The sequence below is a fragment of the Citrobacter sp. CtB7.12 genome (assembly GCF_001297795.1).
Taxonomy (GTDB): domain Bacteria; phylum Pseudomonadota; class Gammaproteobacteria; order Enterobacterales; family Enterobacteriaceae; genus Citrobacter_A; species Citrobacter_A amalonaticus.
In genome coordinates this window covers 115,344-230,686 of the sequence record NZ_LIFT01000005.1, presented here as the reverse complement: position 1 = coordinate 230,686, position 115,343 = coordinate 115,344, and the positions used below count along the sequence as shown (strand labels likewise).

Below are 115,343 nucleotides of genomic sequence, written 5' to 3'. Positions count from 1 at the left end.
TGTGAATCATGACCACCATCAGACAGGCGATCCCTCGCAGGTTATCAATCCAGAAAATTTTGGGCTGCATCAGTTCCTCTGTTTTCGTTTCAAAAATGGTCTGACTCACATTTTGTCAGCCTGTCCCGCTGGATTAATCTGAGTTTTTACACTAAAGGTTGTGATGGTCCGATGAGATTCGCAAAATGCGTCTGCCACACCGAACGTAATAATAATAAGACTGATCAGTAAATTAGGCGGTAATAAAATGATGATGAAATCTTTTTTTCCAGCAATGGTGATTCTGTTGCTGGCAGGATGTACACCCTCCCAGCCATCGCCGACACAAAAGGCGCAGAAAGTGAAAGTCAGCCCCACGCGCACGCTGGATATGGAAGCGCTGTGCAAAGATCAGGCTGCGCGACGCTATAATACCGGTACGCAGAAAATTGTTGTTACGGGCTTTGAACAATTTCAGGGAAGTTATGAGATGCGCGGCGCTACCTTCCGTAAAGAGAGTTTTGTCTGCTCTTTTGACGCGGATGGGCAGTTTTTACATCTTTCCATGCGTTAAGCCCTGCCTTTTTCCCGTTTCGTACTGTATATCTTGCAGTCAGCGGGTATACTGAACCCTTCCTTTTAAAACCACACGTATCCAGCACGAAATACTATGCAAAAGTTTGATACCAAGACCTTCCAGGGCCTGATCCTGACATTACAGGATTACTGGGCTCGTCAGGGCTGTACCATTGTTCAACCTTTGGACATGGAAGTGGGTGCAGGTACCTCGCACCCGATGACCAGCCTGCGTGCGTTGGGGCCAGAACCGATGGCAACCGCGTATGTGCAACCTTCTCGTCGTCCAACTGATGGACGCTATGGCGAAAACCCGAACCGTTTACAGCACTACTATCAGTTTCAGGTGGTGATTAAGCCCTCTCCGGACAACATCCAGGAGCTGTATCTCGGGTCGCTGAAAGAGCTGGGTATGGATCCAACCATCCACGACATTCGCTTCGTGGAAGATAACTGGGAAAACCCGACGCTGGGTGCCTGGGGTCTGGGCTGGGAAGTGTGGCTGAACGGGATGGAAGTGACACAGTTCACTTACTTCCAGCAGGTCGGCGGACTGGAATGTAAGCCGATCACCGGTGAAATCACTTATGGTCTGGAACGTCTGGCCATGTACATTCAGGGCGTAGACAGCGTTTACGACCTGGTCTGGAGCGACGGCCCGTTGGGTAAAACCACGTATGGCGACGTGTTCCATCAGAACGAAGTGGAGCAATCCACCTATAACTTCGAATACGCGGACGTGGACTTCCTGTTCACCTGCTTTGAGCAGTATGAGAAAGAAGCGCAGCAACTGCTGGCGCTGGAAACGCCGCTGCCGCTGCCTGCCTACGAGCGTATTCTGAAGGCCGCCCATAGCTTCAACCTGCTGGATGCGCGTAAAGCCATCTCCGTCACCGAACGCCAGCGCTATATTCTGCGTATTCGTACCCTGACTAAAGCAGTGGCAGAAGCTTACTACGCTTCCCGTGAAGCCCTCGGCTTCCCGATGTGCAATAAAGACAAATAAGAGGCGGCCATGTCTGAGAAAACTTTCCTGGTGGAAATCGGCACTGAAGAGCTGCCACCAAAAGCCCTGCGCAGCCTGGCGGAATCCTTTGCTGCGAACGTGACGGCGGAGCTGGATAACGCCGGCATCGCGCACGGCCATGTTGAATGGTTTGCGGCACCGCGTCGTCTGGCGCTGAAAATCGCTAATCTGGCGGAATCCCAGCCCGATCGCGAAGTTGAAAAACGCGGTCCGGCGATTGCCCAGGCATTTGATGCCGAAGGCAAACCGAGCAAAGCGGCAGAAGGCTGGGCTCGGGGGTGTGGTATTACCGTTGATCAGGCTGAGCGTCTGACCACCGATAAAGGCGAATGGCTGCTGTATCGTGCACACGTGAAAGGCGAAAGCGCCGAAGCGCTGTTGCCGAACATGATCGCTACATCGCTGGCGAAACTGCCGATCCCGAAACTGATGCGCTGGGGAGCAAGCGACGTGCATTTCGTACGTCCGGTTCATACCGTGACCCTGCTGCTGGGCGACAAAGTCATTCCGGCGACCATTCTGGGTATTCAGTCCGATCGCATTATTCGCGGCCATCGCTTTATGGGCGAGTCGGAGTTCACCATTGACAATGCTGACCAGTATCCGCAAATCCTGCTGGAGCGCGGTAAGGTCATTGCCGACTACGAACAGCGTAAAGCCAAAATCAAAGCGGATGCCGAAGACGCGGCGCGTACTATTGGCGGTAATGCCGATCTGAGCGACAGCCTGCTGGAAGAAGTGACCTCGCTGGTGGAATGGCCGGTGGTACTGACGGCGAAATTCGAAGAGAAATTCCTCGCGGTACCCTCTGAAGCGCTGGTGTACACCATGAAAGGTGACCAGAAGTACTTCCCGGTCTACGCCAACGACGGCAAACTGCTGCCGAACTTCATCTTCGTTGCGAACATCGAATCGAAAGATCCTCAGCAAATCATCTCCGGTAACGAGAAGGTGGTGCGCCCGCGTCTGGCGGATGCCGAGTTCTTCTTCAATACTGACCGTAAAAAACGACTGGAAGATCACCTGCCGCGTCTGCAAACCGTGCTGTTCCAACAGCAGCTGGGTACATTGCGCGACAAGACCGATCGTATTCAGGCGCTGGCGGGCTGGATTGCCGGTCAGATTGGCGCAGACGTTAACCATGCCACCCGTGCGGGCCTGCTGTCGAAATGTGACCTGATGACCAACATGGTCTTCGAATTCACCGATACCCAGGGCGTAATGGGCATGCACTATGCTCGCCACGATGGTGAAGCGGAAGATGTTGCCGTCGCTCTGAACGAACAGTATCAACCGCGCTTTGCCGGTGATGACCTGCCGTCTAACCCGATTGCCTGCGCACTGGCGATTGCGGATAAGATGGACACCCTGGCGGGAATCTTCGGTATCGGTCAGCACCCGAAAGGGGACAAAGACCCGTTTGCGCTGCGTCGAGCTGCGCTGGGCGTGCTGCGCATTATCGTTGAGAAGAACCTGAACCTCGATCTGCAAACGCTGACCGAGGAAGCGGTGCGTCTGTACGGTGATAAGCTGACCAACGCGAACGTTGTGGATGACGTGATCGACTTTATGCTCGGTCGCTTCCGGGCCTGGTACCAGGATGAAGGTTACACCGTGGATACCATCCAGGCGGTGCTGGCACGTCGTCCGACCCGTCCGGCTGATTTTGACGCGCGTATGAAGGCGGTCTCGCACTTCCGTACGCTGGAAGCGGCATCTGCGCTGGCGGCAGCCAACAAGCGTGTCTCTAACATCCTGGCGAAGTCTGATGAGACGCTGAACGAGCGTGTTAATGCCTCAACGTTGAAAGAGCCAGAAGAGATCGCGCTGGCGATGCAGGTTGTGGTACTGCGTGACAAGCTCGAACCGTACTTTGCCGAAGGCCGTTACCAGGACGCGCTGGTGGAACTGGCTGAACTGCGCGAGCCGGTCGATTTATTCTTCGAAAAAGTGATGGTGAACGTCGAGGATAAAGAGTTGCGTATCAACCGCCTCTCGATGCTGGAAAAACTGCGTGAGCTGTTCCTGCGTGTGGCGGATATTTCGCTGCTGCAATAAACATCGCGCAAGTCACCACCGCAAACAAACGCTGAAACCTGCCCTCGGGCAGGTTTTTTTATGGACGGGACAGGAAGAGTTACTGCAACTGCAATTCCGTCAGACAGGTCTGGCTGTCATCCTTCGTGGCAATGGCGTGTGATGCCGTTTTGCCGTTGTAGCTCACTTCTATTGTCCCTTCAATATTGCGCGGCAACCAGACGCCGATAAACCCGTTCTGATAGCTTTTGAGCGGTTTCTGAATCAGCACATTGCCTTTGTTATCCGTCACTTTAACGTTGAACGTCGTGTCCGGCATTTCACCCTGGCAGCCGGACAAACTGTGGTTAAAGCACGGGTGCGTCTGCTGCTGGTAAGGTGCAAACGAGAGATAGAATTTTTCGCCCAACGGCAGGGTATACATCTGCCCATCAGAAGCGAGTTTTAACTCGGCACTGGTGATGGAAGCCGAATACGGCAGCGGGCGGGATTGTGGCGTTTGATCGATGGTATCCACGATCTGCTCGACTGACTTACCGGCAAGACCATGTTCGGCAAGGAATGTGGTTTCTGGCGATGCAGCAAACGCGGCGCCGCTGGTGAGTAAACCTAGCGTGAAGAACAACGGGAGTCTGGACATAGCGTCAATTCCATGTGAAAAACAGGGTTTTCACTATAAAGCTTACCCTTAGGGAAAGGTCAAAGGCTGGCCAGGTAAAGTAATGCAAAGAAGGGAAACAGGGATATCGAAAGGCGGGCAAGAGATAAAAAAAATCCCCGCCGTCTGGCAGGGATCTTGAATTCTGAGCTTATCTAAGCTTACAGGCTGGTTACGTTGCCAGCTGCCGGGCCTTTAGCGCCGCTTTCGATGGTGAAGGAAACTTTCTGACCTTCGTCCAGAGATTTGTAGCCATCGTTCTGGATAGCAGAGAAGTGTACGAACACGTCTTTAGAGCCATCGTCAGGAGTGATGAAGCCGAAGCCTTTGTCAGCGTTGAACCATTTTACGATACCAGTCATTTTACCGGACATAGTGTATTACCTTTTAAAAAATAAGTGTGCCTTTCGGCGATATGGCGTGCTCTACAGATTTTTTAAGCGTTAAGGAAATGCGCACTACGAGGGGTATCAACGATAACTCTTGAAGGGGACTGCCTTACTAAACTGCTTTAATGGTCTGTACGTCAAACCGTGGAACGCATTAACTCATGTAACGCCTGGGGATGCAACTGTTATTTTTCGCCCGATAGGTTAAGTGGTCAGAAAACGGTCCTGTATCAGGACCGTTCATCAATGATTGTCGATTACTCCATCAACTGCTTACTCAATGCCGGGTTAGCCTGTATCAGGCGCATCAGCTTCAATTCGGTACTGGAGGGTTTAACGCGTTTTGATTCCCACTCCTGTACCAGTGCAACCGTTACGCCTAACGCTCTGGCGAAATCATCCGTTTCCAGCCCGCTCCCCCGGCGTAATTGTTCAAATTCGCTAAAGGGACTTGGCTTATGTGTCAGGGTGATTTTTGATGTTTCTTCTTTAAAAACAATTTGTTCCAGGCTGCTCAGCAGCTCAAACATTGGATCTTTAGATTCCATTGAGAACTCCTTTAAATCACACAGCGAGATCGTGAATTTCATCGAAGCCAGTTAAGAATAGTCGTAAATGAGAAAGCGCGTTGGGCGTCACAGTTTAAGAGGGGAACAAGACTCGTTTCAGCGGCGAGAAGGCGGCGGATTTGTAGCTTGCTAACGATTTGATAACGGGCACTATATCCCGCGTGGTAATGTGAAATGTAAAGATTACGAAAATATGACTATTTCCTGGCAGGCGATTACCTGCCAGGAGGAAAAATCAGGCTTTTTGCGCGGCGTGAGTCGGTGATTCTGTCGGCGTTGATGCGCCAGAGAGCTGGCGTTTACCTGCCCAGTATTTCATCATCAAGGCAAAGGCAGACACTAACGCCGGAATGGCCAGGAATGTAAAGATGGTTTCGAACGCGAGTTGCGCCTGCATCAGGAAGGCGCCGCTAAACGCACCGAGGATGCCGCCGAAACGGCCCAGACCTAACATCCATGCCACACCAGTCGCGCGGCCCTGTGTGGGGTAAAAACCCGCCGCCAGCGCGGGCATGGACGATTGTGCGCCGTTCATGATTGTCCCGGCGATAAAAACCATCACCCCCATGAGCACCAGGCTGCTGGTGGAGAACCCAACCAGGCAGACAAACACCCCGGTCAACAACCAGCCGACCGCCACCACTTTGTTCGGGTTGAATTTGTCCATCAGCGCGCCCAGCACCAGGACGCCAATTCCGCCGCCCAACGGGAACAAGGCGGTAATGATGGACGCCTGGCTCAGCGTGGCCCCTGTTTCACGGATCAGCAGCGGCAGCCAACTGGTCAGCAGATAGAAGATCAGCAACCCCATAAAGTAGGTCAGGCACAGCATTACCGTACCCAGTGCGTAACGCGGCGAGAAGATGACGCCCAGCGCTGATTTCTCTTTAATCTGGCCGGTTTCACGCAGGACAAAGTGCGTCGCTTCCGGTAGCGGGGCGATACGGCGCAGAATGGTGCCAATCTGCTGCTGTGATTTGTTCTTAACCACCAGATAACGGGCAGATTCCGGCAGTAAAACGATCAACACCACTGCCAGCACCAGCGGCATCACGCCGCCGAGGATCAGTACGCTTTGCCAGCCGTAATGCGGGATCAGCCAGGCGGAGACAAACCCACCCATCGACGAGCCAATCGGGAATCCGACGAACATCAGATTCACCAGCAGCGCGCGACGGCGTTCTGGCGCGTATTCACTCATCAGGGTCGCGGCATTGGGCATTGCCGCCCCCAGACCCAGACCAGTTAAAAAGCGCAATGCGGTCAGTTGGTTCAGCGTGCTGGCAAAGGCGGTGAGCAGGCTGAAGCCGCCAAACACCAGAATCGACATAATCAGGACTTTTTTGCGACCGATGCGGTCAGCCATTGGACCCGCGGTGAGCGCTCCGACGGCAAGCCCCACCAGCGCGGCGCTCATGACCGGGCCGAGCGCGGATTTTTCAACGCCCCACTCTTGAACGAGATCGGAGGCGATGAAGCCGATAATCGCGGTATCGAATCCGTCCATCGCGACGGTCACAAAGCACAGCACGAGAATCATCCACTGGTATTTTGAAAAGGGATGCTCGTTAATAAACGCTTGAATATCAGTCGTTTTGTTTGTCATGCGGTCATTCCTGCGAAAGCAACGCGGGGGACAGAGGGGGTTTTTATTTTCTCCACCGCAAGCGTTAGGATTAATTGTGCGATTATCGAACGTTTATTCGTTAATCGTTCAATTAATCAAAACATTGAAGCCCGTGTTCGGCAATCACCCCACCGAGGTTAACGTGCGATAATCGTACGAATTGCCCCTTCACTGGCCGACTTAATGCTGAAAAGCTATTAAAATCATAGAACTACTTCTTGTTAATGCCCTCAGGACAGAGGTGGTAAATGTGATGTGTTTAACAATAAAATAACAATTTGGTCATCGCTATTTCGCCAGACGAATTTCCGCCACAAGATTACGCGGAAGGGGTATCCTGCGAGCCTGACCTGGACTATCCTTGTAAGCCGTAAGGCACGCGTATTGCGCAGTGCGCATTTTTGGGTGAAAGGAGTATTAAAATGGCGACAGGTAAGTCCTGCTCTCGCTGGTTTGCGCCTCTTGCGGCGTTGTTAATGGTAGTTAGCCTGAGTGGGTGTTTTGATAAAGAAGGCGATCAGCGTAAAGCGTTTGTCGATTTTCTACAGAATACGGTGATGCGTAGCGGCGAGCGTCTACCCACCCTGACCGCCGATCAGAAAAAACAGTTCGGTCCGTTTGTTTCTGATTACGCGATTTTGTATGGCTACTCACAGCAGGTGAACCAGGCGATGGATTCCGCGTTGCGTCCGGTTGTTGATAGCGTTAATGCCATCCGTGTGCCACAGGATTATGTGACGCAACGTGGGCCGCTGCGTGACCTGAACGGTTCTCTCGGCGTATTGGGTCAGCAGTTGCAGAATGCGAAACTGCAGGCCGATGCGGCGCATGGCGCACTGAAACAGGCCGATGACCTGAAGCCGGTGTTTGACCAGGTGTATAAGAAAGTGGTGACGACGCCCGCAGACGCGTTGCAGCCGCTGATCCCGGCCGCGCAGATCTTCACTCAGCAACTGGTCCAGGTGGGTGATTTTGTCGCGCAGCAGGATACGCAGGTGAGTTTTGTGGCGAATGGTATTCAGTTCCCGACTTCGCAGCAGGCAAGTCAGTACAACGCATTGATTGGGCCGCTGGCCTCGCAGCATCAGGCATTTAACCAGGCCTGGACTGCGGCGGTTAACGCTATTCAGTGATGGAGCTGCCGGGCAGGCGATAGCGCCTCCCGGCTGTTTTTGTTACCCCGCAACCTGCGGGTTCACGCAGTTCTTCTCGACCTTTCCTTGCAGCGCATCAATCAGATTATCTACCGCGCAGGCCGCCATGTTATAGCGCGTTTCGTGGGTGGCTGAACCAATGTGTGGTACCGCCACAACGTTACTCAGCGACAACAACGGTGAATCAACCGGTAGTGGCTCTTGCTCAAACACATCCAGACCGGCAGCGTGTATTTCGCCCTGTTGCAGTGCGGCAATCAGCGCGTTTTCATCGACCACCGGACCACGTCCGGCATTAATGAAGATGGCAGAGGATTTCATTTTAGCGAACTGCTCTGCGCCAAACAGATGATGCGTCTCGTCGGTCAGCGGCAGGATCAGGCAGACAAAGTCTGATTCCTGCAACAGCGTATTGAGGTCACAGTAGCGGGCGTTGAAGCGCTCTTCCGCTTCCTGATGGTGGCGGCGGGCGTTGTAGAGAATCGGCATGTTGAAGCCGAAGTGGGCGCGCTGTGCCAGCGCAAGACCAATGCGTCCCATCCCGACAATCCCCAGCGTTTTGTGGTGCACATCAATACCAAACCAATCAGGACCAATGCTGGAGGTCCATTCGCCGACCTTCACGCGCTCGGCCACTTCCACAACGCGGCGAGCGGTCGATAGCACCAGTGCCATGATCGTATCGGCAACGGTTTCCGTCAGCACGGTGGGCGTATGCATCAGCAGTACCTTACGTGCGTTCAGCGCATCCACATCGAAATTGTCATACCCCACGGAGATCGTTGAGGTTGCGCGGAGCGTCGGCATTTTCTCCAGCAGCGCGGTATCGACGGTTTGGCTGGAGCCCAGCAGACCTTCAGCACTGGCAAAGGCTTGCGCGTGTTGTTCAACCGTCTGCGGGCTCAGGTCCGGCACCTGGGTGACGGTGAAATGTTCTTCCAGGCGATGCAGTAAATCGTCAGGTAACGCTTTGTAGAGAATAATGGACGGCTTCATATGACTCTCCATGAGTGAAAGTTTACGCGTGGCGTGCGCCAACCGGGACGTGCTGATTATTAGCAGGCTTAACAATTAAAGTTAGCCATACTGAGGCGAAAAGCGCCACCCCCATAAAAATGTACGAGGCGGACGGGCTGCCCGTGGCGCCGTTGAGGTAACCGACAAACCACGAGCCGAGGAACGAGCCCAGCGCGCCCATACTGTTGATTAGCGCCATTGCGCCACCGGCAACGTTGCGCGGCAACATCTCCGGAATGATGGCGAAAAACGGGCCATACGGGGCGTACATCGCCGCACCGGCAATCACCAGCAGGGTATAAGAGGCCCAGAAGTTATTCGCGCCGACGGCCCAGGAACCGATAAAAGCGCACGCGGCAATCAGCAGCAGAGGCCAGACGAACAGCTTACGGTTCTGTAATTTATCCGAGGCCCAGGAGGCGATAATCATCGCCACGGTGGCTGCCAGATACGGGACAGAAGAGAGCCAGCCCACTTCGACCATTCCCAGATTCGCGCCGCCTTCGCGGATGATTGATGGCAGCCACAGCACGAAGCCGTAGACGCCAATACTCCAGGTGAAATATTGCATGCATAACAGGATCACATTACGGGAGCGGAACGCTTCGCCGTAGTTGCGTACAGCCTTAATCCCCTGCTGCTCTTGTTCGAGTTGCGTTTGCAACGCCGTTTTTTCTGACTCGGTCAGCCAACCGACCTGCGCCGGTTTGTCTTTCACCAGCACCCACCAGCAGAAGGCCCACAGAATGGCGGGAACCCCTTCGATGATGAACATCTCACGCCAGCCGAGCGCCTGGATCAGGTAACCAGACACCACTGACATCCACAGGACCGTCACCGGGTTACCGAGGATCAGGAAGGTATTTGCTCGCGAACGCTCCGACTTCGTAAACCAGTTACTGATGTAAATCAGCATCGCTGGCATAACAGCGGCTTCCACTACCCCGAGAATAAAGCGAATAGCGGCCAGCGCCGGGATATTGCTGACCATCCCGGTCAGCGACGCGCAACCGCCCCATAAAATCAGGCAGACAAAAATCAGTTTGCGCACGCTCCGGCGTTCGGCATACACCGCGCCGGGGATCTGAAAGAAGAAATAGCCGAGGAAGAACAGGGCGCCGAGCAGGGATGAGATCCCTTTGGTGATGCCAAGGTCTTCGTTAATGCCCGCGGCGGACGCGAAGCTGAAGTTTGCACGGTCAAGATACGCCAGACTATACGTGATGAACACGATAGGCATGATGTACAACCAGCGTTTTGCTGCATTTGTTGAGTTTGCCATAATCAACCTCTGTTGTTTCTGCCGCCGCTGTCTGTAGGGTACAGGGGGCTGTTATCATTACGTAAGGTTATTCGCCTAACGTTTCACGTGTGGGTAAGCCTTCGCTGTCGCCCTGTACCTGAATGGCCAGTGCGCCAATTTTGTTGCCGCGTGTGACGGCCTGCGACAGCGTACGGCCTTCCAGTAGGGCGCTGATGACGCCGACGGCAAAGCCATCGCCGGCACCGACCGTATCGACCACGTTGTCCACTTTGACCGGGGCAACGCTGCCTTTTTCGCCGTCGGCGGTTTTATACCAGGCGCCGTCTGCGCCTGTTTTCAGCACCACGGCTTTCACGCCGTGACGGAGATAGAAATCCGCAATCCCTTCTGGTGTCTGTTGTCCGGTTAAAATCATCCCTTCCTTCAGGCCCGGTAATACCCAGTCGGCCTGGAATGCGAGACGATTCAGTTTCTCAACCATCTCGGCTTCACTTTTCCACAGCACCGGACGCAGGTTGGGGTCAAATGAGAGTGTCTTGCCCTGGGCTTTCATCGTGCGCGCCGTGTGCGCCAGCAGTTCATAGGAACTGGGGGAAAGCGCCGCAGCGACGCCGCTCAGATGCAGATGACGGGCACTGGAGAAATACGCGTCGTGGTAGTCCGCAACGGACAGATGGCTGGCGGCGGACCCTTTACGGAAATACTCCACAATGGGATCGGTTCCATTTTCAACTTTAGATTTTAACTGAAAGCCGGTTGCGTAGCGCTCATCCAGCGTGACTCCCTGCGCATCAATCCCCTCTTTTTTCAGTGAGTTGAGAACAAAGCGACCAAAGCTGTCGTTACCTACGCGGCTCACCCAGCCGACTTTCAGTCCCAGTCGTGCCAGGCCGGTGGCAACGTTCAGTTCGGCACCGGCAACACGCTTGATAAACTGCTCAACCTCGGCCAGATCGCCGGTCTGCGTTGCTACAAACATCGCCATCGCTTCGCCGATTGTGATGACATCCAGTGAATGCTTCATGCCTTACTCCTTACGTAACAAATCGACGTAGTGGCGGGTAACCGCCGTCAGATCGGCCCCTTCCAGCGGGAATTCAATGCCGCGCGGAACGTCGGTGGGCAACAACTTGAGCAGGTCGAGCCAGCGGGGCTCTGCCTGGTCCGGGGGAACGGCGCGATAGCTGTCGTGGTGCGCGGTGGCGGCTTTAACGTGAACATAACCCACTGACTTCGCCAGTTGATGAGCGGCCTCTTCTGGCGAATCGCCTACCCACAGCCAGTTGCCCATATCAAAGGTCAGGTGTACAGGCAGCGCATGTTGCTGACAGGCGGCGTTAAAACGTTGCATGGGGGCCAGTCGTCCGCAGGCGGTCTGGTCGTTCTCGACTACCAGCGCCATACCGCTGCTTTCCAGCCAGTCGCGCAGGGTGTCAAATTGTTCTGCGTGGACAAAATGGCCCAGCGAAACCTTCAGCCATAGCGCGCGCAGCGTTTGCGCTTCCTGAAGCAGTGACGGCAGTTGTGGATTGAGGCGGCCATCGTCCATGAACAGCGGTTGTGGCGCGGAATAGCAGGCCAGCAGATCGAAGCATTCGATGGCTGACGCCAGTGTGGTCAGGGCGCTGAGCTCAGCGTCAGTAAACAGTTCGCGGCGAATTTCGACGCCGTCTGCACCTGCACCGGCAATGATAGGCAGCATCGCGGTTTGTCCACCGGCAGCGCGGACAGTGTCGTGGCCATAGGCAGTGGTGACCACTATCAGTTTTCTTTGCATAGGAACTCCAGAACTCACGCTAATGTGATTACGCTAGATGGAACCGGTTCCAAAGAAAAGCGTGATGTGTCGAAATTATGATCACCATCACGAAGGAAAATTAACGGGCAGTGGAGCCGCGAACGATCAGCTCGCCGGAGAAAACCTGTTCATGAATGGCGTCGCTGCCGCCTTCAATCCTGCGTACCACTTGTTCGACAGCGGCATAACCAATCTGCCACGTGGGTTGTTTCAGGGTCGTGATCCCGACCCCTGCCAGTTCGGCCCATTCCAGCTCATCGAACCCCAACAGACCAATATCGCTGCCCCAGTTGAGGCCAATGCGCTTCAGTGAACGGGCGACCTGAAGGGTGAGCGCACCGTTAGCGGAAATCACTGCCTTGCGCATCCCGCGATGCTGCTGGTGGAACTGGCGTAAGGTGTTATCGAGTTGCGTATTCTCGGAAAGCGGAACTTCGGCGTTTTCGGCGACAACGCCCGGATAACGTGCCAGTGTTGCCCGAAAGGCGCTCAGACGTTCACGACGGGTATTGACCATCCCCAGCGGTTCGCTGAGAAACAGCAGTGCTTCAAAGCCTTGTTCAATCAGGTGTTCGGTGGCGGTGGTGGCGGCCTGAGTGTTGTCCAGCCCGACGACGTCGCAGGCGAAGTCAGGGATTTTGCGATCGATCAGTACCATCGGCAACGCGGACTGTTGCAGGCGATTCAACCCCTCTTCACGCATCCCCACGGCGTTGACCACAATACCTTCGACCTGATAACTGCGCAGCAGATCGAGATAGTGCAATTCCTGGTTCACCTCGTTATTGGTGTTACAGACCAGTGGAGTAAAGCCTTTCTCGCGACAGGCGGCCTCGATACCGCTTAACACGTGGACGGAATAGGGGTTGGTGATATCGGCAATGATCAGGCCAATCAAACGGGTGCGACCTCGTTTCAGGCCACGAGCCATCAGGCTGGGGCGATAGTCGAGATCGGCAATGGCTTTTTCAATACGCGCCAGCAGGGCATCGGAAAGCAGGTGTTTTTCGCCGTTGAGATAACGTGAAATGCTGGTTTTACCGGTTTTTGCCGCTTTCGCGACATCGCTGATGGTGGGGCGTGTTGATTTGCTCATCGCTGAATTCCTTGCTTTGGGTGAGCATACCTTAGCGCGAAAAGACCCGGCGACGCTACGCTTACCGGGCCTGTTGGTGGGTTTAAAGCCGGGGAAGGCAATGCCGCCACCCGGCACAACCGTTACTGAATCGGACTTAACGTAATTTCGACACGACGGTTCTGGGCTTTCCCTTCCGCCGTGCTGTTGCTGGCGATCGGATTTGCCGGACCCATGCCGCTGGTGCGGATGCGGTTGGCGGCAACGCCCTGGGTGATCAGTGCGCTGGCTACGCTGTCCGCACGCTGCTGTGACAGACGCATGTTCAGATCCTGGCCGCCGGTGCTGTCGGTATACCCGATGACATTGACGGCGGTTTTTTCGTATTCCTTCAGCACCATCGCTACGCCGGTCAGCGTGTTGGCACCTGCCGGTTTCAGGGTGGCGCTGCTGCTGTCGAAGGTGACGTTATTCGGCATGTTCAAAATGATGTTATCGCCACTTCGCGTCACGCTTACGCCGGTTCCCTGCATTTTGTCGCGCAGTTTTGCTTCCTGCACGTCCATGTAATAACCGACGCCGCCGCCGAGCGCTGCCCCTGCCGCGGCACCAATCAGTGCGCCTTTACCGCGATCCTTTTTCGACGAGGAGAGAGCGCCGATACCCGCGCCCACCAGCGATCCAATGCCCGCGCCAATGCCGGATTTACCCGCTTCGCGTTCGCCGGTGTAAGGGTTGGTTGTGCAGCCAGAAACCGCCAGGGCGCCGCTCACGATAGCGGCAATGACTAAAACACGTTTCTTCATCTTAATTCCTTAATGACATTCTTATTTTTTGCCACAGCGACCGTGGCGGTTGATTATGACGTGTGAAGATGAAGAAAATTCCAGGGATCTCTCTGAAATTTGTAAGTAACATTGAACGCCGTTATACCTCAGCCCATCAGCAGGAGTGCCAGCTTGACGACGCATCATTCAGTGTTAACCGCCGCCCACTGGGGCCCCATTCTTGTCGAAACGGACGGAGAAAAGGTGCTCTCTTCCCGGGGCGCGCTGCCCACCTCGCATCCCAATTCGCTGCAAAGTGCGGTTCGCGATCAAGTGCACAGTCAAAGCCGGGTACGCTATCCGATGGTACGTAAAGGGTTTCTGGCTTCGCCGGAACAACCGCAGGGTGTGCGCGGGCAGGATGAGTATGTGCGCGTAAGCTGGGACGAGGCGCTGGCGTTGATTCATGCGCAGCATAAACGCATTCGCGATACGTATGGCCCCGCCTCCATTTTTGCCGGTTCTTACGGCTGGCGTTCCAACGGTGTTCTGCACAAGTCGGCGACGTTATTACAACGTTATATGGCGCTGGCGGGCGGCTATACCGGACATCTGGGCGACTATTCTACCGGCGCGGCGCAGGCCATCATGCCGTACGTGGTGGGCGGCAGCGAAGTCTATCAACAGCAAACCAGCTGGCCGGTGATTCTGGAACACAGCGAGGTGGTGGTGTTATGGAGCGCCAACCCGCTGAATACCCTGAAAATTGCCTGGAATGCGTCGGATGAACAAGGGATCCCTTACTTTGACGCGTTGCGTAATAGCGGGAAACGGCTGATCTGTATTGATCCGATGCGATCGGAAACCGTTGATTTCTTTGGCGACAAAATGGAATGGATTGCGCCGCACATGGGGACTGACGTGGCGCTGATGCTCGGCATCGCGCATACGCTGGTAGAACATGGCTGGCATGACGAGGCGTTTCTTGCCCGTTGCACCACGGGCTATGAGGTCTTTTCAGACTATCTGCTGGGCGTGAGCGACGGTATTGCCAAAACGGCAGAGTGGGCGGAGCCGATTTGCGGCGTTCCGGCGGCCAAAATCCGTGAACTGGCAGAATTGTTCCATAAAAATACTACGATGTTGATGGCCGGTTGGGGCATGCAACGCCAGCAGTTTGGCGAACAAAAGCACTGGATGATTGTCACCCTGTCCGCCATGCTGGGGCAGCCTGGTATACCTGGCGGTGGTTTTGGCCTTTCGTATCATTTTGCCAATGGCGGAAACCCGACACGCCGTTCTGCGGTGCTGGCGTCAATGCAGGGCAGCCTGCAAGGCGGGACCGACGCGGTGGAGAAAATTCCGGTAGCGCGCATTGTGGAAGCACTGGAAAACCCCGGCGCGCCGTATCAGCATAACGGGATGAACCGTCATTTCCCGGATATCCGCTTTATCTGGTGGGCGGGCGGGGCGAATTTTACCCATCACCAGGACACCAACCGACTGATTCGCGCCTGGCAAAAACCGGAGCTGGTGGTAATTTCCGAATGCTTCTGGACCGCGGCGGCGAAGCATGCCGATATTGTGCTGCCTGCGACGACTTCCTTTGAGCGTAACGATCTCACCATGACCGGGGATTACAGTAACCAGCATCTGGTGCCCATGAAGCAGGTCGTGCCGCCGCAGTACGAAGCGCGCAATGATTTCGATGTTTTTGCCGCGCTGAGCGAACGCTGGGAGCAGGGCGGTTATCAACGCTTTACCGAAGGGAAGAGCGAACTGGAATGGCTGGAGACGTTTTATACGATTGCCGGGCAGCGCGGGGCCAGCCAGCAGGTGACGCTGCCGCCGTTTGCCGAATTCTGGGAAGCGAATCAATTGATTGAAATGCCGGAAAATCCGGCCAATGCGCAGTTTATCCGCTTTGCGGATTTTCGTCGTGACCTGGACGCGCATCCGCTGAAAACCGACAGCGGTAAGATCGAGATTTACTCACAGCGAATTGCCGGTTACGGCTATGCAGATTGCCCCGGACACCCGATGTGGCTGGAACCGGATGAGTGGCACGGCAACGCCGAACCGGAGCAACTACAGATTGTGTCGGCGCACCCGGCGCATCGTCTGCACAGCCAGCTTAACTACAGTCACCTGCGTGAACGGTATGCGGTGGCAGATCGTGAGCCGGTGACGATTCACCCGCAAGATGCTCAGGCGCGCGGCATCCGTGAGGGTGATGTGGTACGCATCTGGAATCACCGTGGTCAGATCCTTGCAGGCGCCGTGGTCACTGACGGTATCAAACCAGGCGTTATCTGCATTCATGAAGGGGCATGGCCGGATCTCGACCTTGCTGCCGGGGGCATCTGTAAAAACGGCGCGGTGAATGTGCTGACCAAAGACCTGCCCAGTTCGCGTCTGGGGAACGGCTGCGCGGGCAATACCGCGCTGGCGTGGCTGGAGAAATACAGCGGGCCAGCACTCACGCTTACGGCGTTTACTCCGCCCGCCAGCCCATAATCCAGGTGGGATGCTGGGTATCTTCCTGCCATGCGCTGTCTTCGATACGAAAGCCCAGCGCGTGGTAGAAATTCACCGCGTTCTGGTTTTTTTGGTATACCTCGAGGCTCAGCACGTCAAAACACTGCTGAACATGCTGTACCAGCGCTTTCCCTATCCCGCTACGTAACGCATTCGGGGCGACAAACAACGCCCCTAAAAAACGCCCGTCCATGACGCTCACAAACCCTTTCAGCGCCTCGTCTTCCTCCCAGACCCAGGTTCTGGCGGCGGGCAGGTAAACATCGCGCACCACTGCCTCGCTCTCATGCCAGTAGCGTTCTGCGATAAAAGGATGCGCATAGATGGTGCTTTCCAACCACAACGCCAGCAATGGCGTCATGTCAGCACTATGAAACTCGCGAATCATGTTTATCTCCTGGATGACAGAAACAGCCGGTGATGTGGTCATTGACCAGTCCGCAGGCCTGCATGAAGGAGTAGCAAATAGTGGTGCCGACGAACTTGAATCCCCGTTTTTTTAACGCTTTCGACAGGGCGTCGGAGGCGGGCGTGGAGGTCGGGATTTCGCCCAACGCGGCGGCGCGGGTGATTTGTGGCTGGTTATCCACGAATGACCAGACGAAGTCGGCAAACGGTTCGCCGTTTTGCTCCATCGCCAGGTATGCCCGGGCATTGCCGATGATGGCCTGAATTTTCCCCCGATGGCGGATGATCCCGGCATCAAGCAGCAGTCTTTCCACATCGTCTTCCTGCATGGCTGCCACGCGGATGGGATCGAACTGGTGGAAGTTAGTGCGATAATTCTCGCGTTTCTTGAGGACGGTGATCCACGAAAGGCCAGCTTGTTGGCCTTCCAGACAGATCATTTCGAACAGTTTTTTACCGTCGTGCTCGGGTACGCCCCATTCGTTATCATGATAGGCAATATAAAGGGGGTCCTGACTGACCCAACCGCAACGTTCCATACTTCCCTCGCTCTTTGACTTGCCATAAAAATATCGTTCCGGGTGCCTTGACGCTCCCGCGAAAAAGACAATATTTAATACAGGGCTTTCGCCTGTCATCCTTAATTACAATGACAATAATATCGCCGATTTCGGCTCTCTTCTGGAGTCGCATTGATGATGATAAAAAAATGCAGTGGTCGCCGGGAAATTATTCTCCTGGCGAGCGTCGTAGTCTGTTCGCTTTACATCAACACAGCCCGTGCCTGGCAGCAAGAATATATCGTTGATAATACGCCTGGATATACGACTGAACGCTATACATGGGACAGCGATCACCAACCGCGCTATGACGACATTCTGGCGGAACGTATCCGGACGACACAAACTGTGCCGGGTCTGGCGGTGAATCTTGAGCAAGCTTCACCCACGGAGGCCACCAGCGGCATGAGTATGGGCTGGAATTTTCCCGTCTCTGGCGACATCACGACCGGACCGGTGGCGGCATTACATTACGATGGCACCACGCCCGCTATTTATAACGAATTTGGCGATAGCGTGGTCAGCCAGTCGCCCGACCCGTTATGGCATGCCAGCGTCAGTACGCTGGGCTGGCGGGTGAATTCTCAGTTTGGCGATCTGCGACCGTGGGCGCAAATCAGCTATAACCAGCAGTTTGGCGAAAATATCTGGAAGGCGCAGTCGGGGCTCAGTCGAATGACGGCGACCACTCAGGACAACAACTGGCTGGACGTGACGGTAGGCGCAGATATGCTGCTCAATCAGCACATGGCGGCTTATGCTGCGCTCTCGCAGGCGGAAAATACCGCCAACAGTACCGACTACCTCTACACGATGGGGGTAAGTGCCAGGTTTTAACCTGCAATTTACAATTTAAACGCAGTGATAACAGTGTTTGTGGCGATAGTAGGCACTAACTGAGCGGGAAAAAATTCATTCAATGAATTTTTGTCTCGTCATTCATTCCGCATTCCAGGCATTTCATTCCGTTCTGATGGCACTTCATGCCGTTTTTTCCCTGCATAAAATGCATTTCGTTATGGTTGTTGGCAGAGAATTAATCCCTTTTGCTTATGCAGGAAGACTGCCATGAAAACCGCATCGTATCAGCGCACCCGTTGGTTGACCCTTATCGGTACCATCATTACGCAATTCGCCTTAGGTTCTGTGTATACCTGGAGCCTGTTTAATGGCGTGCTTTCAGAAAAACTGGGTGAACCCGTCAGCCAGGTGGCTTTTTCCTTCGGCCTGTTGAGCTTAGGTCTGGCGATCTCCTCTTCTGTCGCCGGGAAGTTACAGGAACGTTTTGGCGTGAAGCGCGTCACCATGGCGTCCGGTATTCTGCTCGGGCTGGGTTTCTTCCTGACCGCGCACTCCAGTAACCTGATGATGCTGTGGCTGAGCGCAGGCGTGCTGGTAGGCCTGGCCGATGGCGCGGGCTATCTGTTAACACTGTCCAACTGCGTGAAGTGGTTCCCGGAGCGTAAAGGGCTAATTTCTGCCTTTGCCATTGGTTCTTATGGTCTGGGAAGCCTGGGTTTCAAATTTATCGACAGCCAACTTCTGGCAACCGTTGGTCTGGAAAACACCTTTGTGATTTGGGGCGCGATTGTGCTGGTGATGATTGTCTTCGGCTCTACGCTAATGAAAGATGCGCCGAATCTGGAGGTCAAAACGCAAAATGGTGTTGTAGAAAACGACTACACCCTGGCACAATCTATGCGTAAACCGCAGTACTGGATGCTGGCGGTGATGTTCCTGACGGCGTGCATGAGCGGACTGTATGTGATTGGCGTGGCGAAAGATATCGCTCAGGGGCTGGCGCATATGGACGTGGCGTCGGCGGCCAATGCGGTGACGGTGATTTCTATTGCTAACCTCTCCGGCCGTCTGGTGCTGGGGATCCTGTCCGATAAAATTGCCCGTATCCGTGTGATCACCATTGGTCAGGTGGTGTCGCTGGTGGGGATGGCCGCTCTGCTGTTTGCGCAGCTGAATGCGCTGACTTTCTTTGCTGCCATTGCCTGCATCGCCTTTAACTTTGGCGGGACGATCACCGTCTTCCCGTCACTGGTCAGCGAGTTCTTCGGTCTGAACAATCTGGCGAAAAATTATGGTGTGATTTATCTCGGCTTTGGGATTGGCAGCATCTGCGGTTCGATTATCGCGTCGCTGTTCGGTGGGTTCTACGTGACTTTCTGTGTCATCTTTGCATTGTTGATTCTCTCGCTGGCGCTCTCCACCACCATTCGTCAGCCAAAACGCGAGGTGCTGGAAATGGCACACGCCTGATATCCCGTAAGATTTTCTACAGGCCAGCCGATGAGCTGGCCTTTTTTTGTTATATCTGCTGTGAATAGTCTGCTTTTAAACTTGATTTTTTGTAAATATCTCTTTCGATCACATTCTCTGTTGCCACTTTCTTTGCTGCTTGTGGTCTACTTAGCCGCGCGTGTCGATTTTACTATTTGACTACCTTCGCAATTTCACCTGCCCGGCGGATGTCGCCGTTGCGCAGGCTGTGTTAACCCCTCGATTTCCAGGGCTTGCTTGCATGAGATACATTACGTCGATGTCGCAGCAAAAGCTGAGTTTTTTGCTCGCGATCTATATCGGTCTGTTTATGAATGGCGCGGTTTACCTCCGTCGGTTTGACGGTTACGCGCAAGACTTTACCCTCTGGAATGGAATCTCCGCGGTGGTTGAACTGGCTGGCACTGTGCTGGCAACGTTCTTCTTTTTACGACTCCTGTCACTGATGGGCAGGACGGTGTGGCGTGTTCTGGCTTCGTTGCTGGTGCTGATTTCAGCGGGCGCAAGTTATTACATGACCTTTATGAACGTGATGATCGGTTACGGCATCGTTGCCTCGGTCATGACCACGGATATCGATCTCTCCAAAGAGGTGGTCGGCTGGACGTTTGTCCTCTGGCTGGTGGCGGTGAGTTTTCTCCCGCTGATCTTCATCTGGTTTAACCGCTCGACGGATACCTTCTGGCGTCAGCTCTGCACGCCAAAAGTGCGCTGGCGCAGCGCGCTGATTGTGCTGATGGCGGGGCTGCTAGTCTGGGTGCCAATTCGTCTTCTGGAGATGCATCAGAAGCGTGCCGATCGTATTGCCGGTGTCGATATGCCGAGTTACGGCGGCGTACTGGCGAACTCTTATCTGCCGTCAAACTGGCTGTCTGCACTGGGCCTGTATGCCTGGGCGCAGGTGGATGAATCATCGGATAACAAATCGCTCATCAACCCGGCGAAGAAATTCACCTATACCCCGACACAGAACCTGGATGACACTTACGTGATTTTCATTATTGGTGAAACTACACGCTGGGATCATATGGGAATGTTAGGCTATGAACGCGACACCACGCCGAAGCTTGCCAAAGAGAAGAACGTCGTGATGTATCGTGGTTATTCCTGCGATACCGCGACGAAACTGTCGCTGCGCTGTATGTTCGTTCGTCAGGGTGGGGCCGAAGACAACCCACAGCGTACGCTGAAAGAGCAAAACGTCTTTGCGGTGCTCAAGCAGTTAGGCTTTAGTTCCGATCTCTACGCGATGCAGAGTGAGATGTGGTTTTACAGCAACACGATGGCCGACAACATTGCCTATCGCGAACAAATTGCTGCTGAGCCACGTAACCGGGGTAAAGCCGTGGATGACATGCTGCTGGTCAATGAGGTTGATCGTTCGCTGCAGGAAAACCCGCAGGGTAAGCATCTGATTGTGCTGCACACTAAGGGCTCTCACTACAACTACACTCAGCGTTATCCGCGCGAGTTCGCTCAGTGGAAGCCGGAATGTTACGCTATCGATCGTAAGTGCCCAAAAGACCTGATGATTAATTCATACGATAACTCGATTACCTACGTCGATCATTTTATCGACACGGTGATTGATCAGGTACGCGATAAGAAAGCGATTGTGTTCTACGCTGCCGACCACGGTGAGTCAATCAATGAGCGCGAGCACCTGCACGGTACGCCACGTAAGATGGCGCCGCCGGAGCAGTTCCGCGTGCCGATGATGGTCTGGATGTCTGATAAATACCTGGAGAACCCGGCCAACGCCCAGGCGTTCGCGCACCTGAAGAAGGAAGCGGAAATGAAGGTGCCGCGCCGTCATGTTGAGCTGTATGACACCATCATGGGTTGTCTCGGTTATACCTCGCCGAATGGCGGAATTAATGAGAACAACAACTGGTGTCATATCCCTGACGGACAGAAAAACGTCGCGCAGTAAGCGGGCTGACGACTTTCTCGCCGATCAAAGGGCATTTTGATACTAAGGGATTGACGGGGGCGCACCTGCGCAGTAAGATGCGCCCCGCATTCGGTGATTGGCGCAGCCTGGTAGCGCACTTCGTTCGGGACGAAGGGGTCGGAGGTTCGAATCCTCTATCACCGACCAAATTCAAAACCCTGCTCAACGAGCAGGGTTTTTTGCATTCAGCGCCTGAGAGGATGAGAACCTCCGGGGGAAGAGGTTCGACTCGAGCGGAGCGAGAGAACGTTGCGACAGCAACGGCCCGCAGGGCGAGCCACGACGTGGCGAGTTATCCTCTATCACCGACCAAATTCAAAACCCTGCTCAACGAGCAGGGTTTTTTGCTTTTGTAGGCCTGATAAGCGAAGCGCCATCAGGCATTCGGTGCACACTGCCGGATGGCGGCATTCGCTTTATCCCGCCTACGAAATCGCATCATCAGGTAAATATCCATTCTTGCGGAACATCAACAAAAAAGTGCGCATCACTTCTCACTATTTGTTAACGGTTTTGTGACATATTCCATTGTCTTTTTTTATCTATGCATGAATCTTTTTTTGCGTTACTTATGGCTGGCGCTAGCATTTTCCGCTGTGCGTTTTAACGTTCGTGGGATTTATCGCTCAGATATGCAGCATTTCGTCAGAAATTTTTCATATTCTGCACGATTGTTAATCACCAAATGTTGCGAAATATTAAGGTGTTTATTCTGGTGTTCTGGGCGTAGCATAAATTTCTCTGCTGAAAATACCCGCCTGAAGTTTTTTTAATCTTTGTTTGCGAATTCTCACCGTTGTTGTAAATCATGGATACCTGTATTGACGTTTTCACATTCTGTTGACAGATTGTAGGGCATGAGGGGCATTTCATGGAGAATCCGCGCTGCTACTCAGTCGTTTATGTGAACGGAATCCCCACCTCTTAACGCCGACCCAGCCGGTTAAAAAACAAAAAAGGCCAGGCGGTGCAAACCCACTGCAAAGGGTAAAACAACAACATCACATTTGGAGCAGAAGAATGAGTATTTCCTTGAAGAAGTCAGGGATGCTGAAGCTTGGTCTGAGCCTTGTGGCTATGACTGTCGCAGCAAGTGTACAAGCTAAAACTCTGGTTTATTGTTCAGAAGGTTCACCTGAAGGGTTCAACCCGCAGCTGTTTACCTCTGGCACAACCTATGACGCCAGCTCAGTACCTATCTATAACCGTCTGGTTGAATTCAAAACCGGCACCACGGAAGTTATTCCGGGCCTCGCTGAAAAGTGGGAAATCAGTGAAGACGGTAAAACCTACACCTTCCACCTGCGTCAGGGCGTGAAGTGGCAGGACAATAAAGAGTTCAAACCGACGCGTGATTTCAACGCCGATGACGTGGTGTTCTCTTTCGATCGTCAGAAAAACGCACAGAACCCGTACCACAAAGTCTCTGGCGGCAGCTATGAATACTTTGAAGGCATGGGCCTGCAAGACCTGATCAGTGAAGTGAAGAAAGTGGACGATAACACCGTTCAGTTCGTGCTGACGCGTCCTGAAGCGCCGTTCCTCGCTGACCTGGCGATGGACTTTGCCTCTATTCTTTCTAAAGAATATGCCGACAATATGATGAAAGCTGGCTCGCCGGAAAAAGTGGACCTGAACCCAATCGGTACCGGTCCGTTCCAGCTGCAGCAGTACCAGAAAGACTCTCGTATTCTCTACAAAGCGTTCGAAGGTTACTGGGGCACTAAGCCGCAGATCGATCGTCTGGTCTTCTCCATCACGCCTGACGCGTCCGTGCGTTACGCCAAACTGCAGAAGAACGAATGCCAGGTGATGCCATACCCGAACCCGGCTGACATCGCGCGCATGAAGCAGGATAAAAACATCAACCTGCTGGAGCAGGCGGGTCTGAACGTCGGCTATCTCTCTTTCAATACCGAGAAGAAACCGTTTGATGACGTCAAAGTGCGTCAGGCGCTGACCTACGCAGTGAACAAAGACGCGATCATCAAAGCCGTTTATCAGGGTGCAGGCGTTGCGGCGAAGAACCTGATCCCGCCAACCATGTGGGGCTATAACGACGACGTTAAAGACTACACCTACGATCCTGAGAAAGCGAAAGCCCTGCTGAAAGAAGCCGGTCAGGATAAAGGCTTTACCGTTGAGCTGTGGGCAATGCCAGTACAGCGTCCGTACAACCCGAACGCTCGCCGTATGGCTGAGATGGTTCAGGCCGACTGGGCGAAGATTGGCGTTCAGGCCAAGATTGTGACCTACGAGTGGGGCGAGTATCTGAAACGCGCCAAAGCGGGTGAGCATCAGGCGGTAATGATGGGCTGGACCGGCGACAATGGGGATCCGGATAACTTCTTCGCGACCCTGTTCAGCTGCGCGGCGGCGAAAGACGGTTCCAACTACTCTCGCTGGTGCTACAAGCCGTTTGAAGATCTGATTCAACCGGCGCGTGCGACCGACGACCACAACAAGCGTATTGAACTCTACAAACAGGCTCAGGTCGTGATGCACGATCAGGCTCCGGCGCTGATCGTGGCTCACTCCACCGTGTACGAGCCAGTGCGTAAAGAAGTCAAAGGCTATGTGGTTGATCCATTAGGTAAACACCACTTCGAAAACGTCTCTATCGAATAATAAAAGCAACGCCAGGTAAGCGCTACACACCGTTAAGTCGGTACGTGTAGCGCCACCCGGCAGTAATGCTTTATCCCCTTCTCATTGAGGAGGGGATAAGATTTGTGAGCAATACAGACTCACGGTTCCAGGCCGTGCGTCATTAGAGAGAATCCGGGTTATGTTGCAGTTCATTCTCCGACGTTTGGGACTCGTCATCCCCACGTTTATCGGTATCACTCTTCTCACCTTTGCTTTTGTCCATATGATCCCCGGCGATCCGGTAATGATCATGGCAGGTGAGCGTGGTATCTCCCCTGAGCGTCATGCTCAACTGTTGGCTGAACTCGGTCTCGATAAGCCGATGTGGCAGCAGTACCTCCATTACATCTGGGGGGTTATGCATGGTGATTTAGGTATCTCGCTGAAAAGCCGTTTACCGGTGTGGGACGAGTTCGTGCCTCGCTTTAAAGCGACGCTGGAACTGGGTGTCTGCGCCATGATTTTCGCTACCGCCGTGGGGATTCCCGTGGGCGTGCTGGCCGCCGTTAAGCGCGGTTCCATTTTCGATCATACTGCTGTTGGCCTGGCGCTGACCGGTTATTCCATGCCGATCTTCTGGTGGGGCATGATGCTGATCATGCTGGTTTCCGTGCAACTCAACCTGACCCCCGTCTCCGGGCGCGTGAGCGACATGGTGTTCCTTGATGACTCGAACCCGTTGACCGGTTTTATGCTGATCGACACCGCAATCTGGGGTGAAGAGGGCAACTTCATTGATGCTGTGGTGCATATGATCCTGCCCGCGATGGTGCTTGGCACCATCCCTCTGGCAGTGATTGTGCGAATGACTCGTTCATCGATGCTGGAAGTGCTGGGCGAAGATTACATCCGTACCGCGCGTGCCAAAGGGTTGACGCGTATGCGCGTCATCATAATTCACGCATTGCGTAACGCCATGCTGCCGGTGGTGACCGTGATTGGTCTACAGGTGGGAACGCTGCTGGCGGGCGCCATTCTGACCGAAACCATTTTCTCGTGGCCTGGCCTTGGGCGCTGGCTGATTGATGCGCTGCAACGTCGCGATTATCCGGTTGTGCAGGGTGGGGTGTTACTGGTGGCGACGATGATTATTCTCGTCAACCTGCTGGTCGACCTGCTGTACGGCGTGGTGAACCCGCGTATTCGTCATAAGAAGTAAGGGGCCATCATGTCACAGGTTACTGAAAATAAAGTTATTGCTGCGCCGGTGCCGATGACGCCGATGCAGGAGTTCTGGCACTATTTTAAACGCAACAAGGGCGCTGTGGTGGGGCTGGTGTACGTCGCGATCATGATCCTGATTGCGGTATTCGCCAACTTCCTGGCGCCGTATAACCCGGCTGACCAGTTCCGCGATACCCTGCTGGCACCGCCGGCCTGGCAGGAAGGCGGCACGCTGGCGCATCTGCTGGGAACTGACGACGTGGGCCGCGATATCCTGTCGCGCCTGATGTATGGCGCGCGTCTGTCGTTGCTGGTGGGCTGTCTGGTGGTGGTGCTGTCGCTGGTGATGGGCGTCGTGCTGGGCCTTGTGGCCGGGTATTTCGGCGGCATCGTTGATAACATCATTATGCGTATCGTCGATATCATGCTGGCGCTGCCGAGCCTGCTGCTCGCGCTGGTGCTGGTGGCGGTCTTCGGTCCCTCGATTGGTAACGCCGCGCTGGCACTGACGTTCGTGGCGCTGCCTCACTATGTGCGACTGACGCGCGCCGCTGTGCTGGTGGAGGTCAACCGCGACTACGTGACCGCTTCCCGCGTGGCGGGGGCCGGCGCGATGCGCCAGATGTTCATCAACATCTTCCCGAACTGCCTTGCGCCGCTGATCGTTCAGGCGTCGCTCGGTTTCTCTAACGCCATTCTCGATATGGCCGCGCTTGGCTTCCTGGGCATGGGTGCGCAACCGCCAACACCGGAGTGGGGCACCATGCTCGCTGATGTGTTGCAGTTCGCACAAAGCGCCTGGTGGGTCGTGACCTTCCCGGGTCTGGCGATCCTGCTGACGGTGCTGGCATTTAACCTGATGGGTGACGGTCTGCGTGACGCGCTCGATCCCAAACTGAAGCAGTAAGAGGTTCGAGATGGCGTTATTAAATGTAGATAAATTATCGGTGCATTTCGGCGATGTTGGTTCCGAATTTCGCGCCGTAGACCGCATCAGCTACAGTGTGAATCAGGGCGAAGTGGTTGGTATTGTCGGTGAGTCAGGCTCAGGAAAATCGGTCAGTTCGCTGGCGATTATGGGGCTGATTGATTATCCAGGCCGCGTGATGGCGGAAAATCTGCTGTTCAACGGCCAGGACCTGAAGCGTATTTCTGAGAAAGAGCGCCGTAATCTGGTTGGCGCCGAAGTGGCGATGATTTTCCAGGACCCGATGACCAGCCTGAATCCGTGCTACACCGTCGGTTTCCAGATTATGGAAGCGATCAAGGTGCATCAGGGTGGTAACAAGCAAACCCGTCGTCAGCGGGCGATTGACCTGCTGAACCAGGTGGGGATCCCCGATCCGGCCTCGCGTCTGGACGTGTATCCGCATCAGCTTTCCGGTGGGATGAGCCAGCGCGTGATGATCGCGATGGCAATTGCCTGTCGACCGAAGCTGTTGATTGCCGATGAACCGACGACGGCGCTGGACGTGACCATCCAGGCGCAAATCATCGAGCTGCTGCTGGAACTGCAGCAGAAAGAGAACATGGCGTTGGTGCTCATCACTCATGACCTGGCGCTGGTGGCGGAAGCCGCGCACAAAATCATTGTCATGTACGCCGGTCAGGTGGTGGAAACGGGGGCGGCGCATGATATTTTCCGCGCGCCGCGTCATCCTTACACCCAGGCGTTGCTGCGCGCGTTGCCGGAGTTTGCTCAGGATAAAGCGCGACTGGCCTCACTGTCTGGCGTGGTGCCGGGGAAATATGACCGCCCGTTGGGCTGTCTGCTGAACCCGCGTTGCCCCTATGCAACGGACAAATGCCGCAGTGAAGAACCTGAACTGGCCCTGCTGGATGGCGGTCGTCAGTCGAAATGTCATTACCCACTCGATGATGCCGGGAGGCCCACACTATGAGTACGCATGAGGCCACCTCGCAACAACCGCTGTTGCAGGCGATCGACCTGAAAAAACACTACCCGGTGAAGAAGGGAATTTTCTCTCCTGAACGTCTGGTGAAAGCGCTCGATGGGGTCTCTTTTACCCTTGAACGCGGCAAAACGCTGGCGGTAGTGGGCGAATCCGGCTGCGGGAAATCCACGCTTGGCCGTCTGCTGACGATGATTGAAACGCCGACCGGCGGTGAACTGTATTACCAGGGACAGGATCTGCTTAAGCACGATCCGCATGCGCAGAAACTGCGTCGGCAGAAAATCCAGATTGTGTTCCAGAACCCGTATGGTTCACTGAATCCGCGTAAGAAAGTGGGTCAGATTCTGGAAGAGCCACTGCTGATCAACACTTCGCTGAGCAAAGAGCAGCGCCGTGAAAAAGCGCTGGCGATGATGGCGAAAGTGGGGCTGAAAACCGAGCATTACGATCGCTATCCGCACATGTTCTCCGGCGGTCAGCGCCAGCGTATCGCCATTGCCCGTGGGCTGATGCTCGATCCGGATGTGGTGATTGCCGATGAACCGGTCTCTGCGCTCGATGTTTCTGTCCGTGCGCAGGTGCTGAACCTGATGATGGATTTGCAGCAGGAACTGGGGCTGTCCTACGTCTTTATCTCCCACGACCTGTCGGTCGTCGAACACATTGCGGATGAAGTGATGGTGATGTACTTAGGCCGTTGTGTGGAGAAGGGGACGAAGGATCAGATCTTCAATAATCCGCGTCACCCGTATACCCAGGCACTGCTCTCTGCCACGCCGCGTCTGAATCCGGACGAACGCCGCGAGCGCATCAAACTGACCGGCGAGCTGCCCAGCCCGCTGAATCCGCCGCCGGGTTGCGCCTTCAACGCCCGCTGCCGTCGTCGCTTCGGCCCCTGCACCCAGTTGCAGCCGCAGTTGAAAGACTACGACGGTCAACTGGTCGCCTGTTTTGCGGTTGACCAGGATGAGAACCCGCAGAAGACAGCGATCTGACAAAAGTGCCTGATGGCGGCTTCGCTTTACCTGGCCTACGGTGATTTGTAGGCCAGGTAAGGCATTTACTCGATCAGCTTCAGTAGCGGCGACAAACAGAGCAAAACGCCGTACAGCAAAATCAGCCAGCTTTTCAGGCCGCGCAGTTTTTCCAACTGGCTGACTTTATAAATCAGGAAGAACGGAATCAGGCAGGAGACGATCCCGTACAGCGGGCTGCCGAGCTGGAAGAACACCAGCACGGAGACGCGGAACGAAACCCAAATCACCAGCGTGGTGACAATAAACGCGCAAATACCCAGCGTAATGATGCGCGGAGGAATATTTCCGACGTTAACGATGCGCCCCAGTACATTCAAAATGATGCCCTTCATCGCCTCGTGGAACCCCAGGTAGATCCCAAAGAACGCCGTCAGCACCGCAAAGATATTCAGCACCGTCGAGGTGATGTGGATAATCGGGCCTGGAATAACCTGTGCGGCTAACGCCAGCGCCGAAATGTTTTGCTCAAAGGCGGAGACCGCCTCCTCGTGGGTGATGGAGAAGGTAAACGAGAAGGAGAAAAACAGGATCACCGCAATGAGCGTGATATAGCTGATACGGTGCGTGCGAATCGCCATACGGGTTGCCAGGAGTCTGTCCGCTTCACGTTTGCGATAGGCAATATTCATCGGATTAAGAACCTGAATGAAGACTGCCGAAAAGAAGCAGAACGGAATGGTGAGCAACACGTCGCGAAAGAACACCGAAGCTTGCGGGAAAGCGGTGATATTGCTCAGGTTCCAGTGTGGGATCATCGCCAGTCCAAACACCACGATGATACCGACTTTCACTACCACCATTGGGCCGGAGATTTTAAAAAGCAACTTCTCGCCGCCGGAGGCGATCGCCACCAGCGCCGCAAAAATTGCCACCTTGTAGATCAATGACTGCGAAAGGTCGGCGTCAGTCAGACCGAAGGTGCGAATGTACGACGCGCTGTCGAACACCACGGAAAGCGAGTAAATAAATATGCCGTGGATAATCATCAGGAAGTAGATCACGCCAAGGAAGACGCCCCAGTTTTTCCCCAGGTAATGGCTGATGACATCGGTATAGTCGTTACAGGTTTCGCTCTCGGAGAGCGTTTTCAGGTAGATATCCTGCACGATCCAGGTGGCCGGATAGGCAATCAAAGAGGCGGTAATAAAGACCCAGATGCCTTTTAACCCAATCTGCACCGGCATTAATACCGTTCCTGCGCCAATCGCCATGCCGATGCACAGCAACACCCAGCCAAAATCGTAGCGGGTAAACGGTAAACTCTGCGACGCCGGTTTGCCGGATACGCAGTGATCGGAAAGTGGTGATGTGTCGTGCTGCATGGAGTCCCCTGCCAAAAAGAGCCGTCACGGCTTGATGACCGCGAGGGGACGCAATTCTACAGAAGAGTGTAGGTCTCTGCCAGTTGGCTGATTGCGAGGCGTCGCGCAAAGCGAAAGCATGTTGGATGTCGGGCATGGCGGGTTATCGTAGAATCGGCGGTAAGCCGGTGTTTCCCGGTGAGGCGCAGCGTTGCGGGGGCTTGATCCCTGGCGGCGTGAGTTGCTGGAAAGAGAAAACCCCCGCACGTTGTCTGGTATAAACCTGGCAACTAAACGGGGGCTTACCTTGCACCTCAACGATAGCCGCGAACGGTTGCCATTGCAACACAGGCGGCGATATGGCGTTGACTCAGCCAGGCATGGCTTTCTGGCATGATTTATACCCGTCATACTTCAAGTTGCAGGTGCGTTAGCTGCGCTCGCTAACCCCAGTCACTTACCAGAGAAAGCTCCTGGGGATTCACTCCCTTGCCGCCTTCCTGCAACTCGAATTATTTAGGGTATAGCGGCTCCAGCCATTGCCGGTATCATTGCGGGTATGGTTGTGAACTGGCTACGTAGCAGGAAGTAATGCGCTGATGGGCGTCTGCCTGCCGCAGTGGCAACATGCGCCCGAACCAGGCCGCAAGGGCGATCCTTGCGGCCTTTTTCGTTATTGCGGATATGGCACCCAGTCGCCGCCGTTCAGACGGACGTACGGTTTGTCCTGATACTGGATAACCACCGCGTTGGCGTTTTCCGAGACCACAGCCGTTTGTGGCAGGTTGCTGGTGAGTTTTGCCCAGTCCACGCTGTCTTCGGAGAAGATCTTACCGTCAAGCACGCGTACCACCAGATCAGAAATGGCCAGATAGCTACTTGGCTGATTAATGACGATCGGCGCACCCTGATGCGGCGCTTTCATGCCGAAGAATTTCACGCCAGCCGGGACGTTGGTGATCGAGGGGCTCGGAATATCACGCAGGCCAGAGACCTGCATTCTGTCGCCTTTCAGCGCGCCGCCGTGTTCCGGTACGACAACCACCATTACCTTACGACCCGATTTCTCCAGCTCGGTGAAGAACGCATCCAGTTCATCAAAGAATTTCTGTGCGCGCGCTTTGTAGTCCGCCGTTTTACTGACGCCAGGATAGTGGTTACCGTCGTGGAGCGGCAGGGTGTTGTAGAAAGTGGCGCTACGGGAGTCCTTATCTTTTTCCGTGGTTTCCATCCAGCGCTGTAGCACGGCGGTGTCGTCATACACCGGGGAACCATCAAAGCCCAGCAGCGGCGCAGGTAAGCCTTTCTGATCCATCAGTTCAGCCTGCATGCCGCCATTTTCACGAACCTCTTTCAGGAAGCCGCCGAATTCGCCGTTATGGCCCATCATCAGGTGCTGCGTAAAGCCCAGTTTTGACAGGTTATCAAACAGATAGCATTCATTACCTGCCGGTTGATACAGGTTCGTGTGCGAGGGCTGTCCGCAGCTGGCACGTAGCAGGCGAATCGCCGCCGGGCCACTGTACGACGTGGCGGAATTGAAGTGTTTAAACTGGATATCGAAGTGCGACCAAAGCGGGTGCGACATCAGCCCTGCGGCTTCAATATCGGACCAGGAGAGTGAGCAGATATTGATGACTAACAGTTCAAACGGCTGCGCATCGGCAGGGAGTGCTGATGGGAAAGGCGTTTTGCGCTTCGCTTCCGCATTGTAGAACGTATTCAACCATGCGTTGAGATTCGCCGAGGTCGGCGGTGCGGTTTGTGCCGGGATATCACCAACGACCGGTGCTCCTCCAGCGGTCGCGACCGTTTCTGCTGCCGTACCGCCCGTGGTGGTCACCGTGGTCGTCGGTTGACCCGCCGGCCACAAAGAGAAACTCGGACCCGCCAGCGTCAGGACGTTAAGCCAGACCAGAATCGCCACCACGAAAGCGGTAACCCGAATCCATTGTGATAAAAACAGCCACGCGACCAACAGGACAAACATGGCGCCAATCATCTGCCAGTTGATAAAGCGCGTGGCAAGATCGAGTAAATAGTCCGTGCTAAAGCCTGCCACCTGCGAGCCCTGGCTCATAATACTTTCCGGGCCTGGCAGCCAGGTGTCGTGCCAGAACAGAGCAAAACCGATCGGAATGGCGACCCAGTGACGCATGCGATGCAGGCTGTAACGCGGAATCGGCATCAGCAGGAAGGCCATAAAGACCAGATTCAGCAGCGGGTGAAAATTCAGATAGCCCGCCCAGAGCAGGCCGAACTTGACCAGAAAATAGAAGTTCCAGCCAGAAAGACCGCGCCAGTATTGCCAGAGTGGTGAAGGCAGTGATGCGTTTTGTGTTTGTTGAGTCATTTTTTCGTTGCCCTGGAAATCACCGCGCGGCGCAATGTTCCGGCCGGTTTAACATAACGAGGTTTTGCAAATAACAGCCGGGTCGTATTGCTGATCCGGCGTAGTGAATGGCGCGCCAGATACCCCAGCGGGAAGAAAATCAGTGCACAAACAACGATGATTTGCAGGATATCGCTGATAGTCATCATGATGAGTGCTCCGTTTCATCGTCCAGTAAGCGTAGCGGTTGCGGAATACGCCGCCACGTCTTGCCGTCATGCTCGGCATTGATGACGGGTTTCACGTTCTGGGTCAGCGGCAGCGGTTGTCCCCACTGTTCTGGCGCCAGTAAGCGCATCTGCACCAGCTCAGCGCTGATGAGATTATCTTCAAACCAGACCATGCGGTTAGAGAAGAGATCGCCGGTCGGGAGTGGGAAGATATGATTGAGCGCGGTATCGAGATCGTTCACGCGGCAAAACGACAAGAACAGCACCAGGCGGTTGCCGCCAATAGTGACGATATCGCCGGTACGGTGCGGGCGACACATCGTTAAGGCTTGTTCAACGCGGATACCCGGAACGGGCCGCAGCGCCACCATCACCCCTTTCCCGTCGGCAGGCAGCAGGGTGTTGCTCATCATGTTATTTACCGCTTCACAGAACACGTCCCATTTCTGGAAACCGCGCAGTTTCATCGGCTGGGTCATCGACAACAGCGTCGTGATATCTTCCGGCACGTAGCGACTAAATTGCTGACCCTGAACGCTTTCAATCAGCGTCAGACAGCGCGAGAGTGGCGCGTTCCACGGAATCACCATATTGGCACCGCAGCCTAATAGCAGGCGTTCGTCGGTGGCGCGCAGGCTGGCGATGTTTTCCCGCACAAGGATTTTCAGCGCGCTTCCGCGTTGGCGACGCAGAGTATGGATGCTCCGTGCCAGGGGCTCAATCTGGCTGTTTTGCTGAAGCGAAAAGATCAACGTTGCCGCCTGTGCGGTACGCGCCTCATTGAATAAAGCTTCATTATTATCGAATAATTTCCAGTGCTCGGAGAGTGGCGGCGCCCCTTCCAGCACGGCGACATTACTCAGGATCTGCTTTTCATCGCTACGGGGCTGGATTTCAGCCTCTTCTTTTTGCACCAGTTCCCACTGCCCTTCATGATGGCGGACGGTGAGTTGCTGACGAGCGCTAACCCCTTTTTCATTACACCAGAAGGCAATATCAAACAAATGCTGATCGCCCTGATAGCGCATACTGGCGAGGCCATAAAGCGAGCGATATTCCCCCATTAAAAGAGAGAATTGTTTATCGTTATTATTGCCGGGGTTAAGCACCACTACAGAACAGTGATGGAGACGCGTCCATTTATTCATTTTATCCAGCCACAGACGCAAACGTTCAGCTGGTATATTTTGCCAGCCGTTATTTGCGCAAATAAGAATGAATAAGTAATGCGTCGGGTCCACGGAACACAGCAAATCGCGGGTCATAAATTGTAGACCCTTTTCCGAATTTGGCATGGAAAATAACTGAATTTTTTCCGGACCGTGAGATTCATCTAATTTGAATATCTTCCCGGGATCGCTGCCCATGGAAATGCCCGCGACTTTTGCCGTCCCGGTCTGAAAGGCAATCGTTTGATTCGCCAGGCTGATAGCGTCTTCAACGCGATCGGTGTTAACCCACCAGACTCCGCCGGCTGGCATATGGCGTAGTTCATCCCATAATGATGAGATGCCAATTGAAAATACAGGGTCCACAGCGTTCCTCGGGTCGCTATTTTATCTGTTTATCAGTTTACTAGCGAAAGCTCAGAAATAAACCTAACATTGAAATTAAAACGTATCAGATTTAGCATGTGAATCGATTTGGCGAGCAAGAAGCCTTGTAACATCGGCCTTTCCGATTCCATGACGCGTATTTTCACGAAACAACAAGACAGAAAATGAGCAACATCTGGCCTTGCCGAATTTCGGTGAGAACGAAGCGGAATGCGAAAAGAAAAAATGTTTGAAGCATGGCGAGTCTATTCAAAGGGATAAAACAAAATGTCTGACAACGAACCCGGCACGCAAACTGATTCAACATTGGGCTATACCTTTCAAAACGACTTCCTGGCATTAAGCCAGGCTTTTTCATTGCCAGAATTTGATTACACTGATATTTCCCAGCGTGAACAGCTCGCCGCCGCGATTAAACGCTGGCCGCTGTTGGCTGAATTTGCGCAACAACAATAAGGAAGCCGTGGATGGCCATTCTGGGACTTCAGGGCATACGAGGCGGAGTGGGCACGACGTCGATCGCGGCTGCACTGGCCTGGTCATTGCAATTATTAGGGGAAAACGTTCTGGTTGTGGATACCAGCCCCGATAATTTGTTGCGCCTGTCATTCAACGTCGATTTCTCTCATCGCGACGGCTGGGCCAGAGCGATACTTGATGGTCGTGACTGGCAGGAAGGCGGGATGCGTTATACCTCGCAGCTTGATTTGCTGCCGTTTGGTCAACTGACGGCGCAGGAGCGGGAATATCCTGACCGCTGGCTGGAACGACTGGGCGGCATCGCGGCGGGCATCCGTGCGCTGAAAGAGAGTGGGCGTTACTCATGGATTTTACTGGATCTGCCGCCGGGTTCCGCGCCGTTAACCCGACAACTGGTCAATGAGTGCGACCACACGCTGGCGATTGTCAAAGCCGACACCAACTGCCATGTCCGTTTGCATCAGCAATCGCTGCCGGCGGGCGCGCATATTTTAATTAACGACTTACGTGTTGGCAGCCAGTTGCAGGACGATCTCTACCAGGTCTGGCTACAGAGTCAGCGTCGTCTGCTGCCGATGGTGATTCACCGCGATGAAGCGATGGCTGAGTGCATGGCGGCCAAACAGCCGTTGGGGGAATACCGCAGTGACTCACTGGCCGCAGAAGAAGTGCTGACGCTGGCAAACTGGTGTTTATTACATTACGCAGGTCAAAAAACTCCTGTCGGGAGCGCATCATGAGTGTCCTGTCCCGGTGGTTGCTTATTCCGCCGGTCAGCGCCCGCTTAAGCGAGCGCTATCAGGGTTATCGTCGTCATGGCGCGTCGCCTTTCAGCGCGGCGCTGGGTTGCCTGTGGGTGATTCTCGCATGGGTCTTCATCCCGCTGGAGCACCCGCGCTGGCAGCGTATCCGTGCCGAGCGTAAAGTGCTCTATCCTCATATCAACGCCGCGCGCCCGCGCCCGTTAGATCCTGCCCGTTATGCCATTCAGACCCTCTGGCTGATGGCGACCTCGCCGCGTCAGGAGACGACGCAGCCTCGCTGGCAAACCTTCTCCCGTCTGCAAGGCGTCAGAGGGCGTTATCACCAGTGGATGGATGCGCTACCGGGACGCGTGACGCAAAACACCACGCACCTGGATAAACAAAAAGAGCTTGGTCACCTGAGCTCTGGTGCGCGTCGCTTTATCATCGGGATTATTGTCACTTTTTCGTTGATTCTGGCGCTGATATGCGTGACCCAGCCGTTTAACCCGCTGGCGCAATTCATCTTCCTGATACTGCTGTGGGGCGTTGCGCTGATCGTGCGCCGCATGCCGGGGCGCTTCTCCGCGCTGATGCTGATTGTGCTGTCGCTGACGGTATCGTGCCGCTATATCTGGTGGCGCTATACCTCCACGCTAAACTGGGACGATCCGGTGAGTCTGGTCTGCGGGCTGATCCTGCTGTTTGCCGAAACCTATGCGTGGATTGTGCTGGTGCTGGGTTACTTCCAGGTCGTCTGGCCGCTGAACCGCCAGCCGGTGCCGCTGCCAAAAGATATGTCGCAGTGGCCGTCGGTCGATATCTTTGTGCCGACTTACAACGAAGATCTGCACGTAGTGAAGAACACCATTTACGCGTCGCTGGGTATCGACTGGCCGAAAGATAAGCTCAATATCTGGATCCTCGACGATGGCGGGCGTGAAGAGTTCCGCCAGTTCGCCCAGACCGTGGGGGTGAAATATATCGCCCGTACCACCCATGAGCACGCCAAAGCCGGGAACATTAACAACGCACTGAAATACGCCAAAGGCGAGTTCGTTTCGATCTTTGACTGCGACCACGTGCCGACGCGTTCGTTCCTGCAAATGACGATGGGCTGGTTCCTGAAAGACAAGAAGCTGGCGATGATGCAGACGCCGCACCACTTCTTCTCTCCGGACCCGTTTGAACGTAACCTCGGGCGTTTTCGCAAGACGCCAAACGAAGGCACGCTGTTTTACGGTCTGGTACAGGACGGTAATGACATGTGGGATGCCACCTTCTTCTGCGGTTCTTGTGCGGTGATTCGCCGTAAACCGCTCGATGAAATTGGTGGTATTGCCGTTGAGACGGTGACTGAGGATGCGCATACGTCGCTGCGTCTGCACCGTCGCGGTTATACCTCCGCGTACATGCGCATTCCGCAGGCGGCAGGGCTGGCGACCGAAAGCTTATCTGCTCACATCGGTCAGCGCATTCGCTGGGCGCGCGGGATGGTACAGATTTTCCGGCTCGATAACCCGTTGACCGGCAAGGGGCTGAAGTTCGCTCAGCGATTATGTTACGTCAATGCCATGTTCCACTTCCTGTCAGGTGTTCCACGGCTGATCTTCCTGACCGCTCCGCTGGCGTTCCTGCTACTGCATGCCTATATCATCTATGCGCCCGCGCTGATGATTGCGCTGTTCGTCCTGCCGCACATGGTTCACGCCAGCCTGACCAACTCGAAGATTCAGGGCAAGTACCGCCACTCCTTCTGGAGTGAGATCTACGAAACGGTGCTGGCCTGGTACATTGCGCCGCCGACGCTGGTGGCGCTGATCAACCCGCACAAAGGGAAGTTTAACGTCACTGCAAAGGGTGGACTGGTAGAAGAAGAGTATGTCGACTGGGTGATTTCCCGTCCGTACATCTACCTGGTACTGCTTAACCTGTTCGGTGTGGCGGTCGGCGTCTGGCGTTACTTCTACGGGCCGGAAAACGAAATGCTGACTGTTATCGTCAGCCTGGTGTGGGTGTTCTACAACCTGATTATCCTCGGCGGCGCGGTGGCGGTATCGGTTGAAAGTAAACAGGTTCGCCGCTCACACCGTGTTGAAATTTCTATGCCAGCGGCGATTGCCCGTGAGGACGGACATCTGTTCTCGTGCACCGTCCATGATTTCTCCGACGGCGGTCTGGGGATCAAGATCAACGGTCAGGCCCAGGTGCTGGAGGGGCAGAAGGTGAATTTACTGCTCAAACGCGGCCAGCAGGAATATGTCTTCCCGACACAGGTAGCGCGCGTTTGGGGTGAACAGGTGGGGCTGCAACTGATGCCGCTGACCACCAAACAGCATATCGATTTTGTGCAGTGTACGTTTGCCCGTGCTGATACATGGGCGCTCTGGCAGGACAGCTATCCGGAAGATAAGCCGCTGGAAAGCCTGTTGGATATTCTGAAGCTGGGTTTCCGTGGCTATCGCCATCTTGCGGAATTCTCCCCATCTTCCGTGAAAATAGTTTTCCGGTCTCTGACTTCTCTGGTTTCCTGGGTTGTGTCGTTCATTCCACGCCGTCCGGAGCAGGACGAGGTGGCGGTGCAACAGCCGGATCAGGTTATGGCTCAACAATGATGATAACGCGATGAAAAGAAAACTTTCCTGGATTTGTGCAGTGGCAATGGGGATGAGCGCAATCCCTTCATTCATGACGAATGCGACGCCGGCAACGCAACCATTGATAAACACTGAGCCAACCGTGGCCCCGGCGGCGGCCGCCCCTGCACAGGCAGATGAAAATCAGCCGGTGGGTCAGGTGATGCCGGGCGTTCAGGGAGCTGATGCGCCGATTGTGGCGCAGAATGGCCCATCCCGTGACGTGAAACTGACGTTTGCGCAGATCGCGCCGCCGCCGGGCAGCATGGTGCTGCGTGGCGTGAACCCTAATGGCAGTATTGAATTTGGCATGCGTAGCGATGAAGTGGTCTCCAGAGCCGTGCTGAATCTGGAGTACACCCCGTCGCCGTCCCTGCTGCCGATACAGTCGCAGCTCAAGGTCTATCTGAACGATGAGCTGATGGGCGTGCTGCCGGTCACTCAGGAACAGTTGGGCAAAAAGACGCTGGCGCAAATGCCGATCAACCCATTGTTTATCACCGACTTTAACCGTGTGCGGCTGGAGTTTGTCGGCCACTATCAGCAGGTTTGTGAAAACCCGGCCAGCAGTACGCTGTGGCTGGACGTCGGTCGCAGCAGCATGCTGGACCTCACCTACCAGACGCTGGAAGTGCAAAACGATCTCTCGCACTTCCCGGTACCGTTCTTCGATCCACGCGACAACCGCGCGGTGACGCTGCCCATGGTCTTTGCCGGCTCGCCGGATCGTACCCTGCAACAGGCGGCGTCGATCGTATCGTCCTGGTTTGGTTCCCGGGCGGGCTGGCGAGGCCAGCACTTCCCGGTGCTGTACAACACGCTGCCGGATCGTAATGCGATCGTCTTTGCCACTAACGACAAGCGACCTGATTTCCTGCGTGAACATCCGCCGGTGAAAGCGCCGGTGATCGAAATGATCAGCCATCCGGATAACCCTTACGTGAAACTGCTGGTGGTGTTCGGTCGTGACGACAACGATCTGCTGCAGGCCGCGAAAGGGATCGCCCAGGGCAATATTCTCTTCCGCGGGAGCCGTGTGGAAGTCAACGAGGTGAAACCGCTGCTGCCGCGTAAACCGTACGATGCGCCAAACTGGGTGCGCACCGATCGCCCGGTCACCTTCGGTGAACTGAAAACCTATGAAGAGCAGTTGCAGTCCACCGGGATGGAACCTGCCGCGATCAACGTCTCGCTGAACCTGCCGCCGGATCTCTATCTGCTGCGCAGTACCGGTATTGATATGAATCTCAATTACCGTTACACCACGCCGCCGACCAAAGACAGTTCGCGCATGGATATCAGTCTGAATAACCAGTTCCTGCAAGCCTTTAGTCTGACCAGCAATGAGAAGAGCAATCGTCTGTTGCTGCGTCTGCCGGTGTTGCAAGGACTGCTGGACGGGAAAACGGATGTCGCCATTCCGGCGCTGAAGCTGGGCGCGATGAACCAGTTGCGGTTTAACTTCGAGTACATGAACCCGATGCCGGGCGGCTCGGTTGAAAACTGTATTACCTTCCAGCCGGTGCCGAACCATGTGGTGATTGGCGACGACTCCACCATCGACTTCTCGAAGTACTACCACTTCATAGCGATGCCGGATCTGCGCGCGTTTGCGAACGCGGGCTTCCCGTTCAGCCGCATGGCGGATCTGTCGGAAACCCTCACCGTGATGCCGAAAACGCCGAACGAAGCGCAGATGGAAACACTGCTCGACGCGACAGGCACTATTGGCGCGCAAACCGGCTTCCCGGCGATTAACCTGACTATCACCGATGACAGCAGCCAGATTCAGGGCAAAGATGCGGACATCCTGATTATCGGCTCGATCCCGGACAAACTGAAAGACGACAAGCGTATCGACCTGCTGGTTCAGGCGGCAGAAAGCTGGGTGAAAACCCCAATGCGCCAGACGACGTTCCCGAGCATCATGCCGGATGAAGCCGATCGCAAAGCGGATGCGCAGGCGACGGTAACGTCGAGTGGACCGATGGCAGCGGTCGTCGGCTTCCAGTCGCCGTTTCACGATCAGCGTAGCGTGGTGGCGCTGCTGGCGGATAGTCCGCGCGGCTATGAGTTGCTGAACCAGGCCATCAATGACAGCGGCAAACGGGCGGCGATGTTTGGTTCCGTCTCGGTGATCCGTGAATCTGGCGTGAGCAGTTTACGCGTCGGCGAGATCTACTATGTGGGTCACCTGCCGTGGTTTGAACGTCTGTGGTACGCGCTGGCTAACCATCCGGTGCTGTTAGCGGTGCTGGCGGCGATCAGTGTGGTATTACTGGCCTGGGTGCTGTGGCGTCTGCTGCGCATCATCAGTCGCCGCCGTCTCGATCCGGATCATGAGTGATAAATAATGAACGCGTTGCGAAGTGGGATAGTCATGGTGTTAATGCTGGCCGCGCTGAGTGTACAGGCGGCCTGTACCTGGCCTGAGTGGGATCACTTTAAAAAGGATTACATCAGTCAGGAAGGGCGGGTGATTGATCCCAGCGACGCACGCAAAATCACCACCTCGGAAGGGCAAAGCTATGCGATGTTCTTTGCCCTCGCCGCTAACGATCGCCAGGCTTTTGATACGCTGCTGGCATGGACAGAGAATAATCTGGCACAAGGTTCACTAAAAGATCATCTGCCCGCCTGGCTGTGGGGGCAGAAAGATCCCTCCACCTGGGCGGTGCTGGATAGCAACTCTGCTTCTGACGGTGATATCTGGATCGCGTGGTCGCTGCTGGAGGCGGGACGCTTGTGGAAAGAACCGCGCTATACCGAGATCGGCAAAGCCTTGTTGAAACGCATTGCCAGCGAAGAAGTGGTGACGGTGCCGGGGCTGGGCTCCATGCTGTTACCAGGCAAGATTGGTTTTGCCGACGCCAACACCTGGCGCTTTAATCCGAGCTATCTGCCACCGCAGCTGGCGCAGTATTTCACCCGTTTCGGTGCACCATGGTCCACTCTGCGTGAAACCAACCAGCGACTGCTGTCAGAAACGGCGCCGAAAGGTTTCTCACCGGACTGGGTTCGTTACGAGAAAAACAAAGGCTGGCAACTGAAGGCAGAGAAAACGCTGATCAGCAGTTACGACGCGATTCGCGTCTATCTGTGGGTGGGCATGATGCATGACGGCGACCCGCAGAAAGCACGGCTGCTGGCAAAATTCAAACCGATGGCAACCCTGACAACTAAAAACGGTCTCCCGCCGGAGAAAGTGGACGTCGCCAGCGGCAAAGCGCAGGGCAATGGCCCGGTAGGCTTTTCTGCGGCCTTACTGCCTTTCCTGCAAAACCGCGACGCACAAGCGGTGCAGCGACAGCGCGTAACAGACCATTTCCCCGGCAGCGATGCCTATTACAGCTACGTGCTAACCCTCTTCGGACAAGGGTGGGATCAGCATCGTTATCGCTTCACCGCCAAAGGTGAGTTACTACCTGACTGGGGCCAGGAATGCGCAAGTTCAAATTAAGTTTACTCGGGGTTTCACTCGGCATTGCCCTGATGCCCTTTGCCGACGCCGCGCCGTCGGCGCAACAGCAGTTGCTGGAGCAGGTGCGGCTGGGAGAAGCAACGCACCGTGAAGATCTGGTGCGCCAGTCGCTCTATCGCCTCGAACTGATGGACCCGAATAATCCTGACGTCATTGCCGCTCGCTTTCGTTACCTGCTGCGTCAGGGCGATAACGACGGCGCGCAGAAACAGCTTGATCGACTTTCTCAGTTAGCGCCGGGCTCTAATGCCTATAAATCGTCGCAAACCACCATGCTGTTAGCGACGCCGGATGGGCGTCAGTCGTTACAGCAAGCGCGTCTACAGGCGACAACCGGGCATGCCGAAGAGGCGGTTGCCGCCTATGATAAGTTATTCAAGGGCAACCCGCCGGAAGGCGACCTGGAAGTGGAGTACTGGAGCGCGGTGGCAAAAATTCCGGCCCGCCGCAATCAGGCGATTAATCAGCTCAAGGCGATTAACGCCCGCAGTCCGGGCAATAACACATTGCAAAATACGCTGGCACAGCTGTTGTTTGATAACGATCGCCCGGCCGAAGGCTTTGTGGTTCTGGAGCAGATGGCGAAATCCAACACCGGGCGGAATGCCGCGTCCACGATCTGGTACACCCAGATCAAAGATCTGCCGGTCAGCGATGCCAGCGTGAAGGCACTGCAAAAATACCTCACGGTATTCAGTGAGGGGGACAGCGTGGCTGCGGCACGCAGTAAGCTTAGCGAACAGCAAAAACAGCTTTCCGATCCGACATTCCGCGCGCGTGCGCAGGGGCTGGCGGCAGTCGACGCAGGCCAGGGCGGACGGGCGGTTTCAGAATTACAGCAGGCGGTGAGAGCCAACCAAAACGACAGCGAAGCCGTGGGTGCACTGGGGCAGGCCTACTCTCAGCGAGGCGATCGCGCCAGCGCCGTTGCGCAGTTTAAGAAAGCGCTGGCGATGGATCCGCAGAGCGGGAGTCGCAGCAAGTGGGAAAGCCTGCTGAAAGTGAACAGTTACTGGCTGGCGATTCAACAGGGCGATGCCGCGCTCAAAGCCAACAATATTGACCAGGCTGAACGTCTCTATCAACAGGCCAGAAACATCGACAATACCGACAGCTATGCGGTACTGGGGCTGGGCGATGCAGCAATGTCGCGGAAAGATTATCCGACTGCCGAGCGCTATTACCAGCAGACGCTGCGCATGGACAGCGGCAATACCAATGCCGTACGCGGTCTGGCAAACCTCTATCGCGCGCAGTCGCCGGAGAAAGCTTCCGCGTTTATTGCCACGCTCTCTGCCAGCCAGCGTCGCAGCATTGATGATATTGAACGCGGACTGGAAAACGATCGTCTGGCGCAGCAGGCCGAAACGCTGGAGAACCAGGGCAACTGGGCACAGGCCGCGGAACTGCAACGCCGCCGACTGGCGCTGGATCCGGGGAGCGTCTGGATAACCTATCGTCTGTCACGCGATCTATGGCAGGCCGGGCAGCGTAGTCAGGCTGATGCGCAGATGAGCGCGCTGGCGCGTCAGAAACCCAACGATCCGGAACAGGTGTATGCGTATGGGCTGTACCTGTCCGGCAATGATCAGGATCGGGCGGCGTTGGCGCATATCAACAGCCTGCCGCGCAGTCAGTGGAACAGTAACATTCAGGAACTGGCCGATCGCCTGCAAAGCAACCAGGTGCTGGAAACGGCGAATCGTCTGCGCGACAGCGGCCGGGAAGCCGAGGCTGAAGCGCTGTTACGCCAACAGCCTGCCTCCACCCGTCTCGATTTAACGCTGGCCGACTGGGCGCAGCAGCGCGGGGAATACAATGCGGCGCGAGGTTCATACGACGCCGTGCTGGCGCGCGAACCGGATAACGTCGATGCGATGCTGGGGCTGACGGAAGTGTACATCGCCCAGGGCGACAAGCCTGCCGCGCGAGCGCAACTGGCAAAACTGCCCGCAACGCAGACGCCGTCAATCAACATGCAGCGGCGAATCGCACTGGCACAAATGCAGCTTGGCGATACCGCTGCGGCACAACAGACCTTCAATACGTTGATTCCGCAGGCCAAAGCGCAGCCGCCATCAATGGAAAGCGCAATGGTGCTGCGTGACGCCGCGCATTTCCAGGCGCAGAGCGGCGAGCCGCAACAGGCGCTGGATACGTACAAAGATGCGATGGTGGCGTCCGGTATTACGCCAACGCGTCCGCAGGATAATGACACCTTTACCCGTCTGACCCGTAACGATGAAAAAGATGACTGGCTGAAGCGTGGCGTGCGCAGCGATGCGGCGGATTTGTATCGTCAACAGGATCTGAACGTCACGCTGGAGCATGACTACTGGGGATCGAGCGGTACCGGCGGCTATTCTGATCTAAAAGCGCATACCACTATGTTGCATGTGGATGCGCCGTATTCGGACGGTCGTATGTTCTTCCGTACCGATCTGGTCAACATGAATGCAGGTAGCTTCTCGACTGATGACAATGGTCGCTACAAGAATAACTGGGGCACCTGTACGCTGGAAGACTGTAGCGGCAGTCGCAGCCAGTCGGACACGGGGGCGAGCGTCGCCGTTGGCTGGAAGAATGACACCTGGAGTTGGGATATCGGCACCACGCCGATGGGCTTCAACGTTGTCGATGTGGTCGGCGGCGTCAGTTACAGCAATGACATTGGGCCGTTGGGTTATACCCTGAACGCGCACCGCCGTCCGATTTCCAGTTCGCTGCTGGCCTTTGGCGGACAGAAAGATGCGCAGAGCCACAACGGTGACAGCAACGACGTCAACACCGGTAAAAAATGGGGTGGCGTTCGTGCCGATGGCGGCGGGATTAGCCTCAGCTACGACAAAGGTGAAGCCAACGGCGTCTGGGCTTCACTCGGCGCCGATCGGTTAACCGGGAAAAATGTCGAGGATAACTGGCGCGTCCGGTGGATGACGGGTTACTACTACAAGATCATCAACGAGAATAATCGCCGTGTCACCGTAGGTCTGAACAATATGATCTGGCACTACGACAAAGACCTGAGCGGTTATTCGCTGGGCCACGGTGGCTACTACAGTCCGCAGGAATACCTGTCCTTCGCGGTGCCGGTAATGTGGCGTCAGCGGACGGAAAACTGGTCCTGGGAACTGGGCGGTTCGGTTTCCTGGTCGCATTCGCGCACCAAAACCATGCCGCGTTATCCGTTGTTGAATCTGATTCCGTCGGATTACCACCAGGAAGCCATCGACCAAACTAACGGTGGTGGAAGCAGCCAGGGCTTTGGTTATACCGCGCGGGCGCTGATTGAGCGTCGGGTGACCTCGAACTGGTTTGTCGGGACCGCGGTGGATATTCAACAGGCAAAAGACTACGCGCCTAGCCATTTACTGCTGTATGTTCGTTATTCCGCCGCAGGCTGGCAGGGCGATATGGATTTACCGCCGCAGCCGCTGGTGCCTTACGCGGACTGGTAATCAGAAAAATCCTTTTCAGACACAGCCTCTCTCAATGCCGCCGCGATCGGGTATACTCGGGCGGCAATCTGGGATATCCGGGGGAGACAATATTGCGCGTCAGTCGCTCGTTAACAATTAAGCAGATGGCAATGGTGGCTGCCGTTGTCATGGTGTTTGTGTTTCTGTTTTGTACCGTTTTGCTGTTTCATCTGGTGCAGCAGAACCGCTACAACACGGCGACGCAACTGGAAAGTATTGCCCGTTCGGTACGTGAACCGCTGTCTGCCTCAATTTTAAAAGCCGATATTCCCGGAGCCGAAGCGATTCTTGCCAGTATCAAACCAGCGGGGGTGGTGCAACGGGCCGATGTGGTGCTACCGAATCAGTTTCAGGCGCTGCGTATGAGCTTTATCCCTGAACGGCCCGTTCCGGTCATGATAACCCGACTCTTCGAACTGCCGGTGCAGATCTCGCTGCCTGTCTATTCACTTGAACGTCCTGCAAATCCGCAACCGCTGGCATATCTGGTGCTCCAGGCCGACTCATTCCGCATGTATAAGTTTGTGATGAGCACGCTGTCTACGTTAGTGACCATTTACTTACTTTTATCCCTGATGCTAACAGTCGCCATTAGCTGGTGCGTGAATCGCCTGATTCTGCACCCGCTGCGCAAAATTGCCCGCGAGCTGAATAACATTCCGCAACAGGATTTGATTGGACATCAGCTGGCGTTGCCGCGTCTGCATCATGACGATGAGATTGGTCTGCTGGTGCGCAGCTACAACCTCAATCAACAACTGGTCCAGCGCCACAGCGAAGAGCAGACGGATAACGCGATGCGTTTTCCGGTCTCTGACCTGCCGAACAAAGCGTTCCTGATGGGGCTGCTCGAGCAGGTCGTGTCGCGTCAGCACACCACGGCGCTGATGATTGTCACCTGCGAAACGCTGCGCGATACGGCGGGCGTGCTGAAAGAGGCGCAGCGGGAAATTCTGCTGCTGACGCTGGTGGAGAAACTGAAATCGGTGCTGTCACCGAGAATGGTGCTCGCGCAGATCAGCGGTTACGATTTTGCCATTATCGCCCACGGCGTCAAAGAGCCGTGGCACGCGATCACATTAGGTCAGCAAGTACTCACTATCATCAATGAGCGATTGCCGGTGCAGGGGATCCAACTTCGCCCAAGCTGCTGCATTGGCGTGGCGATGTATTACGGCGATCTCAGCGCCGAACAGCTCTACGGGCGCGCGGTATCCGCAGCGTTTACCGCCCGGCGCAAGGGCAAAAATCAGATTCAGTTCTTCGATCCTGAGCAGATGGCAATCGCCCAGAAACGGCTGACCGAGGAGAGCGATATTCTCACCGCGCTGGACAATCACCGCTTTGCCCTCTGGTTGCAGCCTCAGGTGGAGATGAGCAGCGGCAACGTGGTCAGCGCCGAAGCGTTGCTGCGTATGCAGCAGCCGGACGGGAGCTGGGAATTGCCGGAAGGGTTGATTGAGCGGATTGAGTCCTGCGGCCTGATGGTCACCGTGGGCCACTGGGTGTTGGAAGAGTCTTGTCGTCAGCTCGCAGCCTGGCAGGAACGGGGGATCACGCTGCCGCTGTCGGTCAATCTGTCAGCACTCCAGTTGATGCACCCGAATATGGTGTCAGACATGCTGGAACTGTTAAATCGTTATCGTATCCAGCCGGGTACGCTCATTCTGGAAGTGACGGAGAGTCGGCGGATCGACGACCCGCATGCCGCCGTGGCGATACTGCGTCCGTTGCGTAACGCCGGCGTGCGTATCGCGCTGGACGATTTTGGCATGGGCTACGCGGGACTGCGCCAGCTCCAGCACATGAAATCCCTGCCCATCGACGTGCTGAAAATCGACAAAATGTTTGTCGATGGCCTGCCGGAAGATAACAGCATGGTCTCGGCGATTATCCTGCTGGCGCGCAGTCTGAATTTGCAGATGGTGGCGGAAGGCGTCGAGACCGAAGCGCAGCGTGAATGGCTGGCGCAGGCGGGGGTTGAAATCGCTCAGGGCTTCCTTTATGCCCGTGCGGTACCCGCTGAAACCTTCGAAGAACGTTATCTAAAGCACAATTGATGTGATTACAATACTTTAAAAAGGTCCGGCTTGTGCGAGCCAGCTCAAGGTTTTTAACATTTTTGTTTCAATTATGATCCTGGTGCATTTCTGTGATGTTGTCTGGGTGTTATTTTAAGGCCGCAGGTTAACCAAAACCTTATAAGACCTGTGGTTTTTACTTCAAGGACACCCTATGAAAATCTCTCTGTTTAAAAGCCTCTACTTTCAGGTCCTGACAGCAATTGCCATTGGTATTCTCCTTGGCCATTACTACCCTGAATTAGGCGCACAAATGAAACCGCTTGGCGACGCGTTCGTTAAGCTGATCAAGATGGTCATCGCACCGGTTATCTTCTGTACTGTCGTGACTGGCATTGCAGGCATGGAAAGTATGAAAGCGGTGGGCCGTACAGGTGCAGTTGCGCTGCTTTACTTTGAGATTGTCAGTACGATTGCGCTGATCATTGGTCTCATCATCGTTAACGTGGTGCAGCCCGGTGCCGGGATGAACGTTGATCCGGCAACGCTGGATGCAAAAGCGGTAGCGATTTACGCCGAACAGGCAAAAGACCAGGGAATCGTAGGCTTCCTGATGGATATTATCCCGGGCAGCGTCATTGGCGCCTTTGCCAGCGGTAACATCTTGCAGGTTCTGCTGTTTGCGGTGATGTTTGGGTTTGCCCTGCATCGTCTGGGCAGCAAAGGCCAACTGATTTTCAACGTCATTGAAAGCTTCTCGCAGGTCATTTTCGGCATCATCAACATGATCATGCGTCTGGCGCCAATCGGGGCGTTCGGGGCGATGGCGTTTACCATCGGTAAATATGGCGTGGGTACGCTGGTGCAGTTGGGGCAACTGATTGTTTGCTTCTACATCACCTGTATCCTGTTTGTGGTTGTTGTGCTGGGTTCGATCGCCCGTGCAACAGGCTTCAGCATCTTTAAGTTTATCCGCTATATTCGTGAAGAACTGCTGATCGTGTTGGGAACGTCCTCTTCCGAGTCTGCGTTACCGCGTATGCTCGACAAGATGGAAAAGCTTGGCTGTCGCAAGTCGGTTGTGGGGCTGGTGATTCCCACCGGCTATTCGTTTAACCTTGATGGAACCTCGATATACCTGACGATGGCGGCGGTGTTTATCGCCCAGGCCACCAACAGTCATATGGATATCTTCCATCAGATTACGCTGCTGGTGGTACTGCTGCTCTCCTCGAAAGGGGCGGCGGGCGTGACCGGAAGTGGCTTTATCGTGCTGGCGGCCACTATCTCTGCGGTTGGCCATCTGCCGGTGGCCGGTCTGGCGCTTATCCTCGGTATCGACCGTTTCATGTCTGAAGCCCGTGCGCTGACCAACCTGGTCGGTAACGGCGTGGCAACGGTCGTGGTCGCGAAGTGGGTGAAGGAACTGGACCACAAGAAGCTTGATGATGTGCTGAATAATCGTGCACCTGAAGGCAAAACGCACGAAATATCCTCTTAATTTCGATACTTATGACCGCAGTCCCTTGTGGGGCTGCGGGCTCCTGCGCATAATTGACCCCTGGGCCCGAATCCTTCAACATGGAGGTATCGGGTTTATTTCACTTCTTCCGTGACATTTTCATGTTCTTGCGGTCTAACACGAAGTGTTTTTAACGTCATATTCAGACAAGCCCAACTGGGGTTGTCTTTTTATTACCAGGATTGTTGATCAGGGGTTCACATGCAGGGCACAAAAATTCGACTTTTAGCGGGCGGTTTGCTGATGATGGCCACTGCTGGCTATGTGCAGGCAGATGCGCTCCAGCCTGACCCAGCATGGCAACAGGGGACGCTGGCGAATGGTTTACAGTGGCAAGTGTTAGCCACCCCGCAGCGCCCCAGCGACCGTATCGAGGTCCGCCTGCAGGTAAATACCGGTTCGCTCGCCGAAAGTACTCAACAGAGTGGTTTCAGTCATCTTATTCCCCGTATTGCGTTAACCCAAAGTGGCGGCCTTGATGCCGCGCAGGCACGTTCACTGTGGCAGCAGGGTTTTGACCCTAAACGTCCGATGCCGCCCGTCACCGTCTCTTACGACTCCACACAGTACAATCTCAGCCTGCCCAATAACCGCAGCGACCTGCTGAAAGAGTCGCTGAACTATCTGGCGAACACGATGGGCAAACTGACGATCACCCCCGACGTCGTCAATCATGCGCTAAACACAGAAGACATGGTCACCACGCTGCCCGTCGATACGAAAGACGGCTGGTGGCGCTATCGTCTGAAAGGGTCGGCGCTGTTGGGTCACGATCCTGCCGAGCCGGTAAAAATGCCGGTGGACGCGGAGAAAGTGCATGAGTTCTACCAGAAGTGGTACACCCCAGACGCGATGACGCTGATTGTTGTCGGCAACGTTGATGCGCGGTCGGTGGCCGAGCAAATCAACAAAACCTTTGGTGAACTGAAAGGGAAACGTGAAACCCCTGCGCCGGTGCCGACGCTCTCGCCGTTGCGTGCGGAGGCGGTGAGCATTATGACCGACGCGGTGCGCCAGGATCGTCTCTCTGTCATGTGGGATACGCCGTGGCAGCCGATTCGCGAGTCTGCCGCGCTGTTGCGCTACTGGCGCGCGGATTTAGCGCGTGAGGCGCTGTTCTGGCACGTCCAGCAGGCGCTGAGTAAGAACAACGCGAAAGATATCGGCCTCGGCTTTGACTGCCGCGTGCTGTTCCTGCGCGCGCAGTGCGCAATCAACATCGAATCGCCAAACGACAAGATTTCCGCCAATCTGAGCACCGTGGCGCGTGAACTGGCGAAGGTACGTGATAACGGCCTGCCGGAAGAAGAGTTCAACGCCCTGGTGGCGCAAAAGAATCTGGAGCTGCAGAAACTGTTTGCGACCTACGCTCGTACCGATACCGATATTCTCATCAGTCAGCGTCTGCGCTCGCTGCAAAATCAGGTCGTAGATATCGCGCCTGAACAGTACCAGCGTTTGCGTCAGGACTTCCTGAACAGCCTGACCGTTGAGATGTTGAATCAGGATCTGCGTCAGCAGTTGTCGCAGGATATGGCGCTGATTCTGCTACAGCCGAAAGGCGAACCGGAATTCAACATGAAAGAGTTGCAGGCGACGTGGGATCAAATCATGGCGCCGGTGACTGCCGCGGCGACACCGGCAGAAACGGACGATGCGCATCCGGAAGTGACAGATATTCCGGCTGCACGGTAGGGGTGGATTGCCTGATGGTGCTGCGCTTATCCGGCCTGGAAGAACGCGTTTCCCGGGCCGGATAAGGCGTTTACGCCGCGCCTGCGGCGTTGGTCTTACTGCGGCATGGCGTCGCGTGGGATAATCGCCCCGCGATGCTGAATAACGGTGCTGGCGGTCAGGTGGCCTCGTTTGGCAGCGTTAACTGCATCGCCGCCGGTCAGGCGAACGGCCAGATACCCGGCGCTGAACGAGTCGCCAGCGGCGGTGGTATCGATCACTTTTTCTTTCGGCAGTTTCACCGCAGGAACGTCGATCGGTACGTTACCGTCGACAGACACCAGGCACGAATCCGCACCGCGTTTCACCACCACTTCCTGCACACCCGCGGCATGCGTCCGGGCGATCACCTCTTCAACCGGCTTCACGCCCCAGAGCAAATCTTCGTCGTCCAGCGTCAGGAAGGCAATATCAGTGCATTCCAGCATCTTCTGATACACCTGCCGGGTCTCTTCTTTGCTGGCCCACAGGCGCGGACGATAGTTGTTGTCGAAAATCACTTTCCCGCCGTTGGCGCGGCATTCTCGCAGCAGCGACAGCAGTTTGTCGCGGCTGGATGGGCTCAGGATCGCGAGGCTGATACCGCTCAGGTAGAGATAATCAAAGGTCGCCAGCTCTTCGCAGATAGCCGCTGACTGTTCGCTCTCCAGCCAGAATTTCGCTGCTGCTTCGTTGCGCCAGTAATAGAACGTCCGCTCACCGGTGCTGTCCGTCTCGATGTAGTAGAGGCCAGGCAGACGGTTTTCCATGCGCTGTGTCAGCGAGGTATCCACGTTTTCGCCTTGCCATGACTCAAGCATCTGCTGGCTGAAACTGTCCGTGCCCAGCGCCGTGACGTAGTGCACGGAGAGCGCCGCAGCATCAACCTGACGGGCAATGTAAACGGAGGTATTCAATGTGTCGCCACCGAATCCGCGCTGAACATCTGCGCCTTTCTGTGACAGCTCAATCATGCATTCGCCAATCACGGCAATCTTTTTGGACATAGTCGTGAACCTGCTTAAAAAAAGTTAGCGTTAGTGTGCGCTGTGGGTGTTAGGTGGTCAATCATATTAAAACAACGTTCCAAATTTTTTTTTGAGCCAGTCCGTATTCTGCATTGATTTTTACAAAACCGTTTTCGATTTTGCGCGAGGCTGAACATAAAGTTCTCCGTCCGAAGGCCGATAACCTTTGACGAGTCGGGGCAGTAACACACTTAATCACGGGACATCTGAGATGATAAACCAGGTTATCCAGCAGCGAAGCAATTCCGAGGCGAGCGTTGAAAGCTTGCAGGATCGGCGCTTTTGGCTGCAGTGCGAGCGTGCTTACACTTATCAGCCGATTTACCGGACCGACGGACGCCTGTTAGCCGTTGAGTTGTTGACGGTGGTGACGCATCCGGACAATCCAACCCAACGTATCGCGCCTGACCGTTATTTTGCCGGGGTGGCGGTGCGCCATCGCATTGATATCGTCAAAGAACAACTTCAGCTACTGGAGCAGAAGACCGACTTTTTCCAGCGTCATGAATTGCTGGCCTCTGTGAATGTCGATGGCCCGACGCTCCTCGCCATGCGCCAGCAACCCAACATGGTGCAGATGATTGAGCGGATGCCGTGGCTGCGTTTTGAGCTGGTCGAACATATCCATCTGCCAAAAGAATCCTCGTTTGCCAGCATGTGCGAATTTGGTCCGCTGTGGCTGGATGATTTCGGCACCGGGATGGCGAATTTCTCTGCGCTGAATGAAGTCCGTTATGACTACATTAAAGTCGCGCGCGAACTGTTCGTGATGCTTCGCCAGACGCCAGAGGGGCGCAATCTCTTCACCATGCTGCTGCAACTGATGAACCGCTATTGCCGCGGCGTGATCGTTGAAGGGGTGGAAACGCTGGAAGAGTGGCGCGACGTACAACGTTCTCCAGCCTTTGCCGCACAGGGCTATTTTCTGTCGCGCCCGGTCCCGTTCGCCTGCCTCGATGAGGTCATTCTGTCACTGTAAAAACCGGCAGTTTCCGCTAACTCCGTCTGGCTGGACTATCTTTAGGACAGGCAAGGAAAGACGTGAGGATGCTAACTATGACCAAAGCCGGAAAAATAACTGCAGTGATCACAGGGACTTTCTTGTTGTTGATCGTGGTCGTTATCGTGTTGATAGCGACATTTGACTGGAACCGCCTCAAACCGACCATCAACCAGAAAGTCTCTACCGAACTTAACCGACCGTTCGCTATTCGCGGTGATTTAGGCGTTGTCTGGGAACGCCAGAAGCAGGAGACCGGCTGGCGCAGTTGGGTGCCGTGGCCGCACGTACATGCTGAAGATATTATCCTCGGCAATCCCCCCGACATTCCTGAAGTGACGATGGTGCACCTTCCCCGCGTCGACGCGACGCTCGCCCCGCTGGCGTTGTTAAGCAAAACCGTCTGGCTGCCGTGGATCAAGCTGGTGAAACCCGATGCGCGGCTGATTCGCCTGTCCGAGAAAAACAATAACTGGACCTTCGACCTCGCGAATAGCGAAAACAAAGACCCGAATGCGCAGCCATCTGACTGGTCCTTCCGGCTGGACACTATTCTCTTCGATCAGGGGCGGATCGCTATCGACGATAAGGTCAGTAAAGCTGATATTGAGATCCTGGTCGATCCGCTGGGCAAACCGTTGCCGTTCAGTGAAGTCACGGGAAATAAAGCGAAAGGCGATAACGCGAAGGTTGAAGACTACGTATTTGGTCTGAAGGCGCAGGGGCGATACAACGGCGAACCGCTCACCGGAACGGGAAAAATGGGCGGCATGCTGGCGCTGCGTAGCGAAGGGGCAGCGTTTCCGGTACAGGCTGATTTCCGTTCCGGCAATACCCGGGTGGCGCTGGTGGGCGTGGTTAAGGACCCAATGAAGATGGGCGGCGTCGATCTGCAACTGAAATTCTCCGGGGATTCCCTGGGTGAGCTGTACGATCTGACGGGAGTGCTGCTGCCGGATACGCCGCCGTTCGAAACGGACGGTCGGCTGGTGGCGAAAATCGATACCAACGCATCATCGGTGTTTGACTACCGGGGGTTCAATGGGCGGATCGGCGACAGCGATATTCACGGCTCGCTGACCTATACGACAGGGAAACCGCGTCCGAAGCTGGAAGGTGAGGTGGAATCGCGCCAGCTCAGGCTGGCGGATTTAGGACCGCTAATCGGCGTCGATTCCGGTAAAGGCACAGAAAAAGCGCAGCGTTCGGAACAGAAAAAGGGCGAGAAGAGCGTACAACCCGCGGACAAAGTACTGCCTTATGACCGCTTCGAAACGGACAAATGGAACGTGATGGATGCCGATGTGCGCTTTAAAGGACGGCGTATTGAACATGGCAGCAGCCTGCCTGTCAGCGATCTCTCGACCCACATTCTTCTGCAGAATGCCGATCTGCGTCTGCAACCGTTGAAGTTTGGTCTGGCGGGCGGCAGCATCAATGCGAATATCCATCTGGAAGGGGATAAAAAGCCAATGCAGGGGCGTGCGGATATTCAGGCGCGGCGTTTAAAACTGAAAGAACTGATGCCGGACGTTGAACTGATGCAGAAAACGCTGGGGGAGATGAGCGGTGACGCCGAATTTCGCGGGACCGGGAATTCCGTGGCGGCGCTGCTGGGTAACAGCAACGGCAACCTGAAACTGCTGATGAACGACGGACTGATTAGCCGCAACCTGATGGAGATTGTCGGTCTGAACGTCGGGAACTTCATCGTCGGGCAGATCTTTGGCGATGACGAAGTGCGGGTTAACTGCGCGGCGGCGAATCTGGATATCGTAAACGGCGTGGCGCGCCCACAAATTTTCGCGTTCGACACTGAAAACGCGCTGATCAACGTCACCGGGACGGCGAGCTTTGCCTCCGAACAGCTGGATTTGACCATCGACCCGGAGAGCAAAGGCATCCGCATTATTACCTTGCGTTCGCCGTTGTATGTGCGCGGAACGTTTAAGAACCCTCAGGCGGGGGTAAAGGCCGGGCCGTTGATTGCGCGTGGCGCGGTAGCCGCGGCGCTGGCGACGTTAGTGACGCCTGCCGCCGCGCTGCTGGCGCTGATTTCACCGTCAGAAGGTGACGCCAACCAGTGCCGGACGATATTGTCGCAGCTGAAGAAGTGATGCGCAGTGCCGGGTAAGGCGTCGCCACTACCCGGCATGTAAAGATTACAGCGACTGATGACGCGTTTCGTGAGTTAACAGTAGCGCGATCAGGGTTAATGCCGCCATCGATGCCAGGTAGGTTCCTACGGCGGCAAGACCATAATTGGACTGCAACCACGCGGCGATATACGGTGCGACGGATGCCCCGAGAATCGAAGAGACGTTATAGGAGAACGATGCGCCGGTGTAACGCACTTCAGTCGGGAACAGCTCAGGCAACAGTGCGCCCATCGGCCCGAACGTCAGCCCCATCAGGCTCAGTCCAAGCAGCAGGAAGGCGAAGACCAGCGCCGGATTGCCGGAGCCCAGCAGCGGTTTAAAGGCGAACAGCGCGAACAGGATAATCATTGTGGTGATGATGACCATGCTCTTGCGGCGACCAAACGCGTCTGCGAGCAGACCGGCGACCGGCACCATCACGCCAAAGCCAATCACCGCCATCATCAGCATCCACAACACGTCGTTACGCGGCAGGCCCAGACCGACCGGCGCAGCGGCGGTACTGAACGTCATCGAATACACGGTCATGATATAGAACAGCGTATAGGTCGCCAGCATGATGAACGTGCCGAGGATGGTCACGCGAACGTGTTTAGTCAGCAACGTACCCAGCGGGATTTTCACCTGTTTTTTCGCGGCGGCCACTTTAGCGAAAACCGGCGTCTCATGCAGGGAAACGCGGACGTACAGGCCGATAATCACCAGCACCGCTGAGAAGATAAACGGAACGCGCCAGCCCCAGCTCATGAACTGCTCATCCGTCAGCAGCCAGGAGAGCAGCAGGAAGGTGCCGTTAGCAAAGAAAAAGCCAATCGGTGCGCCCAGTTGCGGGAACGAGCCATACAGCGCGCGCTTACGCGGCGGGGCGTTCTCTGTCGCCAGCAGCGCCGCGCCGCCCCATTCACCACCCAGTCCCAGCCCCTGCCCAAAACGAGCCAGCGCCAGCAGAAGTGGGGCGAAAATGCCAATGGTGGCATAGCCTGGCAGCAGGCCGATGATCACCGTTGAGATCCCCATTGTCAGCAAAGACGCCACCAGCGTCACTTTACGTCCTACCCGATCGCCAAAGTGGCCGAAGAGCGCGGAACCAATTGGACGCGCGACAAAGGCGATGGCAAACGTGGCGAGCGACTGTAGCGTTGCCGCTGTCGGGTCGCCCTGCGGGAAGAAGATGTGCGGGAAGACAATCACGGCGGCGGTCGCATAAATATAGAAGTCGAAGAACTCAATGGCGGTGCCAATGAGCGAGGCGACGACGACCTTATTGCGCGAATTGACCGGAGTATGTTCCTGTTCGTTATCGAATGTGGTGGCGGTTGCTTGCATAGTATTTTCTTATTTTTTGGCGAACGAACGGCCATATTACGCACAGCAAAAGCGACATTTCAATCTGTAACAATCGCTCGATATGGTTAAAAATCAGGCAAAAAGCGGATAATGTTTGCGCCTGCGATTTCTCGTCCATGAAATGCTTCACATAATTTAAAAATGAGTGGATAAAACTGGTTTTTGGTTAAATAAAAGTTAAGGACTGGATTTATGTGCTAAATGAACGGAGCGAGGCGGAAGTAAGTGCCTGAACATATTGCCGGCTGGCGACGTAAGACACTTATCTGGCCTGGGTAGCGGGTCAAGGGGAGGCCGGATAAGCACAGCGCCATCCGGCATAATACCGCGCATCAACGGTGCGTTTTGCCCGGCATCCGGGGATCGTCTTTGTATTCGGCGGTTGCAATCCACGCCGCGCAGAACAGCGTCAGACGTGCGAAAAAGTAGAAGAACGCCATCAGTCCCAGTACGGAACCAAACGCCGCGCCAGAGGGCGATTTCACCAGCGCCGGCAGCGTCCAGGTCATGATGATTTTAATGACTTCAAAGCCAATCGCCGCAATCAGCGTGCCGCGAATCAATGCCTTTTTACGTGGACGATGACGCGGCAGACGCCAGAAAATCCAGAAGAACAACAGGTAGTTGGCAAAAATGGAGATCGCCAGGCCAATCAACCGCCAGGTGGGCTTTAGCCACTCAATGCTGTCGAGATAGAGGGCGGAGATAATCATCTGTTGCGCCGAACCGGCGACCGAGGTGATCGACAGCGTCACAATCAGTGCAATCAACAGGCCAATCAGTGAGATGAAATCGCGGAGATATTTGATCCAGATTTTTTCCTGATCCTGCGGCGTGCGCTCCCAGACGTCCCGCGACTGGGCGCGGATCGCCTCGCGCAGGTTGCCCATCCAGTTAATCCCGGAGTAGAGGGCGATCCCTAACCCGACCAGACCAACGGTGGTACGCTGCTGTACCGCCGTATTGATGGTGCTTTTCAGCGTAGCGGCAAGCGTCGGGTCGCTGACGTTCATCAGGATTTTAGTGAAGATGTCCTGCAACAGCGTGGGATGCGAGGCAAGAATAAAGCCTGCGGCGGCAAACGACACCATCAGGATGGGGATCATCGACAAAAACGAGAAGTAGGTAATGGCCGCGCCGAACTGGTTACCTAACCGATCGTTAAAGCGTTCAGCCGCGCGGAGCAGATGCGCAATCACCGGAATGCGCTGGATTTTTTCGACGGTGGTGGTCACCGTTTTTAGCGTCTCGCTGGCGGTGCTTTTCTTCTCGTGCTCGGCGTCCCCGGTCGTGTCGATTTTGCGTACCGGGTCGTGTTCAAGTTCCTGAGTGGGGCGTTTTACGTCGTTATCCTGCATCATCAGGTCAGGCGTCCTTTTTTTGTTAATTCTCTGGACAGTATAGCGTCTCAGTCCACGTAGTCCTTCATTACCCCGGTCAGCCACTCCATAAACAGGTGCACACGGCGTGAAAGATTACGCCGGTGTGGGTAAAGCAGCGATACCGGCATCGGCAAGGCGCGGTATTGCGGCAGCACCTCAACGAGCGTGCCATTGCGTAACGCCTCACGAACCCCGACGCGCGGAACCTGAATAATTCCCAGCCCAGCCAGACAGGCGGCGTGATAGGTTTCGGTGCTGTTAACCGTTAGCGTACCGCCGGTTTTTATCCACTGTGTCCCGCTGCTGGTGGCGATTTCAAAGCCTGGCGGTCGTGTTCCCAGATTTTGCGAGTAATGTACTACCGCATGGGAGGCGAGGTCTTCAAGGCTTTCCGGATAGCCAAAACGCGTCAGGTACTGTTGGCTGGCGCAGTTGATCACGGTAAGCATGCCCAGCGGACGCGCGATCAGGCCCGAGTCTTTCAGCTTGCCGACGCGCACCACGCAGTCAAAACCTTCGCGGATCAAATCCACCAGTCGGTCACTGCTGCTGAGCTCCAGTTCAATCCCAGGGTACTGCTGCAAAAAGGCGGGCAGGCGGGGGATCACCAGATTTCGCGCGACGCCAACCGGCATATCGACTCGTAGCTTACCGCTGATGCTGGTGGGATCGTGCTGAAACAGACCGTCCAGTTCATCCAGATTGCTCAACAGATCTTTCGCCCGTTCGTAATAGACCATGCCGTCCTGCGTCAGTTGTACCCGCCGCGTGGTGCGGTGTAAAAGCTGGGTGCTAAGATGGTTTTCCAGCGCCTGAATCTGGCGCGATACGCTACCTTTCGGGAGTCCGAGCGTGTCGGCTGCGCGAGAAAAACTCTCCAGCTCTGCGACACGAATGAATAACTGCATTGCATGAATTTTATCCATCCTGTAGCCCTATTGTTGTTCCAGATGAAACAGTCATGCGCAATTAGCGACATTTATTGTTTTTCTATCACCTAATAAGCTTTACCTCAATCCACACAACAGCTGAAATGAGGTTTCTTATGACGCAACGTATCGCATTGGTGACCGGCGGGAGCCGCGGGCTGGGTAAAAACGCCGCGCTTAAGCTGGCGGACAAAGGAACGGATATTCTCTTTACTTACCACAGTCAACAGCAGGCGGCGCGGGATGTCGTCGCTGAAATTGAGCAAACAGGCAGGAAAGCGGCGGCAATTCAATTGAATGTCGGTGATAGTGCCAGTTTTGCAGCTTTTGCCTCTGAGGTGAAAACGCAGTTGCAAACGCACTGGAACAGAGAGACGTTTGATTATTTAGTGAACAATGCCGGGATCGGGTTATACGCGCCGTATGCTGATACCTCAGAAGAGATGTTCGACGAACTGATGCGCATCCATTTTAAAGGTCCGTTTTTCCTGACGCAGCACCTGTTGCCGTTGATTAACGAGGGCGGACGTATTCTTAATGTTTCAACCGGGCTGGCGCGTTTTGCCCTGCCGGGGTATGCCGCCTACGCGTCAATGAAAGGGGCGATGGAAGTGCTGACGCGCTACCAGGCGAAAGAACTGGGTGCGCGTGGGATCTCGGTGAATGCCATTGCGCCCGGCGCCATTGAGACCGATTTTGGCGGTGGCCATCTGCGGGATAATAAAGAACTGAATGCGTATGTGGCTTCGCAGACGGCGCTGGGCCGCGCCGGTTTGCCCGATGATATTGGCGATGCGATTGCGGCGTTACTCAGCGACGAACTGGCATGGATGACGGCGCAGCGTATTGAAGTCTCGGGCGGGATGTTCCTGTAAGCTGAATTCAGCGAGCCTTTACGTGCGATGAATGATCATGAAATGCGAATTTTAATTCTGTAACATAATTTCGCGCAGGCGATAATTTCTTTTCTCCTGCGCGTTCGTTATTCTCACTGAGATTTAATTTTCAATTAAGATAATGGGGGGGTAAAATATAAGGAATTCCTTAAGTCATTGCCCGTTTTTTATCCCCGGATGTAATTCTCGTGTTTCAGCTGTAAAAAAATGTTTTTTTACTTCTCTCCCGACGTGATATCTGTAAAATGGCCCCCCGCCAAATGGCGAATGTTTATTTTACCCATCGGGTAATACCCTTCCCCTCCTTAATGTTATTATCGGAAACGGTGGAGAGAGTAATGCAAATCATCATGTTTGACAGGCAGTCAATATTTATTCATGGAATGAAAATCAGTTTACAGCAACGAATTCCAGGAGTGAGTATTCAGGGTGTCAGTCAGGCCGATGAACTCTGGTATAAACTGGAAGAAAACCCGGAAGCCCTGCTCATGCTGGATGGCGATCTTGATGGTGAGTTTTGCCGTTGGATCCTGCAAAAAACGGTGCAACAGTTCCCCCTCGTCAAAACCTTAATTATCGCGACGGACTGCGCGAAAAAAGGATTACAGGAACTGACGCAATATAATGTGCTCGCGATTATTTCCCGCGATTCTGAACCGGAAAAATTTGTACTGGCGATCAATAGCGTTGCGATGGGGATGATGTTTTTACCTGGCGAATGGCTAACGACTCCGGCTGCGGAATATCGTGATATTCATGCATTAAGCGCCCGGCAGAGGGAAATTTTGACGATGCTGGCATCAGGCGAGTCAAATAAGGAAATTGGCCGGGCGTTAAATATCAGTACCGGAACGGTGAAAGCGCATCTTGAATCACTCTACCGCCGACTGGATGTTAAAAATCGCACCCAGGCGGCGATGCTGTTGGTTCAGCCTTAATACCCTGCAGTGATATTACGACCGGGATCCTGCGGTCGTAATATATTCCTGTTTTAATAACCCCAGCAGCCAATCATTCTGCCAGCGCTGTTGTAGCCAGTAACTCTCCCTGAGCGTCCCTTCCAGTATAAATCCCACTTTCTCCAGCACATGCCGGGAAGCCTGATTACCTTCAGTGACACAAGCGGTCAGACGGCGCAGACCGCCGGTGGTAAATGCGTAATCGCAGACGGCGCGTAGTGATTCTGTCCCGTATCCCTTTCCCTGCGCGCCGGGCGTCAACAAGAACCCGACCTCAGCACAGACTTCCCCTCGATGAATATAGCCCGTCACCCCGAGCGGCTTGTGGCTTTCGTTATCGCACAGGAGCAAACACAGCCAGTGAGAGTCTCCTGGACACCATGTCGGTAAGCGAGAATCGAACGCTTCCCGAATGTCGCGCTCACTTCGCGCGTCGGCCACATGACGCATCACGTCCGGATCCTGCTGCAGCGCGAGAAAAAAGGGCCAGTCGGCAGAGGTTATCGGGCGACAGGTCAGGCGGGCTGTTTTCAGTATGGGCACAGGGCTATCTCCTGGGATATTTCTCAATGTTCACGTAGCGGTCACTGTATTAATTATTGAACTTGTTATATCTATAAAAACTAATAATTAAAACAAAGAACTAAAGCAAAATTAATGGTCTCCGTATGGGGGCGCTTTTAGCGAAGGAAGAGAATGACGATTAGCGTTTTGACGACACGCACCACCTTTGAACACTGTCTGGGGATTATCCGCCAGGCTTCGGTGGAGATCCTGCTGATGCTGGGGGTGCATGCCTCTGACGGCAAAGATCCGCGATGGTTTCTGGAACACCTGGATCAAGCCCGGCTGAACCTGGGCGGCTGGAGCCAGGTCGCCCGGCGTTTGCATCTCAACGACGCGCAACTGAGCCAGTTCACGCTGCAACTGCGCCATCTCCAGCAGTGCGTACCGCAATATGACAGCGGGCAGGAGGTCAGTGAGAACCAACTGATTGCCGCCCTGCGCGTGGTCAGGTCGCTGGAATTGCTGCGCCATCATCAATCGTTACTCAATTTTAAAACGGACATTGAAGAGGCCGACCACAGTCAGCAAGTACGCGCAGAACGGCAGTTACGCACGATTGAGTTAACCCTGACTGCGCTTATCTCGCAGATGTGGCCGGATAAAACGCAGCTCAATAATTACCTCAAAGACAACTTTGGCGCGGATAAGCTCAGACGCTGGATTAAGCTGGGTGAACGCCAGGATCCGCTGAATGGGATGCGTTTTAGCGAGCTGGCGCTGATGATTGTCGATAAAAAGACCTTCACCCGCCACTATTCCGGCATCTTTAACGATGCGTCAGTGCTGAACCTGTTTGTTGAACCGCGCCTGACGCTGCGGGTGTTTCTCGATGACTGTCGCCAGGCGCGTAACACGGTGCTGGCCGGGGAGCCGCTGTCTTCGGCACAGTTGACGTTACTCTCCTGCCAGTTTCAGCATATTGTCCGTCCTGTCCAGCGGGCCTATGAGCAAGGGCGCGCCCGCATTAATCCGGCGGCGTTAATGATTGTGGAAGAGGGGCAACTGGCGCAGTTTTGGGAGGAGGCGCGGAAAAAGGACCGTCAGGCGGGAGGCGATACCGAGGAAATTGGCGAATCCATTGAACCCCTGCGCAAGCGTTCGCTGCGCACGGCGGAAGAACGTGAACAACTGATCACTGGCGTGCTCTGGGGCGCGGTGGGGCTCATGGTGATCGCCATCCTGGGCGGTGGAGCGTGGTTAGTGAGTTCGCAACCGCCCGCGCCCGCGCCGAACATCAAGATCACCCAGGCAGAGCCCAAGCGCGAATTGCCTTCCGCACGCGAAATGGTGACGCAGATGGGGATCACCTGGGATGTGTTTAACATGCGTGCGGCGATCGATCGCAATGACACCCGGATCACCGCGCTTTTTTTGCAGGGCGGTATGAACTGGCAGGTCTCGTGGACCGAAACGGCGTTTGCCCGCAACAATACCGATGTCCTCGAGTTACTGTTGCGCTACCCTTCGCAGATGGATGAAAGCAAACCGTGTCGACGCTTTATCAATACGTTGGGTCACGCCATGTCCGGTGGTGCGCCGCTGACGGGCGAACACAAAGCTTATCTGAAGCGTTTCTGCACAGTGCCTGCGGTGATAGCGCGACAGCAGCATGATACCGGGCAGGCAGAGCGGCGTTTCCGCGCCGATCCCAGCGCGGATAACGAGAAATGGCTGAAGATTCAGCGCGCCATTTTTGACGTGATAGAGTAACCGTTATGGTTCTCCATACAGCCCAATCAGGCGCCGTGCGACGCCGTTGGTCCAGCCAAAGCCATCCTGCAACGGATATTCGCCGCCGCCCCCTTCGCGCGGGGTGCCGCTGGCGATATGGTATTTCTCAATAAGCTTATGATGTTGCTGATAAAACTGATTCACCGTCTGCAGCCAGCTATGGGCGATTTCGTCTCCCAGCGCATCATCGCCGTACATCTTAAAACCCTGAATTGCCATCCATTGTAGCGGCGCCCAACCGTTGGGTTTATCCCACTGCTCGCCGGTTTCGTACTCGGAGGCCATAATGCCGCCGGGCGTCAACAGGCGAGCACGCACGGTATCCCCCAGCCGATCGGCCTGTTCATGGGTCGCCATCCCGACGTAAAGCGGGACAATGCTGGCGGCAGAGAACAGCGCCATTTGCTCCCGCCGCCAGTCATAGTCGCGAAAGCAGCCATTTTCCTCATCCCACAGATAGCGGTTGACGGCAGCCCGTCGATTGCTCGCCTTCTGGCGGAACAGTGCCTCAACGTCACGTTCGCCTTTTAGCGCTGAAATATTGGCGATGGTGCTCTCCAGTTTGAACAGAAAGGCGTTGAGATCGATAGGGATAAACTGCGTGGTGCGAATGCTCGCCAGTCGTGTGGGGTCACGTAGCCAGCGGGAAGAATAGTCCCAGCCCGATGCCGCACCGGCGCGCAGATCGCGGTACACCTCGTTCGGCGGACGACCAGAATGTTTGGCAGTTTCCACATCTTCCAGCCATGATTCATCGCGCGGCGTGTCGCGGTCATCCCAGTAGCGGTTGAGCAGTGAACCGTCCGGCATCCTGACGGCATGGCGATATGCCTGGTTGAGCACCAGCGACTCTGCGCCGTCCATCCAGAAGGCATACTCCATCTTCAGATGGTCGAGGTAGCGCCGTGCGCCGCGAACGCCGTCCTCTTCGAACAGTTCGACCATCAGCGCAAACACCGGCGGCTGCGAGCGGCTGAGGTAATAAGTACGGTTGCCGTTCGGAATATGGCCGTAGTTTTCAATCATCCACGCAAAGTTATCTGCCATACATTTCAGCAGGTCTTCGCGACCGCTTTCCGCCAGACCCAGCATGGTGAAATAGGAATCCCAGTAGTAGGTTTCGCTGAATCGACCACCTGGCACGATATAGGATTGCGGTAGCGCCAGCAGCGATGACCACGGAATATGATCCTGCGGCTCGCGGGTGAGTACCGGCCACAACTGGTCAATATGCTCTTTCAGCGAATTTTCCGGGTTGGAAACATACGCGCTGTCGAAGACTTCAGGCAGCCAGAAGTGATTTTCGACAAAGCGGCGTAAATCGAAATCCCGATGACGACGGACTTTGCGGTAGCGAATCAGAATATCGAGCGGATCCATTTTCGGCGCACAGTCAGGAAACGTTTTGCTGTCGGCAAAAATTTTCGAGGATTGTACATGCTCGAACAGTTCAAGATAGCGATCGGCTGGTGTCAGGGCGTCAGAGGCGGGGAGCCCCTCAATCATCTCAGGTTCCGGTTCTGCTTCAATCATCTCATCCAGTTTTAACTCGCACGGATCCGTTTCGTAGAAAAGATCGACGTCGATCGTGATTTCCTCTGACGGGGCGTGTTGCAGTTTCTGGTTGATCATAATGAGAAAGACCTCCGGATGGCGTCGTAAAGGATACGGGTGTTGCCCGGCTGTCTTTTAAGCGTAGACATTCGCTTCGGTGTGTGCGGTGCAAAGTGTGCGGCAGATCACGTTTACACAATCGCCGCAAACCGGGAAAAAAGCACAATACATTGATAATCGGTGATAATTTTTATTACGTGTCGACTGGCGAATCCCTATTTTCGGAACATTCGAATGAAACGAATTGTGAATATTGTCGGGACGTCGCCTGGATAAGGTTTCCTACCCCGCTGAATACGGGGATTACCATTTCTCATCACGCGCGTCACGACGCCCTTCGCGGCGGTTTTCACGTTTATCCTGGCGGCACTGGGAATTACTTTCATCGTTATTCCGGACACATTCCCGTTTTGTTTCACGACCGTCCTGACGGGCATCCTGGCGGATCTCACGGGCGTCCTGACGTTTTTCAGCCCGCGCGGTGGCATGCGCCGGGAGTGTCACAACCGGGAATAAAACGACGGCAATTAAAGCAGGAAGTAATGTCTTTCTCATCGGGTAAAACCTCTTAAAATAAATAGCATTAGATACTATTAGCGCGGCAAGTATTGCTGCGGATTTTAATTTATACCCGGGGGAAAGTCGTGTTATGAGGAGGAACTAAATTGTCCATTTTTAAATTGCAGAAAAAACCCCGTGAAATCACGGGGTCAGGAACATTAACGCATGGTCACAAACTCTTCCGCTGCCGTCGGGTGAATGGCCACGGTGTTGTCGAAGTCTTTCTTGGTGGCGCCCATTTTCAGCGTTACTGCAAAGCCCTGCAACATTTCATCCATGCCAAAGCCGATACCGTGGATGCCGACGATTTTCTCTTCCGGGCCGACGCAGACTAACTTCATGCGGCACGGCTGGCGGTGTGAGGTTACCGCGGTATACATTGCAGTAAACGAAGATTTATACACTTTCACCTGCGCATCGCCATACTGCTCGCGCGCCTGCGGTTCGGTCAGACCTACGGTGCCAATCGGCGGGTGGCTGAAGACCACGGTAGGAATATTGCTGTAGTCCAGATGCTCGTCCGGCTTGTTGTTAAACAGGCGCTCAGAAAGACGGCGACCTGCCGCAACAGCAACTGGCGTCAGCTCGACAGCGCCGGTGTTATCTCCGACCGCATAAATCCCGTCCACGCTGGTATTCTGGTATTTATCGACGACGATATACCCTTTGTCGTTGGTTTTTACGCCGGTCGCTGCCAGGTTGAAATTATCGGTTGCCGGTTCACGACCAATCGCCCAAATCAGGCAATCGACCGTTTCACTGCGACCGTCTTCCAGTTCAAGCGTCAGGCTACCGTCGGCGTTTTTCACGACCGCTTTCGGAATGGCGTGGGTGTGAAGCGTCGGGCCTTCGGCATTCATCACTTCCACCAGCGTTTCGGTAATCATCGGGTCAAAACTGCGCAGTGGCGCATGCTTACGCACGAACAGATGGGTTTTGGCACCCAGACCGTTAATCACGCCCGCCAGTTCAACGGCGATATAACCGGCACCGACAACCGCGACGCGCTCCGGCAGGGCCGGCAGTTCAAAGAAACCATCGGAGTCGATACCGTATTCCACGCCCGGAATATCCGGGTGGCTCGGACGACCCCCCGTGGCGATGAGAATGTGATCGGCAGTAATTGTTTCACCGTTGACTTCAATGGTTTTGGCATCGACGAAGCGGGCAAAACCTTTGATCACATCAACGTTATTTTTACCCAGCACGTTGTCATACGAGGTGTGAATGCGGTCGATATAGGCAGTACGGCTGGCAATCAGCGTATCCCAGTTGAATTTATTGATCGTGGTGTCAAACCCGTAGTCCGGACCATACAGGTGGATCGCTTCACGGATCTGCGCAGCATGCCACATTACTTTTTTCGGGACGCACCCGACGTTAACGCAGGTGCCGCCCAGCGCTTTGGCTTCAATCAGCGCACACTTCTGGCCGTACATGGCTGCACGGTTAATCGAGGCGATACCGCCGCTGCCACCGCCGATGGCGATGTAGTCATAATGCTTGCTCATGCGTCTTTTCCTTACGTTCTGATTGCCGCGATTGTATACCTGAAATCAATAGTTTCCACCGATGGCTGCAATTACTCAGGCACGATCCAGTTTACTAAGGTATGCCCGGTACCCGCTGGCACCAGCTTGCTGTGCAGCCACGGTAGCACTGTGTTCATTTGTGCTTCCAGCTTCCACGGCGGGTTGACCACAATCATGCCGGAGGCGGTCATGCCGCGCTGGTCGCTGTCCGGGCGGACCGCCAGCTCAATTTGCAGGATTTTACGGATGCCGGTCGCTTCCAGATCGTGCACCATGCGCTTGATTTGCTGGCGTAACACGACCGGATACCACAGCGCATACGTCCCAGTGGCAAAACGTTTATAGCCTTCGCTAATCCCGGCGACAACGGCCTGGTAGTCCGATTTAATCTCGTAAGGCGGGTCGATGAGAATCAAACCACGACGAGAGACCGGCGGCAGCTTTGCCTTCAGTTGCTGATAGCCGTCGGCACGGGCTACGCGGGCACGTTCATCTTTCTGGAATTCACCTCGCAGCAGCGGGAAATCACTCGGATGCAGCTCCGTCATATGCAGGCTGTCCTGCTCGCGCAGCAGTTGACGCGCGATCAGCGGGGAGCCGGGGTAGTAACGCAGTTGCCCGCTACGGTTGAAGTGTTTGACCACGCCGATGTACGGCTCGAGTTCGGCCGGCAGATCGTCCTGCTGCCAGATGCGGGCGATACCTTCCAGGTATTCACCAGTGCGTTCAGCATGCTCGCCGCTTAGCTGATAACGGCCCGCGCCTGCATGGGTGTCCAGATAGAGAAACGGCTTCTCTTTCTCTTTGAGCGACTCGATGATCAGGCTCTGAACCGTGTGTTTAAGGACGTCGGCGTGGTTGCCAGCGTGGAAGCTGTGGCGATAACTGAGCATGGGTAAACGTGTTCCAGGTTGTAAACGTAGGCCCGATTAGCGTCACGCTTTCGGGCGAATAAAAAGCCTATCGCCACAGTATACAGAAAACTCACCGCTGCCGCGAAAGCGCAACGCCTGGCATTGAAATCCTCTACACTTATCCCCATTCTACAGGGATATTGCACAGCGCCGGACGCGCGCGACATTCACCTTATTCTAACAGGACAGCGTTTATGACCAATCCTTTACTGACGCCTTTCGAGCTACCGCCTTTTTCCAACATTCAGCCGGAACATGTGGTCCCGGCGGTAACCAAAGCGCTGAACGACTGCCGTGAGAATGTGGAGCGCGTCGTAGCACAGGGCGCACCCTACAGCTGGGAAAATCTTTGCCAACCGTTGGCGGAAGTCGATGACGTCCTGGGGCGTATTTTTTCTCCGGTCAGCCATCTGAATTCAGTAAAAAACAGCCCGGAACTGCGCGAAGCCTACGAGCAAACCCTGCCGTTGCTATCGGAATACAGCACCTGGGTCGGTCAGCATGAAGGTTTATACAAGGCATACCGTGACCTGCGTGACGGCGATCATTACGCCACGCTGAACACCGCACAGAAAAAAGCCGTGGATAACGCGCTGCGTGATTTTGAGCTCTCCGGGATTGGCCTGCCGAAAGAAAAACAGCAGCGCTACGGTGAGATCGCCACCCGCCTGTCTGAACTGGGCAACCTGTACAGCAACAACGTCCTCGACGCCACCATGGGCTGGACGAAGCTGATTACTGATGAAGCAGAGCTGGCCGGGATGCCGGAAAGCGCGCTGGCGGCAGCAAAAGCACAGGCTGAAGCGAAAGAGCAGGAAGGCTATCTGCTGACGCTGGATATCCCGAGCTACCTGCCGGTGATGACTTACTGTGACAACGGGCAGCTTCGTGAAGAGATGTATCGTGCCTATGTGACCCGGGCGTCCGATCAAGGACCTAACGCCGGTAAATGGGACAACAGCCCGGTGATGGCGGAAATTCTCGCCCTGCGCCACGAGCTGGCGCAACTGCTGGGCTTTGAAAGCTATGCCTTTAAATCGCTCGCCACCAAAATGGCGGAAAACCCGCAGCAGGTGCTGGAGTTTTTAACCGATCTGGCAAAACGCGCGCGTCCGCAAGGCGAGAAAGAGCTGGCGCAACTGCGCGCCTTCGCGAAAACGGAGTTTGGCGTCGATGAGCTGAACCCGTGGGATATCGCGTACTACAGCGAAAAACAGAAGCAGCATCTCTACAGCATCAGTGATGAGCAATTACGTCCGTACTTCCCGGAAAACAAAGCCGTTAACGGCTTGTTTGAAGTGGTGAAACGTATTTATGGTATTACCGCAAAAGAGCGTAAGGATGTGGATGTCTGGCATCCGGACGTGCGTTTCTTTGAGCTGTATGACGAAAACAATGAACTGCGCGGCAGCTTCTATCTCGATCTCTATGCCCGTGAGCACAAACGCGGCGGGGCGTGGATGGATGACTGCGTCGGTCAGATGCGTAAATCCGACGGCTCACTGCAAAAACCGGTCGCTTACCTGACCTGTAACTTTAACCGCCCGGTGAATGGCAAACCGGCGCTGTTCACCCACGATGAAGTGATCACTCTGTTCCACGAATTTGGTCACGGCCTGCATCACATGCTGACCCGCATCGAGACCGCTGGCGTTTCCGGGATCAACGGCGTGCCGTGGGATGCGGTCGAGCTGCCGAGCCAGTTTATGGAAAACTGGTGCTGGGAACCGGACGCGCTGGCGTTTATCTCCGGCCATTACGAGACTGGCGAACCGCTGCCGAAGGAATTACTGGATAAAATGCTGGCGGCGAAGAACTACCAGGCGGCGCTGTTTATCCTGCGTCAGTTGGAGTTCGGTCTGTTTGACTTCCGTCTGCATGCGGAATTTGACCCGCAGCAAGGGGCGAAAATCCTCGAAACGCTGGCGGAAATCAAAAAACAGGTCGCCGTGGTGCCGGGGCCGTCTTGGGGGCGTTTCCCGCATGCATTCAGTCACATTTTCGCCGGTGGTTATGCGGCGGGGTATTACAGCTACCTGTGGGCTGATGTGCTGGCTGCGGATGCGTTCTCTCGCTTCGAAGAAGAAGGCATTTTCAATCGCGATACCGGCCAGTCATTCCTGGATAACATCCTGACGCGTGGCGGGTCTGAAGAGCCAATGGAACTGTTCAAACGTTTCCGTGGCCGCGAGCCGCAGCTCGACGCGATGCTTGAGCATTACGGAATTAAAGGCTAGTTCTTCAGTGAAAATTTGTTTACTGGATGAAACAGGCGCCGGAGACGGCGCCTTATCTGTTCTGGCCTCCCGCTGGGGCCTGGAACACGACGAAAACAACCTGATGGCGCTGGTGCTGACACCGGAGCATCTGGAGTTGCGTAAGCGCGATGAACCGAAGCTCGGCGGTATTTTCGTGGATTTTGTCGGCGGGGCGATGGCCCATCGCCGCAAGTTCGGCGGCGGTCGCGGTGAAGCGGTGGCAAAAGCGGTGGGCGTTAAAGGCGACTATTTGCCAGATGTCGTCGATGCGACTGCGGGTCTGGGGCGTGATGCATTCGTTCTGGCCTCGGTCGGCTGTCATGTGCGGATGCTGGAGCGTAACCCGGTGGTGGCGGCGCTACTTGATGATGGTCTGGCGCGCGGCTATGCCGATGCGGAAATCGGTCCGTGGTTGCAGGCACGACTGCAGCTGATCCATGCCTCCAGCCTGACGGCGCTGACGGATATCACGCCGCGTCCGCAGGTGGTCTATCTCGACCCGATGTTTCCCCACAAACAGAAAAGCGCGCTGGTGAAAAAAGAGATGCGCGTCTTTCAGTCGCTGGTGGGCCCGGATCTGGACGCCGACGGCTTGCTGGAACCAGCGCGTCAGCTCGCAACCAAACGCGTGGTGGTGAAACGCCCGGACTACGCGCCGCCGCTGGCGGATGTTGCTACGCCAAATGCAGTGGTGACCAAAGGGCACCGGTTTGATATTTATCCCGGCACGCCTCTGGCGGATGAACAGATCGCCTGATGGCGCTTCGCGTATCCGGGCTACGACGCGGTGTGGGTAGACCGGATGAGGCGTGAGCCGCCATCCGGCAATCACGATTATTGCGCGGTATCCGGTGTATTAATCATCCGGTTCAGCCACGGCACCATCAGCGCCATTACGACGGTGACAGCCAGCGTCACCAGCCCGATTTTACTGAACACGCCGGTATAGATCGGCAATGTCTGCAGCGGATCGGTGATGTTTTCCGGGACGGCAGTAAAGGTCGCGACGTAACCCCCCAGCAGGAACGCAGCAGCCTGCGTCAGGAACCACATCCCAAGAATAAAGCCCATCAGATGCTGCGGAACCAGTGCCGCGACCATCGCCAGCCCCAGCGCGCTAATCAGCAACTCGCCGAGGCTCTGTAACAGATAAACCAGTACGATAAACCACGGTGACGTCAGTCCCTGCGCATCGGCAAACCACATGCCTGCCGCTGCGGCGGTCAGAAAGCCCAGCGAGCACAGGAACATCCCGAGGGTAAACTTCATCGGCATCGTCAGGTCTTTGCCTTTGCTACCCAGACGCGTGTAGATCGCCGCCAGCACCGGGCTGGCAACCACCACCCAGAACGGGTTCAGTGCCTGAAAGCTCACCGGGTTAATCGTGAAACCGAGGATCTCATGGTGAACGTTATTGATGGCAAAGAAATTCAGTGATGTCGGCATCTGCGCATACAGAATGTAAAACAGTACCGCTTCGAGCATCAGGATAAACGCCACAAACATCTTGTTGCGCCCGGTTTTATCCAGCCTGAAAGCCTGGCGGAAGAAGATAATGGTCACCGCAATCGACAGAACAATCAGCACCAGGTTGGCGATTTTCACGTTGTGCATCAACCAGGCGCAGAGAAAGACCATCGCCACGGTGCCAATCAGGACATACAGCAGATTGTGGAAGCTCATCGGCAGATGGTCTGGCTCGGAACCGATATCTTTCACCATACCGCGGCAGGCGAAATAGACCAGCAGCGCGACAATCAGCCCCGCTCCGCACAGGTTATAGGTGACGGCATAACCAAACTTATCTGCGATCACCGGCGCCAGCGACAGCGACAGCAGCGAACCGATGTTTATCGACATGTAGAACAGTGTGAATGCGCCATCCAGACGTGGATCTTTTGGCGGATAGCATTTGGAGAGCAGGCTTGCCGGGTTCGCTTTAAACAGACCGTTGCCGACGGCAATCGTCCCAAGCGCGATAAAAATAAGGTCCGGTTTGAGCAGCGACATTCCCGTCATGAAGTAACCAAGCGCCAGCACAACCGCGCCCAGCACCAGCGTACGTTTGGTGCCGAGCAGGTGGTCGCCAACGTACCCCCCAATCGAGATCAGACCGTAGACCAGTGCGGCAAAGGCACCGAAGGTGATAAACGCCTGCTCTTGTGAGAATCCCAGTTGCTTAACAAAGAAAACCGCCAGGATACCCTGAACGCCGTAATAGCCAAATCGTTCCCATAACTCGACAAAAAAGATCATGAAGAACGGGCGGGGTTGCTGCAGCAAACCCGTTGGTGCAGATGTATTCATATTGCTTCGCCTTTCAATGCCATCCCGAAAAGTATGAACGCGTAATACGAAACGCGCCGAAAAAGTCTGACTCTGTTATAGACTGCGGCCATTAGCCGGTAGCGTAGAGTATTATACAGATTGATTTCGTTCTAATTAGTTGATCACACTAATTATGATTGGAGGGATGGGAGGTTGTACTGATCGTTTGTGGAGAGGACAGAAACAAAAACGCCCGCAAAGGCGGGCGCTCTGACATGACCGGATAACCCGGTTAGCGATGTTTTATTCTTCTTCGTCGCGTAGCGGAACAATCAGCATATCGACGTGAACAGTGTTGATCAGCTGGCGCGCGGAGGACATCAGTTTGCTCCAGAAGTCCTGGTGATGACCGCAAACGACCAGGTCCATGTCGTATTTCTTGATGGCGTCAACCAGCACCTGACCCAGATCGCCGCTGCCGCTCAGGGTTTCGGTAATCGGATAGCCTGCGTTGGTGGACAGTTCGGTCAGTGCGTGGTGAGTTTCTTCAGAAATGCGTTTTTGCATGTCGCCCAGATTGACGTCGATCAGGCCGGTATACAGGTCAGAGTAGTTCACATCAACGTGGATAAGGGAAACTTTTGCGTTGTACGGCCGTGCCATAGAGACGGCTTTTTCTACCAGAACTTTGCTTTCCGGAGAAAGATCAACCGCGATGAGAATATGTTTGTAAGCCATAGTATTACTCCTTCCATAAAGTTGTCGATGACCAGCCAGCTAGCGATTTTTCTACCTTGCGTCACTCGCGTCCTGCGAACTGTGCGATATGTCTACGCGGGGCTAGCTCAGCCGCGATGAAGTGAATTGTAGAGACTATCCTTACAGTATAGCGACCTGGATAATCCGTCAATCCGCCTTGCTTACCAAATAGTTAAACAAAATATTTAGATAATTGCATTGATAGTGATTAACCTTCTGGCAAAAAAATTAACTGATCTCCTACACTATTTAGAGAGCCGCTCTGATGATAAGCTCAAAATGAGCGGTTTTTAGTCGTACTTTTTCATTGACTGTCTGGCAAGTTTCGGGGAGCGGTAGTCCCGGAGCGGAGCTCCGTGGGCGGGTCGCCGGGGAGGTCGTATGATAAGCACCGTTGCATTATTCTGGGCATTATGTGTTGTTTGCATTGTGAATATGGCGCGCTATTTCTCGTCGCTACGCGCGCTGCTCGTGGTACTTCGTGGTTGCGATCCTTTGCTCTATCAGTATGTTGATGGGGGCGGCTTTTTCACCTCGCACGGCCAACCCAATAAGCAGGTACGCCTGGTGTGGTATATCTACGCCCAGCGCTACCGCGATCATCATGATGATGAGTTTATCCGCCGCTGTGAGCGGGTACGTCGTCAGTTCATTCTGACCAGCGCGCTATGTGGGCTCGTGGTGGTCAGTCTTATTGCCCTGTTGATTTGGCACTGAGCAAAAAAAAGCGGGCCAGTTTCCTGACCCGCTTGTTACGGTAATTTCTTTTCTCTTTGCGCTTAAATCAGCTTCAGCGAGATCCAGTACAGGGTACCGGACAGCAGAATCGCTGCGGGTAATGTGAACACCCATGCCATCAGAATGCTGGTCACCGTTTTACGTTGCAGACCGCCACCGTCGACAACCATCGTCCCCGCGACGGAGGAAGAGAGTACGTGGGTGGTGGACACCGGCATCCCGGTGTAGCTGGCCAGACCGATAGAGACCGCCGCCGTCATCTGCGCAGACATCCCCTGAGCATAGGTCATGCCTTTCTTACCAATCTTCTCACCGATGGTGGTCGCCACGCGGCGCCAGCCGATCATGGTACCAATACCCAGCGCCAGCGCGACCGCCATGATGATCCAGATTGGCGCATACTCAATGGTGCTCAGCATATCGGTTTTCAGTTTCTTCAGCAGACGCTGGTCGTCAGCGCTCACGCCCGGCAGTTTCGTCACTTTATCGGTCGTGTCGGAAATGCACAGCATGATGCGACGCAGTTGGCCGCGCTGCTCAACGCTCAGCTTGTCATAGCTTTCCACATTGTTCGACAACATCGCCTTCGCGCGATCCAGCGCGTTAAGGGTGTTTGCCGGATGGCAGTGGAATTCTGCCGGCTGCGTTGCGGCCGGTTCCGGAGACGGAATCAACTGATCGACGCCCGTCACCTGTTTCAGCAGATCAGGATGCTGCTGGAAGTAGATTTCGACGTTGTTGATGGCATCACGAGTACGGGTGATTTCATAACCCGAAGCATTCATATTTACCACGAAGCCCGCTGGCGCCACACCAATCAGAACCAGCATGACCAGACCAATGCCTTTCTGACCGTCGTTCGCGCCATGCGAGAAGGCCACGCCGATAGCAGAAAGAATCAGGGCGATACGGGTCCAGAACGGCGGCTTTTTCTTGCCGTCTTTCTTTTCACGTTCCGCTGGTGTGAGGTGAATACGGGCGCGTTTTTTAGTCCCGCTCCAGTAGCGACGCAGAAGGAAAATCAGGCCGCCTGCAACCACCAGGCCAACGATGGGCGAGACGATCAGCGAGGCAAAAATACCGATGACTTTCGGGATGTTGAGTGCGTCCACCACTGACGTGCCGGTCATCAGGGCATTGGTTAAACCGATGCCGATAATCGCGCCGATCAGCGTGTGGGAACTGGAGGCGGGTAACCCAAAGTACCAGGTACCCAGGTTCCAGATGATCGCGGCGAGCAGCATGGAAAACACCATCGCAAGTCCATGCGAAGATCCCATGTTGAGCAGGAGATCGGTCGGTAACATATGCACGATGGCATAGGCTACGCTGAGACCGCCCAGCAGCACACCAAAGAAGTTGAACACCGCAGCCATGACCACCGCAAGTTGCGAACGCATCGCACGGGTGTAGATCACGGTTGCGACTGCGTTGGCTGTATCATGGAAGCCGTTGATTGCTTCGTAGAACAGCACAAAAGCCAGAGCAAGCAATAATAAAAGCCCGGTATGTAAATCCAGGCCAGCAAACAAATGTAGCATAGGACGTTACGCCATCTTGAGGACATGAACGCGGCGCATTATCAGTGACTTTAGCGGCGCGGGCAAAGTGAAATATAGACTTTTTTTGATTTAACGTCTGAATACAATAGTGCCCATAAAGAATTATCTTATATATTTCATATAAATACTTCTTCCTAAGGATTTTGTCGCTGGTGCGACCACTGAGATAACTTTACAATTCACGCCCTGAATTCAGAGAGGAACGTAAAGTGGAAAGGTTTGATGCCATTATTATAGGCGCTGGCGCGGCAGGTATGTTCTGTGCAGCACAGGCAGGACAGGCCGGCAGTCGGGTGCTGCTTATTGATAATGGAAAGAAGCCTGGCCGCAAGATCCTCATGTCCGGTGGGGGTCGCTGCAACTTTACCAACCTTTATGTTGAGCCAGCGGCTTATTTAAGCCAAAACCCGCATTTTTGCAAATCTGCGCTGGCGCGCTATACCCAGTGGGATTTTATCGATCTCGTCAGTAAGCACGGCATCGCCTGGCATGAAAAAACGCTCGGGCAACTTTTTTGCGATGACTCCGCGCAGCAAATCGTCGATATGCTGGTGGCGGAATGTGAAAAAGGCAATGTAACCCTGCGCTTACGCAGTGAAGTGCTGAGCGTTGCGCAGGATGACGACGGTTTTACGCTGGCGCTGAACGGGGCGACTGTCGGTGCGAAAAAGCTGGTGATTGCCTCCGGCGGACTGTCGATGCCCGGTCTGGGCGCGTCACCGTTTGGCTATAAAATTGCCGAACAGTTTGGTCTGAACGTTCTGCCAACCCGCGCCGGGCTGGTACCGTTTACCCTGCACAAACCGCTGCTGGAGCAGCTTCAGGTGCTGTCTGGCGTTTCCGTTCCGTCGGTCATCACCGCGCAGGACGGTACCGTCTTTCGTGAAAATCTGCTCTTTACCCATCGCGGCCTTTCTGGTCCTGCGGTTTTACAAATTTCCAGCTTCTGGCAGCCAGGCGAATTTGTCAGCATTAATTTACTGCCAGATGTCAGTCTGAATGACGTCCTGAACGAACAGCGCAGCGCCCATCCGAATCAAAGCCTGAAGAATACGCTGGCGATGCTGCTGCCGAAGCGTCTGGTCGAGTGCCTGCAACAGCTCGGGCAGATCCCTGACGTCTCGCTCAAACAGCTCAACGTGCGCGACCAGCAGGCGTTGACGGACACGTTGACCGACTGGCGCGTACAGCCGAACGGCACTGAAGGCTATCGCACGGCAGAAGTGACGCTTGGCGGGGTAGACACCCACGAACTGTCGTCACGTACCATGGAAGCGCGCAAGGTGCCGGGTCTTTACTTTATCGGCGAAGTGATGGACGTCACCGGCTGGCTGGGCGGTTATAACTTCCAGTGGGCGTGGTCCAGCGCCTGGGCATGTGCACAGGATCTTGCCGGGGAGTAAGTCATTCACCCTGTATATCATTACCAACCATAAGCGAATAGACATCACCCATAATGATGCTAGTATTCCATTGATACTAGCTATGAGTATGCGTGTTTCATTTACGGCCAGGAACGCTGATGATGACAACATTACTACCCGTTTTTCGCACTTCTCTGTCATTCACTTTCCTTCACGGCGAGCGCAGTCATGACGTCTGTACGCCGCCCGGCTACTCTCACTTTTTCCTTCTCATCCCGGAGGGAAGATACCGCTGAACGCCCGTTCAGTGGGGTTTTGTGACACGCATTGTTTTCTAACAGGGATTATGGCGGGTCGATTATGGACAACATTAAACGTCATCTGACGTGGTGGGTTGTGGGCGCACTGGTGGTGATCGCTGCTGGCGTGTGGTGGGGTCTACGGCCCGCAGGCGTACCGGACGGTTTTGCTGCCAGCAACGGCAGAATCGAGGCGACGGAAGTGGACATTGCCACCAAAATCGCCGGACGTATTGATACCATCCTCGTGACTGAGGGGCAGTTCGTTCGCCAGGGCGAAGTGCTGGCGAAGATGGATACCCGCGTGTTGCAGGAGCAACGGCTGGAAGCCATCGCACAAATCAAAGAGGCCGAAAGCGCCGTGGCGGCTGCACGGGCGCTGCTCGAACAGCGGCAAAGCGAAACCCGCGCTGCCCAGTCGGTAGTGAAACAGCGTGAAGCCGAGCTGGATTCCGTCTCCAAACGTCACGTCCGTTCCCGCTCGCTCTCCCAGCGTGGCGCGGTCTCGGCGCAACAACTGGATGACGATCGTGCCGCCGCGGAAAGCGCACGCGCGGCGCTGGAGTCGGCAAAGGCGCAGGTCTCTGCGACGAAAGCAGCGATTGAAGCCGCGCGCACCAGCATTATCCAGGCGCAAACCCGCGTCGACGCCGCGCAGGCGACCGAACGGCGGATTGTCGCGGATATCGAAGACAGCGAGCTTAAAGCCCCGCGTGATGGCCGGGTTCAGTACCGCGTGGCGGAGCCGGGAGAAGTACTGGCGGCGGGCGGTCGGGTGCTGAATATGGTCGATCTCAGCGATGTTTACATGACATTCTTTCTGCCCACCGAACAAGCAGGTCTGCTGAAAATTGGCGGTGAAGCCCGTCTGGTGCTTGATGCCGCGCCGGACCTGCGTATTCCCGCCACGATCAGTTTTGTCGCCAGCGTCGCGCAGTTCACGCCGAAAACCGTTGAAACCAGCGATGAGCGCCTGAAGCTGATGTTTCGCGTCAAGGCGCGGATCCCCCCTGAATTACTCCAGCAGCATCTGGAATATGTCAAAACCGGCTTGCCAGGCATGGCGTGGGTGAGACTAAACGAACAGCTTCCCTGGCCTGACTCGCTGGCGGTGAGGTTGCCGCAATGACCGCTCTGGCGCTGGTTCCCGTTCCTCCCGTGGCGCACCTTGACGGCGTGAGTCAGCATTACGGGACCACGGTGGCGCTGAATAACATCACGCTGGATATCCCCGCGCGCTGCATGGTGGGGTTGATCGGCCCCGACGGCGTGGGGAAATCAAGCCTGCTGTCGCTCATTTCCGGTGCCCGGGTGATTGAGCAAGGCAACGTCATGGTGTTGGGCGGCGATATGCGCGATCCGAAACACCGTCGTGACGTCTGCCCGCGTATTGCGTGGATGCCGCAGGGCCTGGGAAAAAACCTGTATCACACGTTGTCGGTGTATGAGAACGTCGACTTCTTCGCCCGTTTGTTCGGTCATGACAAAGCCGAGCGCGAAGCGCGGATTACGGAGTTACTGAACAGCACCGGTCTGGCGCCGTTTCGCGATCGTCCGGCGGGGAAACTCTCGGGCGGGATGAAACAGAAGTTGGGTCTGTGCTGTGCGCTGATCCATGACCCGGAATTATTGATACTGGATGAACCGACCACCGGTGTTGATCCCCTGTCTCGCGCCCAGTTCTGGGATCTGATAGAGAATATTCGTCAGCGGCAGACCAACATGAGTGTGCTGGTGGCGACGGCATATATGGAAGAGGCCGAGCGTTTCGACTGGCTGGTGGCGATGAACGCAGGCGAGGTGCTGGCGACCGGCAGCGCGCAGGAACTCCGCGATAAAACCGCCAGCGCGACGCTGGAGCAGGCGTTTATCGCCCTGTTACCACAGGCGCAGCGGCAGGCGTATCAGCCGGTGGTGATTCCGCCGTATCACGCAGAACAGGAAGACATTGCCATTGAGGCAAAAGACCTGACCATGCGCTTTGGCAATTTTGTCGCCGTCGATCACGTCAACTTCCGCATCCCGCGTGGGGAGATTTTTGGCTTCCTCGGTTCCAACGGCTGCGGTAAATCGACCACCATGAAGATGCTGACCGGGCTGCTGCCTGCCAGTGAAGGGGAGGCCTGGCTGTTCGGTCAACCAGTCGACCCGAAGGATATCGACACCCGTCGTCGGGTGGGCTACATGTCGCAGGCGTTTTCGCTGTACAGCGAGCTGACCGTTCGACAGAACCTTGAACTCCACGCCCGGTTGTTTCACATCCCGGAAGCGGAAATCCCCCGACGCGTTCAGGAGATGAGCGAACGTTTTATGCTGGCGGAGGTTGAGGATTCGTTGCCCGAGTCGCTCCCGCTAGGCATTCGACAGCGGCTGTCGCTGGCAGTGGCGGTGATCCATCGCCCGGAAATGTTGATCCTCGACGAACCGACCTCCGGCGTTGACCCGGTGGCGAGGGACATGTTCTGGCAATTGATGGTCGATTTGTCGCGTCAGGACAAAGTGACCATTTTTATCTCCACTCACTTTATGAACGAAGCTGAGCGCTGTGACCGTATGTCGTTAATGCATGCCGGAAAAGTGCTCGCCAGCGGTACGCCGCAGGAACTGGTTGAGCGGCGCGGGGCTACAAGCCTTGAAGAGGCGTTTATCTCCTGGCTCCAGGAGGCTGCGGGCCCGGCGCCTGAAACCTCTGTGCCGGTGGACACAAAGCATGAAGAGGCGAAGCCACCGCGTCAGGGATTCAGCCTGCGGCGATTGTTCAGCTACAGTCGTCGCGAAGCGCTGGAACTCAGGCGCGATCCGGTGCGTTCGACGCTGGCGCTGCTGGGCACGGTGATCCTGATGCTGATCATGGGTTACGGCATCAGCATGGACGTCGAAAACCTGCGTTTTGCCGTGCTCGATCGCGATCAAACCGTCAGCAGCCAGGCCTGGTCATTGAATCTGGCAGGCTCACGCTACTTCATTGAACAACCGCCGTTGACCAGCTATGACGATCTCGACCGGCGGATGCGTTCCGGCGAGGTGGCAGTAGCCATCGAAATCCCACCTAACTTTGGTCGTGACATTGCGCGCGGGACGCCGGTGGAGATTGGCGTCTGGGTGGATGGCGCCATGCCCAGCCGTGCCGAGACGGTAAAAGGCTACGTGCAGGCGATGCACCAGAGCTGGCTACAGGACGTGGCGAGCCGCCAGCCGATGCTAGTAGGGCAGAGTGGACTCATGAACATTGAAACACGCTATCGCTACAACCCAGATGTGAAAAGTCTGCCAGCGATTGTTCCGGCGGTCATTCCGCTGTTGCTGATGATGATCCCGTCGATGCTGAGCGCACTGAGCGTGGTGCGGGAAAAAGAACTGGGGTCGATCATCAATCTGTATGTCACGCCCACCACCCGCAGTGAATTTTTGCTCGGTAAACAGTTGCCGTATATCGCGCTGGGGATGCTGAACTTCCTGCTGCTGTGCGCCCTGTCGGTGTTTGTGTTTGGCGTACCGCACAAGGGCAGTTTCCTCACGCTCAGCCTGGCCGCGCTATTGTATGTCACCATCGCCACGGGAATGGGGCTGCTGATCTCCACGTTCATGAAGAGTCAGATTGCGGCAATTTTTGGCACGTCCATCATTACCCTGATCCCGGCGACGCAGTTCTCCGGGATGATCGATCCGGTGGCGTCGCTGGAAGGACCGGGACGGTGGATCGGCGAGATCTATCCAACCAGCCATTTCCTGACGATCGCCCGGGGCACATTCTCGAAAGCATTGGATCTTACCGATCTCTGGCCGCTGTTTGTACCGCTGCTGATCGCCATTCCGGTGGTGATGGGGCTGAGCGTGCTGTTGCTGAAAAAACAGGAGGGGTGATGCGCCGACTACGCAATATTTATAATTTAGGCATCAAGGAGTTGCGCAGTCTGTTGGGCGATAAGGCGATGCTGACGCTGATCGTGTTTGCCTTTACCGTCTCGGTGTACTCCTCCGCGACCGTGCTGCCGGGGTCGCTGCATCTCGCGCCGATTGCCATTGCCGATATGGACCAGTCTCAACTCTCGAATCGTATCGTCAACAGCTTCTACCGTCCGTGGTTTTTACCGCCGGAGATGATCACCTCCGATGAGATGGATGCCGGGCTGGATGCGGGTCGCTATACCTTTGCGGTCAATATTCCGCCTAACTTTCAACGGGACGTGCTGGCCGGAAGGCAACCCGATATTCAGGTGAATGTTGACGCCACGCGCATGAGCCAGGCGTTCACTGGTAACAGCTACATCCAGAATATCATCAGCGGCGAAGTGAACAGTTTTGTCGCGCGTTATCGCGATAACAGTGAACCGCTGGTTTCGCTGGAGACCCGAATGCGCTTCAACCCGAACCTCGATCCGGCGTGGTTTGGCGGGGTGATGGCGATCATCAATAACATCACCATGCTGGCGATTGTGCTGACCGGTTCGGCGCTGATACGCGAACGTGAACACGGTACGGTGGAACACCTGCTGGTGATGCCGATCACCCCGTTTGAGATCATGATGGCGAAAGTCTGGTCAATGGGACTGGTGGTGCTGGTGGTCTCGGGGCTGTCGCTGATGTTGATGGTGAAAGGGGCGCTCGGCGTGCCAATTGAAGGGTCCATTCCGCTGTTCATGTTGGGTGTGGCGCTGAGTCTGTTCGCCACCACGTCGATCGGCATTTTTATGGGTACGCTGGCGCGCTCCATGCCGCAACTGGGGCTGTTGATGATTCTGGTGCTTTTGCCTCTGCAAATGCTTTCCGGCGGCTCCACGCCGCGCGAAAGCATGCCGCAGGTGGTGCAGGACATCATGCTGACGATGCCGACTACCCACTTCGTCAGCCTTGCGCAGGCCATACTCTATCGCGGCGCCGGGTTCAGCATTGTCTGGCCGCAGTTTCTGACGCTTCTCGCCATTGGCGCGGCGTTCTTCCTGATCGCATTGCTGCGGTTCAGAAAGACGATTGGCACGATGGCGTAATCAGATGCCGGATGGCGACGAAGTCTTATCCGGCCTACGGGAGTGCAAAGGCAGGCCGGGCAAGCGTAGCGCCCCCGGCGGCATCGTTGAGTCTTACTCTTCCTTCGGCAAACACTGCAAATGGCCGTGGCGCACACCGCGCTGGGCGATAACATCATCGGCAAAATGTTGAACATCGCCCATGTCGCCTTTCAGGACGGCAATCTCCAGACAGTCGTCATGATTGATATGCACATGCAGTGTGGCGACGGACAAATCATGGTGATGGTGCTGCGTTGAGACAATGCGACTGGCTAAATCACGCTTCTCATGTTCATACACGTAGGAGAGCACCGCAAAGCCCTGGGTGCCGTGCTCTTGCGTGGTTTCCTGCGCCAGCGCGCCGCGCAGAATGTCACGAATGGCTTCGGAGCGGTTGTTGTAACCACGGCGCTGGCTCAGGCTATCCAGCGTTTCCAGTAAATCGTCATCAAGCGTGATGGTGACTCGTTGCATCAGATATCAACCTTACGAAATGGCGCGACGGCGCATGGGGTATGCGGGGAGTACCGCCTTTTGTAGCACACGACCGGCCTCGGAGGAAAAGGTTAATGCCTCACCCACAGTCTGTGTCTCAACGATCTGCCCGTCCTCCATCACCATCACACGATGGCAAAATCGTTCCACCAGCCGCAGATCGTGGGTGATAAACAGGCAGGCGGTACCAAACTGCTGCTGTATTTTTTTGAGCAGACGAATGACGCCTGCCTGCAACACCAGATCGAGATTCGACACCGCTTCATCGAGAATCAACAGTTTCGGCTCTACCACCAGTGCGCGGGCCAGACAGACGCGCTGGAGCTGACCGCCGCTGAGCTGTGGCGGACGTTTATCCAGCAGGTTTTCATCCAGATCGACGGCGTGAAGCATCTCGCGTACCCGCGTTAGCTGTTCGGCTTTGGACAACGAGAGTAAATGACGCATCGGTTCACGCAGGATCTCACAGACAGTTTTACGCGGATTCACTGCGCTAATGGAATCCTGAAAGACCATCTGGATATCGCGGCGAAACGCCTTTTGTTTAGCCCGGTTCAGTTTTGCCAGCGGTTCACCGCGCCAGCTTACGCTTCCCTGACTGGGCGATTCCAGACCGACCAGCAGACGCGCTAACGTGCTTTTTCCGCAGCCGCTGCGCCCTAACAAGGCAACGGTTTCGCCGCTTTTCAGATGCAAAGAGACCGCTTTCAGCACCTGCTGATGCTGATGTTTTCCGCCCAGGCTGGCGTGGGCGTACTGATGAGAAAGGTCTGTGACGCTGAGTAAAGTCATGAGGCTAACTCCATACCGTACAGAGCGAGATGTGCCGACACCAGACCGCGGGTGATGGCGTGTTGGGGTGCCCTGAACAGGGTTTCCACGTCACCCTGTTCGACGATGTTTCCGTCATCCATCACTGCCACATCGTCGGCCAGTCGCGCGACCACACCCATATCGTGAGTCACCAACAGCATGCCCGGTGCCCGGCTCTGCATAATGCTCTCCAGCAGATCGAGGATGCGCGCCTGTGCCACCACATCCAGATCGGTGGTCGGCTCATCGGCGATGATAAACGGCGCATCGGACAGTACCGCCATCGCGATCATCATGCGTTGTAGCATGCCGCCGCTCATCTCGAACGGGTAGAGCTTCAGCACGCGATCGGCCTGCTCCAGGCCCACGGCTTGCAGGGCGTTGACGAGCGTGGCGTCATCTGCCGGTTTACCCAACGCCTGACAGGTTTCCCGTGCGTGGGTCGCCATCGTATGCAGGGGATTAAACGCGCTGCGCGGATTTTGCATAATGGTGGCAATTTTGAACCCACGCAGGGATCGAGGCGACACCGGTTTGCCGTCAGCGAGCAGCGTTCCGTTTGTCTGGCGCACACCAGCGGGCAAAATCCCAAGCGCCGCCGCGCAGGTCAATGATTTACCGCTACCGCTGCCACCCACCAGCGCCAGCACACGTCCGCGTTTGAGCGTTAACGACACACCGTGCACCAGCGGGCGATCGGCCACTAAAGCGATGTTTTGCAGTTCAATGTGCTGTGGCATCAGTGGGCATGCTCCGTGATCAGATGAGGATCCAGGTGATCGCGCAGGGCGTCACCCACCATGTTGAAGGCCATCACGGTGATAAACAGCGCCAGCCCCGGCCAGAACATTTGCAGCGGCTGAGTCCAGATATACTGGCGGGCGTCGTTAATCATCACCCCCCATTCCGCCGTCGGTGCTGTCACGCCAAGGCCGAGGAAAGACATCCCGGCAACGTGCAGCATCATATGTCCAATATCCAGCGTGGCCAGCACCAGCAAAGACGGGATCACCGCCCCGGCCAGATGGTCGATGAATACCCGGACATGACCTGCGCCGGAAAGCCGTGATGCGAGAACAAACTCGCGCTGACGCAGAGAGATGACCAGGCTGCGCACCATCCGCGCATACCACGCCCAGTGTGACAGGGCGATGGCGATAATCACGTTGGTGAGTCCCGTGCCCAACACGCCGACCATGAAGAACGACAGAATGGAGGTCGGGAAGGTCATAAACATATCGGCGACGCGCATGGTGGCTTGATCGACACGACCACCCAGCAGTCCAGCGCTGCCGCCAACAATCAGTCCCAGCGCCAGCACGAGCAGCAGACAGGCCATCACCGAACCCAGCGACACGCGGGTCGCCGCCAGCAGGCGAGAGAAAATGTCGCGTCCCAGATGGTCCGTACCCAGCCAGTGCTGGCTGTCCGGGGCCAACAGGCGCGAGGGTAAATCGATCGCTTGCGGATCATACGGCAGCCACCACTGGCTGGTCAGCGCAATCACCGCCAGCAGGGCGATGACAATCATGGCCAGACGAACCGACCAGCGTGAAGAGAGGAAAAAGTTCACGAGTGCGCTCCTTCATGACGACGAATGCGTGGGTCCAGCGCGGCGTTCAGCAGATCAACAATCAGGTTACAGACCACGAAGACCACCACCATCATCAGCGTAAAGCACTGAATCACCGGGTAGTCGCGGTTAAATATCGCCGACACGGCATAGCGCCCGACGCCCGGCCAGGCAAAGATGTTCTCGATAATCATCGTCCCGCCAATCAGTTCGCCGATGTGCATCCCAACCGCGGTGACGACCGGCAGCGACGCATTACGCAAAATATGGCGGCGCTCGGTTTGTTTGTCGTTCAACCCGCGCAAACGCGCCCAGGTGACGTGACGCTGCCCGGCGACTTCTAACATGCTGGCGCGCAGAAGTCGGGCGTTGATCGCCAGGGACATAAAGGCGATCGATACCGCGGGTAAAATAAGATGCTGCCAGCCGCCGTAGCCCATTGCGGGCAGCCATTGCAGCCAGACCGAAAAGAACATCACCAACAGGAAGGCGAGCCAGAAGTTCGGCATCGACACGCCGAGGAAGGCAATCAGTCGCACGACGAAATCCGGCAGACGGTCGCGGTGACGCGCCGCCCAGATACCGAGCGGCACGGAAGTCAGCAGGATCAGCACCAGCGCCGCGCCCGCCAGCTCCAGCGTCGCGGGCAGGAAATTCAGCATGTCATCCAGCACCGGGCGCTGGGTGGCGAACGAGATGCCAAAATCCAGATGCAGCGCCTTCCACAGCCAGGTGCCGTACTGCACGACAAGCGGCTGATCAAGGCCCAGCATCACGCGGGTTGAGGCCACCATTTCCGGCGTCGGCGGCAGGTTCGATAAGCGAAGATAGTCGAGCGCCGGGTCGCCAGTGCCCAGGCGCAGCATCAGAAAGATAATCACCGAGGCGGCGAAAATCATCGGAATCAGCAGCAGAATGCGCCGCAGTACATAACGCAACATCAGGGTTTCACCGGTTTAATCTGTTCAAACGGGATTTCAGAGGCGATAGGCGCGTACGGAATTGTGCCCAGTTCAGGTCTGGCGACCACCATCATCGAGACATAGCTGATGGGCAGATAGACCGCGTCGTTGTGCAGACGGGTCAGGATGTCTTTGTACAGCGCCTGACGCTGGGTGTCGTCGGTGGTTTCCAGTACTTCACCAATCTCTTTATCAATTAACGCTTTGTCAGCTAACCCCTGCTGAGCCTGGTAATCCGCATGTGACGGCACGCGCATCGAACTCATAAAGGCGTGCGGATCGTACGGCGCGCCCCAGGTGCGGTTGAAGATCATTCCGAAGCGTCCGTCGCGCTGGCGGGCATAAATACTGCTCTCTTCTTCGCCAATAAGTGCAACATCAACGCCAATCTGGCGCATATCGGCCTGGATAATTTCAGCCATCGATTTGCTCAGCGCGTCGGTGCCAATGAATGACAGCTCAATGCGCAGCGGTTGACCGTTTTTCTCACGAATATCTTTACCTGCGGGGAGCGTCCAGCCGGCTTTTTCAAGCAGATCTTTCGCCTGCTGCGGGTCGTACTGACGTGGCTTCAGGCCAACGTTGGCATAAGGAACGGTAGGTGCAAACAGCGTGTCGGCGACCTGCTGCGTGCCGTACAGCGCATTGTCGATCAATGATTTCTTGTTCACCGCATAGTTCAGCGCTTCACGTACTGCCAGTTCATTGGTCGGTGCTTTCGCTGAGTTGAGTGCCAGCATTACCGTTTCAATCGGCTGAGAAAGCTGGGTGCGGTAGTTCGGGTTCTGACTGAAGCGGGCGAAGGTATCGAGCGGCAACAACCCTTCGTTACCGTATAACAGGTCGATGTCGCCTGTTTCAAACGCGACAGCGCGGGTCGTCGGATCCGGGATCACTTTGACGGTAATTTTTTGAATCTGTGGTTTTTCACCCCAGTAGCGATCGTTGCGTACCAGCACATCGTACTGATTGAGCTTCGACGCTTTCAGTACCCACGGCCCCGTGCCAATCGGCGCTTTAATACCGCGCATCGTTTCGTTGTCTTTAAATTGCGACGGCGCGATAAACCGGAACGGGCGCGGCAGCGCCAGCTCTTGCAGGAACGGGTAATAGGCACTTTTCAGGGTGATTTGGAGCTGGTTTTTGTCGAGCGCTTTCACATCGACGATCTGATTGACCAGTTCCAGCCAGGCGTGACGCTGGCGGTTATCGAGCACCACGCGGAAGTTTTCCGCCGTCGCATGGGCGTCGAACGCTTCACCATTTGAGAAGGTCACATCATCACGCAGGGTAAACGTCCAGGTTTTGCCATCCGCTGAGTGGGTCCAGCTTTTTGCCAGCCACGGAATGACCGAACCATCGGCCTGATACTTTACCAGCGGCTCATAGACCATGCTCTGGGCGAACATTTGGTTAGGGGTATACAGATGAGGGTTAAGCGGCCCAACGTTGACCGGCCAGGCGGTCGTAATTTCATCAGTGGCAGCGGCGTGCGTAAGGAATGACGCACAGGTCAGCAGCGCAAAAAGTGTGCGGCGTAGTCTGGACAAAATGGTGATCCCGAATGATGTAGAGGTACGACTTTATGAGTATGACGATTCTAAAGAATCATCATACTTTTGACGTGTTCTGGATCAAGAGAAGAGCGGTCAAACACGCGAATTATACGAAAATCGTATGTTTGCGATGTCAGACCGTTTCCAGCCACTGCACCGCGTCTGCGTTCAGGGTAAAGGGCGTGGGAGTGCAGACGGCCAGGCTCAGGTTATCGAGCTGGCAATGGCTCAGCGAAAGCCCGGAGTCAAAGGTGCTGTCGACGCTGACGATCTGCCACGCGCTGCCGCCGCGTTGTTTCACGATTGCCTCTTTTTGCGTCCAGATGCGCCAGAATGCGGCGAGCTGCCGATCCGGATGTTCCGCTTCCATTTCGGCATGTTCGCCGAGGCTGAAGACCGCATTTGCCAGCGAGCGCCAGTTGGCGCGTGGGCGGATGATTTCGAGATCGCAACCCACTTCGCCTTCGTCGCTCAGCAGCAGGGCGATATCGTCACCGCTATGGCTCAGGTTGAACCACAGCGACGTCTCGGGTGAAAACGCGGGTTTCCCCTGTTCGCCGTAAACAATCTCCGGCAGCGGCGAGAGGGTGTGGGAAAGCAGAACGCGACCGGCCAGCCAGCGTGCGCGTCGCGGACCCTGCGGCGCCAGATCGGTTAACGCAGACGGCAAGGCGCCTGCGCTGAGTGTCGAAACTTTTCCCAGTACGATCCGATACATGTCAGGACCAACGTTTAATGATGATGGACGTATTGATGCCGCCAAACGCAAAGTTGTTGCTCTGTAAGAATTCACAATCAATCTTGCGGGCTTCACCCATGATGTAATCCAGCGCGCCGCAGTTGGCGTCGGGCTGTTTTAAGTTTAGCGTAGGCGCAAACCAGCCTTCACGCATCATTTGCAGACTCATCCATGCTTCCAGCGCGCCACAGGCACCAAGGGTATGCCCAAAATAACTTTTCAGCGAGGAGATTGGCACATTATCGCCATAAATTGCGGCAGTCGCCTGACTTTCCGCAATATCGCCACGATCCGTCGCCGTGCCGTGTGCGGAAATATAGCCGATATCCAGCGCGTTTAATCCTGCCATTTTCAGCGACTGTTCCATGCAAATTTGCATGGTTTCCCGTTGTGGCTGGGTGATATGCGCGGCGTCGCAGTTGGTGGCAAACCCGATGATTTCACCGTAAATCGTCGCGCCGCGTGCTTTCGCGTGTTCCAGTTCTTCAAGGATCAACGTCCCGGCGCCTTCGCCAATCACCAGCCCATCGCGCTGTTCATCGAACGGCGACGGCGTGGTTTTCGGTTGATCGTTGCGCTGACTGGTGGCGAACAGCGTATCAAACACCGCCGCTTCCGACGGGCACAACTCTTCCGCGCCGCCTGCTACCATCACGGTTTGATAACCGTGGCGAATCGCTTCCCATGCATAGCCAATCGCCTGGCTGCCGGACGTACAGGCGCTGGAGGTGGGGATCACGCGTCCGCGCAGGCCGAAAAACAGCCCGGTATTGACGGCGGTGGTGTGCGGCATCATCTGCACATAGGTGGTGCCGGTAATGTTATTGGTGTGCTTTTCGGTCAGCATGGTGGCAAATTCGCTCACCGGGCCAGTACTGCCGGTGGATGAGCCATACGCAATACCCGTTTCCCCGTTGGTGAGCACGTCGTCGCCAATCAGTCCAGCCTGTTCGAGCGCCAGTTCGGTGGCGCGGGTAGACATCAACGACACGCGACCCATCGCACGGATGCGCTTACGGGTGTAATGCTCCGGCAGCGTGAAATCATCGATCGGTGCGCCCAGCAGGGTATGTAGCCCCTCATAAACCTGCCACTCCGGCATTTTGCGCACGGCGTTTTCATAGGCACGCAGTCTGGCGGAAACATCCTGCCAGTTTTCCCCAAAGGCGGTGACGCCGCCCATGCCCGTTATCACCACGCGACGTGTCATAACATCCCTCCATTGATGGAAATCACCTGACGGGTGACGTAGCTCGCCACATCCGACATCAAATAGCTGGCAAGCCCGGCGACTTCGTCCGCCTGACCCATGCGTTTCATTGGGATCATCGCCATCGCTTCCTTCAGCGCGGCCTCTTCCATTTCGATCATTCCGGTGTCGATCAGCCCCGGCGCGATGCAGTTGACGGTTATTTTGCGTTTCGCGAGTTCAATCGCCAGCGCTTTGGTGGCGCCGATAATCCCGGCTTTGGCGGCGCTATAGTTTACCTGCCCACGATTGCCCATTACGCCGGACACCGACGACAGGGTGATAATCCGACCGCCCTGGCGCGCGCCGATCATTGGCATGATGCACGGCTGAATGACGTTATAAAAACTGTCGAGGTTAGTGTGGATCACCGTGTCCCAGTCGCTGTCGCTGAGTGCCGGGAAGGCAGCATCGCGGGCAATGCCTGCATTGCTGACTACGCCGTACCATGCGCCATGCGCCTCGATATCCTGTTCCAGTACTTCGCGGCACTGCTCGCGGTTCGCCACGTCGAAACTGAGCAGACGCCCTGCGCCACCGACGGCGAGAATGGCATCCAGCGTCTCCTGCGCGCCCTGTGCATCACGATGGTAGTGGACGCCGACCACAAAGCCGTCCGCTGCCAACTGGCGGGCGATTGCGCGACCGATGCCTTTGCTGGCGCCGGTAACTAAAACTGAACGACTCATGCGGACGCTCCTTGTTGAAATAGAGAATGAAGTTCTTCTGCCGATGGCTGGAAGGTATTAACGCGGCCTGTCGCCAGTGTCTCTTCGTCGGCGGTAATCGCGCATTCGAAGCTGCCGAAACGGTCGTCCTGCATCAGCAACTTAACGGTAATGGATACGGTTTTGCCTGCGGGCAGAACGCCGGCTGTGCAAATCAGTTCGCGCGCGCCGAGCACCATCCCGAGTGAGATCGCTCCCTGACCCTGCTGATGGCGGTGCCAGCCGGACCAGACGCCGACGGTCTGCGCCATCAGTTCCAGTGCGAACCAGCCGGGTAAATTGCCTTGCGGATCAAGGAACGGTGCGAGAACGCCGCCGCTCGCCACCGTGACGCAACAAACGGCGGTGTCTTCGCCCACGCGAACCACCTCTTCGAGTAGCAGCATGGGCGCGTCGTGCGGCAGGTATTCGCCGGGTGATAAATAGTGGCTCATGACATTCTCCCGAGCAGAATACTGGCGTTATTGCCGCCAAAGGCGAACGAATTCGACAAGATAAACGGGCGTTCAAGCGGCTGAGGTTGCTCGATGATGCCGCAGGGCGGCAGCGCCGGATCGCGCGGCGACAGACTAAAGTCCTGTACTGGCAGGGGCAGGTCATGCTGCAACATCAGCATGCTGAGCGCCGCTTCGGTAATCCCTGCCGCGCCCAGCGTGTGGCCAGTCAGGTGTTTGGTCGAGCTGCACGGGACGCGCTCGCCAAACAGCGCGTTGACCACCCTGGATTCGATCTGGTCGTTCAGCGGCGTGGCGGTGCCATGCAGATTGATGTAACCCACCTGTTCGGGGGTGAGACCGGCATTGTCCAGCGCCTGCTGGATGGCGCGAATGGCCCCAACGCCCTCCGGGTGCGGTGCCGAAATATGGTGCGCGTCGCTGGATTCCCCTACGCCAAGCAGCGCGATGGGCTGTGGCTCGCGGGTCAACAGCATCAGCGCCGCGCCTTCGCCAATAGTAATACCGCTTCGGTCGCGGGCAAACGGCAGACAGCGCGTCGGCGAGAGCGATTCGAGACTGTGGAAGCCGTTGATCGGCATCCGGCTCAGGGTATCTGCGCCGCCGACGATGGCGACGTCCACGAGATCGGATTCAATTAAGCGGCGTCCGCTGATGATAGCGCGAGCGCTGGAGGAACAGGCGGTGGAGAGGGTGAATGCCGGGCCGTCCAGCTTCAGCCAGTGGCTGAGAAAGCGCGACGGGTCGCCCAGTTCTTGTTGCGCGTACTGCCAGTGATGGCTCTCTTCGCCGTTCAGCGTCAGGTTAACGTGTGTGTCGCCTTCATCCAGACCGGACGTGCTGGTGCCGAGCACCACCGCAACCCGATCGCGACCGTAGCGCGCAATGGCCTCATCCACCTGCGGCTGGATCTGCCTGAGCGCCGCCAGCAGCAGCTGATTGTTGCGCGAACGGTGGGCGCTAAAGTCATCCGGGATGGCGGGCAGTTCGCCGTCCACGCCAGCAAGTACCGCGTGAGGATGCCCCTGTAACCAGCCGGTGCGCGGGCGCATGCCGGGTGCAACGCCATGCGTCAGGTTAGCGGCGATTTCATCGGTATCGTTGCCCAACGCGTTAATCATGCCCACCGCAGAAATGTAAATCATATCAGTCACCCAGATATTGAATGGTGATGTGGTATTTAAAGACATGCTGTTCGATGCTGATCGGCTCGCGCTTGCCTTTGCGGTTCAGGTAGGTGATTTCGGTCACCAGCGTGCCGCGAGCATTACGCAGTTCACGCCTGTCGCCGCTGTCCGTCAACGTCCAGCCTTTCGGCAACTGCGGCTGCCAGGTGCTAATCGGCCAGTGGCTGAGCATGACGTCAGCCAGCACCTGACTGGCGGGCGGCAATTGTGGAACCACGATGGACTGCTCGGTGTGCAACCCTTTGTCATCGTAAGTGACGAGGAACAGACGAATACCCACCGACGACAGCCCCGCCAGCGTGATTTTTTTATCATCGGCATTCAGCATTACCAGCAGCGACTGGGTTTTGCCGTTAAAGCGGCCGGTGAGCAACTGCTGAGCGTTCACTGCCGGAGAGATGCCCGGTGCAGGCAGTGTCACCCGCGTACCTGGCTCCAGCCACGCCTGCGGGCGGCCTTGCTGATCTTTTGGCGAGTGGCTGCAGCCGGTGAGTAACAGCGCAAAGAGGCCCAGCGCTAACTGCGCGATGGCGCTACGCTTATCGGGCCTACGCCAACCTGTTGACCTGTCAGGCCGGATAAGGCGTAGCCGCCATCCGGCAAAAAGGTGTTTAATCATTTTCGTTTTTTCTCTCTTTTCGTCGGCATCGCCAGAGGGGAAAGCAGGAACGCGGTGAAAATGCCGCTGACCAGCACAATGCCAAAACTGCTGATCGCCTGGGTGGCGCTAAAGACCAACATACCGAGCGTCAATAGGGTGGTCATCATGGCCAGCGTGATGGCTAACAGGGAGGTCAGCGGCGTCCCACGCGGATTACTGAAAAACAGCGTGTAGTTAATGCCGATCCCCAGAACCAGCACCAGCGCCAACAGCGAGAACAGATTGACCGCATGCCCGCTCAATGCCAGCACCGCCAGACCGCAGCCCAAAGAGAGCACCGACGGCACGAGGCTGACCAATCCTCTGCGCCAGCCTAACCGCGCGATAGCGCCGCAGGCAATTACCGCCAGCGCGATAAACAATAAACCGGTCAGTACGTTGCGATACAGTGCAAACAGGTTGTCAAAGGTGCTTTTGCGATCGACCCACGCGACACCGGGATATTTCTCGCTAAGCGCGTTGAGCGCCGCGCTCTGGGTCACGCCTTCCACGGGCACCAGTACACCGCTTTCGCCGTGAGGCAGGCTCAACCACAACAGTCGCCAACCTTCGCTGGCCGGGCTGGCAAGCCAGGCGTCAACGGTTACCGGCATAGGGGTTAGATCGGGATTGACCGTCGTCAGCCCGGCGTTGTTCAGGGCCTGAATGACCGTGGGCGCAGCGTTTTTCAGCAAGGCGAGATCCTGCTGCTGACGGGTCAGTGAATTCAACGGGATCGTGCGATAGCCGTTGAGCAGACCCTCTTTTTTCGCCTGCGCCAGCGCGGGGACAAAGGCTTCCAGCCGTTCCAGCGTCTGCTGTGCGGAGTCGCCGTACACCACAAACCACTTCTGATCGACACTCTGTCCGGTCAGCGCGGTAATGGTTTTTTCCTGCGCCAGAATGTGCTTCGGCAGCGCCTGCAACTGGGAGATATCATCATCCACGCGTAGGGTCGCCAGACCAGCCAGTGAGAAAAGCGCGAGTGCCACCGGCAAACCGACGGAGAGCGTTTTATTGCGTCGCCAGGCGGCAAGCCAGCGCAGCATCAGCACCATCGCCGGAACCGGGCGCACCGGTAGCCCGCGACACAGCCACGGATGCCAGAAAATCACCGTCAGGCACGAGGCGCTCAGTCCTGCCGCCGCAAATACCGCCATCTGGCGAATGCCGGGGAAGGGGGCGAGCATCATAATCAGGTAGGCCGCGACGGTGGTCAGCAGCGCCAGCAGCAGGGCATTTCGCACTTTTGCCAGACTTTGCCAGGGCGAGGTTTCCGCGCCATGCACCATCCGTTCGGTCAGGTAATACAACGTGTAGTCGGCGGAGATGCCGATGATGCTCATGCTCATCACCAGCGTCATCAGATGCAGTTCACCGAAGAACAGCAGCGTGACGACGGTTCCCGCCAGCGCGCCAATGCCAATCGACAGCAGACACAGCAGCAGCGGGCGCAGCGAGCGGAACACCGCGACAATCAGCAGCAGCACGCCCAGCACTGTCGCCACGCCAAGCGTGGAGACATCCTGTTTTGCCTGTTGGCTGGCGTAATCGCTGTAGAATACCGTGCCACGCGACAGTAGCTGCGCCTGGGGATAGCGCGCTTTCAGCGCCTCTGCAAGCGCGCTGAGCGAGGTCACCAGATGATGCGTCTGTTGCATATCGAACGACGAACCGGCCAGTTCGCCATGCAGCAGATACCAGTAATTTCCCTCGCGGTCCTGCGCCACCAGCCAGCCGTCCATCAGCCGCAGACGCTGACCATTTTCAGCCATCGCCAGCTGTGAGCCGCGCATCAGCATTAGCGGGTCGTTTTGCAGCTCTTTACCGCTGACGCCGGAAAACGCGGAATAGAGCTGAGACAGGATCCATTGCGCCTGCGCGTCGCCGCCGTTTTGTAGACGGGCGCGAGTTTGCGGGTCGATCAAACCGTTGCGGTGCTGCCAAAAGAACGCGCCCCACGCCTGTTGGCTGTTGGCATCCATTGGGCCTTTTACCTCAGCCAGCGCCTGTGATTGTTGCAGTATCGCCAGCCAGTTACGGGCGATTGTCGGGTCCGCCTTTTTACCGGGACTGACCAGCCAGACCAGCTGGCGGTCAAGACGCTGCATAAAGCCGTCATTCAGGGCAGGCGGAATCGCCCCCAGCGCCTGTTTTGGCAGCATCGCCAGCACGCTGCTGTTGAGCCGCGCCTGAGGCAGCAACATCAGCAACACGCCCAGCATCATGATGCAGGCGATTCCCCATAACAGCGCGGGGCGTTTACTGGGCGGCAAAGCGTTGGCGTTCGTCATCAGTCAGTTGCGCAGGCGTCAGTTGGTGTTGGGAAAGCACGATATCCGTGCGGTCGCCCTGTTTGTCGTTTAGCTCAATACGTTCCAGATAGGTTTTTCCAGCCAGGTCGATGGTGGCAAAGATCTTATCCAGTGGCGTGGTGACAGGTGTCAGGCGTAGCGTCCAGCGGCCCTCTCCGCGATCTGCAAACTCCACGCGGAAGTTTTGCTCCAGCACTTTGCGGTCGGCCTGAAACAGCCCGCGCAGTAGGTGGTTAAACTGGAACATCTGCGGGTTGTTATCGGCGGTGATAGTCTGCGGCGGCTGACCGTTGATGGCCTGCACCATTCGCGTATCGTCCAGCAGCAATTGCATCGGGAACGGACGGGTTTGATCCCACAAAAGCCCCTGGTCGCGGGCGATCAACATCGTTCCTGCGGATCGCAGCGGCTGCGGCAGATCTTTTATCGTCCGGGTTTGATCGAAATGCGCGCGGATCACCGGCTGTTCGGTAAAGCGCTGTTGCAGTTCATCCAGTGTCAGGGCGCTGACGAACGGGCTGACGAGCAGTGCCAGCAGCGGCAGAAACCTCATGGCGTCACCCCCATTCGTTCAAACAGAATGTCCGGGCAGACGAAGCACATTTCGCGGCTTTTCTCTTCCACCGCGACCTGAATGGTGTAGCCCGTCGTCGCGCGTTTCCCGCTTTCGGCATCGAAAATTTCATAGCCAATGCGCAGGCGGTTTTCGAACTCTTCCAGACGCGCTCGCACGCGAATGCGCTGCTCAAAGGTCAGCGGATGGCGGTATTTCACGCGGGTATCCACCACGGGCCACAGGTAGCCGGAGGCTTTCATCTGGCGATAGCCATAGTCGAACTGGTTAAGCAGCGCTTCGCGGGCAATTTCGAAGTAGCGGAAGTAGTTGCCGTGCCACGCCACGCCCATCATGTCGACGTCATGAAACGGAATGGTCAGCTCGACTTCAGCCGTAAAGCGGGGATCGTTCAGCACCCTTTACTCCTTGTTTTTGGGTTCCGGCAATTGCCAGAAATCGAAAAAGTTAAACCAGTCGAGCGGCGACTGTAACGCGTAATGTTCAAGACGTTCGGCATAGCGGTCGATGGTCTGCTGTAGCGCCTGCTGGCGTTCGGCGCGCGGCAAGAGCAGCGGATTGGCGAACGGCTCGCAGTGAATGCACAGCTTCTCCTGCTGACGCAGGGCAAAGAGGAGATCCACCGGGCAGCGCAAAATCGAGGCGAGGATAAATGGCCCCTGCGGGAACGGGGCGGCTTGCCCCATGAAACGACTCCAGCAGACGCGCCAATCGCCGCCACGTTGGGGATTTACCGCAATGCGATCGCCGACAATAGCAATCCATTCCCCGCGCTCCAGCTTCTCTTTGAGCGCAATGGCGGTGTCCGGGCCGATGTCGGTCACTGGCATCAGGTTGAGTCCGGCCTGCGGGGCCAACTCTTCCATAATCTGCTTAAAACGGCGGGCATTATCGCTGAACACCAGCGCGTTGATGGTTTTGCTGCCCTGTAACTGCGCCAGCGCGCGACAGGCTTCAACATCGCCCAGGTGCGAGGCCAGCAGCAGCTTGCCGCGAGGATCGCTCACATTCAGCGCCGCTTCAGCCCCTGGCGCAAACACTACGTCGCGACCAAAATGCAGTTCACCGCGCCAACTGGCGATTTTATCGAGCATCGCGTTACCAAAACGCAAGAAGTGTTGGTAGCTGGTGAGGTTAGCCGGCACCGGCCTCTGCCGCGCGGCCAATTGCTCACGCACGCGGGCGATCCAGTTCTGTGAGGCCCGGCGAGCGGTGGACGCCGTCAGCCAGTAAACACCGACCACCGGATACAGCAGCAAGGTGAACGCTTTGCGTCCCAGCAGCCGCCAGACCAGCAGCATCAGGCGCATTCCCCACAGCCCTTTCACCTCCTGCTGGCGCGCCCAGTGCGGCGACGTTCGACGCAGCAGCAGTGACGGGATGCGCGGCAACATGCCGAAGAACAGGCGCGTATGCATCAGCGAAATGCGACAGTTATCTTTGAAAGCATCGAAGTGCGACAGCCCGTCCGGCGGATAGGTCACGCGAGTCGGGACAAAATAGCTGGGAGTACCCTGCCACCAGAGACGCACCATCACTTCGGTGTCAAAATCCATTCGCTTACCGAGCGTTACCCGCTGCGCCAGCTGGCGAGTGGGGGCGACAGGGTAGACACGAAAGCCGCACATACTGTCTTTCAGTTGCAGGGAAAGGGTTTCAATCCATACCCAGACATGGGTTATCCAGCGCCCGTACAGACGCGAACGGGGAATGGAATCATCATAAATCGGCTGTCCGGAGATCAGCGCGGCGGGATGGGCCTGCGCCAGTTCCAGCAGTTTTGGAATGTCTTCAATGGCATGTTGACCGTCGGCATCGACCTGGACGGCATGGGTAAATCCGGCCTCTGCCGCCGCCTCTAATCCGCGGATCACCGCCGCGCCTTTTCCGGCATTTTCCGCCAGACGGATTAAGGTCAGACCGGAGGTGTCCTCGGCGAGTCTGTCCAGTTCCTGCTGCGTGGCGGCATCGCTGCCGTCGTCCACCACAATACACGGCAGATTAAACGGCTGCAGGCGTGTCAGGACACGCGGCATCATGGCACCGTGGTTATAGCAGGGGATCAGCACGCAGGGGGAAAAGGTCAACGGCATAACCGGATCTTCCCGCTGCTGACGGTATGGCGCGCGTCGCCATCGTGGCGTTGATAGCTGAACGTCAGGATCTGACGCGTTTCCTGCCAGCTCAGCGTTAGCGTGACGGTGTTTTCCGGCAGCAGCGGTGCCTGGAACTTCACGTTCTGAATGCTGTGAAAACGCCAGCCGGGAGCGAGCAGAGTGGTGGCATAGTGCATCACCCAGTCCATCTGCGCGACGCCCGGCAGCAGCGGCTGCACGGCAAAATGGCCGCTAAACCAAAAAAGAGAAGGATCGAGATGCAAAACGATCTCAACCTGTTGGGGCTGTGCCTGATGGCGCTCAATTTCATGGGGTATCATGAAACAACTCCTGTAATTGCGCATAGACACGCTTATTCATACTGTTGACCGGGATTTCGTCGATCACCCGCCAGTAACGCGGTACGGCGACCGGCTCGAGCCACGGTAGCAGCGCTCGCCGCCACGTCAGCTCCTGGGTTTTTCCACCGCTGTTCTGCCAGCGCTGGCGCGCCTCGTCATCCAGTACCAGCAGTACGCCCACGCCCTGGCGACCGCCACGGGTGATCGGCAGGGCGGCGACCTCGCGGATGCCCTTTAGCTCTAGCAGGCGTTGTTCGACTTCGCTGAGCGAAATGCGCTTCTCTTCAATTTTGACCACCCGGCCACGGCGTCCCATCAGGCGGAACTGACCGTTTGGCTCAAACTGCAGGATATCGTCGAGCAGCAGACCGTTAGCGTCGGCAATCAGCGGAGAAAAGACACGAAATGCAGCATCTTCTGCGGTAAATGACACGCCTGGGAAGGGCAGCCAGGTGACATTCTCCTGCTGACGATAGCGCCAGGCCAGAATACCGGTTTCGGTGCTGCCGTAGATTTCATCCGGCCAGACGTTCAGCCAGGCGGCGGTTTGCGTGACGTCCTGCCACGGTAACATGCCGCCAGCCGACAAAATCATTGCCACCGGCGGTGCGGGAAGCTGGTGGTCGAGACGTTTTAAAAACGCCGGGCTGCTGATAAACACATAGCGATGTTCGTGACCCAACGCAGCCAGTTGCTCCGCGTAGTAGAGCATGGCTGCATGCAGCGGCAGACCGAGCGCCATTGGCAGGAAAATACGAAACGTCAGACCATACAGATGCTGCGGCACGACGGAGGCTACCACTCTGCACCCCGCCAGGCGGTCGGCAAAGCGCGCCGCCAGCAGTTCGGCTTCATGGTCCAGACGGGCAATGGGTTTGACGATGCGCTTCGGTTGCCCCGTCGAGCCGGAGGTAAACAGCTCGACATATGCATCGTGGCGCAGGGGCGGGAAGAGGCACGCTTCATCGCTGAGCGTCATTGCTGAGCTAACCACCCACAGCGGCCCCTGCCAGCCGAGCGTTTTATCGCTCAGTACGCCGTCAAACAACGCCCGCTGTTCGTCGAGCAAAGAGACGCGGTTATGCCCCGGGATCACGGGTGTTTTCCCCGCATGCAGGGTCGCCAGCAGCGCGACAATAAACAGATAGCTGTTTTCAAAACAGAGCGCCCAGCGATCGCCTTTTTGCTGTTGCAGGCGTGTCATCAACTCCGCGACATCGTGGCGCAAGTGACCGAGCGTCCAGTGGCGTTCATCCTGCCAGGCGACAGGCGTGTTCGCTGGACGGGGGGAGGTGAGCCATTCGGCCAGCGTCAGGGTCTGTTTCATTGCAAGTCTCGATTCATCATCCAATGGCGTACCAGCCATTCGCTGCCCATCAGTAACCCCATCAGCAGGTAGGCAATCATGCCATTCCATGCGGTCCACATTGCCATATCGCCGTGAAGGGCGGTAAACAACGCCACGCCGCCGTTGAAGATAAAAAAGGCGCACCAGATCTGCGTCACCCGGCGGGTGTAACGCACCGCCACAGCCGGGAGTTGGGGATCGCGCAGTCGCGCCAGTCGTTCAACGATGGGCATCGATGACCAGAGCGAACCGCCAAAAACGGCAAGCATGACGGCATTCACCACAATCGGATAAAACAGCAGAAGCTGATGGGTTTTAAGCAGGTAGCTGGCGACGCACAGGGTGATACCCACTGCGGCCACCACCTGGGTGACGACGCGCAACGGACCCGCCTGTCGCCGGGTCTGGCGAAAGCGTAAGAACAGCAATAGTGCCATCAGCGGCAGTAACCACTGCAGGCTGTGGTGCGCCAGGCCAAACCAAATCAGGAAAGGCCAGGCAAGCAGCAGCACGCCTGTCAGCACAGGCAACGCGCGAACGCCCGACACGGCGAATCAGGCTTCTTTAAGCAGGCGTTCTACCGCGTCAACGACATCCTGCACGGTGCGTACGGCTTTGAACTCTTCCGGTTTGATCTTCTTACCGGTTTTCTTTTGCAGATGGACTATCATGTCGACGGCGTCGATGCTGTCCAGCTCAAGATCGTCGTACAGACGCGCTTCAGGTTTGATCTCCTGCGGGTCTATCTCAAACAGCTTAACCAGCAGCGCAGAGACTTCGTTATAAATGGCGTGTTGATCGGTCATAACGGACTCTCCTCAGGCACGTTGCGCATTAATGAACGATGCCAGCGTGGCGACGGAGAAGAAGTGCTGGCGCATCTCTTCACTTTCCGCAGACAGCACCACGCCGTACTGATTTTTTACCGCCAGTCCCAGTTCCAGGGCATCAATCGAGTCCAGCCCCAGGCCGTCGCCAAACAGCGCCGCCTCGGTGTCAATGTCGTCTGTTGACAGTTCGTCCAGATTCAATGTTGTTATGATGAGATTTTTAATTTCAAGATAAAGCGCTTGCATCATTAATTCCTGAGAGAGGTAACGTACCTGGTTGTAATTGAAGCAAAAGATGCCGGTTTAGCTGTCTTGCCGCCAGCGCCGGTTCTTGTAAATTTGCGTCGTAAAAGTGGTCGATCTTTACCCGCTCGCGTACCTCGACGGTAAACAGCGGTTTTACGGGCGGCACCTGATACCATTTGCTTTCTTTATCCAGCATGCGCTGGCTGCAATGGATGGTCACCACGCGAATATCGCTGCCGCAGCGCACGGCGATATTCGCCGCGCCGCGTTGCAGCGTCATGGTCTCGCCGGGGCGAGTGCGGGTGCCTTCGGGGAAAATTAAAATCGTATCGCCCTGCGCCAGGCGTTGCTGACTGGCCGGTAACAGGGCGTCGGCCTGACTGTTCACCAGATAATCCGCAGCACGCACTACGCCGCTGAGGAACGGGTTCTTCAGCAGCGCGCTCTTCACCAGACAGTCTGTTTCGGGCATTACCGACGCCAGCAGGACATAATCGATCAGGGTGGGGTGATTGGCGACCACCAGACATCCGCGTTCCTGACGCAAAATATCCACCCCGTTCATCTGATAATCCAGCACGCCCAGCACTCGGGTTACCGTTAAAAAGAGACGGAAGCTGGCGGCAATGCTGCGTCGGGCAATGCGGCGACGCCGGGCATTGTCCCATACGAACACTAATAAAACGTTAAACCAGACGACCGAAAGCAGCAGCCCGCCGAGTCCGAAGAGGGCGAAGCAGAAGCCGGTCATGGCGATTCGCCAGAGTCGGTTCAGCGTGGAGATAACCCCTTTCATGACCGACTCCAGTGCCAGTTCACTCGCTCACCCGGAAGGCTAAACGAGCGGGAATTCTGCAAATAGTGCTGTAAAAACAACAGGCTTTGCGGGAGTGGCGTTTCAGCGCCAGCCTGAGCCGGTTCGCTCTGACATACCCAGTCGTTACCTGCTTCGCAGACCAGCGCGGTGGCGTACGGCCAGGTTGGCATATTTTCCGGAAGGCGCGGGTGGTAAAACTCGGGAAGAAAACCGTCGAAATCGACCATCAGCACGCGCTGATAACCCGCCTGTAGCAGGCAGATGACTTCACATAGCCCCTGCTGGAAGGTATCGCGCCCGGCGGAAAGTGATGACGAGACGATAGGGTGTTTAGCCGCGATAGTCAGGTTGCCCACCGCTGAATTGTGTACCGACAGGGCAAAATCGGTCGGCGAGAGCGCCTGTTCTGTCGCCAGCGCGTGCAGAATCCGGTAGTTACGTTCGAGCTCTCCGTGGCGACTGGTGTATAGCACCGCATCAATATCGTGGCGACGCAACATCGCCAGTCCGCACTCGACGGCCAGTTTACTGCCGGAGCTTAGACGACGGGCGGTCATCATCGGCAGTTCACGCAGTTTGCCTTGTGCCGCCGACGGATCGATGGCGTGCGGATGCCGTGACCATTGCAGCCACTGTATCAATTCGCTCAGACCTGGCGCCATCGCCCGCCAGTCGGTAATATTTAGTGAGAATTTCATCAACGCGCGTCCGCGGTAAACCGGTGATTCCAGTAGCGTTCAGATGCTACTTTGTTATTTTTTCTTTTGACATATCAATAAGGTATGTCCAACGCCTAAGTTGTCGTGGCGTTCGTCCACCTGGAACCCTGCCTTGTCCAGATAGCCATAAAATTTCTCTGCGCTGTAGAAACGGCTGTTGCCGTTCGCCATGCAGGTAAAATAAAGCGAAGACGCATTCAAACTGAATGAGGCGGCTTCAAAACGCTGCGCATCCCAGAACAGCTCCATAATGCACAGTCTTGCGCCGGGTTTCATCACACGGGCAACCTTGCTGAGCATGGCGACAATTTGCTCCGGTGAAAAACAGTCAAGAAATTGACTCATCCACCAGATATCGGCCTCAGTGGGTAAAGGCGCATCGCCAAGCATATCCACCGCATGAAAACCGATGCGATCGGATAATCCTGCATTTTCGATATTTTCGCGGGCAAGTGCAATTTGTTGTGGCAAATCTAATAACGTTATCGCGATATTTTCGTCGAATTGACTACAGCGTATTGCCCATTTTCCCGTATTTCCGCCTACATCGTACAGGGTTGCAGGACAACTGGCGAATACATGCGGTAATGCGGCGTCAAACGCCCCGTCAGAATAGTAATGATCGAAGGCGAACCAACTTTCACGCGCGGACGGCGGTAATTGCGACAATGCCGGATAAATAGTTGGCCAGTCGCCAAACACTTTTAACCCGGATGGTTTTCCTTCTTTCAGAGCATTCTCTAAAAAGAACAATCCCTGATAACAGACGTCGTGGGTGAAATCCATATTCACGCGAGTCATCGTGTCATGCAAAAGGAAATGTCCGATTTTCGCCAGATAATAGCGTCCCGCTTTATGGGTGATGATGCGTCCGCTTAATCCCATATCCAGCAAGACACCGACTGCATATTCGTTAACGTGACTGTTTTCGGTGATCTCTTCCAGTGTTGCACCCTGTTTTCCCTGGCGGTCAAGATACGCCAGCACATCAGCATTTCGCAGGCAAAGTGCGGTTTGAAACAGCATGGGGGCGAAGGCGATACGCTGCGCTTCCGTGATCGCATCCAGTGCGCTGAGGGAGTCCTGTTCGTACATAGCGAGTACAACCTGTTAAAAAACAAAAAGAGGTTATCGGGCCGCAAACGACCCGACTTTAGGAGATATTACAGACCCGCACCCGCAGACAGGTTCAACTGAATATCTTTATCCAGGTTACGGACCCAACGGTTGTAGTTTTTATGAATTTTACCGCCAGAAGCCTGCAGGTTGAAGCTGCTGTCGTATTTGATATCGTAGCTGGAGGCGGTGTAGGTAATACGCACTTCTGCAACGTGGTCGCGAGACTGCTGACGCGCTTTGATCACGCCCGGACCCGCTTCCGTCATGATCCATTTACGCTGAACGCCTGCTTTCAGGATCGCGTTTTTCACCTGATCCTGAGTATGGCCTGCGGTCACCGAAGAGTGCACCTGATCGATGGGGGCAGTACGCGCACAACCTGCCAGCGCACCGACAACGGCAATCGCCGCAAACCACTTAATGTATTGTTTCATGAAAACTCCCTATCAAAATTACTATTTATATTAACGTTGAATGCATTTCTGAATTGCGTTTTAGTTACAATGATACCGACTATTTTTAATGTTAACTTTGACGGGACACCGTGAAATTCTGAAATTAATTCATGCAGGCTGAAGACGTTTATCTTCCGGATTATCATGGTATTAGTTAATTTTCACTTAAATTAAATTGTCGATACCATTTAATTTGAATTAAATGCACTGCGGAAAAACCTGGAACTCATTTCGCGAAGGAAACCGCGCTTATTGAAACATCCAGGTAACAAAAGCGCGCCTTATAATACTTTCACCGGTAAGGGAATAAAACTACCCTGGTTGGTAGGGCAGGTTTATCCCGGTAATCGATTTTTCGGTCGCCCAGGGCCCAGTAATATTGCCAGTTTGCTGCCGCCCGTTGTGGTCTCCATCCAGATTTTACAGACGCTGGTCAGGGGAACGGAGAGCAACATCCCCACCGGGCCGAGCAACCAGCCCCAGACCAGTAAAGAAAGGAACACTACCAGCGTCGACATGCCCAGGCGATGCCCCATCATGCGCGGTTCAACCATGTTGCCCAATACCATATGGACTATCAGGAACAGCGCACCCACCAGCACACACTCATAAACGCCGTTGAAAAGCAGCGCCTGAACCATCGGCGGAACGGCGGAAATCACCGAGCCAATATTGGGTACATAGTTCAGCAGGAACGCCAGCACTCCCCACATCAGGGCAAACTGAATGTTCATCAGTTCCAGTCCCAACCAGACAATGACCCCGGTCCACAGACTGAGCAGCGTTTTTAATGCCAGATAGTGAGAGACCCCCTTCAGCGCCCTGTGCAGTCCGGCGATGTGGATTTGCGGATTGTGCAGTGCAAAACGCATTTTGTAGGGCACATGGCGGACCTCAAACAACATAAAGACAACCGTCATCACCAACAACACCACGCTGGCCATCGCCCCCGAGAGGCTGGTCATCAGCGTGGTGGTGAAGGTGACAATTTTCTCCGAATCCATGCGTTGCAACATGCGCTCTGGCGACATATGCAGATTCAGAAATGGCATCATATCTTGCAGATACAAAAGCTTACGTGTCAGCTCCTTGTTGTATTTCGGCAGCATGGCAATAAATTCATTCACCGAGGCCGCCAGCACGCCAATCAGCGCGGTGAGCACGAACAGCATCACGACCACCACAATGGTGATCGCCACCGGGCGTTTCACTCCCCGCCGGATAAACCAGGTGACCAGTGGATTGAGGACAATGGCGAAAAAGAGCGCCAGTAATAGTTGCACAATGATATCTGCGGCGGCGTGGATCCCGGCGAGAATGACGACCAGCGAGGCCAGTTTGAGCAGAATATGTAGACCGGCTTTGTCGGGTTGAGGGGTTGTCATGTTTACATCCTTTTTTGATTTTCATTAAGTGTAGCGGCTCGCTGGCTGCCGATATTCCTAATCTGGCTGCTGATTTTCCCGGCGTGGCGTGGTAGAAATGAAACATTGTTGTAAAAATGTGGTGATCCCCATGCCCGAACCCGTCGCTGAACCGGCGCTTACTGGATTGCGCCTCAATCTGCGCATTGTTTCTGTTGTGATGTTCAACTGTGCCAGCTACCTGACCATCGGCCTGCCGCTCGCGGTTTTGCCTGGCTATGTGCATGATGTTATGGGGTTTAGCGCCTTCTGGGCGGGGCTGGTCATCAGCCTGCAATACTTCGCGACTTTGCTCAGTCGCCCTCATGCCGGACGCTATGCGGATCTGCTCGGACCAAAAAAGATTGTGGTTTTTGGCCTGTGCGGCTGTTTTCTCAGCGGGGCGGGCTATTTTCTGGCAGGAAGCGCCAGTAGCTGGCCGGTTGTCAGTTTGCTGCTGCTGTGTCTGGGCCGCGTGATTCTGGGGATTGGACAGAGTTTCGCCGGGACCGGCTCGACGCTATGGGGTGTTGGCGTGGTGGGCTCGTTGCACATCGGGCGGGTGATCTCCTGGAACGGTATTGTGACTTACGGGGCGATGGCGGTCGGCGCGCCGCTCGGCGTGCTGTTTTACCGTTGGGGCGGACTACAGGGATTAGCGCTGATTATCATGGGTATCGCGCTGCTGGCCATTTTGTTAGCGATTCCGCGCCCTGCGGTGAAAGCGAGCAAAGGGAAGCCTTTGCCGTTTCGCGCGGTGCTTGGACGCGTCTGGCTATACGGAATGGCCCTGGCGCTGGCCTCGGCGGGTTTCGGGGTGATAGCCACCTTTATCACGCTGTTCTATGACGCCAAAGGCTGGGATGGCGCGGCATTCGCGCTCACCCTGTTTAGCTGTGCGTTTGTCGGAACGCGTTTGCTGTTTCCCAACGGCATCAATCGTCTGGGCGGTCTGAATGTGGCGATGATCTGCTTTAGCGTCGAGATAGTCGGACTGCTGCTGGTGGGAGTGGCGATGATGCCGTGGATGGCAAAAATCGGTGTGCTGCTGACAGGAATGGGTTTTTCGCTGGTCTTCCCGGCGCTTGGCGTGGTGGCGGTCAAAGCGGTGCCGCAGCAGAATCAGGGCTCGGCGCTGGCGACGTATACGGTGTTTATGGATCTGTCGCTGGGGGTGACGGGACCGTTGGCTGGGCTGGTGATGACCTGGGCTGGCGTACCGGTCATTTACCTGGCGGCGGCAGGGCTGGTGGCGGTTGCGTTGCTGCTAACCTGGCGGTTAAAAAAACGGCCTCTGCAGGAATCGCCAGAGGCCGTCTCATCGTCCTGATGGTTACTGAATAACCAGCGTATTGATGATGTTTTCAGCGGCCGTCTGCGCTTTCTGCTGGTCGTCCGCTGGCAGCGTAATTTGCAGAGTCAGCAGTTGGTTATCGACTTTTCCCAGCACCACAGAAGAGTAAGCGGTCTGGCCTTTCGCCGAGATGATGCTGTCTAACTGTTGCAGCGTGTGACCTTTCAGCTCGATGGATTTGTTGGTCACCACCTGCAACTGCGGGTCACGGCTGCGCTGCTGATCTTCAAGGCGTTTTGCCAGCACGGACAGCTCTTCGTTGGTGTTATCACCGACGATGACAATCACCGCTTTCTGGCCGGTCGCGTCAGAGTAGACGTGCATATTGTTGGCCTGCGTACCCAGCTTGCCACTCTGGTCCGTCATATCTGCCGGCAGTGAGAAACTCAGTTTGCCATCCAGCAGAGAAACCGGCTGACCGGTTGCGTTGCTTTCTGCCGCCGTGCCTTCTGCCGGCGCTTTTGTATCACTATTATCACAGGCCGCCAGCCCCATAACCAGCAGGCCAATACCGACATATTTAACCAGATTACGCATTGACTTCTTCCTTTCGATAAACGGCCATAACGGCGCATCCGTTCATCTTATCACAACCCGGAAAAGGAACCTTTAGCTCAACTTGTCTGCATCGCCGGGATTTCAGATTTATCTGCCAGTTTTTTCAGCAACATATTCAGCAATACGCCATACATCGGCAGGAAGAACAGGATGCTGATCAGCACTTTGAAACAGTAATCGACGATGGCGATTTCCATCCAGTGCTCGGCCATGAAGGCATCCGGACTGCGCCAGAAGGCAATGAAGAAAAAGGCAAGGGTATCGCTGACGTTGCCAAACAGCGTTGAGGCGGTCGGGGCCATCCACCAGCGGCGGTTCTGTCGCAGGCGGTTAAAGACATGCACATCGAGAATTTGTCCCAGTGCATAGGCCATAAAGCTGGCGACTGCGATACGGGCGACAAACAGATTGAAGTGCATCAGTGCCCCGAATCCCTGCCAGGAGCCCATATAGAACAGCGACGAAATCACATAAGAGATCAGCAACGCTGGCATCATCACCGCAAAGATAATTCGACGGGCCAATGGCGCGCCAAAAATGCGCACGGTCAGATCGGTAGCGAGGAAAATAAACGGAAAGCTAAACGCGCCCCAGGTGGTATGGAAACCAAAAATGGAGACCGGGAGCTGGACCAGATAGTTACTGGAGGTGATCACCAGCAGATGGAATAGCGATAGCCAGAACAACGCTTTTACGCGCTGCGATTGTGTGAACGGAGCCATATTGTACCTTTTTAATTGATGATTGGGGTGAGGGAACCCAATAAAACGGTCGCATGATACTGCTTTAAGGGCGCATTGCAATGGTTGTTTTTCACGCAATCGTTAACCTGATTGGCTTACTTCCGAACTGAGCGTAAACTACAGCCGTTTTTTTAGTGAACGAGACCACGATGAGCGATCTGTTTTCCTCTCCCGACCATACCCTTGATGCCCAGGGGCTCCGCTGCCCGGAACCGGTGATGATGGTGCGTAAAACCGTACGCAACATGCGGACCGGCGAAACGCTGCTGATTGTGGCGGACGATCCGGCGACCACCCGCGACATTCCCGGCTTCTGTACGTTTATGGAGCATGAGCTGGTGGCAAAAGAGACCGACTCTCTGCCGTACCGCTATCTGGTGCGTAAAGGCCAGTAATCTTGTTATGCCGGATAAGCGTTAGCGCCATCCGGCAAAAACACGTTACCCTTTACGTAACAACCGCAGCGCGTTAGCGGTAACCAGCACCGTTGCCCCGGTATCCGCCAGCACCGCCAGCCACAGACCGGTCATTCCGAGCAGCGTGGTGACAAGAAATATCCCCTTCAGTCCCAGCGCAATGGTGATGTTCTGACGGATATTGGCGTGGGTCGCACGCGCCAGTTGGATCATCTGCACCAGCCCGGTAAGGCGGTTATGCGTTAGTGCGGCGTCCGCCGTTTCCAGCGCCACGTCGGTGCCGCTACCCATGGCGATCCCGATAGCGGCGGCCTTCATCGCTGGCGCATCGTTAATGCCATCCCCCACCATTGCCAGCGGCGACTGTTGATTGAGCGCGGTGACCGCCTTCACTTTATCTTCCGGTAGCAGCCCGGCGTTAAACGTCAGACCCAGCTCGCCAGCAATGGCGGCTGCCGCGCGCGGGTTATCGCCAGTCAGGATCACGCCGTTCACGCCCAGCGCGTTCAGTTCGCGGATGGCGGTGCGAGCATCGTTGCGTAGCGTATCCTGCAGGGCGATGACGCCGATCACGGTCTCATTGCGCAGGACCAGAACGACCGTCTGCCCGGCGCTTTCAAGCTGATTAATCTCTCCGGCAAAGGCGTCGGCAGGACGTTTCCCGGCAGCGCAAATCAGAACGCTTTCGCCATTCACCTGCGCTTCAATCCCTGACCCTACCAGCGCCCGTTGCCCCTCGGCGGATGGGATCGTCAGCCCTGCGGTTTGTGCTTCGCACACAATGGCCTGCGCCAGCGGATGCGTTGCGCCTTGCTCGACAGCCGCGGCCAGCGCCAGCAGTTCAGACTCACTGACGCCGGTAGCCGGATGAATTGCCGTGACGCGCGGTTTCCCGACGGTCAACGTCCCGGTTTTATCAAAGGCGACCTGGGTGATACGGCCCAACTGTTCCAGCGCCGCGCCGCCTTTAATCAATGCCCCGCGACGAGCTGCTGCCGCCAGTCCAGAAGTGATGGCTGCCGGTGTAGAGATGACCAGCGCACACGGACAGCCGATCAGCAGCAGCGTTAACCCTTTATAAATCCACTCCTGCCAGGAGCCCGCGAACAGCAGCGGCGGGACGAGCGTCACCAGCAGGGCGACGGCCATAATCGCCGGCGTATAAATTCGGCTGAAGCGGTCGATAAAACGCTCGATTGGCGCACGACGCTCCTCGGCCTCTTCGATTAACTTCAGAATGCGGTCAATCGCGCTGGCACCCGGTTCAGAGAGCACTTCCAGCGTGACGAGACGGTCCACGCTGGTCGCCCCTGCCGGGACTTTTTCACCGGTGGCGCGTTCCACCGGGATCGATTCTCCCGTCAACGCACTCTCATCAAAACTGGCAAAACCAGAGACCAGTTTACCGTCGGCAGGGAGACGTCCCCCGGCAGCGACTTCAATGATGTCGCCCGGTTGCAGCGTGTTGATCGCCACCTCTTCGCGTACGCCGTTGCGCAGACGTGTCGCGGTTTCCGGTTTCAGCGCCATCAGCGCGCTGACCCCTTTGCGGGCGCGACTGGCGGCCCAGCCTTCGAGGCGTTCGCCAATCAGGAACAGCAGCAATACCATCGCCGCTTCTGCTGTGGCACCGATGAACAGCGCCCCGATAGCCGCGACGCTCATCAGCGTTTCAATGGCAAACCAACTGCCGGTTTTTATCAGCCGTAGCGCCTGGCGGGCAATCGGGAACAGGCCGAGCAGCGTCGTGGCGATAAATGCCAGTTGGCCGAACGGATGGTTGAATTGCTCCAGTCCCCAACTGAGCGCCATCATGACGAGAAGCGTGAGCAGCGGCAGGTTCTCTTTAACGCGGGATTCCGGGGCTTCTTCCCTCGCCTGTTCATCGCGTAGGGTGTAACCCGCTTTTTGCACCGCATGCTCGATTTGCAGGCGAAGATCGCCGTTGCTGTCGACGACCAGTTTCTCGGTGGCAAACAGCACCTGGACCTGGTTGACACCGCTGACCTGGCGCACCGCGTTTTCTACTTTGCGGGCGCAGGCGGCGCAGTCCATCCCGGATACTTTCCAGCTATAGCGGGTGCCTTTAACCGTTTCAACAACAGATTCAGGGGCTGAGCATGCGCCTTCGCAGCAGCAGTCATCGGGCTTCTGGGGCGTGGGAGCTGGCTTGAAAGATGAAAACTGTGGGGCTTTTTTGCCATTGTGAGCAGGTATCGACATGGCATCCTCCGGTTGATGATAATTTTCTCATTAACCGGAGGATACACTCTGGAGTCGACTCCAGAGTCAAGCGTTATTAGAGATAAAGCGAGCGGACGATCAGGAAGTGCCCGGCAAAGTAGCAGGCGGCGGCGATAGCGTTGTCCGCGCGAAAACGACAGCGGTAATGACTGCCCAGCCAGACGATGTTGCCAATGAACAGCAGCGACGCACCCAAAAACGCCGACAGCGCAGGTGCGGTGGGGCGGAAAAACCACAGCTCACCGGCTAACCAGACCATCACCAGCGTCATGGCGATAAAGGTACACACCGGCCAGCGCAGTTCTTCAAGGCGTGTCCAGATCACCGCAATCAGCAGCGCGCCCAGCACCATCAGCACCAGCGGTAGCGGCCAGAAGAAAGAGAGCGTCATCTGGCTGGCAAAATAGATGGTGTACAACAGGTGCGAGAGGAAAAAGGCACCAATCGCATAGAGCAGTCGCTGACGCGGCAATAATGTTAGCGCATCGCCAACCAGTGAGGCGCAAAGACCGGCCAGCACCAGATAGCTCACGGCGTTGAACATCGGCGCCTGCCAGGCCAGTAACAGCAGGAGTAATAAGGTGACGGGTTTAAAGACCCAGCGTTGCCAGGCGGGTCCACGGTAGGAGGCATCCACAAATAACCATGCGGAAAGGCAGACAGCGATAAACGACCAAAGCATCATAGTTCCTTGAATTCGTTATTTTTTCGTAAGCGGTATGCTCACAACCCTGATGTTCAGTGTAGAGGCCGCGACCACCTGATGACAACACCATAACGGGCAGGGTATGCTTATTTCCGCATTTTCTGATGGGTTATCAATATGAGTAAGCCGCCACTTTTCTTCATTATTATCATTGTCTTAATTATCGTTGCCGCCTCATTCCGCTTTATGCAGCAGCGGCGGGAAAAAGCCGATAACGATGCGGCACCGCTTCGTCAGGCGCAAATGGTGGTCAGCAATAAACGTGAAAAACCCATCAACGACCGACGTTCCCGACAGCAGCAGGTCACGCCAGCGGGAACCAGTATGCGCTATGAGGTGAGCTTTAAACCACAGAACGGCGGGCTGGAAAAGACCTTCCGCCTGGAGGCGCGTCAGTATCATGCGCTGACGGTGGGGGATAAAGGGACGCTAAGTTACAAAGGGTCGCGCTTCGTCGAGTTTGTTGCACAGCACTAAGACGGGAAACCGCTCACCTGGGTAAGCCGGATAAGCGAAGCGCTATCCGGCACCTTCATGCCGTATTACTTTTTAACGTTAAACTTCTTCTGCCAGACCAGCAGCTCAAACACGCCAAACAGGAAAATACGGACTTTCTCGCCGGTGGTCATTTGCGGTCCGTCTTTGGGCAGGGTGGACTTCAGTAGCGCCAGCTGCATGCCGTGCATCAGTACCATGAACACGAGGGCGACGTTAACGAAGATGTTGAGCGGTCGCGGGAAGGGTTGCACCAGGTTTAACAATAAGAATGCCCACACGCCGAGCATCAGTAGTCGACCAAGATTAATCAGCATCGCTTTCTCCTTGTGCTTCGCGTTGATACAAACGGTACGCGACCTGCCCGGCGATTTTTTCCCGGTATAATGACCAGTTCGTCGGCACGGGCGGCAGACCGTTTTCCACTTCGCTTTCCACGTAAATCCAGGCAACATCCGCCAGCCAGCCGTGAGTTTCCAGCAGGTTTAAAGTTTCTTCCAGTAACCCTTTACGAAACGGCGGATCGACAAATACCACGTTATGCGGCGTGCCTGACTGCGTCAGGAATGTCAGGGTATTCGTGTTAACGACTTTTGCATTCCCTGCTTTCAGCGTAGCCAGGTTCTTTTGTAACTGCTGAGAGACTGCGCGATCCCTCTCCAGCAGCGTGGCGCCAGCGGCATAGCGTGATAGCGCTTCCAGCCCCAGTGCGCCGCTTCCGGCAAAACAGTCCAGACATTGGGCTTCTACTATCACCGGTGCCAGCCAGTTAAACAGCGTTTCACGCACGCGATCCGTTGTCGGACGGAGACCAGGGCTATCGGGGACCGGGAGTTTGCGGCCGCGCCATTGTCCGCCAATAATGCGGATTTGGCCGCTACCTGAGTGATTCGTTTTTTTCATTTCTGTTGCTCAAACCGCCGCGTGCAGATGATTCCAGGCGGTGATGTGGATTAAGTAAAGTGATAGACTATTTCATCATTTTTTTTAGCGTCTATACACAAAATCATTCAGGATGCCTCAAAGCGGCAAGAGAATGAGTCCCCAGGAGCGTAATCGCAGATGGCAAAACAGAAAAAACGTGGCTTCTTTTCCTGGCTGGGCTTTGGTGAAAAAGAGCAGGAACAAGAACAAAAAACCGAAGAACAGCAGGGTGTTGAAGCGCAATTACCGTCCGACGAACCCGTTGAAACGGCGGCTGACGTAGAAGCGCAAGCGCCGCTTCACAGCAAAGAAGAGACTGAAGCCTTTGCTGAGGAAGTGGTTGAGGTGACGGAACAGGTTCAGGAAATCGAAACCTTCCAGTCAGCAGAACCCGCTGTCGCGAAAGAGCATGTTGACGCGCAGGTTGAGCCGCAGATTGCCGTTGCGCACGAAGAGCTGCCGTTGCCTGAAGAGGTGAAAGCCGAAGAGGAAACCTCCGCTGAAGAGTGGCAGGCCGAAGCGGAAACCGTTGAGATTGTTGAAGCGGTAGAAGAAGAGGCGCAAAACGAACCGGAACTGACCGACGAAGAGTTGGAAGCACAAGCGCTGGCGGCGGAAGCGGCGGAAGACGCGCAAATGATCGTTCCGCTGGCGGAAAAAGACGCGCCGGTCGAAGAGATGATTCAGGAACAGGAAAAACCGACCAAAGAAGGTTTTTTCGCGCGTCTGAAACGCAGCTTACTGAAAACCAAAGAAAACCTCGGTTCCGGATTTATCAGTCTGTTCCGTGGTAAAAAAATCGACGATGATCTGTTTGAAGAGCTGGAAGAACAACTGCTGATTGCCGATGTGGGCGTGGAAACCACGCGCAAAATCATCGCCAATCTGACGGAAGGCGCCAGCCGCAAACAGCTTAAAGATGCTGAAGCGCTGTACGGACTGCTGAAAGACGAGATGGGCGAGATTCTGGCGAAAGTCGATGAACCGCTGAACGTTGAAGGTAAAACGCCGTTTGTTATTCTGATGGTCGGCGTGAATGGGGTGGGGAAAACCACCACCATCGGTAAGCTGGCGCGCCAGTTTGAACAGCAAGGGAAATCCGTGATGCTGGCGGCGGGCGATACGTTCCGCGCCGCAGCGGTCGAACAGTTGCAGGTCTGGGGTCAGCGTAACAATATTCCGGTGATTGCCCAGCATACCGGCGCGGATTCCGCTTCCGTTATCTTTGACGCCATTCAGGCCGCGAAGGCGCGTCACATTGATGTGCTGATTGCCGATACCGCAGGTCGTCTGCAAAACAAATCGCACCTGATGGAAGAACTGAAAAAAATCGTTCGCGTGATGAAGAAACTGGACGAAGACGCGCCGCATGAAGTTATGCTGACGCTTGATGCCAGCACCGGGCAGAATGCGATAAGCCAGGCCAAACTGTTCCATGAAGCGGTGGGCCTGACCGGTATTACCCTGACCAAGCTGGACGGTACGGCGAAAGGTGGGGTGATCTTCTCGGTGGCCGATCAGTTTGGCATCCCTATCCGCTATATTGGTGTGGGCGAACGTATCGAGGATTTACGTCCGTTTAAGGCGGACGATTTTATAGAGGCACTTTTTGCCCGAGAGGATTAACAATGATTCGCTTTGAACATGTCAGCAAGGCCTATCTCGGTGGGAGACAAGCGCTGCAAGGGGTCACATTCCATATGCAGCCGGGCGAGATGGCGTTTCTGACCGGCCACTCCGGCGCGGGGAAAAGTACCCTGCTGAAGCTTATCTGTGGGATTGAGCGGCCCAGCGCCGGGAAAATCCTCTTCAGTGGGCATGACATCACGCGACTGAAAAACCGTGAAGTGCCGTTTTTGCGTCGTCAGATCGGCATGATTTTCCAGGATCACCACCTGTTGATGGACCGAACGGTATTCGACAATGTGGCGATCCCGCTGATTATCGCCGGTGCCAGCGGGGATGATATTCGTCGTCGCGTATCGGCGGCGCTGGACAAGGTTGGACTGCTGGACAAAGCGAAAAACTTCCCGATTCAGCTCTCCGGGGGTGAACAGCAGCGTGTCGGGATCGCCCGTGCGGTGGTGAACAAGCCAGCGGTACTGCTGGCGGATGAACCGACCGGTAACCTGGATGACGCGCTGTCGGAAGGGATTCTGCGTCTGTTCGAAGAGTTTAACCGCGTCGGGGTGACGGTGCTGATGGCGACGCACGACATCGGGCTCATTTCCCGTCGGTCGTACCGTATGCTTACCCTGAGTGATGGCCATTTGCATGGAGGCGAAGCCCGTGAATAAGCGCGACGCTATCAATCAAATCAAACAGTTCGGCGGACGGCTGGACCGTTTTCGTCGTTCCGGCGGCTCCTCCGGTGACGGTGGACGTAACGCGCCGAAGCGGGCGAAACCGTCGCCAAAGCCGAACTCACGTAAAACCAACGTCTTTAACGAGCAGGTGCGCTATGCGTTCCAGGGCGCGTTACAGGATCTGAAAAGCAAACCGCTGGCGACGTTTCTGACGGTGATGGTGATTGCCATCTCCCTGACTCTGCCGAGCGTCTGCTACATGGTCTACAAAAACGTTAACCAGGCAGCGACGCAGTATTACCCGTCTCCGCAGATCACCGTTTATCTGCAAAAAACGCTGGATGATGATGCGGCGGCAGGCGTCGTCGCCCAGTTGCAGGCTGAGCAGGGTGTGGAGAAGGTGAATTACCTTTCTCGTGAAGATGCCCTCGGCGAATTCCGCAACTGGTCCGGTTTCGGCGGCGCGCTGGATATGCTGGAAGAGAATCCCTTGCCTGCGGTGGCGGTGGTGATCCCGAAACTCGACTTCCAGAGCACCGATTCGCTGAATACGCTGCGCGACCGCGTCTCTCGTATTAACGGGATTGATGAAGTGCGGATGGACGACAGCTGGTTTGCCCGTCTGGCGGCGCTGACCGGTCTGGTCGGGCGAGTGTCGGCGATGATTGGTGTGCTGATGGTTGCCGCCGTCTTCCTCGTCATTGGTAACAGCGTGCGGCTGAGCATCTTTGCCCGTCGCGATACGATTAACGTGCAAAAACTGATTGGTGCGACGGATGGATTTATCCTGCGTCCGTTCTTGTACGGCGGCGCATTGCTCGGTTTTTCTGGCGCATTTCTTTCACTGATTTTGTCAGAAATTTTGGTGTTACGACTGTCGTCGGCGGTCACGGAAGTGGCGCAAGTTTTCGGAACGAAGTTTGATCTCAATGGCTTATCGTTCGATGAGTGCCTGTTACTGCTGCTGGTTTGCTCGATGATCGGCTGGGTGGCGGCGTGGCTCGCGACGGTTCAACATTTACGTCACTTTACTCCTGATTAAAAAAACCGTGATATAATCTTTCCCTGCAATGGGTTTCCGTTCGCAGGGAAAGAGTTCCTGTTGTCTCTTCCCCACTTTTCATCTTCATGTCACAATTTGTGCGTAATTTATACACAACGTTGCATTGAACTTGTGGATAAAATCACGGTCTGATAAAAGAGTGAATGCTAATCTCGTTGCTCATTAACGCTGGCACGGTTGTTGCTGATATCTATCGCTGTGGTGCCAGACGATAAAAATTGAGAGGATTTGAATGACCAAAGAAATGCAAAATTTAGCTTTAGCCCCTGTTGGTAACCTGGAGTCTTACATCCGGGCTGCGAACGCGTGGCCGATGTTGTCGGCTGACGAGGAACGGGCACTGGCTGAAAAGCTGCATTACCAGGGCGATCTGGAAGCAGCTAAGACGCTGATCCTGTCTCACCTGCGCTTTGTTGTTCATGTTGCTCGTAACTATGCGGGCTATGGCCTGCCGCAGGCGGATCTCATTCAGGAAGGGAATATCGGCCTGATGAAAGCCGTGCGCCGTTTCAACCCGGAAGTGGGTGTGCGCCTGGTTTCCTTCGCCGTGCACTGGATTAAAGCTGAGATCCACGAATATGTCCTGCGTAACTGGCGTATCGTGAAAGTGGCGACCACTAAAGCACAGCGTAAGCTGTTCTTTAATCTGCGTAAAACCAAGCAGCGTCTGGGCTGGTTTAATCAGGATGAAGTGGAAATGGTGGCGCGTGAGCTGGGTGTTTCCAGTAAAGACGTCCGCGAGATGGAATCTCGTATGGCGGCGCAGGACATGACGTTTGATATGTCCCCGGACGATGAGTCCGACAGCCAGCCGATGGCGCCCGTCCTGTATCTGCAGGATAAAACCTCTAACTTTGCCGACGGCATTGAAGAGGATAACTGGGAAGATCAGGCTGCCAACAAACTGACCCATGCGATGGAAGGTCTCGACGAGCGTAGCCAGGATATTATCCGCGCCCGCTGGCTGGACGAAGATAACAAATCTACGCTGCAGGAACTGGCCGATCGCTACGGTGTTTCCGCAGAAC

102 protein-coding genes, 1 tRNA gene, 1 other RNA gene and 1 pseudogene (2 of these 105 cut by a window edge) are annotated in these 115,343 nt (G+C 55.7%); 44 read left to right on the top strand and 61 right to left on the bottom strand.

What is annotated here, in order from left to right; translation table 11 throughout:
* On the bottom strand, positions 1 to 70 hold the beginning of the coding sequence (locus AOY24_RS09190) for an acyltransferase (protein WP_044267733.1). The gene continues 926 nt to the left of window position 1, outside the view; the window shows 70 of its 996 coding nt (coding positions 1-70); its start codon is at positions 68 to 70; its stop codon lies off the left edge, out of view.
* A gap of 177 nt (positions 71 to 247) precedes the next feature.
* On the opposite strand from AOY24_RS09190, the gene AOY24_RS09185 reads away from it, so the two are divergent.
* The 3 genes from AOY24_RS09185 (at position 248) to glyS (ending at position 3,640) form a co-directional block, all read left to right on the top strand.
* Positions 248 to 553 (top strand): YsaB family lipoprotein, encoded by a 306-nt coding sequence (locus AOY24_RS09185; RefSeq protein ID WP_054176517.1) that lies wholly within the window; start codon positions 248 to 250, stop codon positions 551 to 553.
* A 96-nt stretch (positions 554 to 649) separates the two neighbouring features.
* Positions 650 to 1,561, top strand: coding sequence for a glycine--tRNA ligase subunit alpha (gene glyQ / locus AOY24_RS09180; protein ID WP_042323214.1), 912 nt, complete (start codon positions 650 to 652; stop codon positions 1,559 to 1,561).
* A gap of 9 nt (positions 1,562 to 1,570) precedes the next feature.
* The gene (gene glyS, locus AOY24_RS09175; RefSeq protein ID WP_044267735.1) at positions 1,571 to 3,640 is read left to right on the top strand and encodes a glycine--tRNA ligase subunit beta; all 2,070 of its coding nucleotides are present in this window, start codon (positions 1,571 to 1,573) and stop codon (positions 3,638 to 3,640) included.
* Between the two features lie 79 nt (positions 3,641 to 3,719).
* Here the strand turns inward: glyS and cueP are convergent, their stop codons facing one another.
* From cueP to AOY24_RS09155, 4 genes are all read right to left on the bottom strand, one after another.
* Entirely contained in the window at positions 3,720 to 4,259 is a 540-nt protein-coding gene (gene cueP, locus AOY24_RS09170) for a copper-binding periplasmic metallochaperone CueP (RefSeq protein ID WP_054176516.1), read from the bottom strand.
* A gap of 179 nt (positions 4,260 to 4,438) precedes the next feature.
* Positions 4,439 to 4,651, bottom strand: a complete 213-nt coding sequence (gene cspA, locus AOY24_RS09165) for an RNA chaperone/antiterminator CspA (RefSeq protein ID WP_000014594.1) — start codon at positions 4,649 to 4,651, stop codon at positions 4,439 to 4,441.
* A 272-nt stretch (positions 4,652 to 4,923) separates the two neighbouring features.
* Positions 4,924 to 5,214, bottom strand: a complete 291-nt coding sequence (locus tag AOY24_RS09160; protein ID WP_042998571.1) for an HTH-type transcriptional regulator — start codon at positions 5,212 to 5,214, stop codon at positions 4,924 to 4,926.
* A gap of 256 nt (positions 5,215 to 5,470) precedes the next feature.
* Complete coding sequence (locus AOY24_RS09155; RefSeq protein WP_054176515.1) at positions 5,471 to 6,841, bottom strand: aromatic acid/H+ symport family MFS transporter; 1,371 nt, start codon at positions 6,839 to 6,841, stop codon at positions 5,471 to 5,473.
* A 443-nt stretch (positions 6,842 to 7,284) separates the two neighbouring features.
* Between AOY24_RS09155 and AOY24_RS09150 the strand changes: the two genes are divergently transcribed.
* Positions 7,285 to 7,995: a DUF3053 domain-containing protein gene (locus tag AOY24_RS09150; protein ID WP_042998569.1), complete on the top strand. Its 711-nt coding sequence runs from the start codon at positions 7,285 to 7,287 to the stop codon at positions 7,993 to 7,995.
* 42 nt (positions 7,996 to 8,037) lie between these two features.
* Here the strand turns inward: AOY24_RS09150 and ghrB are convergent, their stop codons facing one another.
* The 6 genes from ghrB to AOY24_RS09120 form a co-directional block, all read right to left on the bottom strand.
* Entirely contained in the window at positions 8,038 to 9,012 is a 975-nt protein-coding gene (gene ghrB / locus AOY24_RS09145; RefSeq protein WP_042998568.1) for a glyoxylate/hydroxypyruvate reductase GhrB, read from the bottom strand.
* 22 nt (positions 9,013 to 9,034) lie between these two features.
* Positions 9,035 to 10,315, bottom strand: coding sequence for an MFS transporter (locus AOY24_RS09140; protein ID WP_044253759.1), 1,281 nt, complete (start codon positions 10,313 to 10,315; stop codon positions 9,035 to 9,037).
* 67 nt (positions 10,316 to 10,382) lie between these two features.
* Positions 10,383 to 11,321: a sugar kinase gene (locus AOY24_RS09135; RefSeq protein WP_042998566.1), complete on the bottom strand. Its 939-nt coding sequence runs from the start codon at positions 11,319 to 11,321 to the stop codon at positions 10,383 to 10,385.
* Between the two features lie 3 nt (positions 11,322 to 11,324).
* A complete protein-coding gene (locus tag AOY24_RS09130; RefSeq protein WP_054176514.1) occupies positions 11,325 to 12,074 on the bottom strand; it encodes a sugar phosphate isomerase/epimerase in 750 nt (249 codons plus the stop codon).
* A 100-nt stretch (positions 12,075 to 12,174) separates the two neighbouring features.
* The gene (locus tag AOY24_RS09125; protein ID WP_042998564.1) at positions 12,175 to 13,191 is read right to left on the bottom strand and encodes a LacI family DNA-binding transcriptional regulator; all 1,017 of its coding nucleotides are present in this window, start codon (positions 13,189 to 13,191) and stop codon (positions 12,175 to 12,177) included.
* 122 nt (positions 13,192 to 13,313) lie between these two features.
* Positions 13,314 to 13,976, bottom strand: coding sequence for an OmpA family lipoprotein (locus AOY24_RS09120; protein ID WP_042998563.1), 663 nt, complete (start codon positions 13,974 to 13,976; stop codon positions 13,314 to 13,316).
* A 153-nt stretch (positions 13,977 to 14,129) separates the two neighbouring features.
* On the opposite strand from AOY24_RS09120, the gene AOY24_RS09115 reads away from it, so the two are divergent.
* Positions 14,130 to 16,454: a molybdopterin guanine dinucleotide-containing S/N-oxide reductase gene (locus tag AOY24_RS09115; RefSeq protein WP_082366177.1), complete on the top strand. Its 2,325-nt coding sequence runs from the start codon at positions 14,130 to 14,132 to the stop codon at positions 16,452 to 16,454.
* Here AOY24_RS09115 and AOY24_RS09110 read toward each other — a convergent pair.
* Together AOY24_RS09110 and tag are read right to left on the bottom strand one after the other, a co-directional pair.
* The gene (locus AOY24_RS09110) at positions 16,432 to 16,863 is read right to left on the bottom strand and encodes an N-acetyltransferase (protein WP_044267750.1); all 432 of its coding nucleotides are present in this window, start codon (positions 16,861 to 16,863) and stop codon (positions 16,432 to 16,434) included. The two genes, AOY24_RS09115 and AOY24_RS09110, sit on opposite strands and share 23 nt — an antisense overlap.
* The gene (gene tag, locus AOY24_RS09105) at positions 16,844 to 17,422 is read right to left on the bottom strand and encodes a DNA-3-methyladenine glycosylase I (RefSeq protein WP_042998561.1); all 579 of its coding nucleotides are present in this window, start codon (positions 17,420 to 17,422) and stop codon (positions 16,844 to 16,846) included. The genes AOY24_RS09110 and tag overlap by 20 nt, the downstream gene beginning before the upstream one ends.
* A 156-nt stretch (positions 17,423 to 17,578) precedes the next feature.
* On the opposite strand from tag, the gene AOY24_RS09100 reads away from it, so the two are divergent.
* The 10 genes from AOY24_RS09100 (at position 17,579) to dppF (ending at position 28,413) form a co-directional block, all read left to right on the top strand.
* Positions 17,579 to 18,280 (top strand): autotransporter outer membrane beta-barrel domain-containing protein, encoded by a 702-nt coding sequence (locus AOY24_RS09100; RefSeq protein ID WP_054176513.1) that lies wholly within the window; start codon positions 17,579 to 17,581, stop codon positions 18,278 to 18,280.
* Positions 18,281 to 18,511: 231 nt separating this feature from the next.
* Positions 18,512 to 19,714: an MFS transporter gene (locus AOY24_RS09095; protein WP_054176512.1), complete on the top strand. Its 1,203-nt coding sequence runs from the start codon at positions 18,512 to 18,514 to the stop codon at positions 19,712 to 19,714.
* A 262-nt stretch (positions 19,715 to 19,976) separates the two neighbouring features.
* Positions 19,977 to 21,668: a kdo(2)-lipid A phosphoethanolamine 7''-transferase gene (eptB, locus tag AOY24_RS09090; RefSeq protein ID WP_044253746.1), complete on the top strand. Its 1,692-nt coding sequence runs from the start codon at positions 19,977 to 19,979 to the stop codon at positions 21,666 to 21,668.
* 91 nt (positions 21,669 to 21,759) lie between these two features.
* Positions 21,760 to 21,836, top strand: a tRNA-Pro gene (locus AOY24_RS09085).
* A 32-nt stretch (positions 21,837 to 21,868) separates the two neighbouring features.
* A non-coding RNA gene (locus AOY24_RS23730) (RtT sRNA) lies at positions 21,869 to 22,001 on the top strand.
* Positions 22,002 to 22,709: 708 nt separating this feature from the next.
* Positions 22,710 to 24,317 (top strand): dipeptide ABC transporter periplasmic-binding protein DppA, encoded by a 1,608-nt coding sequence (gene dppA / locus AOY24_RS09080; protein WP_044253744.1) that lies wholly within the window; start codon positions 22,710 to 22,712, stop codon positions 24,315 to 24,317.
* A 160-nt stretch (positions 24,318 to 24,477) separates the two neighbouring features.
* A complete protein-coding gene (dppB, locus tag AOY24_RS09075) occupies positions 24,478 to 25,497 on the top strand; it encodes a dipeptide ABC transporter permease DppB (protein WP_042998556.1) in 1,020 nt (339 codons plus the stop codon).
* A 9-nt stretch (positions 25,498 to 25,506) separates the two neighbouring features.
* Positions 25,507 to 26,409 carry a dipeptide ABC transporter permease DppC gene (gene dppC / locus AOY24_RS09070; protein WP_042998555.1) on the top strand — a complete coding sequence of 301 codons (903 nt, stop codon included), beginning with the start codon at positions 25,507 to 25,509 and terminating at the stop codon, positions 26,407 to 26,409.
* Between the two features lie 10 nt (positions 26,410 to 26,419).
* Positions 26,420 to 27,403 carry a dipeptide ABC transporter ATP-binding protein gene (gene dppD, locus AOY24_RS09065; protein ID WP_054176511.1) on the top strand — a complete coding sequence of 328 codons (984 nt, stop codon included), beginning with the start codon at positions 26,420 to 26,422 and terminating at the stop codon, positions 27,401 to 27,403.
* The gene (dppF, locus tag AOY24_RS09060) at positions 27,400 to 28,413 is read left to right on the top strand and encodes a dipeptide ABC transporter ATP-binding subunit DppF (RefSeq protein ID WP_042998553.1); all 1,014 of its coding nucleotides are present in this window, start codon (positions 27,400 to 27,402) and stop codon (positions 28,411 to 28,413) included. The genes dppD and dppF overlap by 4 nt, the downstream gene beginning before the upstream one ends.
* Before the next feature lie 65 nt (positions 28,414 to 28,478).
* Here dppF and AOY24_RS09055 read toward each other — a convergent pair whose 3' ends face one another.
* Positions 28,479 to 29,777, bottom strand: coding sequence for an amino acid permease (locus tag AOY24_RS09055; RefSeq protein ID WP_054176510.1), 1,299 nt, complete (start codon positions 29,775 to 29,777; stop codon positions 28,479 to 28,481).
* A 502-nt stretch (positions 29,778 to 30,279) separates the two neighbouring features.
* Between AOY24_RS09055 and AOY24_RS24845 the strand changes: the two are divergent.
* Positions 30,280 to 30,348: pseudogene (locus tag AOY24_RS24845) on the top strand (type I toxin-antitoxin system toxin Ldr family protein); the annotation flags it as partial.
* Positions 30,349 to 30,429: 81 nt separating this feature from the next.
* Here the strand turns inward: AOY24_RS24845 and bcsG are convergent.
* Genes bcsG through bcsE form a run of 3 tightly spaced genes read right to left on the bottom strand, consistent with a single transcriptional unit; the run spans position 30,430 to position 33,853 of the window.
* On the bottom strand, positions 30,430 to 32,109 hold the full coding sequence (bcsG, locus tag AOY24_RS09050) for a cellulose biosynthesis protein BcsG (protein WP_044253740.1): 1,680 nt from the start codon (positions 32,107 to 32,109) through the stop codon (positions 30,430 to 30,432).
* Positions 32,106 to 32,297 carry a cellulose biosynthesis protein BcsF gene (gene bcsF / locus AOY24_RS09045; RefSeq protein ID WP_042998550.1) on the bottom strand — a complete coding sequence of 64 codons (192 nt, stop codon included), beginning with the start codon at positions 32,295 to 32,297 and terminating at the stop codon, positions 32,106 to 32,108. Before bcsF ends, bcsG begins: the two co-directional genes overlap by 4 nt.
* Entirely contained in the window at positions 32,294 to 33,853 is a 1,560-nt protein-coding gene (gene bcsE / locus AOY24_RS09040) for a cellulose biosynthesis c-di-GMP-binding protein BcsE (protein ID WP_042998549.1), read from the bottom strand. Before bcsE ends, bcsF begins: the two co-directional genes overlap by 4 nt.
* A 288-nt stretch (positions 33,854 to 34,141) precedes the next feature.
* Between bcsE and bcsR the strand changes: the two genes are divergently transcribed.
* The 9 genes from bcsR to AOY24_RS08995 all read left to right on the top strand — a co-directional run bounded on the left by bcsR (position 34,142) and on the right by AOY24_RS08995 (position 49,931).
* Positions 34,142 to 34,330, top strand: a complete 189-nt coding sequence (gene bcsR / locus AOY24_RS09035; protein WP_042323607.1) for a cellulose biosynthesis protein BcsR — start codon at positions 34,142 to 34,144, stop codon at positions 34,328 to 34,330.
* Between the two features lie 11 nt (positions 34,331 to 34,341).
* Complete coding sequence (gene bcsQ, locus AOY24_RS09030; protein ID WP_044267245.1) at positions 34,342 to 35,094, top strand: cellulose biosynthesis protein BcsQ; 753 nt, start codon at positions 34,342 to 34,344, stop codon at positions 35,092 to 35,094.
* Positions 35,091 to 37,712, top strand: a complete 2,622-nt coding sequence (gene bcsA / locus AOY24_RS09025; protein ID WP_044267246.1) for a UDP-forming cellulose synthase catalytic subunit — start codon at positions 35,091 to 35,093, stop codon at positions 37,710 to 37,712. The genes bcsQ and bcsA overlap by 4 nt, the downstream gene beginning before the upstream one ends.
* Before the next feature lie 10 nt (positions 37,713 to 37,722).
* Entirely contained in the window at positions 37,723 to 40,080 is a 2,358-nt protein-coding gene (gene bcsB / locus AOY24_RS09020; protein ID WP_054176509.1) for a cellulose biosynthesis cyclic di-GMP-binding regulatory protein BcsB, read from the top strand.
* A gap of 6 nt (positions 40,081 to 40,086) precedes the next feature.
* On the top strand, positions 40,087 to 41,193 hold the full coding sequence (gene bcsZ / locus AOY24_RS09015) for a cellulose synthase complex periplasmic endoglucanase BcsZ (protein ID WP_044267251.1): 1,107 nt from the start codon (positions 40,087 to 40,089) through the stop codon (positions 41,191 to 41,193).
* Positions 41,175 to 44,672: a cellulose synthase complex outer membrane protein BcsC gene (bcsC, locus tag AOY24_RS09010; protein WP_044267254.1), complete on the top strand. Its 3,498-nt coding sequence runs from the start codon at positions 41,175 to 41,177 to the stop codon at positions 44,670 to 44,672. The genes bcsZ and bcsC overlap by 19 nt, the downstream gene beginning before the upstream one ends.
* Before the next feature lie 92 nt (positions 44,673 to 44,764).
* On the top strand, positions 44,765 to 46,753 hold the full coding sequence (hmsP, locus tag AOY24_RS09005; RefSeq protein ID WP_072011089.1) for a biofilm formation regulator HmsP: 1,989 nt from the start codon (positions 44,765 to 44,767) through the stop codon (positions 46,751 to 46,753).
* 175 nt (positions 46,754 to 46,928) lie between these two features.
* A complete protein-coding gene (gene dctA, locus AOY24_RS09000) occupies positions 46,929 to 48,215 on the top strand; it encodes a C4-dicarboxylate transporter DctC (protein WP_042323143.1) in 1,287 nt (428 codons plus the stop codon).
* A 222-nt stretch (positions 48,216 to 48,437) separates the two neighbouring features.
* Complete coding sequence (locus AOY24_RS08995; protein ID WP_042998542.1) at positions 48,438 to 49,931, top strand: pitrilysin family protein; 1,494 nt, start codon at positions 48,438 to 48,440, stop codon at positions 49,929 to 49,931.
* Between the two features lie 95 nt (positions 49,932 to 50,026).
* Here the strand turns inward: AOY24_RS08995 and AOY24_RS08990 are convergent, their stop codons facing one another.
* On the bottom strand, positions 50,027 to 50,956 hold the full coding sequence (locus tag AOY24_RS08990; protein ID WP_044253719.1) for a sugar kinase: 930 nt from the start codon (positions 50,954 to 50,956) through the stop codon (positions 50,027 to 50,029).
* A gap of 232 nt (positions 50,957 to 51,188) precedes the next feature.
* Between AOY24_RS08990 and pdeH the strand changes: the two genes are divergently transcribed.
* On the top strand, positions 51,189 to 51,956 hold the full coding sequence (gene pdeH, locus AOY24_RS08985; RefSeq protein ID WP_042998540.1) for a cyclic-guanylate-specific phosphodiesterase: 768 nt from the start codon (positions 51,189 to 51,191) through the stop codon (positions 51,954 to 51,956).
* Between the two features lie 77 nt (positions 51,957 to 52,033).
* Entirely contained in the window at positions 52,034 to 54,094 is a 2,061-nt protein-coding gene (locus AOY24_RS08980) for an AsmA family protein (protein WP_042998539.1), read from the top strand.
* A 45-nt stretch (positions 54,095 to 54,139) separates the two neighbouring features.
* On the opposite strand, the gene AOY24_RS08975 is transcribed toward AOY24_RS08980, so the two are convergent.
* The 3 genes from AOY24_RS08975 to AOY24_RS08965 all read right to left on the bottom strand — a co-directional run bounded on the left by AOY24_RS08975 (position 54,140) and on the right by AOY24_RS08965 (position 57,791).
* Positions 54,140 to 55,462: an MFS transporter gene (locus tag AOY24_RS08975; protein ID WP_054176508.1), complete on the bottom strand. Its 1,323-nt coding sequence runs from the start codon at positions 55,460 to 55,462 to the stop codon at positions 54,140 to 54,142.
* Between the two features lie 353 nt (positions 55,463 to 55,815).
* Positions 55,816 to 56,844 carry an inner membrane protein YhjD gene (gene yhjD / locus AOY24_RS08970; RefSeq protein WP_044253716.1) on the bottom strand — a complete coding sequence of 343 codons (1,029 nt, stop codon included), beginning with the start codon at positions 56,842 to 56,844 and terminating at the stop codon, positions 55,816 to 55,818.
* Between the two features lie 47 nt (positions 56,845 to 56,891).
* Positions 56,892 to 57,791: a LysR family transcriptional regulator gene (locus AOY24_RS08965; protein WP_054176507.1), complete on the bottom strand. Its 900-nt coding sequence runs from the start codon at positions 57,789 to 57,791 to the stop codon at positions 56,892 to 56,894.
* A gap of 119 nt (positions 57,792 to 57,910) precedes the next feature.
* Here AOY24_RS08965 and AOY24_RS08960 point away from each other — a divergent pair, with 119 nt between their 5' ends.
* Together AOY24_RS08960 and AOY24_RS08955 are read left to right on the top strand one after the other, a co-directional pair.
* Positions 57,911 to 58,669, top strand: coding sequence for an SDR family NAD(P)-dependent oxidoreductase (locus AOY24_RS08960; protein ID WP_054176506.1), 759 nt, complete (start codon positions 57,911 to 57,913; stop codon positions 58,667 to 58,669).
* 359 nt (positions 58,670 to 59,028) lie between these two features.
* The gene (locus AOY24_RS08955; protein WP_042998534.1) at positions 59,029 to 59,628 is read left to right on the top strand and encodes a response regulator transcription factor; all 600 of its coding nucleotides are present in this window, start codon (positions 59,029 to 59,031) and stop codon (positions 59,626 to 59,628) included.
* Positions 59,629 to 59,643: 15 nt separating this feature from the next.
* On the opposite strand, the gene AOY24_RS08950 is transcribed toward AOY24_RS08955, so the two are convergent.
* Complete coding sequence (locus AOY24_RS08950) at positions 59,644 to 60,192, bottom strand: GNAT family N-acetyltransferase (protein WP_042998533.1); 549 nt, start codon at positions 60,190 to 60,192, stop codon at positions 59,644 to 59,646.
* Between the two features lie 153 nt (positions 60,193 to 60,345).
* Between AOY24_RS08950 and AOY24_RS08945 the strand changes: the two genes are divergently transcribed.
* Positions 60,346 to 61,926, top strand: a complete 1,581-nt coding sequence (locus AOY24_RS08945; RefSeq protein ID WP_054176505.1) for an STY4199 family HEPN domain-containing protein — start codon at positions 60,346 to 60,348, stop codon at positions 61,924 to 61,926.
* A 3-nt stretch (positions 61,927 to 61,929) separates the two neighbouring features.
* On the opposite strand, the gene AOY24_RS08940 is transcribed toward AOY24_RS08945, so the two are convergent.
* The 4 genes from AOY24_RS08940 to AOY24_RS08925 form a co-directional block, all read right to left on the bottom strand.
* Positions 61,930 to 63,579, bottom strand: coding sequence for an alpha,alpha-trehalase (locus AOY24_RS08940; protein ID WP_042998531.1), 1,650 nt, complete (start codon positions 63,577 to 63,579; stop codon positions 61,930 to 61,932).
* Between the two features lie 285 nt (positions 63,580 to 63,864).
* On the bottom strand, positions 63,865 to 64,116 hold the full coding sequence (locus AOY24_RS08935) for a hypothetical protein (protein WP_054176504.1): 252 nt from the start codon (positions 64,114 to 64,116) through the stop codon (positions 63,865 to 63,867).
* Positions 64,117 to 64,280: 164 nt separating this feature from the next.
* Positions 64,281 to 65,633 carry a glutathione-disulfide reductase gene (gene gorA / locus AOY24_RS08930; RefSeq protein WP_054176503.1) on the bottom strand — a complete coding sequence of 451 codons (1,353 nt, stop codon included), beginning with the start codon at positions 65,631 to 65,633 and terminating at the stop codon, positions 64,281 to 64,283.
* Between the two features lie 71 nt (positions 65,634 to 65,704).
* Positions 65,705 to 66,547: a 23S rRNA (adenine(2030)-N(6))-methyltransferase RlmJ gene (locus tag AOY24_RS08925; protein WP_042998528.1), complete on the bottom strand. Its 843-nt coding sequence runs from the start codon at positions 66,545 to 66,547 to the stop codon at positions 65,705 to 65,707.
* A gap of 215 nt (positions 66,548 to 66,762) precedes the next feature.
* Here AOY24_RS08925 and prlC point away from each other — a divergent pair, with 215 nt between their 5' ends.
* Together prlC and rsmJ are read left to right on the top strand one after the other, a co-directional pair.
* Entirely contained in the window at positions 66,763 to 68,805 is a 2,043-nt protein-coding gene (gene prlC / locus AOY24_RS08920; RefSeq protein ID WP_044253702.1) for an oligopeptidase A, read from the top strand.
* 7 nt (positions 68,806 to 68,812) lie between these two features.
* The gene (gene rsmJ, locus AOY24_RS08915; protein ID WP_054176502.1) at positions 68,813 to 69,583 is read left to right on the top strand and encodes a 16S rRNA (guanine(1516)-N(2))-methyltransferase RsmJ; all 771 of its coding nucleotides are present in this window, start codon (positions 68,813 to 68,815) and stop codon (positions 69,581 to 69,583) included.
* Positions 69,584 to 69,660: 77 nt separating this feature from the next.
* Here rsmJ and dtpB read toward each other — a convergent pair whose 3' ends face one another.
* Positions 69,661 to 71,133, bottom strand: a complete 1,473-nt coding sequence (dtpB, locus tag AOY24_RS08910; protein WP_054176501.1) for a dipeptide/tripeptide permease DtpB — start codon at positions 71,131 to 71,133, stop codon at positions 69,661 to 69,663.
* 264 nt (positions 71,134 to 71,397) lie between these two features.
* Positions 71,398 to 71,832 carry a universal stress protein UspA gene (uspA, locus tag AOY24_RS08905; RefSeq protein WP_000323571.1) on the bottom strand — a complete coding sequence of 145 codons (435 nt, stop codon included), beginning with the start codon at positions 71,830 to 71,832 and terminating at the stop codon, positions 71,398 to 71,400.
* Between the two features lie 402 nt (positions 71,833 to 72,234).
* Between uspA and uspB the strand changes: the two genes are divergently transcribed.
* The gene (uspB, locus tag AOY24_RS08900) at positions 72,235 to 72,570 is read left to right on the top strand and encodes a universal stress protein UspB (RefSeq protein ID WP_042998524.1); all 336 of its coding nucleotides are present in this window, start codon (positions 72,235 to 72,237) and stop codon (positions 72,568 to 72,570) included.
* 62 nt (positions 72,571 to 72,632) lie between these two features.
* On the opposite strand, the gene pitA is transcribed toward uspB, so the two are convergent.
* The gene (gene pitA, locus AOY24_RS08895) at positions 72,633 to 74,132 is read right to left on the bottom strand and encodes an inorganic phosphate transporter PitA (protein ID WP_042998523.1); all 1,500 of its coding nucleotides are present in this window, start codon (positions 74,130 to 74,132) and stop codon (positions 72,633 to 72,635) included.
* Positions 74,133 to 74,362: 230 nt separating this feature from the next.
* Here pitA and AOY24_RS08890 point away from each other — a divergent pair, with 230 nt between their 5' ends.
* The 4 genes from AOY24_RS08890 to AOY24_RS08875 all read left to right on the top strand — a co-directional run bounded on the left by AOY24_RS08890 (position 74,363) and on the right by AOY24_RS08875 (position 80,804).
* A complete protein-coding gene (locus AOY24_RS08890; RefSeq protein ID WP_054176500.1) occupies positions 74,363 to 75,556 on the top strand; it encodes an NAD(P)/FAD-dependent oxidoreductase in 1,194 nt (397 codons plus the stop codon).
* 321 nt (positions 75,557 to 75,877) lie between these two features.
* Positions 75,878 to 76,945, top strand: a complete 1,068-nt coding sequence (locus tag AOY24_RS08885; protein ID WP_042998521.1) for an HlyD family secretion protein — start codon at positions 75,878 to 75,880, stop codon at positions 76,943 to 76,945.
* Entirely contained in the window at positions 76,942 to 79,680 is a 2,739-nt protein-coding gene (gene rbbA / locus AOY24_RS08880) for a ribosome-associated ATPase/putative transporter RbbA (protein ID WP_054176499.1), read from the top strand. The genes AOY24_RS08885 and rbbA overlap by 4 nt, the downstream gene beginning before the upstream one ends.
* Positions 79,680 to 80,804, top strand: coding sequence for an ABC transporter permease (locus AOY24_RS08875; RefSeq protein WP_054176498.1), 1,125 nt, complete (start codon positions 79,680 to 79,682; stop codon positions 80,802 to 80,804). Before rbbA ends, AOY24_RS08875 begins: the two co-directional genes overlap by 1 nt.
* A 93-nt stretch (positions 80,805 to 80,897) precedes the next feature.
* Here AOY24_RS08875 and nikR read toward each other — a convergent pair whose 3' ends face one another.
* From nikR to AOY24_RS08745, 26 genes are all read right to left on the bottom strand, one after another.
* A complete protein-coding gene (gene nikR / locus AOY24_RS08870; RefSeq protein WP_042323093.1) occupies positions 80,898 to 81,299 on the bottom strand; it encodes a nickel-responsive transcriptional regulator NikR in 402 nt (133 codons plus the stop codon).
* A gap of 12 nt (positions 81,300 to 81,311) precedes the next feature.
* On the bottom strand, positions 81,312 to 82,112 hold the full coding sequence (gene nikE, locus AOY24_RS08865) for a nickel import ATP-binding protein NikE (RefSeq protein WP_054176497.1): 801 nt from the start codon (positions 82,110 to 82,112) through the stop codon (positions 81,312 to 81,314).
* Positions 82,109 to 82,873, bottom strand: a complete 765-nt coding sequence (gene nikD / locus AOY24_RS08860; protein WP_042998517.1) for a nickel import ATP-binding protein NikD — start codon at positions 82,871 to 82,873, stop codon at positions 82,109 to 82,111. Before nikD ends, nikE begins: the two co-directional genes overlap by 4 nt.
* Positions 82,873 to 83,706, bottom strand: coding sequence for a nickel ABC transporter permease subunit NikC (gene nikC, locus AOY24_RS08855; protein WP_042998516.1), 834 nt, complete (start codon positions 83,704 to 83,706; stop codon positions 82,873 to 82,875). Before nikC ends, nikD begins: the two co-directional genes overlap by 1 nt.
* The gene (nikB, locus tag AOY24_RS08850; protein WP_044253638.1) at positions 83,703 to 84,647 is read right to left on the bottom strand and encodes a nickel ABC transporter permease subunit NikB; all 945 of its coding nucleotides are present in this window, start codon (positions 84,645 to 84,647) and stop codon (positions 83,703 to 83,705) included. Before nikB ends, nikC begins: the two co-directional genes overlap by 4 nt.
* Positions 84,647 to 86,221: a nickel ABC transporter substrate-binding protein gene (nikA, locus tag AOY24_RS08845; RefSeq protein ID WP_054176496.1), complete on the bottom strand. Its 1,575-nt coding sequence runs from the start codon at positions 86,219 to 86,221 to the stop codon at positions 84,647 to 84,649. The genes nikB and nikA overlap by 1 nt, the downstream gene beginning before the upstream one ends.
* Before the next feature lie 136 nt (positions 86,222 to 86,357).
* Positions 86,358 to 86,942 carry a 4'-phosphopantetheinyl transferase AcpT gene (acpT, locus tag AOY24_RS08840; protein WP_044263918.1) on the bottom strand — a complete coding sequence of 195 codons (585 nt, stop codon included), beginning with the start codon at positions 86,940 to 86,942 and terminating at the stop codon, positions 86,358 to 86,360.
* A gap of 1 nt (position 86,943) precedes the next feature.
* Positions 86,944 to 88,173: a beta-ketoacyl-ACP synthase gene (locus AOY24_RS08835; RefSeq protein WP_042998509.1), complete on the bottom strand. Its 1,230-nt coding sequence runs from the start codon at positions 88,171 to 88,173 to the stop codon at positions 86,944 to 86,946.
* The gene (locus AOY24_RS08830; protein ID WP_054176495.1) at positions 88,170 to 88,901 is read right to left on the bottom strand and encodes a 3-ketoacyl-ACP reductase FabG2; all 732 of its coding nucleotides are present in this window, start codon (positions 88,899 to 88,901) and stop codon (positions 88,170 to 88,172) included. The genes AOY24_RS08835 and AOY24_RS08830 overlap by 4 nt, the downstream gene beginning before the upstream one ends.
* Positions 88,898 to 89,374: a 3-hydroxy-fatty acyl-ACP dehydratase gene (locus AOY24_RS08825; protein ID WP_042998507.1), complete on the bottom strand. Its 477-nt coding sequence runs from the start codon at positions 89,372 to 89,374 to the stop codon at positions 88,898 to 88,900. Before AOY24_RS08825 ends, AOY24_RS08830 begins: the two co-directional genes overlap by 4 nt.
* Positions 89,371 to 90,540, bottom strand: a complete 1,170-nt coding sequence (locus AOY24_RS08820; RefSeq protein ID WP_044253619.1) for a beta-ketoacyl-[acyl-carrier-protein] synthase family protein — start codon at positions 90,538 to 90,540, stop codon at positions 89,371 to 89,373. Before AOY24_RS08820 ends, AOY24_RS08825 begins: the two co-directional genes overlap by 4 nt.
* 1 nt (position 90,541) lies before the next feature.
* On the bottom strand, positions 90,542 to 91,198 hold the full coding sequence (locus tag AOY24_RS08815; protein WP_369700152.1) for a DUF3261 domain-containing protein: 657 nt from the start codon (positions 91,196 to 91,198) through the stop codon (positions 90,542 to 90,544).
* Positions 91,198 to 93,516, bottom strand: a complete 2,319-nt coding sequence (locus tag AOY24_RS08810; protein WP_054176494.1) for an MMPL family transporter — start codon at positions 93,514 to 93,516, stop codon at positions 91,198 to 91,200. The genes AOY24_RS08815 and AOY24_RS08810 overlap by 1 nt, the downstream gene beginning before the upstream one ends.
* Positions 93,485 to 94,090 carry an outer membrane lipoprotein carrier protein LolA gene (locus tag AOY24_RS08805; protein ID WP_044263906.1) on the bottom strand — a complete coding sequence of 202 codons (606 nt, stop codon included), beginning with the start codon at positions 94,088 to 94,090 and terminating at the stop codon, positions 93,485 to 93,487. Before AOY24_RS08805 ends, AOY24_RS08810 begins: the two co-directional genes overlap by 32 nt.
* On the bottom strand, positions 94,087 to 94,509 hold the full coding sequence (locus tag AOY24_RS08800) for a thioesterase family protein (RefSeq protein WP_042998503.1): 423 nt from the start codon (positions 94,507 to 94,509) through the stop codon (positions 94,087 to 94,089). The genes AOY24_RS08805 and AOY24_RS08800 overlap by 4 nt, the downstream gene beginning before the upstream one ends.
* Before the next feature lie 3 nt (positions 94,510 to 94,512).
* Positions 94,513 to 96,204 carry a glycosyltransferase gene (locus tag AOY24_RS08795; protein WP_054176493.1) on the bottom strand — a complete coding sequence of 564 codons (1,692 nt, stop codon included), beginning with the start codon at positions 96,202 to 96,204 and terminating at the stop codon, positions 94,513 to 94,515.
* Positions 96,195 to 96,548: a hydroxymyristoyl-ACP dehydratase gene (locus AOY24_RS08790; RefSeq protein ID WP_054176492.1), complete on the bottom strand. Its 354-nt coding sequence runs from the start codon at positions 96,546 to 96,548 to the stop codon at positions 96,195 to 96,197. Before AOY24_RS08790 ends, AOY24_RS08795 begins: the two co-directional genes overlap by 10 nt.
* Positions 96,535 to 97,896 (bottom strand): AMP-binding protein, encoded by a 1,362-nt coding sequence (locus tag AOY24_RS08785; RefSeq protein WP_054176491.1) that lies wholly within the window; start codon positions 97,894 to 97,896, stop codon positions 96,535 to 96,537. Before AOY24_RS08785 ends, AOY24_RS08790 begins: the two co-directional genes overlap by 14 nt.
* A complete protein-coding gene (locus AOY24_RS08780; protein ID WP_054176490.1) occupies positions 97,893 to 98,465 on the bottom strand; it encodes a hypothetical protein in 573 nt (190 codons plus the stop codon). The genes AOY24_RS08785 and AOY24_RS08780 overlap by 4 nt, the downstream gene beginning before the upstream one ends.
* Positions 98,466 to 98,471: 6 nt before the next feature.
* Positions 98,472 to 98,723: an acyl carrier protein gene (locus AOY24_RS08775; RefSeq protein ID WP_042998498.1), complete on the bottom strand. Its 252-nt coding sequence runs from the start codon at positions 98,721 to 98,723 to the stop codon at positions 98,472 to 98,474.
* Between the two features lie 12 nt (positions 98,724 to 98,735).
* The gene (locus AOY24_RS08770) at positions 98,736 to 98,993 is read right to left on the bottom strand and encodes a phosphopantetheine-binding protein (RefSeq protein ID WP_042998497.1); all 258 of its coding nucleotides are present in this window, start codon (positions 98,991 to 98,993) and stop codon (positions 98,736 to 98,738) included.
* Entirely contained in the window at positions 98,974 to 99,807 is an 834-nt protein-coding gene (locus AOY24_RS08765; RefSeq protein ID WP_369700151.1) for a 1-acyl-sn-glycerol-3-phosphate acyltransferase, read from the bottom strand. The genes AOY24_RS08770 and AOY24_RS08765 overlap by 20 nt, the downstream gene beginning before the upstream one ends.
* Positions 99,786 to 100,508 carry a beta-ketoacyl synthase chain length factor gene (locus AOY24_RS08760; protein ID WP_054176489.1) on the bottom strand — a complete coding sequence of 241 codons (723 nt, stop codon included), beginning with the start codon at positions 100,506 to 100,508 and terminating at the stop codon, positions 99,786 to 99,788. The genes AOY24_RS08765 and AOY24_RS08760 overlap by 22 nt, the downstream gene beginning before the upstream one ends.
* A gap of 54 nt (positions 100,509 to 100,562) precedes the next feature.
* Entirely contained in the window at positions 100,563 to 101,624 is a 1,062-nt protein-coding gene (locus AOY24_RS08755) for a methyltransferase (RefSeq protein ID WP_044263895.1), read from the bottom strand.
* Between the two features lie 68 nt (positions 101,625 to 101,692).
* Entirely contained in the window at positions 101,693 to 102,070 is a 378-nt protein-coding gene (locus tag AOY24_RS08750; RefSeq protein ID WP_125340073.1) for a hypothetical protein, read from the bottom strand.
* Positions 102,071 to 102,438: 368 nt separating this feature from the next.
* Complete coding sequence (locus tag AOY24_RS08745; RefSeq protein ID WP_044327798.1) at positions 102,439 to 103,488, bottom strand: AI-2E family transporter; 1,050 nt, start codon at positions 103,486 to 103,488, stop codon at positions 102,439 to 102,441.
* 97 nt (positions 103,489 to 103,585) lie between these two features.
* On the opposite strand from AOY24_RS08745, the gene AOY24_RS08740 reads away from it, so the two are divergent.
* Complete coding sequence (locus AOY24_RS08740; RefSeq protein WP_071888335.1) at positions 103,586 to 104,836, top strand: MFS transporter; 1,251 nt, start codon at positions 103,586 to 103,588, stop codon at positions 104,834 to 104,836.
* Positions 104,837 to 104,839: 3 nt separating this feature from the next.
* Here AOY24_RS08740 and AOY24_RS08735 read toward each other — a convergent pair whose 3' ends face one another.
* Complete coding sequence (locus tag AOY24_RS08735) at positions 104,840 to 105,397, bottom strand: DcrB family lipoprotein (protein ID WP_044327800.1); 558 nt, start codon at positions 105,395 to 105,397, stop codon at positions 104,840 to 104,842.
* A gap of 77 nt (positions 105,398 to 105,474) precedes the next feature.
* A complete protein-coding gene (locus AOY24_RS08730) occupies positions 105,475 to 106,140 on the bottom strand; it encodes a 7-cyano-7-deazaguanine/7-aminomethyl-7-deazaguanine transporter (protein WP_042998489.1) in 666 nt (221 codons plus the stop codon).
* 170 nt (positions 106,141 to 106,310) lie between these two features.
* Here AOY24_RS08730 and tusA point away from each other — a divergent pair, with 170 nt between their 5' ends.
* Positions 106,311 to 106,556, top strand: coding sequence for a sulfurtransferase TusA (gene tusA, locus AOY24_RS08725; protein ID WP_042998488.1), 246 nt, complete (start codon positions 106,311 to 106,313; stop codon positions 106,554 to 106,556).
* Positions 106,557 to 106,601: 45 nt separating this feature from the next.
* On the opposite strand, the gene zntA is transcribed toward tusA, so the two are convergent.
* Both zntA and AOY24_RS08715 read right to left on the bottom strand, forming a co-directional pair.
* On the bottom strand, positions 106,602 to 108,800 hold the full coding sequence (gene zntA / locus AOY24_RS08720) for a Zn(II)/Cd(II)/Pb(II) translocating P-type ATPase ZntA (protein ID WP_054176488.1): 2,199 nt from the start codon (positions 108,798 to 108,800) through the stop codon (positions 106,602 to 106,604).
* 76 nt (positions 108,801 to 108,876) lie between these two features.
* The gene (locus tag AOY24_RS08715) at positions 108,877 to 109,503 is read right to left on the bottom strand and encodes a lysoplasmalogenase (protein WP_044253586.1); all 627 of its coding nucleotides are present in this window, start codon (positions 109,501 to 109,503) and stop codon (positions 108,877 to 108,879) included.
* Positions 109,504 to 109,644: 141 nt separating this feature from the next.
* On the opposite strand from AOY24_RS08715, the gene AOY24_RS08710 reads away from it, so the two are divergent.
* Positions 109,645 to 110,004, top strand: coding sequence for a DUF2500 domain-containing protein (locus AOY24_RS08710; RefSeq protein ID WP_044327803.1), 360 nt, complete (start codon positions 109,645 to 109,647; stop codon positions 110,002 to 110,004).
* Positions 110,005 to 110,069: 65 nt separating this feature from the next.
* Here AOY24_RS08710 and AOY24_RS08705 read toward each other — a convergent pair whose 3' ends face one another.
* Together AOY24_RS08705 and rsmD are read right to left on the bottom strand one after the other, a co-directional pair.
* Positions 110,070 to 110,339, bottom strand: a complete 270-nt coding sequence (locus tag AOY24_RS08705) for a DUF1145 family protein (RefSeq protein WP_042998484.1) — start codon at positions 110,337 to 110,339, stop codon at positions 110,070 to 110,072.
* Positions 110,329 to 110,925, bottom strand: coding sequence for a 16S rRNA (guanine(966)-N(2))-methyltransferase (gene rsmD, locus AOY24_RS08700; RefSeq protein ID WP_042998483.1), 597 nt, complete (start codon positions 110,923 to 110,925; stop codon positions 110,329 to 110,331). The genes AOY24_RS08705 and rsmD overlap by 11 nt, the downstream gene beginning before the upstream one ends.
* 159 nt (positions 110,926 to 111,084) lie before the next feature.
* Here rsmD and ftsY point away from each other — a divergent pair, with 159 nt between their 5' ends.
* From ftsY to rpoH, 4 genes are all read left to right on the top strand, one after another.
* Complete coding sequence (gene ftsY / locus AOY24_RS08695) at positions 111,085 to 112,572, top strand: signal recognition particle-docking protein FtsY (RefSeq protein WP_044327805.1); 1,488 nt, start codon at positions 111,085 to 111,087, stop codon at positions 112,570 to 112,572.
* Positions 112,573 to 112,574: 2 nt separating this feature from the next.
* Positions 112,575 to 113,243 (top strand): cell division ATP-binding protein FtsE, encoded by a 669-nt coding sequence (gene ftsE / locus AOY24_RS08690; protein WP_042998481.1) that lies wholly within the window; start codon positions 112,575 to 112,577, stop codon positions 113,241 to 113,243.
* Positions 113,236 to 114,294, top strand: a complete 1,059-nt coding sequence (gene ftsX / locus AOY24_RS08685; protein ID WP_042998480.1) for a permease-like cell division protein FtsX — start codon at positions 113,236 to 113,238, stop codon at positions 114,292 to 114,294. The genes ftsE and ftsX overlap by 8 nt, the downstream gene beginning before the upstream one ends.
* A 253-nt stretch (positions 114,295 to 114,547) precedes the next feature.
* Positions 114,548 to 115,343: the 5' portion of an RNA polymerase sigma factor RpoH gene (gene rpoH / locus AOY24_RS08680; protein ID WP_042998479.1), read on the top strand. 59 nt of this gene lie beyond the right edge of the window; only the first 796 of its 855 coding nucleotides appear in the window; its start codon is at positions 114,548 to 114,550; its stop codon lies beyond the right edge, outside the window.

Bases quoted from the DNA above. Each gene is read 5' to 3' on its own strand.
- AOY24_RS09185 (WP_054176517.1), top strand. From the start codon at position 248: ATGATGATGAAATCTTTTTTTCCAGCAATGGTGATTCTGTTGCTGGCA.
- glyQ (WP_042323214.1), top strand. From the start codon at position 650: ATGCAAAAGTTTGATACCAAGACCTTCCAGGGCCTGATCCTGACATTA.
- glyS (WP_044267735.1), top strand. From the start codon at position 1,571: ATGTCTGAGAAAACTTTCCTGGTGGAAATCGGCACTGAAGAGCTGCCA.
- cueP (WP_054176516.1), bottom strand. From the start codon at position 4,259: ATGTCCAGACTCCCGTTGTTCTTCACGCTAGGTTTACTCACCAGCGGC.
- cspA (WP_000014594.1), bottom strand. From the start codon at position 4,651: ATGTCCGGTAAAATGACTGGTATCGTAAAATGGTTCAACGCTGACAAA.
- AOY24_RS09160 (WP_042998571.1), bottom strand. From the start codon at position 5,214: ATGGAATCTAAAGATCCAATGTTTGAGCTGCTGAGCAGCCTGGAACAA.
- AOY24_RS09155 (WP_054176515.1), bottom strand. From the start codon at position 6,841: ATGACAAACAAAACGACTGATATTCAAGCGTTTATTAACGAGCATCCC.
- AOY24_RS09150 (WP_042998569.1), top strand. From the start codon at position 7,285: ATGGCGACAGGTAAGTCCTGCTCTCGCTGGTTTGCGCCTCTTGCGGCG.
- ghrB (WP_042998568.1), bottom strand. From the start codon at position 9,012: ATGAAGCCGTCCATTATTCTCTACAAAGCGTTACCTGACGATTTACTG.
- AOY24_RS09140 (WP_044253759.1), bottom strand. From the start codon at position 10,315: ATGGCAAACTCAACAAATGCAGCAAAACGCTGGTTGTACATCATGCCT.
- AOY24_RS09135 (WP_042998566.1), bottom strand. From the start codon at position 11,321: ATGAAGCATTCACTGGATGTCATCACAATCGGCGAAGCGATGGCGATG.
- AOY24_RS09130 (WP_054176514.1), bottom strand. From the start codon at position 12,074: ATGCAAAGAAAACTGATAGTGGTCACCACTGCCTATGGCCACGACACT.
- AOY24_RS09125 (WP_042998564.1), bottom strand. From the start codon at position 13,191: ATGAGCAAATCAACACGCCCCACCATCAGCGATGTCGCGAAAGCGGCA.
- AOY24_RS09120 (WP_042998563.1), bottom strand. From the start codon at position 13,976: ATGAAGAAACGTGTTTTAGTCATTGCCGCTATCGTGAGCGGCGCCCTG.
- AOY24_RS09110 (WP_044267750.1), bottom strand. From the start codon at position 16,863: ATGATTCGCGAGTTTCATAGTGCTGACATGACGCCATTGCTGGCGTTG.
- tag (WP_042998561.1), bottom strand. From the start codon at position 17,422: ATGGAACGTTGCGGTTGGGTCAGTCAGGACCCCCTTTATATTGCCTAT.
- AOY24_RS09100 (WP_054176513.1), top strand. From the start codon at position 17,579: ATGATGATAAAAAAATGCAGTGGTCGCCGGGAAATTATTCTCCTGGCG.
- AOY24_RS09095 (WP_054176512.1), top strand. From the start codon at position 18,512: ATGAAAACCGCATCGTATCAGCGCACCCGTTGGTTGACCCTTATCGGT.
- eptB (WP_044253746.1), top strand. From the start codon at position 19,977: ATGAGATACATTACGTCGATGTCGCAGCAAAAGCTGAGTTTTTTGCTC.
- dppA (WP_044253744.1), top strand. From the start codon at position 22,710: ATGAGTATTTCCTTGAAGAAGTCAGGGATGCTGAAGCTTGGTCTGAGC.
- dppB (WP_042998556.1), top strand. From the start codon at position 24,478: ATGTTGCAGTTCATTCTCCGACGTTTGGGACTCGTCATCCCCACGTTT.
- dppC (WP_042998555.1), top strand. From the start codon at position 25,507: ATGTCACAGGTTACTGAAAATAAAGTTATTGCTGCGCCGGTGCCGATG.
- dppD (WP_054176511.1), top strand. From the start codon at position 26,420: ATGGCGTTATTAAATGTAGATAAATTATCGGTGCATTTCGGCGATGTT.
- dppF (WP_042998553.1), top strand. From the start codon at position 27,400: ATGAGTACGCATGAGGCCACCTCGCAACAACCGCTGTTGCAGGCGATC.
- AOY24_RS09055 (WP_054176510.1), bottom strand. From the start codon at position 29,777: ATGCAGCACGACACATCACCACTTTCCGATCACTGCGTATCCGGCAAA.
- bcsG (WP_044253740.1), bottom strand. From the start codon at position 32,109: ATGACTCAACAAACACAAAACGCATCACTGCCTTCACCACTCTGGCAA.
- bcsF (WP_042998550.1), bottom strand. From the start codon at position 32,297: ATGATGACTATCAGCGATATCCTGCAAATCATCGTTGTTTGTGCACTG.
- bcsR (WP_042323607.1), top strand. From the start codon at position 34,142: ATGTCTGACAACGAACCCGGCACGCAAACTGATTCAACATTGGGCTAT.
- bcsQ (WP_044267245.1), top strand. From the start codon at position 34,342: ATGGCCATTCTGGGACTTCAGGGCATACGAGGCGGAGTGGGCACGACG.
- bcsA (WP_044267246.1), top strand. From the start codon at position 35,091: ATGAGTGTCCTGTCCCGGTGGTTGCTTATTCCGCCGGTCAGCGCCCGC.
- bcsB (WP_054176509.1), top strand. From the start codon at position 37,723: ATGAAAAGAAAACTTTCCTGGATTTGTGCAGTGGCAATGGGGATGAGC.
- bcsZ (WP_044267251.1), top strand. From the start codon at position 40,087: ATGAACGCGTTGCGAAGTGGGATAGTCATGGTGTTAATGCTGGCCGCG.
- bcsC (WP_044267254.1), top strand. From the start codon at position 41,175: ATGCGCAAGTTCAAATTAAGTTTACTCGGGGTTTCACTCGGCATTGCC.
- dctA (WP_042323143.1), top strand. From the start codon at position 46,929: ATGAAAATCTCTCTGTTTAAAAGCCTCTACTTTCAGGTCCTGACAGCA.
- AOY24_RS08995 (WP_042998542.1), top strand. From the start codon at position 48,438: ATGCAGGGCACAAAAATTCGACTTTTAGCGGGCGGTTTGCTGATGATG.
- AOY24_RS08990 (WP_044253719.1), bottom strand. From the start codon at position 50,956: ATGTCCAAAAAGATTGCCGTGATTGGCGAATGCATGATTGAGCTGTCA.
- pdeH (WP_042998540.1), top strand. From the start codon at position 51,189: ATGATAAACCAGGTTATCCAGCAGCGAAGCAATTCCGAGGCGAGCGTT.
- AOY24_RS08980 (WP_042998539.1), top strand. From the start codon at position 52,034: ATGACCAAAGCCGGAAAAATAACTGCAGTGATCACAGGGACTTTCTTG.
- AOY24_RS08975 (WP_054176508.1), bottom strand. From the start codon at position 55,462: ATGCAAGCAACCGCCACCACATTCGATAACGAACAGGAACATACTCCG.
- yhjD (WP_044253716.1), bottom strand. From the start codon at position 56,844: ATGATGCAGGATAACGACGTAAAACGCCCCACTCAGGAACTTGAACAC.
- AOY24_RS08965 (WP_054176507.1), bottom strand. From the start codon at position 57,791: ATGGATAAAATTCATGCAATGCAGTTATTCATTCGTGTCGCAGAGCTG.
- AOY24_RS08960 (WP_054176506.1), top strand. From the start codon at position 57,911: ATGACGCAACGTATCGCATTGGTGACCGGCGGGAGCCGCGGGCTGGGT.
- AOY24_RS08955 (WP_042998534.1), top strand. From the start codon at position 59,029: ATGCAAATCATCATGTTTGACAGGCAGTCAATATTTATTCATGGAATG.
- AOY24_RS08945 (WP_054176505.1), top strand. From the start codon at position 60,346: ATGACGATTAGCGTTTTGACGACACGCACCACCTTTGAACACTGTCTG.
- AOY24_RS08940 (WP_042998531.1), bottom strand. From the start codon at position 63,579: ATGATCAACCAGAAACTGCAACACGCCCCGTCAGAGGAAATCACGATC.
- AOY24_RS08935 (WP_054176504.1), bottom strand. From the start codon at position 64,116: ATGAGAAAGACATTACTTCCTGCTTTAATTGCCGTCGTTTTATTCCCG.
- gorA (WP_054176503.1), bottom strand. From the start codon at position 65,633: ATGAGCAAGCATTATGACTACATCGCCATCGGCGGTGGCAGCGGCGGT.
- AOY24_RS08925 (WP_042998528.1), bottom strand. From the start codon at position 66,547: ATGCTCAGTTATCGCCACAGCTTCCACGCTGGCAACCACGCCGACGTC.
- prlC (WP_044253702.1), top strand. From the start codon at position 66,763: ATGACCAATCCTTTACTGACGCCTTTCGAGCTACCGCCTTTTTCCAAC.
- dtpB (WP_054176501.1), bottom strand. From the start codon at position 71,133: ATGAATACATCTGCACCAACGGGTTTGCTGCAGCAACCCCGCCCGTTC.
- uspA (WP_000323571.1), bottom strand. From the start codon at position 71,832: ATGGCTTACAAACATATTCTCATCGCGGTTGATCTTTCTCCGGAAAGC.
- uspB (WP_042998524.1), top strand. From the start codon at position 72,235: ATGATAAGCACCGTTGCATTATTCTGGGCATTATGTGTTGTTTGCATT.
- pitA (WP_042998523.1), bottom strand. From the start codon at position 74,132: ATGCTACATTTGTTTGCTGGCCTGGATTTACATACCGGGCTTTTATTA.
- AOY24_RS08885 (WP_042998521.1), top strand. From the start codon at position 75,878: ATGGACAACATTAAACGTCATCTGACGTGGTGGGTTGTGGGCGCACTG.
- rbbA (WP_054176499.1), top strand. From the start codon at position 76,942: ATGACCGCTCTGGCGCTGGTTCCCGTTCCTCCCGTGGCGCACCTTGAC.
- AOY24_RS08875 (WP_054176498.1), top strand. From the start codon at position 79,680: ATGCGCCGACTACGCAATATTTATAATTTAGGCATCAAGGAGTTGCGC.
- nikR (WP_042323093.1), bottom strand. From the start codon at position 81,299: ATGCAACGAGTCACCATCACGCTTGATGACGATTTACTGGAAACGCTG.
- nikE (WP_054176497.1), bottom strand. From the start codon at position 82,112: ATGACTTTACTCAGCGTCACAGACCTTTCTCATCAGTACGCCCACGCC.
- nikD (WP_042998517.1), bottom strand. From the start codon at position 82,873: ATGCCACAGCACATTGAACTGCAAAACATCGCTTTAGTGGCCGATCGC.
- nikB (WP_044253638.1), bottom strand. From the start codon at position 84,647: ATGTTGCGTTATGTACTGCGGCGCATTCTGCTGCTGATTCCGATGATT.
- acpT (WP_044263918.1), bottom strand. From the start codon at position 86,942: ATGTATCGGATCGTACTGGGAAAAGTTTCGACACTCAGCGCAGGCGCC.
- AOY24_RS08835 (WP_042998509.1), bottom strand. From the start codon at position 88,173: ATGACACGTCGCGTGGTGATAACGGGCATGGGCGGCGTCACCGCCTTT.
- AOY24_RS08830 (WP_054176495.1), bottom strand. From the start codon at position 88,901: ATGAGTCGTTCAGTTTTAGTTACCGGCGCCAGCAAAGGCATCGGTCGC.
- AOY24_RS08825 (WP_042998507.1), bottom strand. From the start codon at position 89,374: ATGAGCCACTATTTATCACCCGGCGAATACCTGCCGCACGACGCGCCC.
- AOY24_RS08820 (WP_044253619.1), bottom strand. From the start codon at position 90,540: ATGATTTACATTTCTGCGGTGGGCATGATTAACGCGTTGGGCAACGAT.
- AOY24_RS08810 (WP_054176494.1), bottom strand. From the start codon at position 93,516: ATGACGAACGCCAACGCTTTGCCGCCCAGTAAACGCCCCGCGCTGTTA.
- AOY24_RS08805 (WP_044263906.1), bottom strand. From the start codon at position 94,090: ATGAGGTTTCTGCCGCTGCTGGCACTGCTCGTCAGCCCGTTCGTCAGC.
- AOY24_RS08795 (WP_054176493.1), bottom strand. From the start codon at position 96,204: ATGCCGTTGACCTTTTCCCCCTGCGTGCTGATCCCCTGCTATAACCAC.
- AOY24_RS08790 (WP_054176492.1), bottom strand. From the start codon at position 96,548: ATGATACCCCATGAAATTGAGCGCCATCAGGCACAGCCCCAACAGGTT.
- AOY24_RS08785 (WP_054176491.1), bottom strand. From the start codon at position 97,896: ATGAAACAGACCCTGACGCTGGCCGAATGGCTCACCTCCCCCCGTCCA.
- AOY24_RS08775 (WP_042998498.1), bottom strand. From the start codon at position 98,723: ATGACCGATCAACACGCCATTTATAACGAAGTCTCTGCGCTGCTGGTT.
- AOY24_RS08770 (WP_042998497.1), bottom strand. From the start codon at position 98,993: ATGCAAGCGCTTTATCTTGAAATTAAAAATCTCATCATAACAACATTG.
- AOY24_RS08760 (WP_054176489.1), bottom strand. From the start codon at position 100,508: ATGAAATTCTCACTAAATATTACCGACTGGCGGGCGATGGCGCCAGGT.
- AOY24_RS08755 (WP_044263895.1), bottom strand. From the start codon at position 101,624: ATGTACGAACAGGACTCCCTCAGCGCACTGGATGCGATCACGGAAGCG.
- AOY24_RS08745 (WP_044327798.1), bottom strand. From the start codon at position 103,488: ATGACAACCCCTCAACCCGACAAAGCCGGTCTACATATTCTGCTCAAA.
- AOY24_RS08740 (WP_071888335.1), top strand. From the start codon at position 103,586: ATGAAACATTGTTGTAAAAATGTGGTGATCCCCATGCCCGAACCCGTC.
- AOY24_RS08735 (WP_044327800.1), bottom strand. From the start codon at position 105,397: ATGCGTAATCTGGTTAAATATGTCGGTATTGGCCTGCTGGTTATGGGG.
- AOY24_RS08730 (WP_042998489.1), bottom strand. From the start codon at position 106,140: ATGGCTCCGTTCACACAATCGCAGCGCGTAAAAGCGTTGTTCTGGCTA.
- tusA (WP_042998488.1), top strand. From the start codon at position 106,311: ATGAGCGATCTGTTTTCCTCTCCCGACCATACCCTTGATGCCCAGGGG.
- zntA (WP_054176488.1), bottom strand. From the start codon at position 108,800: ATGTCGATACCTGCTCACAATGGCAAAAAAGCCCCACAGTTTTCATCT.
- AOY24_RS08715 (WP_044253586.1), bottom strand. From the start codon at position 109,503: ATGCTTTGGTCGTTTATCGCTGTCTGCCTTTCCGCATGGTTATTTGTG.
- AOY24_RS08710 (WP_044327803.1), top strand. From the start codon at position 109,645: ATGAGTAAGCCGCCACTTTTCTTCATTATTATCATTGTCTTAATTATC.
- AOY24_RS08705 (WP_042998484.1), bottom strand. From the start codon at position 110,339: ATGCTGATTAATCTTGGTCGACTACTGATGCTCGGCGTGTGGGCATTC.
- rsmD (WP_042998483.1), bottom strand. From the start codon at position 110,925: ATGAAAAAAACGAATCACTCAGGTAGCGGCCAAATCCGCATTATTGGC.
- ftsY (WP_044327805.1), top strand. From the start codon at position 111,085: ATGGCAAAACAGAAAAAACGTGGCTTCTTTTCCTGGCTGGGCTTTGGT.
- ftsE (WP_042998481.1), top strand. From the start codon at position 112,575: ATGATTCGCTTTGAACATGTCAGCAAGGCCTATCTCGGTGGGAGACAA.